The following is a 115343-nucleotide window of genomic DNA, read 5'->3' on the forward strand; positions in this document are numbered from 1 at the left end:
TCGCGTTGTCCGGCGACGGGATCCATGGTTAGCGGCGGCCGGGACGGGGGTCAATGATGTGACGTACTACCCCAATACGGAGCAATGTCCGAAATAAGCCGTTCTGAGTATTTTCCGTGCTGTTCGGGCGGGCCCCGCTCCTACTACCCGGCCTAGGATGTGACGTGGCCCCTATGGGTGGCATCACATCCACAGCGCCATTTCGAGGGCTCCGACAGGCGCCCGTCCGCCGACGCCCGCGCACACACCGGACATCCGCCACTCCCTCCGAGGCGCCCACCCGCACACAGGCGGCGGCTCCCGGAAAACGCATCACCGCGCACCGCCACGACAGCCATCAGGTCGCCCACACGGGATCCGGCGCCCTCGCCGTCGCCGCTCACCTGCACCCGCGGGCCGTCACCCGACGCGGCCCGCCGGTCAATCACGTCCGCCGGCGCGGGCACGCCCATCACGCTCCACACCCGGGGATCCACGCCCATCACGCTCCACACCCTGGGATCCACGCCGATCGCGCTCCACACCCTGGGACCACGGCCGATGGGACCCCGGTGTCCTGGCCGGCACCGTGCACAGAACGGCCCGACCGCAGCCGCCCCCGGTGGCCCATTTGAATGATCAAAGTAGCGAGGGGTTACCATATGAGCGCCGCCTAGCTCGAAAGATAAACCTGTGACTGTCAATGACGACTCGTTCACCAGCTGGAAGAACCGCGAGGAGATCGCGGAGTCGATGATCCCGGTCATCGGGAAACTGCACCGGGAGCGGGACGTAACGGTCCTGCTCCACAGCCGCTCCTTGGTGAACAAGTCGGTGGTCAGCATCCTGAAGACCCACCGATTCGCCCGCCAGATCGCCGGTGAGGAACTCTCGGTCACCGACACGCTGCCGTTCCTCCAGGCCCTCACCACGCTCGACCTCGGCCCTGCGCAGATCGACATCGGCATGCTCGCCGCGACCTACGCGGCCGACGACCGCGGTCTCCCGGTCGAGGAGTTCACCGCCGAGGCCGTCGCCGGTGCCACGGGTGCCAACAAGATCGAGCGCGGTGACGGACGCGATGTCGTCCTGTACGGATTCGGCCGCATCGGTCGTCTCGTCGCCCGTCTGCTGATCGAGAAGGCCGGCTCCGGCAACGGGCTGCGGCTCCGGGCCATCGTCGTCCGCCAGGGCGGTGACCAGGACATCGTCAAGCGTGCCTCGCTGCTGCGCCGCGACTCGATCCACGGTCAGTTCCAGGGCACGATCACCGTCGACGAGGCGAAGAGCACCATCGTCGCCAACGGCAACGAGATCAAGGTGATCTACGCCAACGATCCGTCCGAGGTCGACTACACGGCGTACGGCATCAAGGACGCCATCCTCATCGACAACACGGGCAAGTGGCGCGACCGCGAGGGCCTGTCGAAGCACCTGCGCCCCGGTATCGACAAGGTCGTCCTGACCGCGCCGGGCAAGGGCGACGTCCCCAACATCGTGCACGGCGTCAACCACGACACGATCAAGCCGGACGAGCAGATCCTGTCCTGCGCGTCCTGCACCACCAACGCGATCGTGCCGCCGCTGAAGGCGATGGCGGACGAGTACGGCGTCCTGCGTGGCCACGTGGAGACCGTCCACTCGTTCACCAACGACCAGAACCTGCTGGACAACTACCACAAGGCCGACCGCCGGGGCCGTTCCGCGCCGCTGAACATGGTCATCACCGAGACCGGTGCCGCGTCCGCCGTCGCCAAGGCGCTGCCCGAGCTCAAGGCGCCGATCACCGGCAGCTCGATCCGGGTCCCGGTGCCGGACGTCTCGATCGCGATCCTCAGCCTGCGGCTCGGGCGCGAGACCAACCGCGACGAGGTCCTCGACTACCTCCGCAATGTGTCGCTGACCTCGCCGCTCAAGCGCCAGATCGACTTCACCACCGCACCCGACGCGGTGTCGAGCGACTTCATGGGCTCGCGCCACGCCTCGATCGTCGATGCGGGCGCCACCAAGGTCGACGGCGACAACGCGATCCTCTACCTCTGGTACGATAACGAGTTCGGCTACTCGTGCCAGGTCATCCGGGTCGTGCAGCACGTCTCCGGCGTGGAGTACCCGACCTACCCGGCCCCGGCGGTCTGACCCCGACGGATCACGGCCGGGTCCCGCGGGAACCTCGGTCCCGGTCGCGCTGTGAAAGGGCGCCCGATGAGCAGCCGCTCATCGGGCGCCCTTCGCGCTGCCGGGCACCCCGGCGGGCAGGCTCCTTCCCTGCCGCCGTCCGCCGGTCAGCCGAACGAGGCGGCGAACATGCCGGCCTCGTAGGAACCGCCCTTCTGGTGCACGATCACGGCGAGCCGGTTGGCCGCGTTGATCAGGGCGACCAGGACGACCAACGCGGCGACCTGGTCGTCGTCGTAGTGCTTGCGCACCTCGGCCCAGGTCTCGTCGGACACGCCTTCCTGGGCGTCCGCGAGCCGGGTGCCCTCCTCGGCGAGCGCCAGCGCGGCCCGCTCGGCCTCGGTGTACACGGTGGACTCGCGCCAGGCCGCGACCAGGTTGAGCCGGACCGCGGTCTCCCCGGCCGCCGCGGCCTCCTTGGTGTGCATGTCGATGCACCAGCCACAGCCGTTGATCTGGCTGGCGCGCAGCGACACCAGCTCCTGGGTGGAATGCGGGAGCGACGACTGCTGGATCACCAGGCCGGCGTTGGCGAACCGCTTGGCGAACCTGGCGGCGAGCTCGTTCTCGAACAGGTTGAATCGGGCGTCCATGGCTTCTTCCTCACTCGTGGTGTCGCACTCGGCGAACACGAGACGCCGCCGCCCCGCCCGTTGTGACAGGCCCCGACGTGTGACGTGCGCCACTGCTCTCAGGTGTCACAGAACGGTGCGGACCGGCGTCCTGTGCGCGTGGCACCGTCGAGAGCGAAGAGACAGGAGTAGCCGGTGAAGAGCGAACATGGCGAGCGGACAGGGGACACGGCCGGGCAGGTCACGGACGGCGTGCCTGCGGATCCCGCCACCGGGGCGTTCATCGCCCACCGCAGTCTGCTGTTCACCGTCGCCTACGAGATGCTCGGATCGGCCGCCGACGCGGAGGACGTGGTGCAGGAGACCTGGCTGCGGTGGGCGGGGGTCGACCTCGGCACGGTGCAGAATCACCGCGCGTTCCTGGTCCGGATCACCACGCGCCAGGCGCTGAGCCGACTGCGTACGCTCGGCCGCCGCAAGGAGTCCTACGTCGGCTCCTGGCTGCCCGAACCGCTGCTCACCGCGCCCGACGTGGCCGAGGACGTCGAGCTCGCGGACAGCGTCTCGACGGCGATGCTTCTCGTGCTGGAGACCCTCGCGCCGGCCGAGCGGGCGGTGTTCGTGCTGCGCGAGGTGTTCGAAGTCGAGTACGACGAGATCGCCGGGGCCGTCGGCAGGAGCCCGGCCGCGGTCCGCCAGATCGCCCACCGGGCAAGGGCCCACGTCGCCGCGCGACGGCCGCGTGGGGTCGTTTCCCCGGCCGAGACCCGGGACGCGCTCGATGCGTTCCGGCGGGCGACCGAGACGGGCGATCTGCAGGGCCTGCTCGACATCCTCGCGCCGGACGTCGTCCTGCTCGGCGACGGCGGCGGAGTCAAGCAGGCCGTCCTGCGTCCCGTCGTGGGGGCCGACAGGGTGGCCCGGCTGCTGGCCACCGGGCTGGGCAGGACCCCCGACGTCTCGCTGCTGCCCGCGCAGGTCAACGCCCACCCGGCGCTGATCGTCCGGCTCGACGGCGCGGTCGACACCGTCATGACGCTGCGCATCACCGACGGCCTGGTCTCCGCGGTCTACGCCGTGCGCAATCCCGAGAAGCTGACGCACATGGAGCAGGAGACCACCCTGCGCCGCTGATCGCGGGTCAGCCGTCCCGGCCGTGCCACGCGGACCGGGACCAGCCGGCCGTCGGCGGCCAGCCGACGCCCGGGGCCCCGGATGCCGAGGACCTCCGGGACCCCGGGCGTCGGACACCGCCTGCCCGGGGTCCCGGACCGGGCAGGCCGGCAGAGCATCGTCCCCGTCGCCCGGAGTTGCCCGAGGGTGGTATCGCGGACGGCCGGCCTCTGATGGACTCACGCCATGACCACACTGCTGCCCCTCGTCCTTCGAGCGCTTCAACGGTTCCATGCCACCCACCCCTGGGACCACAACGCCCACTACCACCGGCAGATCCTGCGCCGGCTCCCCAGACGCTTCGGCAGCGCCCTGGACGTCGGGTCCGGCAGCGGTGAACTCGCCCGGCTTCTGGCCACACGTGCCGGAGCGGTGCGCGGGATCGACGTCGACCCCACCATCGTCGCCCGCGCACGGGAGCTCACGGCCCCGGCGGCTCCGGTGACGTTCACCGTCGGAGACGCACTGAACGAGATGTCCCCCGGCCCCTACGACGTCATCACCTGTGTCGCCACCATCCATCACCTGTCGTTCAGCGACGCCCTCACGCGCTTCCGGCAGCACCTGGCGCCCGGCGGAACCCTGGTCGTCGTAGGTCTCTACCGCCGGCGGTCGAGGGGCGACCGGCTGATCGACGCCGTCGCCATCCCGTCGAATGTCGCCATGGCGTTGATCAAGAACAAGGGCCGCAGGTCACCGCGCCCGGCGTCGATGACCGCCCCGACCCGACCGGCGACCATGACCTTCGCGGACATCGTGCGCGACGCCCGCCTCGCACTGCCCGGCGTGCGGCTGCGCCGGCGGCTTTTCTGGCGCTACACGCTCGTCTGGGACCAGCGCTGAGCACTCAGCGCGCCACGCGCGGTCCGGCCGAGGAAACCTGCCGAAGCCCGGCGGCACCGATCCGGCGCATCCGCCCCGGAGTTGTGGCACCCACCGCACATCGCGCGTCCGAGGGCCTGTGGCACGATGCCCGGATGATCTCCGGTACGCCTGTGTCCCCCGTCGTTCCCGCAGGTCGGATGGCACGGGACGGCCAACCGGTACTCGACCTGCCCAACGGCCTGGAGCTGCGGCCATGGAGCCGGGAGGACGCCGATGTGCTGGTTGCCGCCGGCCGGGATCCGGCGATTCGTCGGTGGAACCTGCTGGTCGTGGAGTCGGAGCCGGACGCCCGCGAGCGGATCGAGCGCATGCACGGGCGCTGGCAGGCCGAGACGGGGGCGGTCTGGGCGATCGCCCGGCCGGGCGGCGAGGCGACGGGGCTCATCGGTTTGAACGGCATCGATCCGGCGGGCGGCAGTGCCGAGATCATCTACTGGCTCCTCCCGGCCGCCCGTGGCCGTGGGGTCGCGGTCGAGGCCGTGCGACGCGTCGGCCGGTGGGCCCTGGAGGACCTTGGACTGCACCGCCTGCGGCTGTGCCATTCGGTGGCCAACCCCGCCTCCTGCCGGGTGGCGCTCAAGGCCGGGTACGCCTTCGAAGGCGTCATGCGTGGCGCGCTGCTGCACGCCGACGGATGGCACGACCAGCATCTGCACGCCCGCGTCAGGGGTGACGCCGAGGGCGCACTGTGAGAGCGTCCGCACGTCACGTGGCACGGGGTGAGAGGTAGGAGCAGCCCGGCCGGACACCACACACTCCCGCCGCACCGACGGCGGCGGTGCGACGACCACACGCCCCGCAGCGGGCGCCGACGGCGAAAGGCAGGGAGATCCTGATGATGCGGTACACCGAGTACAGAGCCCATGACGCGGTGGGCCTGGCCGAGTCGGTCGCCCGGGGCGAGGTCTCACCCGATGAGCTGCTCGATGCGGCCATCTCCCGCGCGCAGACCGTGAACGGCAGACTCAACGCGATCGTGCGGCCGATGCACGAGATCGCCCGGGCGCGGGCGAAGGAGTCGCTCAGCGGACCGTTCGCCGGAGTTCCGTTCCTGATCAAGGACCTGTCGCAGGACTACGCCGGGCTGCCGACCGGCAGCGGAAACCGGGCTCTTCGGCACCGTCCCGTCGAGCGGCACAGCGAGGTGGTCGACCGCTGGCTGGGCGCCGGACTGGTGATCTTCGGCAAGACCAACACACCGGAGTTCGGCGCGAAGGGTGTCACCGAGCCGGAGGCGAACGGGCCCACCCGCAACCCCTGGGACCTCGGCCGCACACCCGGTGGTTCGTCCGGAGGTTCGGCGGCGGCCGTGGCGGCGGGCATCGTGCCGGTGGCCGGTGCCAACGACGGCGGCGGATCGATACGCATTCCGGCCGCCTGCTGCGGCCTGTTCGGCCTGAAGCCGGGGCGCGGACTCGTCCCGGCCGGTCCGACCGTCGCCGAGCACCTCCACGGCGCCGCCACCGACGGTGTCGTCTCGCGCAGCGTCCGCGACAGCGCGGCCATGCTGGACGTACTGACCGCGCGGGCGGATCCGGCCGGACCGTTCCTGCACGCACGCCCCGAGCTGCCGTACGCCGAACTCGCCCGCCGGCCCCGGAAATTGCGGATCGGCTTCACCACCCGCTCCCCCATCGACACCGAGGTCGACCCGCAGGCGGTCGCCGCAGTCGATGATGCCGCGGAGCTGCTCGGTCGGCTCGGCCACGACGTCGAGCCGGCCGAGCCGGAGATCGACCAACGCCGGCTCGCCTTCGACTTCCTGGCGATGTGGACCACCCAACTCGCGCACACCGTGGACGAGATCCGCCGGGCGACCGGTGCCGGACCGGAGTCGTTCGAACTCGACACCCATCTGCTGGCCGCCGCCGGACGCGCCCTGAAGGCTCCCGCCTACTACGCCGCCCACGAACGGTGGAACACGTACAGCCGGCAGCTCACCGCCTTCCACAGCCGCTACGACCTGCTCCTCACCCCGACCCTGGCCCGGCCCGCCGTCCGGATCGGCGAGCTGGACACGCCCAGGCCGGTGCGTGCGGTGGCCCGGGTCCTGATGCGGCTGGGGCTGCTGGGCGCCCTGGCCGGGACCAGGGCGTGGGAGAGCGCGGTGATCGCCAACCTCGCGGCGACCCCGTACACCCAGTTGGCCAACATCACCGGCCGACCCGCGATGAGCGTCCCCACGTACCGCACTCCCGACGGCCTGCCGCTCGGCGTCCAGTTCGTGGGCCCGCTGGGCGGTGAGGGGATGCTGCTGGCCCTCGCCGCCCGGATCGAGACCGAACGGCCCTGGGCCCACCTCGAACCCGTGCTCTGAGCGACCGGCCGTGCGGCGGCGGGAGGCAGCGGGGCATTCCTGCCGGTTTCCGCCACCGGGCCCGCCGCCCGCCCCAGAGGACGCCCGTCCCACATATACAGAGTCTTTTGTTAAGAGCTCGGTGGCGCCGTGCCCGGGGGTGGAGCCTCAGGACGACGGTTCGGGCAGCAACGTGTCGACGTCGTACAGCCGGGCGTCCACGTGGTCGAGGGCGAGCCGGACCGCGCCCAGTACCACGGCCTGGTCGGAGAGGGTGGAGACCGCCAGTGCCGGGGGTTCCAGGCACAGCGGGTCGAGGTGCCGCCGCAGCGGTTCCAGCAGTACGTCACCGGAGCGCGACACCCCGCCGCCGATCACGACGAGCTCCGGGTCCAGGGCCAGGACCAGGGCGGCGATGCCCTCGGCCAGGTCGTGGGCGTACTGTTCAACGGCCCAGCGGGCGGCCGGTTCGCCGGTGCGGGCCTGGGCGAAGACGTACTCGGCGGCCTCCTGGGGCAGGATGTCCGCCGGCATCTTCGGATAGCCGGTCAGGTGCGAGGTGGCCCGGTGCCAGCCCAGCAGGGGCAGGGCACCGATCTCGCCGGCCGCGCCCCCGCGCCCCCGGTGCACCCGGCCGCCGATCAGCAGGCCGGCGCCGGTGCGCACCCCGGACAGCACGAAGGCCACGTCGTCGACGCCCTGGGCCTCGCCGATCCAGCCCTCCGTGAGCGCGGCGAGATTGCAGTCGTTCTCCACCAGGACCGGGCAGTCGAAGTCGGCACCCAGCTCGCCCGCGAGGTCCAGACCGTCCCATTCCGGCAGGCCCACGCAACGCTTGACCCGGCCGTCGTGGCTGACCACGCCGGTGGTGCCGACGCAGACGGTGGCGAGCTGGGCGGAGCCGACCTCCGCCGACGCCAGTGCCTTGACGGCCGTCGCGCGCACGGCTTCCAGGCGCACGGCCCGCCCGGCGTCCGCGTTCACCCGCTCCGTGCGGGACGCCACGACGGTGCCGTCGAGGTCGGCCACGGCCGCCCGGATGCTGTACGAGCCGATGTCGATGCCGAGCACGTAGTCGCCGGTCGCGTGGAAACTGAACAGCCTTGCGGGGCGGCCCATGTGGCCCGGCTGCGGTGGCAGTTCCTTCAGCCAACCCGAGCCGAGCAGCTCCTCGGTCAGGCTCTCCACGGTCGGGCGGGACAGACCCGTGCGTCTGGTGACCTCGGTGAGGCTGAGGGGGCCCTGGCCGCGCAGGGCACGAAGCGTCGTGACCAGGTTGATGCGCCGCAGCCGCGAGGTGTCGCCTCCGGAAATTGTCACCGTCACTCCCTTGACAGGATCTGTACATGAGAAATAAAAACAGGTTGCATTAGTAAGTCGCAAGTCCGAGGGGGTATTTGTGGTCACTCTCGCCATCATCGGCGCGGGGCTGCGTGGCATGAGCTACGCGCGGCGGGCTCTGGAGAGCGGCATGGCGCGTGTGGTGGCCGTGGCCGAGCCCGATCCCGAGCGCCGGCGCAACATGGCCGCCGCGCACGACGTACCGGCCGAGAACGTCTTCGCGGACTGGCGCGATCTGCTCGCCCGGGACCGGCTGGCCGACGCGGCGGTGATCTCGACACAGGACAGCATGCACACGGAACCCGCGGTGCGGGCGGCCGATCTCGGCTACCACCTGCTCCTGGAGAAGCCGATGGCGCAGAGCGAGGAGGAGGCCGCCGCCATCGCCGCGGCCGCCGACCGCAACGACGTCCTGCTGGCCGTCTGCCACGTCATGCGCTACACGCCCTACACGATCAGGCTCAGGGAGCTCATCGCCGAGGGCCGGATCGGCGAGGTGATGAACATCCAGCACCTGGAACAGGTCGGCTGGTGGCATCAGGCCCACTCGTTCGTGCGGGGCAACTGGCGCAGCGAGGAGGGGTCGGGGCCGATGCTGATGACCAAGGCCTGCCACGACCTCGACTGGATCACCCATGTCAAGGGCGCGCTGCCGGAGCGGGTGTCCTCGTTCGGCAATCTGGTGCACTTCCGGGCGGAGAACCGGCCCGACGGTGCGGCGGATCGCTGCGTGGAGTGCCCGGTGCAGTCCACCTGCCCGTACTCGGCCAGGCGCATCTACCTCGACTGCCTGGGTGACGCGGACAAGGAGTTCTGGCCACTGTCCGCGGTCACGGCCGACCACACGGAGGAAGGGGTGCTCGCGGCGCTGCGCGAGGGCCCGTACGGCCGGTGCGCGTACACCTGTGACAACGACGTGGTCGACACCCAGGTCGTGACCATGGAGTTCGCCGACGGCACCTCCGCCACCTGCACGGTCACCGCGTTCGCGGCGCTGGAGCACCGCAAGACCCGGATCTTCGGCACCCGCGGCTCCATCGACGGGGACGGAGTCGTCCTGCGCGTGCACGACTTCGTGACCGACGAGGTCACCGTCATCGACACCGGTGCGAACGGCGATCCCACGGCCGCCACCGGGCACGGCGGCGGTGACGCGGCTCTGTTCGACGCCTTCGTCGATGCCATCGGCAAGAACGATCCCTCCCTGGTACTCACCGACGGCGCGGAGAGCCTGGCCACCCACCGGGTCGTCTGGGCGGCCGAGCAGGCTCGCCGCACCGGCACCGTCGTGTCCCTCCCGCCGCACTGACCCCCGGCCGTCGCGCCACGCCCGCGGACTCCCGCGCTCACCGGTCTCCCTCACGAAAGGCACACCCCCGTGCGTAAGTTGACAGTCATGCTCACCGTCGGAGCTCTCGCGCTGAGCGTAGGCGCCTGCGGCAAGAAGAACGGCTCCGCCGCCTCGGAGAAGGAACTCGTCTACACCTCCTCGTGGGGTGCCGACGAGCCTCAGGGCAAGCTCATCAAGTCGATAGCCGACGACTTCACCAAGGCGACCGGCACCAAGGTCGACCTGAAGTTCGTGGGCCGCAAGGGCACCGACACCCTCCCCACCGAGATGAACGCGGGCCAGGGCCCGGATCTGTTCGACACCTCCACCGACAGTGTCGGCGCCTTCGTCGCCCAGAACCTCGCCGCGCCGCTGGACGACGTCCTGGACATGAAGGTGCCGGGCGAGGGCAAGAAGGTGCGGGACGTGCTGCCGGAATCGGTGGTGAAGGCGTCGACCGACAAGGACCATGTGCGGTTCGTGGCGCACACCGTGATCTCCACCGCGGTGTGGTACGACGCGTCCAAGCACGCGGGGCTCGCTCCCAAGACGTGGAAGGAGTTCATCGCCTATCTCGACGAGGCGAAGAAGGACGGCCGCACCCCGCTGGGCCAGGACGGAACGGTCAACTTCTACAACGCGTACTGGTTCTACTCGGCCCTGGTCCGCTCCGAGGGTGCCGGCAGCCTCAGCGCGCTGGGCAAGGACCCGGCCGCCTGGGACAGGCCGGCGGTGCTCGCGGCCGCGAAGAAGGTGGAAGAGCTTGCCGACGGCGGCTACTTCCAGAAGGACTTCATGGCCACCAAGTACCCCGCCGCGCAGGATGCCTGGGCACAGGGCAAGTACGACCTGAACCTCAACGGCACCTGGCTGGCCGCCGAGACCGGTTCGAAGCTGGCCGAGGGGACCGAGGTCGCCTCGTTCCAGCTGCCGGCCGGCGGCAAGAACTCGGTGGAGGTCGGCACGCTCGGCTGGGGCGTCAACGCCAAGGGCCACAACGTCGAGACGGCCAAGGAGTTCCTCGCCTTCGCGCTGCAGAAGAAGTACGAGGGGAAGATCTCCAGCGACGCGCACAACATCCCCGCGCGCCCCGACGTCCCCGCGCCCGGCTACCTGGCGGGTGTGCAGAAGGACGTCGCCGAGGCGAAGTTCACCCACCGCACCTACGACGACATGGCCGCGGACAAGAACTGGTGGAACAACGTCTTCCTGCCCCTGGACGACCAGTTGCTCTCCGGCAAGATCGACGCCGCGACCTTCGTGAAGACGGGCAAGAAGAAGGCCGCAGACTACCTCGCCAGCAAGGGCTGATCCCATGGGGACGGCAACACTCACCCCGCCCGCGGCAGTGGCACCGCCCGCCGCGGGCAAGGCGGGCAAGGGAAAACGGGTACGGCCGGCGCGCGAGCGGGCCTTCTGGCCCTTCCTGCTCCCCGCGCTGATCGCCTACTCCGCGCTCTTCGTCCTGCCGTCGCTCTTCGGCTTCTGGGTCAGCTTCAACAAGTGGGCGGGGCCCGGCTCCCCGATGACGTGGCACGGCCTCGGCAACTACGTCGAGCTGGCCCGCAGCGAGGCCTTCCGTACCGCCTTCGTCAACACCTTCGTGCTGGCCTTCGGCGGCGGGGCCCTCGTCTTCGCCTTCACCTTCCTGTCCATGATGGTGCTCCGGCAGGTCAAGGGCCGGGCCTTCATCCGGTCCGTGATCTTCCTGCCGATGATCATCTCGGTGATCGCGGTCGGCGTGGCCATCGGCTTCCTGCTCAATCCCGACGGCGCGGTCAACACGATCCTGGGCTGGGTCGGCATCGAGGCACAGCCGTGGCTTGGCCCGGACATGGTGTTCAAGTGCATCGTCGCCGGGCTGGTGTGGTCGAGCACGGGCTTCTACGTGGCGCTGATGATGTCGGCCGCCGACTCCATCCCGCCCTACCTCTACGAGGACGCCAAGCTGATCGGCGCCACGAAGTGGGAGCAGTTCCGGCACATCACACTGCCGCTGACCTGGGACGTGTTCGCGGTTTCGGCCGTGTTGTGGGTGGTCAACAGCCTGAAGGTGTTCGAGATCGTGATCGCCTTCACCACGGCCGGCACACCGGCCAGCCCGCCGATCCAGGCACGCACCGTGGCGGTGCAGCAGTACGCCTCGGTGGCCGGGGGTGGTGTGCCCGAGCTGGGTTCGGGTGCCGCCATGGGCGTCGTCATCCTGATCGTGACGACGATCCTCATCGTACTGACCCGGCGTGTCACCCGCCGCGAACGTGTGGAGCTGTCATGAGGCGCCTGTTCGGCGACATTCTGGTGCCGCGCGCGACCACCGTCGCGCTCTGGGCCTGGGTCGTCTTCAACCTCGCGCTGGTGGCCTGGGTCGGCCTCCAGTCGCTCAAGGACTCGGGGCAGGTCTGGCTCTCGCCGTTCGCGCTGCCGGACACCATCGAGTGGGGCAACTACTCCGCGGCGTGGAAGGCGGCCGGCTTCTCCGCCGCCGCGCTCAACAGCACCGTTCTGACGGTGGTCGGATCGCTGCTGATCGTGGCGCTGTCGGCGCCCGCCGCGTATGTCCTGGCCCGTTCCGACCGGCGCGCCGCCGGACGGCTCACCGGTTACTTCGCGATGGGTCTGAGCATCCCGGTGCAGACGATCGTGATCCCCATCATCGTGATCAAGCTGTCCGTCTCCACGTTCATGATCGACTGGGTGACCGGCTGGTGGGACAACCGGATCACGCTCCTGGTCTTCCAGGTGGTGCTGTCGCTGCCGTTCGCCGTGTTCGTACTGACCGGCTACATGCGCTCGCTGCCCCACGAGATCGAGGAGGCGGCCGAGCTGGACGGTGCCGGTCCGCTGCGTGCCTTCGTCCAGGTCGTGCTTCCGGTGGCCAAGCCGGGTGTGATGACGGTGCTGATCCTCAACGTCATCGGCCTGTGGAACGAGACCCTGCTCGCCCTGTTGATCACCCCCACGCCTGAGGAGCGCACGCTGCCCGCGGCACTTCTCAGCCTCTATGGCTCCATGCAGTACAGCTCCGACTGGGGCGCCCTGTTCGCCGGAATCGTGATCCTGGTCTATCCCATGATCGTGCTCTACCTCTGGCTGGGCCGCCGCATCGTCGAGGGCATGACTGCGGGGATCGGTAAGTAACGCGCACACAGAGACCGGCAATCCACCCGGAAGGACCGAGCGTTGCGTATTTTGCGTACCTCACGTATCCCAGGCACCTCATCCACCCCACGGAGGCACCTCATAGGGGCGCTCCTGACGGCCCTCGCCCTGCCGCTCTCGGCGGTGGCGGCGGGGCCCGCGCAGGCGGCCGCCCCGGCGAAGCCCCACCCTCCGCGCGCGGCGGGCACCACGTACTACGTGGACGCCGAAGCCGGCGACGACGCCCGTTCGGGCAAGAACCGGGCGGCGGCCTGGAAGTCGCTCGCCAAGGCGAGCCAGTTGACGCTCGGTCCCGGTGACCGGCTGCTGTTCAAGGCCGGTCAGCGGTGGAAGGGCCGGCTCGACGTCCAGGGGGCGGGCACCGTCGGCAGTCCCGCGTTCGTCGGCTCGTACGGCAGTGGCACCAAGCCGCTGATCGAGGGCGCGGGCACGACCGATGTCGCGGTCAAGCTCAACAACGTCCACGACTTCACGCTCGACGGGCTGGAGGTGACCAACTGGAGCGACAGCACCACTCCCCGCTCCGGTGTGAACCTGTTCGCCAAGGACGCGGGCAAGCTGTCCAACATCACCCTGCGCAATCTGAACATCCATGACGTGGACGGGCCGGGCGGAAGCACGGTCAGCTCGGCGGGGCTGCTCGTCTCCATCCGCGGCAACACGACACCCACGTTCTTCGACAACCTGGTGCTGGAGAAGAACGAGGTCAGCAAGATCCGTTCGTACGGGATCATCACCTGGTCCACCTGGTCCCGGCGCAACGGAATGACGAGCCTGTACCCGGTGGAGACCGGCATCCCCGACAGCGAGGTCGTCACCTGGACGCCCAGCACCGGCGTCAAGATCCGTGACAACTACGTCCACGACGTGACGGCCGGCGGCATCACCCCCATGCACACCACGGGCGCCGTCGTCGAGGGCAACCGCGTCCACAAGGCCGCCACCGGCCGGCTCAACACCAAGGGCGGTAACGTCGGCATCTGGTGGCAGGGCAACGACGATCTGCTCGTGCAGCGCAACGAGGTGTCGGGCTCCGGCTTCAACGGGCCGGGCACCGACGGTCACGGCTTCGACGCCGACGCCGACAACAACCACAGCGTCGTCCAGTACAACTACAGCCATGACAACGACGGCGGATTCTTCATCACCGTCTCCTTCAAGGGAGCACCGACCAAGGACACCGTGGTCCGGTACAACCTGAGCAAGGACGACGGCTTCGAGGTCTTCAGCCTCTCCACCGAGACGTCGGGCACCTCGATCTACAACAACACGGTCTACGCGAGCGGCCGGGTCGTCACCGTGCACCCGCCGTACACCGGGGCCGGCGACTATCCGCTCGGCAAGATCGTGCACATCTACAACAACGCGAGCGGCATCGACATCCGCAACAACATCTTCTACAACCAAACCACCGCCGGCTACGACACCGCCAACAACACCGTCTACGACTCCAACCTCTACTGGGGCACGACCACGCCCGTCGCCCCGTCCGGCGACATCAACGCGATCAAGGCGGACCCGAAGCTGGTCTCCGTCGGTACCGACCCGGCGGGCTACAAGCTCCGGGCCGACTCCCCCGCGAGGGCGCGCGGCGCGACGGTGACGCAGGACGTCGAGGACTACTTCGGCAACGCGGTCCCGGCCACCGCTCCCGACCGGGGCTTCCACCAGTTCACCGGGGCTCCGGTGCGGCCGGTCGTGACCACCTCGTACGCCACGCTCGGCAACAGCCACCCCTACCGGATGATCGACGGCGACACCTCGACCGCGTGGAGCAGTGTGTCCTCCGAAGTGGCCTTCCCCGGTACCGTCGACGTGGACTTCCGGCAGCCCACCAGCGTCGGCACCGTCACCCTGCACACCGCCTTCGCCACCGGCCAGGGGATCAAGCAGCTCGACGTGCAGACCTGGAACGGCTCGGCCTGGGTGACCCAGGTCGCCGGGCAGCAATTGGCCTGGTCGGGCAACACATCGACCGTCGAGCAGCGCACGATCACCCTGCCCCAGCGGGTCACGACCGAGCGACTGCGTCTGACGGTCCGTGACGCCCATCTCCAGTGGGGCAACTTCGCGCTCTACGAGATCCAGGCCGCCTGACCGGTGGGGCGGTCCGTGCGGCACCTGACCGCCGCGCGGGCCGCCCCACCCCGCACCATGGACGGCGAGCCCCCTGACGGCCCGACGGCCTCCCGGTCACGCGGACGCGTGGTACTCCGGGAGGCCGTCGGGTCCGTTCACGCGGTGTGCTCGACCACACCAGCGACCACGACGGTCTCCGCCACGGTGCCCGGGATGTCCTGGGGTGCGGCCCGCAGGATGTCGCGGGAGAGAACCACGAAGTCGGCGGCCTTGCCGACGGTCAGTGAACCACGTTCGTGTTCAAGGAAGTTGGCATACGCCGAACCCATCGTGTAGCCGTGGACCGCGGTCTCCACACTGATGGTCTCCTGCGGCATCCACGGCTCACCACCACCCAGGGGACGACGGGTGACCGCGGTGTGGATGCCGACCATCGGGTCCATCTCGGCCACGTTCCAGTCACTGGAGAGGGCGAGCACGGCCCCGGCGTTGTGCAGGCTGCGCATCGGCCACGCCTTGTGCCAGCGCTCGGCCCCGATGTTCTCCGCCCAGTCCTTGCCGGGTCCGGCGACCTCCGGCGCGCAGTGCCGGGGCTGCATGCACGCGACCACGCCGAGGGCGGCGAACCTCGGGGTGTCGGCGGGGTCCAGGCACTCGACGTGGACGACCTGGTGGCGGGCGTCCCGCTCCCCGTTGACCGTGCGGGCACGCTCGACGGAGTCCAGCACGGTACGGATGCCCCGGTCGCCGGTCGCGTGGACGAAACACTGGAAGCCGCGGGCGTCCAGCTTCGTCAGCAGCTCGGCGAACTCCTCGGGCGGGTAGAAGGTGTCGCCCCGGTGCCGGCCGCAGCCCGCGTAGGGCTCCAGCAGGGCCGCCGTCCGCGGCTCCACCACATCGTCGATGTAGAGCTTGAGCGGCCCGACCCGGATCCGGTCGTCGTCGTAGCGGTGGGCGGCGGTGGCGAAGTCGTCGAGGTCGGCGTCCGTGGTGCCGCGCGGGTGGAAGAGGGCGGCGACGATCCGGGACTTGAGCCGGCCCTCGGCACGGGCCCGGTCGAAGAGCTGGAGGTCGTCGAGCGAGTTCTGGGGCTCGACCACCGTGGTGATGCCGAAGCGGATGGCATCGTCGAGCGACTTGGCCAGCCGCCCGTACTGCCGGTCCGCGCCGGCCCACGGCAGACCCAGCCGCTGAAGGGACCGGTGTCCGTCGCGGGACAGGCCCTTGACCGCGAAGTCCTTGATGAATCCGGTGGGTTCGCCGGTGTCCGGGTCGGTGACGGCCGCACCGAACGGCAGCCCGGTGTGATCGCGGTCGATACCGAGAGCGCGCAGGCCCGCGGTGTTGACCCAGGCGGTGTGCACGTCGTAGCTGAGCACGAAGGCCGGCACGTCGCCGGTGGCCGGGTCGAGGTCGGCGGCGGTGGGCATCCGGCCGTCCGGGATCGCCGAGTAGTCGAAGGCCTCCGCCTCGATCCACCGGGCGTCGGGGTTGGCGGTGTGCCAGGCACGGATACGGGCGTGGACCTCGTCGAGGGTGGTGGCGCCGGAGAGCTGGACGCAGGCGTCGTCGGAGCCGAGCCGGACATGGTTGTGGGCGTCGACGAAGCCCGGGAGGACCAGCTTGCCACCGGCATCGAGCACTTGGGTGCCGGGGCCCGTCCACCCGCGCGCCTCCTCGTCGGAGCCGAGCCAGGCGATGCGGCCGTCGACCACGGCCATGGCCTGTGCCTCGGGGAGCGCCTGGTCGACGGTGTGGATGCGGGCGTTGCGCAGGACGAGGTGGGCGGGGCGGGCGGGGCAGGCCATGTGAGGTGACTCCTTGTGGTGCTGTCGGTGCGAATGGTGCGGTGATTCGATGGAAGGGAGCAGGTCGGGTCAGGAGAGGGCGGTGTGCGGTGCGACGGTCCGCCGGGCGAGCGCCCAGTAGACGAGTGCCGAGACGACGGAGCCGAGCAGGGTGAGGTCGGCGCCGCCCAGCGGTGCGACCAGCGGGCCGGTCCACAGCTCGGAATCGCAGGTGAGCGCGGCGAAGACCATGCCGACCAACAGTGCGGTCAGGCCGGCGGGGTGGTAGCCGGACCGGTACCAGTAGGCGCCGTCCGGACCGGCGTGCAGTGCCGGTGCGTCGTAGCGGCAGCGGCGCATGATCATGTCGGTGAGGAACACGCCGCCCCAGGGTGCGAACACGATGATCAGCAGGGAGAGGAAGGACAGCAGTGAGCTGGTGAAGTCGGTGAGGAAGAGCGCGCACAGGGCCCCGGCAGCGGTGACCGCCGCGCTGATGACGATCGCTCTGGAACGGCTCCACGGGACGCCGAGCACCTGGAGGTTCAGGCTCGACGAGTAGAGCGTGACGATCGAGTTGGTGACGGATCCGCCGAGCACCAGGGCGAGGAAGAGCGGCTGGAACCAGCCCGGCAGCAGCTTCTCCGTGCCCGCCACGGCGTCGGTCATGTCCGTCCGGGTGGCGGCGGCCACCCCGGCCACGCCCAGCGCGACCGACGAGATGAAGCCGCCGAGGGCTCCGTACCAGGTGAGCGACCGCGTGGAGGTCGTCCTCGGCAGGTAGCGCGTGTAGTCGGCGGGCATCGGGACGTACGAGAACGGCCCGGCCAGCATCACCACGAAGGCGAGGCTCCACCCGGACGCCCCGGGCGCGGCCGCCGCCCCGCCGGTGTCGGCGCCCGGCAGCAGGAACACCAGGAGCACGGCGAACCCGACGGCCAGGACGTACGCGATCCAGCGCTCCGCGAACTGGACGGTGGCGTGCCCCCAGAGGGCGACGACGAAGGTCAGCGCGAGGGTGATCAGCAGGGCGAGGGCGCGCCCGGTGTGGCCGGACACCCATCCCAGATCGGCGAAGAACGCTTCCAGGGCGAGCGTGCCGACGACCGTGTTGAGGATCGTGTAGCCGATACTGACCACCCAGTTGAGCATGCCGGCGGGCCAGTTGCCGCGGACGCCGAAGGCGGCGCGGGAGATCACCAGGGTCGCGGTGCCGGTGCGTACGCCGCTCAGTCCGGCGGCGCTGATGGCGAAGAACGCCAGTCCGCCGAGGACGACGACCCCGGTGGCCTGCCAGAAGGACAGCCCGAAGGCGACGGCCAGGGCACCGTTGATGACGTAGGTGAAGGTGAGGTTGGAGCCGAACCAGAGCCAGAACAGATCCTTCGCGCTGCCGTGGCGGTCCTCGTCGGGGACCGGTTCGATGCCGTTGGTCTCGACCTGGAAGACCTGGTCGGTGGCCATCGTTCCGCCGGGCGCCCTCGCGGTCGTCTCCTGCTGCGTCATGCGGCCTGCCCCTCATCCGTGCGTGCTCCGGCGCACCGGAACAAGTACTTTGAATGCCGTTCTAAAAGTTAGAACGGCATTCAAGATGTGTCTCCGGGGGCCCGTCAAGACCTCCGTCGAAATCGGTGGCCCCGAGGGTGTCCCGTAAGGTCGTCACGGGGCTCACGGAAGAGGAGGGGCGGCGTGGCAGCGACGGCGCGACGGCGGGACGGGCACCTGGCCCGGGAACGCATGCTGGAGGAGGCGATGGCGGCCATCGCCGAGGACGGCCTCGCCGCACTCACCATGTCGGCACTCGCCAAACGCCTCGGCACCAGCGGCGGCCACATCCTCTACTACTTCGGCAGCAAGGACCGGCTGCTCCTGGAGGTGCTGGGCTGGAGCGAGAGCACGCTCACCGAGGAGCGCCGGGCACTGCTGGCCGGCCGGGCCGGCGCCGCGCGCAAGCTGAGCCAGTTCGTCGAGCTGTACCTCCCCCGCGGGCCGCGCGATCCGCGCTGGACCCTGTGGATCGAACTGTGGGCGCGCACCGCGTCGAACGAGCCGCTGCGCCAGGCACAGGCCGAGATCGACCGCGGCTGGCAGGAGGACCTCGAATCACTCCTGGCCAAGGGCGTGCGGCAGGGCCGCTTCGCCGCGGACCTCGACACGACGGCCCGGGCTTCCGAACTCCTGGCCCTGCTCGACGGGTTGAGTACGCGGGTGGTCCTCGGCCAGCGCGGAGCGGACCGGGCGGGCGCGCTGCGCATGGCACTGTCGGCGACCGAACGCCTGGTGGAGCGGGGTTGAGGTCCGCGCGCACTCCGCGCCGCGCCACCCGGCCACCCGCGGTCACCGGCCCCCGCGCCCTGGGATACGGTTGGTTCGCAACACGGCGTGGAGGGAACCGGATTGACGCGGGTTGCGATTGTCGGTGGCGGAATCGGCGGCCTGGCCGCCGCGTTGTTCCTGGGGCGCCGGGGTCACCCGGTGACCCTGTTCGAGCGGGACGGCCGCCGGCCGGGACCGGATCTCGACCGGGACTTCTTCGACTGGCACCGCCCCGGTGTGCCGCAGGCCGTCCAGCCGCACGGCCTCCTCGCCCCGGTCCGCACCGTTCTGCGCGCGGAGGTTCCGGATGTGTACGACGCGATGCTGAGCCTGGGCGCCCGGGAACGCAACGAACTCGACTGGTTCGACGAGCGCGGACCCGCCCGCCCCGGGGACGAGGATCTGGTGACGATCCAGACCCGGCGCATCGTCCTGGAGGCCGCTCTGCACGACGCGGTGCACCGCGAGCCGCGCGTCGACGTTCGGCTCGGAGAACCCGTCGACGGGCTCCTCGTCGACCGGAGCGGCGATATTCCGCTGGTCACGGGGGTGCGGTCCGGGTCTCGGACGCACGATGCGGATCTGGTGCTCGACGCCGGGGGACGCCGGTCCCCGGTACTCCGCTGGCTCGCCTCGGCGGGCTGCCGGGACGTGGCCGTGGAGAACCACCACGTCGGGATCGCGTACTTCTGCCGCTGGTACCGGCTGCGCGCCGACGGGCCGCGCGATCCCGGACGCGTCAAGGCGGGCTCGTCCTCGGCCTTCGCCGTCGGCGGGGTGTTCCCGTCGGACAACGGCATCTTCGCGGCGTCCCTGACGGTGTCCACCTCCGACCCCACCCGGGCGGCGCTGCGCGACCCCGCGGTGTTCGAGAGGGTCGGACGGACGTTTCCCGCCATCGCCGCCTGGCTGGGGCTGGAGCCCGAGGCGGTCTCCGGAGTGCTTGCGATGGGAGGCCTGCACAATCGCTGGAGCGCCCTGGCCGACGCCGACGGGCCCGTGGTCACCGGCCTCGTGGGCGTCGGGGACTCGGTCGCGTACACCAACCCCACGATGGGACAGGGAGTGGCCATGGCCCTGGAGGCGGCGCAGTGGGTCGCCCGGCACGCGGCGGCCGCCGCGGAGCCCGCGGCGTTCACCGGTCAGTACCACCGATGGCTGGCACGGACCCTGCGTCCGCGGTTCGACGACCAGGTCGCCGCCGACCGGGCCGACGCGGCTCAACTGGGCGGTCCCACAAGGATGTCGACGGAGTCCCCCACCACCCCCGGCCGCGAGCGGGCCGCCCTGGCCGCCTGCGCCTTCGACGACCCGCTGGTCATGCGCGCACGCGCCAGGGTCCGCCACCTCCTCCTCACCGCCGACCAGGCCTACGGCACCGAGGAGGTACGCGCCCGGCTCGCCCACTGGCTGGACCAACACCCGGATTTCGCACCGCGGTTCGAGGGCCCCAGCCGTGCGGAATGGGAGTCGGCCGCGGGGTACGCGGAACCCGCGGTCGCCACGCCGCACACCGCCCCTCCCGTTCGGTGACGGGCTTCGCGGGCACGCCGGCTTCGCGGGCGCACCGGGAACCCAGAAACAGACCGAGACCCTTTCGTACCATTTTTGCACTGTTGTAGCCCGTACAGGTGGTGTATCACTGGGTGTGGCCATATTGTCGTTTTCAGGACGACGGCTGAAAGAAGGGCGCCACGACCGGCGACCGCACCGATCGGCGCGCCCGACATGAGGCAGCCGAGGAGCCGACATGCACACACGCAAATTCAGGACAGCGATCATGCTGTGCGCCGCCACGGCAGCCGCGGCGGCGATCCCCGTCCCGGCATCCGCTTCCGCGTCAGCGATCGCAACCACGGAGTCCCGCTCACCGGCCCGCGTCGTGGCCGTCGACTGCTTCTCGAACGCACAGGTGCGCCCCGGCGACTTCCTGCTCGCCTGCGGGGACGGCAACAATCGCCTCATCGACATCCACTGGTCCCACTGGGGTCCGACATCCGCCGTGGGCAGGGCACTTGACGCGGTGAACGACTGCGATCCCTACTGCGCGGCCGGCAAGTTCCACACCTACCCGGTCATCGTCCGGCTGGACCGTCCGGAAACCTGGAAGTCCGATACCGGTCTGCGGCACTTCACCCGGATGCAACTCGTCTACACCGACGGCAGGCCGGCGTACACCGAGCGGGTCGCGACGCACGAGCTCTGGGACTGACCCTCCCGGACACGGCCGCGCCGGAGCACCGGCCACGAGGTGATGTGCGTGAGTGCTCGCGAATGCACACGGAACGCCGACGGCACCTGGCGGCCGGGTTACGTGGCCGCCGCCCTGGTATTCGCCATCGGGATGGCCGGGACCACCCTCCCCACCCCGCTGTACGGTCTCTACCAGGAGCAGCTCGGGTTCTCCGAGCTGATGGTGACGGTCGTCTTCGCCGTCTACGCCGTCGCCGTCATCACGGTGCTGCTGGTGGCGGGGAACTACTCCGACGAGACCGGCCGAAGACCCGTGCTCCTGTGCGCCCTGGGGCTTTCTGCGGCGAGTGCCGGGTGTTTCCTGCTGGAGGGCGGTCTGCCGCTGCTCTTCGCGGGGCGGCTGCTGTCCGGCTGCGCCGCCGGTCTGCTCAGCGGCGCGGCGACGGCGGCCGTGATCGAACTGGCGGCGCCCGGGCAGAGGGCGCGTGCGGGGTTCGCCGCCACGGCGGCGAACATGGGCGGTCTGGGCTGCGGCCCGCTGCTCTCGGGGACCCTCGCGCAGTACACGCCCTGGCCGCTGACCCTGCCGTTCTGGGTCCATCTGGGTCTGGTGGCCCTGGCCTGCGGGATCACCTGGTTCCTGCCGGAGACCGTCGCCGAGCCGAAGCGCCTGCCCCGCCCGAGGCCGCAGGGCCTGTCCGTGCCCGCCGAGGTGAAGGGGGTCTTCCTGCCCGCCTCGCTGGCGGCCTTCGCCGGTTTCGCGCTCCTCGGCCTGTTCACCGCGGTCGCACCGAGCTTCGCCTCGCGCACGCTGGGTGTGCACAACCTGGCGGTCTCGGGCGCCGTGGTCTTCTCCGTGTTCCTCGCCTCGACCGCGGGACAGGCCCTGTCCCGGCGGATCGGCGCCCGCCTCGCGCTCCCGGTCGGCTGCGGCATCCTCGTCGTCGGCCTCCTGCTGGTGGCTTCGTCACTGATCGCCGAATCCCTGCCGCTGCTCGTCCTCGGCGCCCTGTGCGGCGGGACCGGTCAGGGGCTGGCCTTCCGCGCGGCGCTCACTCTGATCAGCGACGCGGCCCCGGCACAGCATCGCGGCGGCACCATCTCGGCGTTCTTCGTCGTCGCCTACGGCGGGATCTCCCTGCCGGTGGTCGGCGTCGGCGCCCTGGCGACCTGGCTCGGGCTGCGCCAGGCGGGACTGATCTTCACGGGCTGCGTGATGCTGCTGGCGGCGGGCGCGGGCACCTACGCGGCCCGCAGACTGCCCCGTGAGCCGGATCTGCAACCGGGCCCGCCACCCACGACGTCCTCCCGGTCCTGAGCACCTCACCGGAACGGGCACCGACGGCCCGGACTTGTATAAGGTGCCGTTTCGATATCGACGTTCTGCGTGGGAGACGTTAGTGATGAGTGGTCAGCAGCCGGACCCGGGAATGGCCTCCCAGGTCTTCCAACCGCTTGAGGGAGACGACCCGACCACCATCGCCGGATACCGGCTCGCCGCCAAACTCGGCGCGGGCGGCATGGGCAAGGTGTACCTGTCGTACACACCCGGCGGGCGGCCGGTCGCCATCAAGGTGATCCGGCCCGAGTTCGGCGAGGACGCCGAATTCCGCCGCCGGTTCGCCCAGGAGGTCAAGTCGGCGCAACGCGTGCAGGGCCTGTTCACCGCGCCGGTGATCGACGCCGCCACCGACACCGCCCACCCGTGGCTGGCCACCGCGTACGTGCCGGGTCCCTCGCTCGCCGACGCGGTCGTCGCGCACGGGGCGCTGCCGGTCGAGACGGTGGTGCTGCTGATCGCGGGCATGGCCGAGGCACTGCACGTCATCCACGGCGCCGGCATCGTCCACCGCGACCTCAAGCCGTCCAACGTGCTGCTCGCCGCCGACGGCCCCCGCGTCATCGACTTCGGCATCGCCCACGCGGCCGACGCGACCTCGCTCACCGGCAGTGGTGTCACCATCGGTACGCCCTCGTTCATGGCACCGGAACAGGCGGCCGGGCGCAGGGTGACCCCGGCCACCGACGTCTTCGCGCTGGGCCAGGTGGCGGCGTACGCGGCGACCGGGTCCCCGGCGTTCGGTGAGGGGACCTCGCACGGCGTCCTGTACCGGATCGTCCACGAGGAGCCCGACCTCAGCGGCGTCCCGGAACGGCTGATGGAGCTGGTCAGCCGGTGCCTCGCCAAGGACCCGGCCGCCAGGCCGTCGATCGCCGAGGTCATCACGCTCTGCCAGTCCGCGAACGCGGAGACGGTGCTGCGCCGCCCCGAGGACTGGCTGCCCGCCCCGGTCTCCGCCGACATCACGGTGCGCACGGCGGCCCCCGCCCCGGTCCAGACCCCGCCGCCCCCGGCAGCCGCCCCGCCCGCGGCCTACGCTCCGACCGCTCCCGCGGGCTACACCCCCACCGCCCCGGTGGCCCCGGCCACCCCGCCGCCGGGCTTCGGTCCGCCGGTGGCACAGCAGCCCACCCAGCCGGCGCAGCCCTCGCCCGTCCCGCCCCAGCAGCAGCCCACGTACCAGGTACCCCATCCGTCCCAGGGATACGGGCCGGCCCAGGCGAACCCCCACGCGTATGCCCCGACCCAGATGCCGACGCAGTCACCGTCGCAGACGTACCCCGGCAGCCCGGTGCCTCAGGCGCCCCGGCGCCCGGAGGGTTCCGGCAAGCGGCGTGCGGTCACCGCCATCGCCGCCGCGCTGGTCCTCGGTGTCGTGGCCGGCGGCACGCTGTACTTCCTGCTCAGGAACAACGGCAAGGAGGAACAGGCCGGCGGCTCCACGGGCGGCAGGCGGACGAGCGACACGACCGGGAACCACAGCGGTGACAAGGAGGCCGACTCCAAGCCGAGCACCAAGCCCGAGGCCAAGCCCGTCGAATACAAGGGCATCAACCTGACCGCCGGCTACCACCTGACGCTCGGGGACGACGATGTCCGGCCCCAGCAGGGCGAGGACGGCGGGTACGAACTCTCCTACGACACCGGCGGATATCTCGACGCGGAGACCACGGGCGGCAGCCTGGTGCTGCTCGATCCCGGGCAGGAGGGCTCCCTGGAGGCCTGCCGCGCGGACACCCGGTTCACCGAGACCATCTACCTCAACACGGTCTCCAAGGGCAGGCAGATCTGTGTCACGACGGGTACCGGGCACATGGGCCTGGTGACGATCCAGGGACTCTCGGGCGAGGAGTCGCCGAGCAAGTACCTGACGCTGGACCTCACCGTGTGGCGCAACGCCGCCGGCTCCGGTTCTGCTTCCGGCGGCTGAGCTCTTCCGCCGTCCGGCACATCGCCGTCGCCCCCTCCGGGTTCCTCCCGGTGGCAGGGCCGGCCGCCCCCGGGTCAGCATGGACCCATGTCGCTCGATCAGGGAGACCCCATGCAGGAAGGCCTCATGCCGACAGCAGTGCTCGGCGCGACCGGTGGTCAGGGTGGCGCGGTGGTCGCCGCCCTGCTGGAGGCGGGCCGCGCCGTACGGGCCGTGGTGCGTGATCCCGGCAGCGGGCGGGCCCGCTCGCTGGCGGCGGCCGGAGCGGAGGTCGTGCCGGGCGATCTGTTCGACGCGGCCTCGCTCGCCCAGGCCTTCCGGGGCGCGGCGGCCGCTTTCGCCGTCACCACCCCGTTCCAGGACGGTCTGGACGCCGAGGTGGCCCAGGGGGCGGCCATCGTCCGGGCGGCCGCCGATGTCGCGCTCCCCCATCTGGTGCTGGCCTCGGTCGCCAGTGCGGACCGGGACACCGGTGTCCCGCACTTCGAGACCAAGGCCAGGACCGAGGAGTTGCTCACCCGCTCGGGACTGCCCGCGACGGTGGTGGCACCGACGTACTTCTACGACAACGCCCTGGGCTCCCGCCAGGAGGTGGCCGCCGGGCTCCTCACCATGCCGATGCCCGGCGACGCTCCCCTCCAGCAGGTGGCGCGGCAGGACCTGGGACGGGTCGTGGCCGCGGTGGTCGCCGATCCGGACCGCTGGACGGGGCAGCGGGTCGAGGTGGCGGGCGACGATCCCACACCGGCCCGGATGGCCGAGGAGATCGGGCGGGCCGCAGGTGGCACGGTAGCGTTCCGCCAGTCCTCGCTGGAGGACCTGCGCACCGCCAACCCCGACATGTTCGCCATGTACAGCTTCTTTGTGAACGGCGGCTATCAGGTGGACATGGCAGCGCTGCGGACGCAGTTCCCCACTGTCCCCTGGACCTCCTACGCCACATGGGCGCAGGCCCAGGACTGGCCGCGGCCCCGCGGCTGACCCCCGTAGCGCCGGCGGGCGCCGCTACCAGGTGACGGCGATCCGCCGCGGGCTGCGGGAGGTGGTGCCCAGGTGCCATTCGACCTCTTCGGCGGACTGGGCCAGGCGCAGGCCGGGAAGGCGTGCGGCGAGCCGGTGCAGGGCCAGCTGGAGTTCCAGCCTCGCCAGCCAGGCGCCCAGGCAGTAGTGTGCGCCCGCCCCGAACGCCAGGGTGGGTGCCGCCAGGGGTGCGAAGAGATCGTCCAACGGCCGGGGCGGAAACACCTCGGGATCACGGTTGGCCGCACCGGAGTCGGCGAGAACCACCGAGCCGGCCGGGATCGTCACCCCGCCGACCTCCGTGTCGGTGACGGCGTAACGTGCGGTCCCCCGGTCGTCGCCGAGCGGGATCAGGTGCAACAGGCGGTCCGCCAGTGCGCCGGCGGCAGCTTCGTCCGCCCCGAGACGGGGCCAGACCTCCGGGCGCTCGCCCAGCAGGTAGAGCAGTGAATTGCCGAGCATCGTCATCGTGCTGTCATGGCCGCCCACGATCAACCCGCAGACGAAGTCGACGAGTTGACCCTCGGGAATGCCGCCCTCCTCGTCGGCCGTCCGGACCAGCGCGCTGGGCAGATCGTCGCCCGGCTCCCGGCGCCGCTCGGCCAGCAGCTCGGCTCCGAAGGCGGCGAACTCCGTCAGCGCGGACGCCATTTCCTCCTCGGGGTGGGAGCCGTCGGAGAAGGCGTACTGGCTCCAGTGACGCAGCCGCTCCTGGGCTTCGGAGTCCAGGCCCATCAGTCTGCTGATCACGGCGACCGGGAGCGGGAGGGTGAAGTCGGCCACCAGGTCCGCCGGACGTGCGCGGTCCGCGAGTTCGTCCAGGCACTGGTCGACGATCTTGGCGATCCAGGGCCGCCAGCGGGCGACGGCCCTGGGCGTGAACGCGCGCCGCATGGTGCGGCGCAGACGCAGATGGTCCTCGCCGTCCTGGTTGAAGATCAGGTCGAGGCTGCTGACCAGGCCGGATTCGCCCGACAGGGACGGGGAATCCGGCGCGTGGAGCCCGGCGCGTCCGAACCGGCTGTCGGTCAGAACCATGCGTACTTCGGCGTAACGGCTCACGAGCCAGGCCGCGGTCCCGTCGGGTAAGGCGACGGGCCTGGGCGGGCCGGGTGGCTCGAACTCCAGCCGGTGCAGCGGGGGCATGGGCGGCCCCGGGCGGACGTGGGCGTCGGCAGGGCAGGTCACGGGGCCTCCAGGCTTGCGCGGGTGCGGCGAACTGCTGGGCTGGGGAGGGTGGTCACGGGTGTGGTGCCGGGCCGGTGGTCAGAGTTCGACCAGTACCTTGCCGCGGTTGGCCCCGGGATCCCGGTAGAGGGTCCGGTAGGCGTCCGGGATGTTCTCGAAGCCCTGGTGGAGCGTGTGTCCGCAGCGCACCTCGCCCCGTCGGACCAGGCCGCCGAGCTCGTCGTGGAGCGCGCGCCAGTTCTGTTCGGTGAACCATTCCAGCGAGAAGATGCCCCGGATGTGGGCACGCGGGAACATGATGTACGGCAGCAGTCGCGGTCCCGTGTAGTCGCGGCCCACCTGGGTGGCCCACTGCCAGCACACGGCCACCTGGCTCCCGATGTTGAGCATGGAGAACACGGCGTCGGTGACGGGACCGCCCAGATTGTCGAAGTACTTGTCGACGCCGTCCGGCGCGGCCCACAGCAGCGCGTCCCGCACGGCGTCGCTGTTGTCGCCGTGACGGTAGACGACTACCGCGTCGAATCCCAGGTCGTCGAGGTAGTCCGCCTTCTCCGGCGACGAGGTGGTACCCACCACGCGGGCGCCCGCGAGCTTGGCCAACTGACCGACCAGTGAGCCGACGGAGCCGGAGGCGCCGCTGATCACGACGGTGTCCCCGGGGCGGATCGACATGAACTTGGTCAGGGTCCCCCAGGCAGTCATGCCGGGGCCGCCCATGACGCCGAGTGCGGTGGGGAGCGGCAGCGCTTCGTCGTACCAGTCGGGATCCAGGCGGCGGAACGCCGGGAAGACCATCGGGAACGTGCCGGTCTGCCAGGGGGTGGCCGCGCCGTTGCTGACGAGGTGGGTGCGCCAGCCGCCGAACCCCTGCACCAGGTCACCGGGGCGGTGGGCGGCGAGCGGCCCCGCCTCCAGCACCTCCATGATCGAGTCGGCGCCCATGTGCCCACCGAGCGGGGTGTCCAGCGCGATGCCCTGGAGGTAGGGGTCCACCGATACGTAGCGCGTCCTCAGCAGCATCTCGTCCGGGGCGAGTTCGGTGTCGATCTCCTCCTCGACCTGACCGTAGACCCGCTCGACATCGGGGACACCCTCGATGTGCTCGCGTACCACCCATTTGCTGGCCCTCATCGCGCTGCCTCACTCTCGACGGGGGCCTGGCGGCCCTCCGGAACGGGCCGCGGCACCGGCCGGGGCCCTACCTCGATGACCCGGTGGGTCGGTGACGGGCCGCTCTCGTCGATGGACGCGGTGAACGCGCGGCCGTCGTCGCGGCAGATGAACTGCATGACGTGCCGGCCTGCCGCCGCCGCGCGGATCAGGCCGCCGGTGGTGGCCCACACGCCGGACTGGTAGAAGTTCCGCAGCCCCGGAACGCCCGGGCCGTGCCGTTTGATGAGCTTTTCCAGCGTCTCCCCGCTCTCCACGAACGGCTGCCACCCGAGCACGGTCCCGTCGTAGTTGCCCGTGTAGCGGACCTGGGTGAGCGGGCTGGACACGTCTCGGACGGCGATCGCGTCGGAGATGCCGGGGTGCTGCCGTTCCAGGAACGCGACGAGCGTCTCGCGGGCCCGGCGCTTGGCCGCGTAGTACCCGCGTCCGTGGCGTACCGGAAGCGTGTGCAGCTCCTGCCCGCCCCGGCTGCGGGTGGCCTGTTCCGGGCCTTCGTCCAGGGCACGCCAGGGAGCGATGTCGCAGAAGTAGGTCACGTACGCGACGCTCGTCCCGGGCGGGGAGAGTTCGGGGTAGTGCCGGCTGCGGAACTGGACGTTGACGCTGGGATGGCGGATGCCGGTCAGCGCGGCCGCTTCCGTCTCGTCGAGCAGATAGGTGGTGCAGGGGTCGGCGTCGGGGAAGTCGCGGCGCAGGCCCAGAAAGAGCGTGAAGTAGCCGGGGAACACCATGCCGGGTTCCCGGATGGTGCGGGTGTAGAGGCGCCGGTACGCCTCATTGAGGTAGCGGCCCTTCAGCAGCTCCATCATGGTGGTGCGTCCGTCGCAGGCCGAGACGACGATGTCGGAGCGCAGTTCGCGTCCGTCGCTGAGCCGCACCCCGACCGCGCGGTCGTCCTCGACGAGCACTTCCTCGACCTTGGCGTTGTAGGTCACTTCGCCGCCGAGCCCGCGGTAGCGCCGCTCGATCGACTCGGCCAGCCCGAGCGAGCCTCCCTCGGGGACGCCCGCGGAGAGGTTGGCGTGCGAGGCGAGCTGGAAGTGGAACGGCAGTACGGGGAAGGCCGGATGCTTCTCGTACAGGATGAAGTTGAACGCCTCACGCAGCAGCGGGTCCTTGAACTTCGCCGAGTAGTCGGTCATCAGTACGCCGATGGATTTGCGCACGACGTTGAAGTACGGGACGAAGGAGGCCAGCATGCGCCAGCGTTCCGTCACCGGCATCAGTCCGACCGGTCTGAGGAAGGGATAGACGGCGAGGGCTTTGCGGAATCCGCGCAGTTGCTTGCAGAAGTCCTTGATCAGGGCCGCGTCGGCGGGCGAGAGCTCCGTCAGATGGGCCTGGAGCCGGTCGGGGTCGGAGTAGAAGTACACCGCCCGGCCGCACCGGCCGCGTACGACGTTGAACACGTCGAAGTGCCGGATCTCCTTGCCCTGCAGGGCACCGAGCTCCAGCCAGATCTGGTGCATCTCGTTGCCCGGCCCGCTGCCCAGGAGCCAGCTGACGCAGGGGTCCAGCCTGAAGTCGCCGCGGTCCCAGGCCGTGCAGCAGCCGCCGGGCAGTTCATGCATCTCCAGGACATGGGTCCGGTAGCCGTTCATCCGGGCGTAGCACCCGGTGGACAGACCGCCCAGCCCTGCGCCGATGATGATCATCGACTTTCGTTCGGAACGCGGCATGAACCTGTTCTCCTCGGTGCTCATGTGCGGGTGTCACCACGCATGGACCAGTTGTCGAGCTGGGGCAGCCGGCCCAGCTTTCCCGGGTGCCAGGGTTCGGTGCCCCGGCTCTCGGACGCCGTGAACCCGCGTCCGAGCTCGTCGCAGAGGTACTGGACGACGAAGCGTCCGGTGGACGCCGCGCGGATCAGGCCGCCCATGCCGACCCACTGACCGGCCATCGAGAATCCACGCAGGCCCGGCAGGCGCATGCGGTCCTTGCCGACCAGCTTGGCCGCGATGTCGTCGGCCTCGGAGAACGCCTTCCAGGCCAGGATGGATCCGTCGTGGTTGCCTGTGTAGCGCCGGGTCGTCGCCGGGGAGGCGACATCGACCAGCTCGATGCGCCCGCCCAGCTCTGGCAGCCGGCGTTCCAGGAACCCCCGGACGAAGTCGGCCACTTGGCGCTTCTTCTCCCGGTATTCCTTGCGGTCGGCGGCGCGCAGCTCCTTCCAGTACGCGAAGTCGCTGAAGTAGGTGCAGTGGATGACCGATCGTCCGGGCGGGGCGAAACCGTCCGAGTAGTCGGAGCGCATCTGCACCACCACGCTGCTCTGCAGGGCGCCGGGCAGTTGCTCGGCGTCCTGCGGGGAGAGCAGGTAGGTGGTGCTGTGGGCCCGGTCGGCGCCCAGCTCGCCCCGGATGCCGACGAAGGCGGAGACCACCGCGGGGAACAGGGTGCCGGGGCGGTTCAGCAGTTCGTCGTAGAGCTTGTCGATCCGCGGCCCGGTGTACCGGCCCTGCAGCAGTCCGTGGATCGTGGTGTGGCCGTCGCAGGCCGAGACCACGTGGTCGGCGTAGTACCGCTTGCCGTTGCGCAGTTCGATCCCGACGGCACGCCCGTCCTCGACCAGGATCCGTTCGGCCCGGGCCCGGTAGCTGATCTCGCCGCCGAGCCCGGTGTAGCGTTCCTCGATCGAGCGGGCCAGACCGAGCGAACCCCCTTGCGGGAAACCGGCGTTCTGATGATGGGCTCCCGCCATGTTGAACAGGTACGGGAGGAGCGGGAAGCCCTCCGGATCCTGGAAGAAGATGTTGCGGAACGCCTTGCGGAGCAACGGGTCCTGGAACCGGTCGGCGAACTCGTGCATCGGCGTGGCCGCCGTGCGCCAGAACAGCCGGAACGCGGGCAGGACGGTACGCAGCAGCGCCGCTCTCTCCCGTACGGTGCGCAGGGCCGGGGCGGTCAGGAACGGATACAGCTCGATGCCGGTGAACCGGCGCAGATCGCGGCAGAAGGAGCGGATCAGCCGGGCGTCGTCGGGCGAGATACCCAGCAGGTGCTGCTCCAGCCGGTCCGGGTCGTTGTAGAAGGTCACCGATCGGCCGGTCTCGTCGACGACCCGGTTGAACATGTCGAAGTTGGTGATGGTCTTGCCGTCGAGCGCGCCCAGTTCGCGCCACACCTGGTTGGCGTCGTTGCCGGTGGCCGTGCCGATCAGCCATTCGATGCAGTAGTCGAAGATGTAGCCGTCGCGCGACCAGGCCGTGCAGCAGCCGCCGGGCAGCACGTGCTTTTCGAAGATGCGCGAGCGCATCCCGTTCATCTGCGCGTAGCACCCGGTGGACATTCCGGCGACGCCTGCGCCGATCACGATGACCCGGGGGCTGCCGTCCTTCTCCCGGCCGGGGACGCTCCACTCGTCCTCCGCCTCATCGGACATCGGCGCCGCCCTCCTGGAGGATGCCGCGCACCAGCTCGGCGTTGCGGGCCGCGTGCTTGGGGTCGAGCATGTCGGCGTGGATTCCGGAGCCCCGCAGCACGGCATTGTCCGTGGTCGAACTGCCGTGCCAGGTGCCGGACGCACCGGCGGCGTAGAGTGCGGTCTTCTCCTGGTCGGTGATCACGCTGACGGTCGCGGCCACCGTTCCCAGGTTCGGGGTGTGGCCGCAGAAGGCCAGGTACTCGGCGGCGTGGTCGAGGGTCTCGCGGGCCACCGCGTCCGATCCGGTGTGTTTGCGCAGGTGTTCGGCCAGTTCCGTCTCGAAGAACTCGATGTGTTCGGGGCCGGGTTCGTACGCCTCGACGATGCGGTGCGAGTCCAGCACGATCACATGGGCGACGTCCCGGCCCCGGCCCTCCAGCTCCTTGGCCACCTCGAAGGCGAGGTTGCCGCCGAGCGAGTAGCCGAGCAGCAGGCATTTGCCTTCGGGCCGCTGGGATTCGACGAGGTCGGCGTAGCGGATCACCTTGTCGGTGCCCGGGACGTAGTTGAAGGCGATCAGCCGGTACTCGGGCAGTGCGGCGGCGAATCCCCGGTAGACCAGTCCGTGGCCGCCCGCCGGCGGGAAGCAGAACACGGTCTGTTCCCGTTCGCTGTTGAAGCTGAGGCAGGGCAGGTCGTCGGAGACGGATCCGGTGGCCAGACGCTCCAGGGTCGTGGCCATCCCGTGCAGGGTGGTGACCCGGTAGAGCAGGCTGACGGGGATGCCGACGCCGAATTCCTTGCGGAGCCGGTGGATCAGCTCGATCAGTTTGATGGAGCTGCCGCCGGCCTCGAAGAACTCCTGTGTCAGGCCGACCCGTTCCAGTCCGAGTAGTTCCTCCCAGTGCCGGGCCATGCTCAGCTCGAAGGGTGTGCGCGGTGTCTCCTCGGGCTCGTCGTCCGTGTCGAGCCGGGGCGCCGGCAGGGAGGCGGAGTCGACCTTGCCGTTGGCGGTCAGCGGCAGCCTCGGGAGTACGACGAAGTGTGCCGGAACCATGTACGCCGGCAGCCGGTCCCCGAGGTACCGGCGCAGCGCGCGCCGGTCCGGCGCGGCCCCCTGGGCCGGTACGCAGTAGGCGACGAGCACGTCCTCGCCCCGGGCGTCGGGGCGTACGGTGACGACCGTCCGGTCCAGCTCCGGCCGCTGCCCGAGGTGTGCCTCGATCTCGCCGATCTCGATGCGGTGGCCCCGGAGCTTGACCTGGTCGTCGACCCGGCCGAGCAGATGGACCCGGCCGTCGGCGTCCCAGCGTGCCGCGTCGCCGCTGTGGTAGAGGCGTACGGGGGCGGCGCCCGGCCCGCGGCCGAGGGTCCGGGTGACGAACCGCTGGTCGGTCAGCTCGGGGTCGCCCGCGTAGCCGAGTGCGACGCCCTCCCCTCCGATCCACAGCTCGCCGGGCACGCCGGGCGGCACCGGTTCACCGTGCCGGTCGAGCACATGGAGCGTGCTGTTGCCCAGGGGGCGTCCGATCGGCACCGTCCGGCCGGGTTCCAGGTCGTCGACGGGCCCCTCGAAGAAGGCGCTGTCGATGGTCGCCTCGGTGACCCCGTAGGAGTTGATCAGCCGGGTGCCCGGTCCGCACAGCTCGTGCAGCCGACGGTACTCCCCGGCCTTCCAGACGTCGGACCCGACGACCAGCAGGCGCATGAAGTCCAGGCGCCTGCCCTGGCGTTCGCAGTGGTCCATGAGGCCGCGTACGACGGCGGGCACGAACTCCGCGCAGTCGACGCGCTCCTTGCGCATCGTGGTGTACAGGCGTTCGGTGTCGAAGAGCAGGTCGCGGTCTACCAGCACCAGGCTGCCGCCCGAGCACAGCGCCCGCACCACGTCGCCGGTGAAGACGTCGAACGACGGGGCGGCCATCTGGAGGTGCACCCGCACGTCGCGGTCCAGCCGGTATTCCTGGAGCCAGGCCGCGTAGGCCGAGGCGAGGTTGCGGTGGCTGACCCGCACGGCCTTGGGGAGGCCGGTCGAGCCGGAGGTGTGAATGATGTAGGCGGTCGAGCCGGGACCGGGCGGGTCCTCGGTGCCGGGCACGCTCACGTCCCGGCCGTCCGGTCCGGGTGCCGCGTCCGGGTCCGCCTCGTGCAGCTCCCGCAGGGTGAGTGTCGGGACCGGCAGTCCGGCCATCCGTTCCCGGCAGGCGTCGTCCGCCACGACGACGAGCGTGGCGCCGGCGGCTCGCACGGCCTGGGCGGCCCGGTCGGCCGGGTGGTCGGCCGGGACCGGGAGGTAGGCTCCGCCGGCCTTGAGGACGGCGAGCAGCGTGACGACGAGTTCGGGTGACTTGTCCAGGCAGAGCGCCACCACCGACCCGGTGCCGGAACCGAGCCCGCGGAGCCGCCGGGCCAGCTCACCGGATCTGCGGTCCAGTTCCGCGTACGTCAGCCGGTGCGCCGGCCCCTGGAGCGCCGGGACCGTGATGGCCACGGCGTCCGGGCAGCGGGCGGCGGTGTCACTGATCAGCTGATGCACCGGGCGGAAGCCGCCCGCCTCGCTCTCCCCGACCACCGGCGGCAGCGCGGTGCGCGCGGCGCCGCTCCACTCGCCGACCAGCCGCTCGCGCTCCTGGGCGCCCAGCATCTCCAGCCGGGAGGTGGGCCGGTCCGCCGGGACGCGGGTCATGCTGTCGAGCAGTGCGGTGTAGTGCGATGCCATCCGCCGCATGGTCTCCGGCAGGAAGAGGTCGGTGTTGTACTTCAGGACGCAGTGGAAGCGGTGCTCCGCCTCGTCCTCGTAGACCGACAGCGTCACATCGAACTGACCCTCCTCTTCGGGGAGTTCGATGTACTGGAGCCGGTAGCCGTACTTCTCGGTGGCGACCTTGTGGGTGAGCAGGATGAACATGGCCTGGAACACCGCGGAACGGCTGGGGTCGTGCTGGAGGCCCAGTTCGTCGACCAGCAGGACGAACGGGTACTCCTGGTTGTCCAGGCCGCCCAGCACAGTGGTGCGGACCTCTTGCAGCAGCCGGGCCACCGTGGGATCGCCGGACAGGTCCGCGTGCAGCGGTAGCGGGTTGACGAAGTAGCCGTAGACGGACGCGAAATCCTGCTCGGTCCGGCCGGTCACCGGGCTGCCCACGATGACCTGGTCCTGGCCGGAGTAGCGCTGCAGCAGCACGTAGTAGGCGCTCAGCAGCACCATGAACGGGGTCACGTCGTGCTCGCGGGCCAGCGTGTGCACCCGGGCACTCAGCTCGGTGTCCAGGACGAAGAACTCGGAGGCCCCGTTGTGTGTCTGGACTGCGGGGCGGGGCTTGTCGACGGGCAGTTCCAGCGTCGGCACCTCGGCCGGCAGGTGGGAGCGCCAGTAGTCGAGCATGCGCGGCGCCGAGGGTCCGGCCAGGAAGCGGTTCTGCGCGTTGAGGAAGTCCAGGTAACGGGCGGTGACGGGCGGAAGCGAGGGAGCCTGGCCGTGGCGCAGCCCCTCGTACACCGCCAGGAGCTCCTCGATGAAGGTGAACGTCGAGATCGCGTCGGAGACGATGTGGTGCACCGCCTTCATGATCACCCAGCGGTCGGGGGCGCGCTCGAAGAGGCGGAAACGGAAGAGCGGGTCGTTCTCCAGGTCGTACGGCCTGCGGTACTCGGCCACGATCGTGCGGTGGATGTCCTCCCATTCCTGGTCCCGCACGTCGAACAGGGCGACGTCCGCGCTCGCCTCCGGCGACACCTGTTGCAGCGGGACGCCGTCGACCGTACGGAAGTTGGTGCGCAGTGCGGGGTGCCGGGCCACCATGCGGCGGACGGCTTCGAACATGAGCTCGGGGTCGAGCTCGACCCGGACCTCGACGGCGCCGCCGATGTTGTACGCGTAGCCCTCGGGGTTGAGCTGCCGGAGGAACCACAGGGCCTTCTGGTTCTGCGTCAGCGGGTGGCTGAGTTCGTCCTCGTACACCTCCACCTCGGCCGTGGCGGCGTTTTTGGCCTCGTGGGCGACCAGATCGGCGAGGGCGTCGTGGAGCTGTGTGATCAGCTCGGCGACCGGGGTGCCGCTCAGCAGTGCCACCACTGGCGGGGCGACGCCGAGCTCGGAATTGATCCGGGCCCGCAGTTCCATCGCCAGGAGCGAGTCGAGTCCCAGCGCGTTGAGCCCGGCCTGCGGGTCGATCCGGTCGGGTCCGGTCCGCAGTACCGAGGCGGTCAGCTCGATGAACCGCCCGGTCACCAGGCCCAGGCGCTGTGCCGTGTCGGCGGCGCGGAAGGCATCGAGGATGCCCTCGCCCGGCCCGGTGGCCGCCTTGGCGGGGGCGGCCGCCGCCAGTTCGGCGACCAGCCGGGGCGGCGCGGCGTACCAGGCCTGGAACACCGGCCAGTCGACGACCGTGGCGACGAGCAGCTGGGCCCGGTCCTGGCCGATGACGCGTTCCAGTACGGCCATGCCGGCGTCCGGCGCGAGCGAGCTCATCCCGCGGTTGTGGAGGTAGTGGTCGACGAGTCCCAGTTCCTCGATCATGCCGGTGGCCCAGGGGCCCCAGTCCACGCTCAGTCCCGGCAGGCCGAGTGCCCGGCGGTGCTGGGCCAGTGCGTCCAGGAACGCGTTGCCCGCGGCGTAGTTGGTCTGGCCGGCGGTGGTGAGCAGTGAGGCGATCGAGGCGAACAGGACGAAGTGGTCCAGCGGTTCGTCCCGGAGGTGGCGGTGCAGCAGGTGGGCGCCGACGGCCTTGGGGTCGTGGGCCTCGGCGAACGTGCGGTGGTCCATGTCCTCGACGAGGGTGTCGCGGACCTGACCGGCGAGGTGGAACACGCCGCGGACCGGCAGCGGACCGGTGCGCCGGTGAGCGTCCAGCCAGGTGGTGAACGCGGTTTCGTCGGTGATGTCGAGGGGTGCCAGGACGACTCGTGCCCCGAGCGCCTCAAGTTCCTTGACGAAGGCGGTGGCACGGCCGGCGGCGGTGCCGGGGTCCAGCTCCCGCCAGGTGGAGCGCTCCGGCAGCGTGGTGCGTCCGATCAGGATCAGGCTGCGCGCCCCGCGCCGGACGAGGGTCCGGCAGAGCAGTCGGCCGAGCGCTCCGAAGGCGCCGGTGACCAGGTAGTTCGCGTCGGTGCGCAGTTGCAGCGGGAGGGGGTGCGTCAGCTGTTCGGCCCGCCTGATGCGGCTGGTGCGGCGGTCCGCGCCGCGGAACGCGATCTCCTCCTCGTCGTCGGTCAGGAACTCACGCAGCAGCGCGTGGGCCTCGGCCCGGCAGTCCTCGTCGCCGGGCTCGCGGGGGTCCAGGTCGATCAGCTTGCCGGGGTGGGAGGTGAGCTCCTGGTGCCTGAGCACCCGGCCCACTCCCCACGCGGGCGCTCCCAGCGGCTCGACGGTCTCGCCGGGCTCGACGTGCTGGGCGCCACGGGTCACGATGTGCAGCCGGCCGGCCGTCCCGCGGCGGAGCAGTGTCCGGGCGAGCGCGATCAGTGAGTAGGCCCCGGTGCCGCTGTGCCGGGCGATGTCCTGCGGCGAGGTCCCGGCGAGCCGAGGCAGATCGAGGTTCCACAGATGCACGATGGAACCGACGGGCCCCGCGCCGCCTTCGCCGCCGCCGTGTTGGCCGTCCCGGTCCTCGTTCAGGTCGGCGAAGAGCCGTTCCAGGTCGGAGGCGGAGCCCGGGTCCACGGTGAACTCGCTGTCTTCGCCCCCTCTTCTGTATGTGTCGCCGGGACGCACCAGGTGGCAGCGCTCGCCCCTGGCGGTGAGCAGGGCTTTCAGGGCGTCGCCGACGCCCCGGCTGTCGGCGAGGACCAGCCAGTCGCCGCCGGGCGAGGCGGGCTGGCCATCGGCGGCGGTCGCCGTTCCGCGCCCGGCCCCGTCCGTGGCGGGTTCGACGGGGCTGTCGATCCAGACGGTCTCGGCGAGCCAGGAGTCGATCGTGCCGAGCCCGACCGTGGTGGACGCCTTCTCCACGTCGGCGGCGCGGAAGCCGTTGATGCCGCCGAGGGGTTCGCCGCTGTCCGCGTACACGGCCATGTCCCCGACGAGTTCGTCCTCGCCGTCGCGGGTCACCGTTGCGTGCACCCAGATCGGCCGGTCTCCCACCGGGGCGAGCCGCAGTTCCTCGATCGACAGGGGCAGCCGGATCCCGGTGGTCTGCCGCTCCGGACCGCCCGTGGCTGCGTCTTCGGCGCCGAGCAGCTGTGTCGTCAGCAGCGACTGGAAGCAGGCGTCGAGCAGTACGGGATGGATGTGGTGTCCGGCCGCGTCGTCACCGATCACCGTGGGCGGGCCGATCCGGGCGAGCACCTCCCCGGAGCCGATCCACACCTCGTCGATGGCACGGAACGCGGGCCCGTAGTGGTAGCCCAGGGCGGCGAGCTCCGCGTAGCAGTCCTCGCCGTCCAGCCGGCGCCGGGCGCGGGCCCGGAGGGCCTCGGTGTCGGCGGGGGGCCCTGCCGGTCGTGGCTGGCCCGAGCGTACGACTCCGCGGGCGTGCACGGCGCGGGCGCCCTCGTCCTGCCCCTTGGACGCGATCGTGAACGCCGCGTTCTGTGAGGAGAGGGTCAGCCGGACGGCCCGGTCCTCGCCCTCGGGCAGGAACAGTGCCTTGCGGAACTCGATGTCCGTCAGCACGACGTGGGTGCCGCCGGTGAGGGAGCGGACGGCCTGCGTGGCCATCTCCAGGTATCCCGCTGCCGGGAAGACGACGGTGGACTGGATGCGGTGGTCGTCGAGGTAGGGCAGCCGCTCGGTGTCGAGGGCGGCGTCCCAGGTTGGTTCGGTGTCCTCCGTGCGCCGGCCCAGCAGCGGGTGGTCGGCGTGGCCGAGGCGGACCCGGGCCACGGGTGCGGGCTCCGTCCAGTAGCGGTCGCGCCGCCACGGGTAGCGGGGCAGGACCACCGGTGTGCCCGCCGGATGCAGGGTGTCCCAGTCGATGGCGACGCCGAGGTTGTGCAGCTCCGCCAGCGAGGCGGCGAAGCGTTCCGTTTCGTTCTCCTGGCGGCGGATCGACGGCAGGGTCCGCACGGCCGCGCCCCGGTCGCCGAGGCACTCGCGGATGGAGTGGCCGAGCACCGGGTGCGGACCGATCTCCAGGAACAGTCCGTATCCGTCGGCGGCGAGCCGGTCCACGGCCGAGCGGAAGCGGACCCGGTGGCGGACGTTCTTCCACCAGTAGCTCGCGTCCAGCTCGCTGCCGTGCGCCGTGCCTTCCTGCCCGGTCAGGTAGAGCGGGACCGTCGCCGCCCGGGGGGCGAGGTCGTCCAGCGAGGCCAGGAGCTCGTCCTTGATCGCCTCCATGCCCGCGCTGTGGTAGGGAACCTGCACCGCGAGGAACTTGGCGAAAACCTTCTCGGCGTGCAGCTGGTCCGCCAGCTCGGCCAGGGCATCGCGGTCGCCGGCCAGGGTGACCGCCGATGGGCTGTTGACGGCGGCCACGGAGACCCGGTCGCCGAACGCGGCCGCCCGGGCCTGCGCCTCGTCCTCGGGCAGGCTCACGGCGAGCATGGTGCCGGTGCCGGTCAGTTTCTGCTGGAGGCGGCTGCGGTGCATGACCACCTTCACCGCGTCCTCCAGGGAATACACCCCTGCCTCGTAGAAGGCGGCGACCTCTCCGGTGCTGTGACCGACGATCGCGTCGGGCCGCACGCCGTAGTGGCGCCACATGGCCGCGAGTCCCACCTGGACGGCGAAGTTGGCCGGCTGGGCGAGCCAGGTCTCGCCCATGCGCGACCCGGCTTCGTCGGCCTTCATCTCCTCGATCAGGGACCAGCCCGCGATCGCTCGGACGGCCCGGTCGCATCGCGTGACCGTGTCCCGGAACACCTGGTCGGTGTCGAGCAGTTGACGGCCCATGCCCCACCACTGCGGGCCCATGCCGGTGAAGACCCAGACCAGGCCGCGCTGTTCGGCTTCGAGCTGCTTGCCGTGGACGACTCCTGGATGTGGTTCGCCGCGCACGAAGGCGTCGAGTGCCTCGTCCAGCCCGGCCCGTGAGGAGTACACGACGGAGAGCCGCGACTCCAGGTGCTGGCGGCGGTGGGCCAGTGTGTAGCCGAGGTCGGGAAGTGACACCTCGGGCCCGTTCGCCCCTGCCAGCTCGCCGCGGATGCCGGCCGCCACCTCGGGCAGGCCTTCCGGGGCCCGGGCGGTCAACGGGAGGACATTCCAGGTCCGTTCGCCGGGCGTGACCGGCGGGGCGCTCCGGTCCGGTGCCTGCTCCAGCACGACGTGCGCGTTGGTGCCACCGAACCCGAACGAGTTCACCCCGGCCCGTGCCGGCCCCTCGTGTGCGGGCCATCGGGTCGGCTCGGTCGGGATGCGGTACGGGGAGGCCACCTGGTCGATGGCGCTGTTCAGCTGCTCCAGATTGATGTGGGGCGGGATGAGGCGGTGCTTGAGGCAGAGCACGGTCTTGATCAGGCCTGCGATGCCGGCCGCCGCTTCGGTGTGCCCGATGTTCGTCTTGACGGAGCCCACGTAGCAGGGGGCGTCCGGTCGACGTCCCTCGGCCAGGGCCCGGCTCAGGGCGTTGGCCTCGATGGGGTCGCCCACGGGCGTGGAGGTGCCGTGCGCCTCCACGTACTGGAGGTCGCCGGGGGTGATGCCCGCCTCGCCGCAGACACGTCGGATGAGGGAGACCTGGGCGTCCGCGTTGGGCACGGTGATGCCGTTGGTCCGGCCGTCCTGGTTGACCCCCGCGCCGAGAATCACCGCGTGGATGGGGTCTCCGTCACGCAGCGCGTCGTCCAGCCGCTTGAGCGCGACCAGGCCGACGCCCTCGGCCCGTACGTAGCCGTTGGCCGTGGCGTCGAACGCGCGTGAACGGCCGTCGGGCGACAGGAATCCGCCCTTGGTCTCGGCGATCGTGTACTGCGGCGCCATGTGCAGCAGCACACCACCGGCCAGCGCGAGGTCGGTCTCCCGGTTGCTGAGGCTCTGGCAGGCCAGGTGCACCGCCACCAGGGAGGAACTGCACGCGGTGTCGAGCGACAGGCTCGGTCCGCGGAAGTCGAAGCAGTACGAGAGACGGTTCGAGACCATCGTCATCATCGTGCCGGTGGCGGTGTGGGCGGCGAGTGTGGAGAAGCTCAGATCGGAGAATTGCAGGATCTTGTAGTCCAGCGTGAACGCGCCGACGAACACGGCGGTATTGCTCCCGGCGAGTTCCGCGGGCCGCTGTCCGCCGTCCTCCAGTGCCTCCCATGCGACTTCGAGCAGCTTTCGCTGCTGAGGGTCCATCCGGTCGGCCTCGCGCGGGCTGATGCCGAAGAAGGCGGGGTCGAATTCGTCGAAGCCGTCGATATAGCCACCACGGCCGCCGGTCAGACGTCCCGGTTTCTCCTTGTGTCTGCTGCCGAGACTGCCGACGTCATAGCGATCGGCGGGTGTCGGTGTGATGCAGTCCTTGCCCTCCATGAGATTCTGCCAGTAAGCGCGGTGGTCCGACGCGCCGCCGGGCAGTCGGCAACCCATGCCGATGATCGCTACTTTGTCGCTCACAGAGGCACTGTTCACGTCGGGCAAGGTTGTAACTCCTCAGGTCAAGACGCCGCGGACCGGCATGGAAGGGCAGTTCAGGCAGAACCGGTCCCGGGCCCCTTCGCACGGCGCAAGGGGTGGAGAAGGCTGGCGACGATCTCCCCGGTACGGGGGAAGGACGCGGGATCGCCGAGCCCGACCACGACCGGTTCGCGGCCGGGGCGCCAGGTGTAGCTGTCGAAGGCGTGGTCCCAGATCGACAGGTCCGAGCCGTAGTGGCCCGCCTCGGACAGATCGGTGCTGTGGTGCAGCCGGTGCTGCTCGGGGCTGGCGAGCACATGGTTGAGCCGGCCGATGCGCACGTCGATGTTGGCGTGGACGAAATAGCCCTGGGCAGCCACGAAAAGTCCCACGACGAACACCGAATCGCGTGAGAAACCGACCAGCGACAGAGCCAGCTGAACGATTCCCTGCGCGAGAACGATATCGAGAACGTGGTTGACGCCATTATTGGCGACGTTCACCTTTTCCGGCACATGGTGCACACCGTGCAGCCGCCACAATATCGCATTGGTGTGACCGAATCTGTGCACCACATAACTGGCCAGCGATCCGGTCAGCAGGGCGGCTGGTATTTCAGCCCAGAGATTCAGTTCCGATTCACGCGTGGCCACCTCGGAGACGACGGCGGTGACAAGATACTGCGCGAATGCGCTGGCCGCCATCGTCAGCAGGAAATAGATACCGTACCAACGCCATTCACCGGCGTTCGGATGCCAGGACCGACGGTACGGAATCATGCGTTCGAGCACGGTGAGATAGGAAATGACACTGAGCAGAAAGAGCGGGCTCACATGCTCCGGGTCCCAGTCGAGACAGAGTGCCGCGGCACCCACCGAGACCGTGCCCGCCAGCAGGAACGGGTACGCCGCCACACGCAGGACCGCGCGCGGGACGGACGCCGGGGCGCTTCTCCCTCCGGCCCGGCCGGAATCCACCTCCGGATCATCGCCGGGCGGCGGTTCGCAGTTTTCCACTCACAGCACCTTTACGAACGGAACCAGCGCAGCACAGTGCACGGACCGGAACAGATGTGACAATTACTACGCGCGGGCGCACGGGACCGGCGCACCGGTCGTCACCTGCCACACGCGGGAAAATATGTGCTGGAGTGTGAGGGGCCCTTCGTGGACCCCGCGGACCCAGGAACCCTCTCCGGGCCGGCCCGCTCTACTAATTTTTCCTCACCCGGCGACCTCAACCGTCGAATTCAAGCCGCATACGGCTCCCCGGAGACACCCTTGGCAGGAATTAACGACGAGGCCCGGACCACTCACTCTGCCGTGAATATGAATTATTAATAATATTGATTCGAGGAGATTTCATGCGTCTCTCTTCGCCCTCGCGCCGCCGTTCGTCCTGGCGCCGATCGGCGACCGCCGCACTCGCGGTGGCGCTGCTCACCGGAGCGGGCGTCGCGGCCCCGCCCTCCATGGCCGCCGCGCTTCCCCACGAGACGGCCCAGGGGTCTGCGCTGCGCTCCGTCGCCGAGCTCTCCGCCCGGCGCCTCGCCACCGGCGACCTGGTCGCCGCGGCCAAGTGGGGCACCGGCAGCCCGGTCGACGACCCCGCCAGGGAGCGGCAGGTACTGGATTCCGCGGCCGATCGGGCCGGGGAGCTCGGCGCGGACCCATGGCTGACCAGACTGGTCTTCCGCGACCAGATCGAGGCGAACAAGGCGGTTCAGCGCGGGCTGCACCGGCTGTGGCGGGACCACCTGTCCGGGGCACCGGCCGAGCGTCCCCGCCTCGATGACGTTCGCAAGGAGATCGACCGGCTCAACGAGGCGCTCGTCCGGGCGATCGCCGACTCGGCACCGTACCGGCGGGCCGCTCCGCTGTGCCGGGTCGCGCTGGCCGCCTCGGCGGGACGCGTGAGCCGCGAGCGGAGTCTCGACGCGTTGCACGTGACCGCTCTGGCCGGCTCCTTGAAGTCCGTCTGCGGGAGTCGCCGGCAGCACGCCGAATAATAATCGGCTTGAAGTACACGGCGCATGAACGTTGAACGCGCCCCCCACTTCCAGGACCGCCGGCCCACACGGCTGATGCGCCCATCGGGTACGCGGCCGGGCGATCAAGCCACCAGGGGCCGGTCCTGCGGTGCGATCGGCGCCGGGAGCACTGTGGAGCCGCTCAGATAGCGGTCCGTCGCGGCGGCGGCGGACCGTCCTTCCGCGATGGCCCACACCACGAGGGACTGACCGCGCCCCGCGTCACCGGCGATGAAGATGCCGTCCGTCCGGTGTCGGGCCGCCCTCCCCGACGGGTCCGTCGTCTCGGCCCCGAAGCCGGCGTTCCGGGCGAAGTTCCCCCGGCCGTCCAGGGTGAGTCCGAGCTGCCGCATCAGCCCCGTGTCGTGTTCGGGCCCGTAGAAGCCGAGCGCCAGCAGCACCAGATCCGCCGGGATCCCTCGTTCGGTGCCCGGGAGCGGCCTTCTGGCCTCCGGCTCCACTTGCGCGAGACGCAACTCGTGCACCCGGCCGGTCCGGTCGCCCTCGAAGCGGAGGGTGGCCGAGGCGAAGACCCGCGGGTCCGTGCCCTTCCGGCCCCTGGCCTCCTCATGGGCATGGGATATCCGGTAGATCTTCGGATGGACGGGCCAGGGTTCACTGTCGGGCCGCTCGTCGCCCGGCTCGGGATTGATGTCCAGCTGCACCACCGAGGCGGCCCCCTGACGCAGCACGGTGCCCATGCAGTCCGAGCCGGTGTCCCCTCCTCCGATGATCACCACGCGCTTGCCCTCGGCGGTGACGGCCGGGGCTTCGCAGTCGCCCTGGGTGACCCGGTTGGCCAGGGTCAGATAGTCCATGGCCTGGTGGATGCCGTGCAGCTCACGGCCCGGCACCGGCAGCTCCCGTCTGCCGCGCGCGCCCACGGCGATGACGACCGCGTCGTGCCGCTCGATGAGTTCGGCGGCGTCGAGGTCACTGCCGATCTCCACTCCCGTGCGGAATCGGGTGCCCTCCGCCCGCATCTGCTCGATGCGGCGGTCCAGGTGCCGTTTCTCCATCTTGAACTCGGGGATGCCGTAGCGCAGCAGTCCGCCGATGCGGTCGTCGCGTTCGTAGACGGCGACGGTGTGGCCGATCCTGGTGAGCTGTTGTGCCGCGGCCAGACCCGCCGGACCGGAGCCGACGACTGCGACGGTCTTCCCGCTGAGCCGCTCGGGCGGCCGCGGTTCCGCGTATCCGCGTTCCCAGATCTGGTCGGCGATGGCCTGCTCGACGTTCTTTATGGTCACGGGGTCGGCGTTGATGGCCAGCACACAGGCGTCCTCGCACGGCGCCGGGCACAGGCGCCCGGTGAATTCGGGGAAGTTGTTCGTCGCGTGCAGCCGCTCGGCAGCGGCCCGCCAGTCCTCTCGTCCGGCGTACGTGTTCCACTCGGGGATGAGGTTTCCCAGTGGGCAGCCGCTGTGGCAGAACGGGATGCCGCAGTCCATGCAGCGCCCGGCCTGCTCCGACACCAGGGGGAGCAGCGCCTGTCCCGCGTAGACCTCGTTCCAGTCGCTCAGCCGTTCCTGGACGGGGCGTGCCGGAACGGGCCGGCGGGGGAATTTGAGGAAGCCGTGTGGATCGTTCATGGGCCGCCTCCATCGCTGGCTCGCGGTGCACAGGCGCTTTTGTCAGCCTACGCCTGCTTTGTCCCTCGACACAGCGTGACGGCCGGGCCCGTCCGGCCCGGCCGGGGCCGTCACCGGCCGGCCACCCTGCGGCTCACCAATGGTATGGACATGACCAATCGCCCTGACTAGTCTCGAAGTTGGTCTAGACCTAGTGGGGTGGAGCGCGCCCTCCCCACTCGTCACGCAGCGCCCCCACACCTCCCTCAGGAGCGAAGCATGCGCAGAAGGATCACCTCGTTCGTCCTCGGCCTCGGGATCGCCGGGGCCTCCCTCCTCGTCACCACCGGCAGTGCCCAGAGCCATGGCTACACCGACGCTCCCGTCAGCCGTCAGCAGCTCTGCGGCAACGGCACCGTGCGCAACTGCGGCCAGATCCAGTGGGAGCCGCCGAGCGTCGAGGGTCCGAAGGGCTTCCCCGCCCGCGGCCCGGTCGACGGCACCATCTGCGCCGGTGGCATCGGCCGGTTCTCCGAGCTCGACGACCCGCGTGGCGGTTCCTGGCCCGCCACGAAGGTCACCGGCGGTCAGAGCTACACCTTCCGCTGGCGCATCGAGGCCCGGCACGCCACGACCGACTTCCGCTACTACATCACCAAGGACGGCTACGACCCCACCAAGCCCCTCACCAGAGCCGACCTGGACCCGCAGCCGTTCCTGACGGTGCCCTTCGGCGGCCGTCTGCCGGGTTCGACGGTGAGCCATGCCGGAGTCCTGCCGCAGAAGTCGGGCAAGCACCTGATCCTCGGCGTCTGGACGATCGCCGACACCGGCAACGCGTTCTACGCCTGCTCGGACGTCACCTTCTGACGCAGGGCCGCCGCCACGAGCCGGCGGGGGTCCGTTCCGCACGGCGGGTGCCGGGTATCGCAGTGCGCCCGGCACCCGCCCGCCGAACCGTTCTCCGGTCCGCAGCCGCTACGGCGTCGCCGCTCCGACTCCGGTGACAGGACCCTCGACGAACACCGGGGACGGGCCGGCCGCCAAAGTGATGCGGCCGTCCGTCGGTTGCCTCACGGAGCGTCGGCCCCAGGAGTCGACCAGGGTGACCGGGCCGGTCGCCGAGACCGTGAGGTCGCGGGCGGTGGTCGCCCACACCACGCGGGTCGTGCCGCCGCCGGTGAAACGTACCGAGTGGGCCGGTGCGGCCACCGCGTCGTCACCGGCGTACGTCTTGCCGCCGAGCATCCGGGCCACCACCGCCTGGGCGACCGCGGCCGGTTTCGGAGCGTTGGCGGTGACCGAGACCGGGTTCGCGGTGGTGGGGGTCACGGGCTGCCGGAGCATCCCGAAGTTCTGTTCCGACGAGGTGGGGTCGCTGCCGTCGTTGACCAGGTCGTACCAGTAGACCCGGGTCACACCGTTGGCCAGGCCGGTGGCGTACAGCCGGATCAGGTTGTCGGCCTGCTGGCGTTCGGTGGTGCCGTGGCCGGTGTCGGTGGGCCAGCCCATCTCGCTGAGGATGATCGGCTTGTCCTGGCCGCCGTTGGCGGCGCGGATCCGCTGCCGCAGTCCGGCGATGGTGTCGCCGGTGCCGCCCAGCCATTCCGGTCCGCCCGGGAAGTGGTAGGGGTGGACGCTGTAGGCCTCCATCGCCTTCAGCCCGCCGCGGTCGATCAGGTCCGGCGCGAAGCACTTGCTGCCGTCCGCGGGGGTGCAGTTGCCGATGCCGATGGTGGCCGGGCCGACGACCGCGGCGCCCGGGTCCGCGGCCTTCACGGCCTGGTGGACCCCTTTGAGCACCTCCAGGTAGCAGGCGGCGGTGCGTCCGCAGGCGCTGTTGTTGAAGGTGCCCGCGTTGTACTCGTTCAGCACCTCGACGTTGCTCAGGTCGTAGTGCTTGAGCACCGCGGCCGCGAATTTCCCGAAGGCGGCGATGCCCTCGGGGCTGCTCGGCGTCCGGCCTTTGTCGTAGAGGGAGTTGGCGCCGTTCGCGATGATCATCGGAGTGATGCCCAGTTCACGGGCGTGGGCCATCGTGCTGGAGAAGGCGGCCGGGAAGGTGTAGCTGCCCTTCGTGGTCTCGAACCGGTTCCACCAGGCGTCCTCGCGGATGTGCGCGATGCCCGTCTTCCGTGCCTCGTCGAGCACGTTCAGGCCCCAGCCGGCCCGTCCGATGTGCACGGCGGCGCCGAACGGTGAGGACGGGCCGACCGCACTGTCCGGCACGGGTTCGATGACGGCGAACGAGGTGCGCAGGTCGGTCGGTTCGGGGGCGGCGCCCGCGTGCAGGGCGAGTTCGAAGTAGCCGGGGGCGAGGTCGGCGACGGGGATGGCGGCCTTCCCGCCGGAGAGCCAGCTGGTGCCACCGCGCACCCGTACGCCCTGTTCGTCGGTGATCGCCCAGGAGACCGAGGCCGCGGACGATCCGAACTCCACTGTGCCGGATCCCCGTTGGAAGATCAGGCTCGGGGAGGTGACGGACAGGGTGTGTGCCGCGGCCGGGGCGGACGGAGGGATCGCCACGATCAGGGTCAGTGCCAGGGCCGGCGCGAGAGCGAGGGCCGGCACGCGGGCGAAGAGGGAGCGACGTCGGAGGCCCGGCCGGCTTCGACGCGGGCGCCGGGGGCCGGCCGGATCACCGGGGACGGTCTGAGTCATGGTGGTTCGCCTCTCGCTGCTGGGGGGGTCGGTGTGATGCTCGTCAGGGACGTCGGGCCGGTGGGTGCCGGGTCTCGCGGCACCCACCGGCCCGGCGGCGGATCAGCGCGTACGAGGGTCAGCGGGTCAGCCGCACCTGCTGGTAGCGCACCAGCTTCCAGTTGTTGAGCCCGTCGCCCCAGGTCTGCCATCCGTCGAGACCGAGCGAGCGGTAGTTGTCCCGCTGCACACCGTCCTTCTTGTTGACCGTCAGGGTCAGCGAGAACGCGGGGTCATCGGGCGACAGCGGGGCGATCCGCTTCCACGGCACGGCGACCAGGTAGGTCGTGGTGCCGGCCTCCTCGTCGCGGGACACCCGGACATCGGCGCCCGCAACCGGCCCCACCGGGTAGTCCTTCGGCAGGGACTCGACGAAGACCCCCGGCCCCTCGGTCACGGTGTCACCGGCGTAGAGCATGTACCAGTCGGCGCCCCAACTCCCCAGCCCCTCCCCCGGTCGGCCCGGCTGCACCCCGATGCCGATGCTGTCACCGGCGGGCAGCCAGGCCACCTTCTGTGCCGTCCGGTGGTCCTTCTCCCGGACGACCGCCGATACGTAGAGGTTCTTGTCGTCCCAGGTCGCCCACATGTCGCCATCGGCCACTCCGGGTTCGATACCGCTGTACGAGCCGACCTCGGAGAGGTCCACCTTCGGGACGCCGCCCAGGCCGGTGAGTCTGCCGTCCACCAGGTGCGGGGTGGCCCTGGCGATCGGGCTGAAGCCGAAGGAGTCGCTGTCCCGCACGGTGCGTCCGTCCGCGAGTCTGGCGGTCACCCCGACGGGCTTGACGGCGTAGGCGGCCGCCCCGTCGATGGAAGTGCGGAAGGTGCGGGTGGCGAGCGGCGGAACCGTGCCGCCATCGCCGATGCCCCGGCCCGCGATCGTCCCGGTGAGGTCTCCGAAGGACCAGTCGATGCCGGTCACCCTGGCCGGCGCGTCCGGTGAGTGGTTGGTGACGGACACCGCGAGCCGGTCGGTGCGGGTGGCGCCCTTCACCGACATCTCCGGGGACACATCGACCGTCACCGGTTCCGCCGTCACCCGGGTGCCGGTCGCTACCGCACCGGCCCGCTTCCCGTCGAGAGTGACCGCCGCGGCCAGACCACGGTTGCCCGGGGTGCCACCGGCCGGGACTCTCAGCACGGCACTCGCCCGCCGGCCGGGGGCCGCGGAGACGGTGACCCGCTCGCCCTCGACGTCGAAGACCGCGGTGCGTCGGTGTGCGGACGTCCCGTGGCCGGTGGCCCGGTTGTCGAGTGTGGCGGTCACCGGAATCTCCGCGCCGGCCGCGATGTCCCGTGGCGCGGACAGCGACAGCAGCGGTGATTCCTCGACCTTGTCCACCGCGGCTCGCAGATAGACCGGGGCGCCGGTCGCCGTGAGGTGCACCCAGCCGTCCACCGGCTCCAGGACCCGCTCCCCGCCGAGCATGTCCACCACGGTGACCGGCTTCTGGGTCCGTACCCGGACCGGCTTGCCGGTGCGGTCGCTGCTCCACAGGGCCGTGGTCACGGCGCCGCCGCCGGGCGAGCCGGCCGCGGACCTGAAGGTGTAGGCGTGCAGGCCGGGATCACCGGTGCGGAGCCGACCGGTGAACCGTGCCTCGGTGAGTTCACGGGCGGTGGTGGAGTAGGCGAGGTAGGCGGGCTTGGGGTTGAGGCCGTTGGCCTCCGGGCCCGTCTTGCGCAGCAGCCCGAAGTTGTGTTCCCCGTTGCTCGGGCCGTTGCCGTCGTTGATCAGGTCGTACCAGTAGTAGCGGGCGACACCCGCGGCCTTGGCCGCGAGCAGGGCGCGCGCGGTGGCCTGTGCCTGGGTCTGCTCGTCGACGCCGATGCCGTCCCGGTCGGCGGAGGTCCAGCCCTGCTCGGTGATCCAGATGGGCAGTTCCCTGCCCCCGTTGTACTGACGCATCAGCTTCTTGAGGCCCGCGATGTCGAGTTCGACGCCCTCGGGATCGCCCGGGGCGCGGTAGGGGTGGATGGAGATCGCGTCCATGTGCTTGAGTCCGCCGAGCTTGAACAGCTCCTCGAACCAGTCCAGTGGCACCTTGAACGACGAGGCACCGACCACGGTGATCTTCGGGTCGGCGGCCTTGACCCCCGAGTACGCGGCGGCCAGCATCCTGGCGTAGCACTTCGCACTCTGCGAGCACTCTCCGTTGGAGAAACCTCCGTAGTACTCGTTCCAGACCTCCAGCGATTCGATCCGGCCGCCCGCCTTCGCCGCGACCTGTCCGGAGTACTTCCCGAACGCCTGGTACGCCTCGTCGGTGCTCGGGATGTTGCCGTAGTCCAGGTTGCCGAAGCCCAGCAGCATCAGGCCGTTCTGGCCGCGCGCCCCGAAGTCCGCGGTGACGCGTTCACTGGCCTCGGGCCACTGGTACTCGCCCTTGGGGTGTTCGATGCTGCTCCAGTAGACGGAGTCGACGCGCAGTGCGTCGGCCCCGGCGCGGGCGGCGAGCTTCGTGCTGTCGTCCCAGGCTTCGCCGGGGGCGGAGCGGTGGTGGTGGTTGACGCCGAAGAAGGAGTCGGTGGTGCGCTTCGGGTCGGGGCCGGGGTGCTGCACCGCGAAACCGGCGGCGCGGGCGACCGGGGCCCCGTCCGCTGCGGTTCCGCGAAGCGTCAACGTGTAGTAGCCCAGCGGTAGTTCACCCGCGTCCACGGCGCCTTCGCGGGTGACCGGGTCGATGACGGCGGCGCCCTGTCGCACGGTGCGGCCCCGGTAGTCGCGGACGCTCCAGGGCACGGAGCGGTCGCGGGCGGACAGGACCCCGAAGGTGGCCCGCTCGCCCGGGTCGAAGAGGTTGCCGGGGGTCGTCACATCGACCTGTACGTCGTCGGTGTCGACCGGGGACGGCTCGAAGGCGTACCGGGCGAAGCAGACCGGCTTCTCGCTGGTCCCCATGTCCTGCGCCCAGGTGGCGATGCGCATGTCCCGCCCGTACTGCCCGCCGGCGAACGCCCCGTCCGGGATGTAGAAGTGCGCGGTCTTCCAGGTGTTGGTGCCGGTCGTCCGCACGATCCGCGAGGTGCGCCACGGATTGGCGCCCGCGTCGTAGACCAGCGCGAACTTGGTCCCTGGCGCGTCGAAGTAGTCGATGTCGACGGCCGCGTGGTTCGCCCCCTCGTGCTTGAGGCGGGCGTCCAGAGTGACGTACAGGTACTGGCTGGGGCGGCCGGGGCCGATCTCCCAGCAGTCCCGGCCGCCGTACGTGTTGGCGTTGGCGCTCGCCTCGTCGCTGCCGGGGGACGCGTCGATGGTGACGTTCCTGGCCTCAAGTGTCTTTCCGAGCACGGCGGTTGCGACGCCGTCGCGGTCCGCGGCGGCGGATCCGGATTGCTCCGCGGAGGCGGCGGCCGGGCCGAAGGCCAGCAGGCCGAGCAGCGTGGAGAAGGCCACCGCCGCTCGGGACAGGCGTCTGCGTGGTCGATGTCGCATGGCGTGAAACTCCCTGATCATCGGGCGCGGGGGTGCTGCGCGGAGTACTGCGCGCGGGTCACCGCGAAGAGCCTTTCCGGACCGGCCCCGGGGCGCCTCCGGGCCGTTGCGCAACCGCTTGCTCAAGCGCGGCACAGACTGGTCCCACGAACAAAGCCTGTCAAGGGTTCACACAGGAACCACCGGAATTGCACAAGCAGTTGCGCACCATGGCTAGGCTGAGGCCATGACGGAACGGGGCAGGGTCACACTGAGCGATGTCGCGGCGGTCGCCGGGGTTTCGCTCTCCACGGCGTCAAGGGCGTTGAACGGCGGCGGCCGGGTCTCGACGGCGACCAGATCGCGCATCGCGGAGGCCGCGCGCAGACTCGACTTCCGCCCCAACGCCCTGGCCCAGTCCTTCGCGTCGGGGCGGAGCCGGACGATCGGCATCCTCGCCCAGAACGCCCGGGGAGCGTTCACCGAGCCGGTGCTGGTCGGGGCGGTCACCCACCTGGGCGGCCGGGAGCAGGCATGTCTGCTCTACGACACCGGTTTCGACCCGGACACGATGGCCGAGAGTGTCCGCAGGCTGCTGGCCCGGCGCGTGGACGGGCTGCTGGTCCTCGGCGACGGCCTCCGGGCCGAAATCCGCTCCGTCACAGCCGAGTTCTCCGTCCCGGTCGCCTACGCCTACGGGCTCACCGACCGGGAGGACGACTCCTGCCACGTCCCCGACAGCCTGATGGCCGGGAGGCTGGCGGGCGAGCATCTGCTGTCGCTGGGCAGGCGCCGCATCGCGCACATCACCGGCGACGCCGCCGACACCGCCACGTCGGGGCGTGAGCAGGGGCTGCTGGCCACGCTCGCCGATGCCGGTCTGCCGCCCGCGGCCGACACACTCCGGGGTGACTGGAGCCGGGCCTGGGGGGTCGCCGCCTGTCGCCGCCTGATCGGGTCCGGCGCCCGGTTCGACGCCGTGTTCTGCGGCAACGACCAGATAGCGCTGGGCGCGGAGTCCGTCCTGCGGCAGTCGGGAAGGCGGGTGCCGGACGATGTCGCGCTGGTCGGTGTGGACAACTGGGAGTACGTGATCAGCGGCCAGCGCACCCGCCATCTGACCACGGTGGACACCGGGTTGGCCGCGCTGGGCGCCGCCGCCGCCGCTCAGGTGGCCGACGGGCGCGAGGCTCCCGGGACGCACGCCCACCCGTGCACGCTGGTGGTCGGCGCGACGACGGCCGGGCCGCGGCCGGAGGGCTGAGCCGGTCCGCCCGGCGGTGCTCCCGCGCTCACTCGGCGGCGGCGAGCCGGGCGGCCGGCTGGACGGTGACCAGGGCGATGCCCCCGCAGCACACGGCGAGAAGCAGCAGTTCCGCCGTGGAGGGGGCGGGCGCGGTGCCGAGCGCCCAGTCGCCCAGTCGCACGGTGAAGGGAACGGCCAGTTGCACGGCGGCCGTGAAGACCGGTCCGCGCAGCAGGATGAGCCGGTGCTGCACGAGGTAGGCGGGCGCGTACACGGCTGCGCCGAGCACGACCGTTCCGCCGATCGCGGCAGGGCTCGGGGGGCGGGAGATCAGCGCGGGCAGCGCCATCGGGAGCAGCAGACAGGTGGCGGCCGCGAGCAGTACGGGCAGCACGGCGAGGGGCGGCAGCCCCGACAGCCGTTGCCGGTACAGGAAGCCGTATCCGGCGAAGGCCACGGTCGCCGCCGCCACGAGGAGCAGCCCCACCCCGTCGGCGTCGCCCGCGTCCGCGCCGAGTGCCGCGTATCCGACGGCCGCGGCGCAGGCGAGCACCGCCCCGGCCACCTTGCGCGGGCCGGACCGTTCGCCGAAGAACAACGCGCCCACGGCCACCGAGGCGCAGGGCATCAGCGCGACGACGAGATTGGTGAGCGAGGTCCCGATGCGCGGGATGGCGAGGAGGGTTCCCGCCGCGTACCCGGCGAAGCCGAGCAGCCCCAGCAGCCATACGGTGCCCGGCCGGGCGGCGGCCCGGCGCAGGTCGGCCCGGCCCTCCGCGGTGGCGGCGGCGACGGCGGTGAGGACCAGGCAGCACACGGCGGTGCGGCCCACTGCGACGATCAGCGGATCGGTCCCGGTGACCAGGGCGCCGGAGAGCAGCCAGGTTCCGGCGAGCAGCAGTACGAGGACGGCCGGCATCGCACGCCCTTTCCGTGGACGGTGGAGGAACGGGCAGCGGGCGCGGAGCCGTTCGGCCGCCGGGCCGTCCGCGTGACCGGGGTGTCTCCGGGGTCGCGGGAGCGGACCGTGGCGCACCGGGCGTCCCTGCACAGTCACTTTCCTGTACGTGCCAACTATAACGACGGGGGCCTGCTCCACCAGGGCTTGGGCCGGGGCACCGCGGGGTCGGGCGCGCTCCTCCTCGCCGCCGCGGGCGGGCGCCGGAATCTCATTCCGGCCAGGCGGAGTCCAGGATGGTGTCCACGAAGTCGCCCCGCTCGAACCCGGGCACGTAACGCTCCAGGACGTCGGCCTTCACATTGCCGAAGGTGGTGGCCGGCTTGGGTTCGATGCCTTCGGTGAAGGCCTTGAGGATGCGGCGCTTGAAGTCGGGGCGGGGGTGGAGGGCGACGACCGCCTCCCGGTCCGCGTCGCTGATGTCCTCGTACCCGATGCCCAGTACGTCGTACTCCACGCCGGCCGTCACGAGTGCGACCTCGGGCTCCATGAACGACGGGATGCCCGGCGTCGTGTGGAGCGCGATCGCCGTCCAGACCCGGCGGATGCTGTCCTCGGGTACGCCGCGGCTCTGCAGGAAGCGCCTTGCCTCGTCGGCGCCGTCCACCTCGAACCGGCGGCCGCTGGCCCGGAACTCCTCGTTGAGGCCGAGATCGTGGAACATGGCCGCGACGTAGAGCAGTTCCGGGTCGAAGCTCAGTCCGCCGTTGCGTCCCTGGAGGCCGCCGAAGTAGTAGACGCGGCGGGAGTGGTGGTAGATCAGGTCGTCGGTGGTGTCCCGCACCAACTGGGTCGCGGCCGAAGCCAGTTCGGTGTCGGGGACCGTCACCGTGGTGAACGCGGGGTGATCGGGGCTGCCGGGCATGGGAGTTCCTTCGTCGGGGGCTTCGGCGTGGGGAGTTCGGTCCTGCGGCCCGGGTTCACGGGCGGGATCCGGGTGCCCCCCGGATCCCGCCCGGTGGGGCGTCTTCGGCCTCGTCCCGGTCCGCCGGGGTGAGGTGGAGGTGGGCCAGGTCGTGCGGGACCGGTCCGTCGGGGCGGAAGAGGGGTGCGCTCGCCCCGTCGGCCGCCGTGGCGGGGGCGTCGGTGAGGCGGAGGCGGGTGCGCAGCCGTCCGTAGAAGTCGTGCGGGCCGAGCCTGATGACCCGGAGGCGGTGCGGTGCCGCGTACACCCCGACCCAGTCCCCGGCGTCGAGCACGCCGCGCAGCTGGCCGTCGATGGTCACCGCGCCCTGGCCCGAGTGCGGCAGGACCCGTACGGCGATCGGTTCGTCGGCCGCGGCGATCACGGTGCGGTCGAAGGTCATGTGTGCCGCCACGGGGGTGAACAGGACGGCGTCCATGCGTGGCGAGACCACCGGTCCGCCCGCGGCGAAGCTGTAGGCGGTCGAGCCCGTGGGGGTGGCCATGATGACCGCGTCGGCCGAGTACGAGGCGAGGAGCCGCCCGCCGATGTACACGCCGAGGCTCACCTGCCGGTCGCGGGCGAGCTTCTCCACGACGACGTCGTTGAGCGCGGTGATGTCCAGTGCCACGCCCCAGTCCTCCGCCGCGGCCTCCGCGTCGGGGTCGACGTGCGGGGGCGGCAGCATCGGGCGCCGTCCGTAGCCCATCAGAGCGTCGATGTCCTTGGGCACTTCGAGCACGCGGGAGGCGCGCATGGTCAGGGTCATGCGTTCCTCGACCGCCGCACGGCCCCGATGGACGGCGTCGAGCGCCCGGACCACGTCCTTCGCCGGGACCTCGGTGAGGAAGCCGACGCGGCCCAGGTCGATCCCGAGAACGGCGCCGTCGTTCTTGGCGGCGATCCGGGCGCCGCGCAGGAACGTCCCGTCGCCGCCGAGGGTCACGATGAGATCGGGGTTGCCCGCGACATCGGCCTCCTCGCGCCCGCCGCGCCTGCGTGCGTCGTCGCGCCACACGTCGATGTCGGTGCACGGAATGCCTTCGCGGGCACACCAGTCGCGTACGACGCCCGCCGCGACGAGGGCCTCGGGACGGCCCTGGTGCACGACGACTCCGACCCGTTCCACACTCATCCCGCTCCGACTCCCCGTGTTCCGACGACGGACTGCCCTCACTCCACTGTGCGGGAGCCGGGGGCGGGTCCGCCCGTCGTCGGGCCGGTACGGCGGCCGGTCGGGCGACCGGGCGCGGAACGGCAGGTGCCCGGCCCGCCCGCGGAGGGTCACCGCCGACGGGCCGGGCACGGCACGGAACACGTCCGGGTCAGGACTGCGCGTCCTCCGGGATGCTGACCAGCCAGCGGGTCTCCTTGCGGGGCCGCAGGTAGAACGCCCAGTAGAGCGTGGCGACCGCGGTGATCCCGCCGGTCCACAGCAGGTACTCGGTCTCCTGCTGGGTGAGGATGTACGCCAGCACGGCGATCAGCAGCACCGGGATCGCGGGCCACAGCGGCATGCGCCAGGCCGGCGCCTCGCGGTGGGCGCCGCGGCGGCAGAGCAGCGCGGCGACGGCGACCAGCAGGTACATCGCGGTGACGGAGACGCCGGTGACGCCGTACAGGGTGTCGAGGTTGACGAAGCAGAGCGCGGCGCCGGGGACGCCGACGACCAGGGTCGCGACCCACGGGGAGCCGAAGCGGCCGAGTCGGGACAGGGCGTTGTTGACCGGTCCGGGCCAGGCCTTGTCACGGGCGGAGGCGAACAGTACCCGCGAGTTCTGGATGACCATCACGATGCCGGCGTTGATGATCGCGAGGGCGACGCAGAGGCTGACGAAGGTGCCGACCGCCGAGTTGGACCAGGCGGCGACCATGGTGTTGAGGTCGCCCGAGGTCAGGGCCGCCAGGTCGGGGGCGCCGAGTGTGATGGCGATGACCGGGACGAGGATGACCGCGGTGGAGATGGCGAGGGTGGCGAGCACGGTACGGGCCACGTTGCGCCGCGGGTTCTCCAGCTCCTCCGAGAGGTAGACGGCGGTGGAGAAGCCCTGGGTGATGAAGAGCGCGATGGCGAGCCCGGAGACCACCATCATCGCGGTGACGGTCGAGCTCCCGCCGCCCGGCGAGGCGACCGTGCCGTGCACCAGGGCCGAGGCGCCGCGCTCGGAGTGGGCGAAGCCGAGCACGGCGACGACGGCGGCCGCGATCACTTCGAGGACGAGGAAGATGCCGGTGATCCACGCGTTGGCGCGCAGGTCCAGCAGACCGGCCAGGGTGGCGAGCACCATCACGCCGGCGCCCGCGACGGAGGCCGGAATGTGCACGATGGGGGCGAGGTAGTCGGCCGTTCCCATGGCGATGACCGGGGGCACGATCATCACGACCAGCAGTGAGAGCACGAAGACGAGCCACCCGGCGAGCCGCCCCGCCATCGTCGACACCATGGCGTACTCACCGCCGGCACTCGGAATGAGCGTGCCCAGCTCCGAGTAGCAGAAGGCGACCGCGATGCAGAGCAGCGAGCCGATGGCGATGGTGAGGGCGGTGTACGTGCCGAGGCTGGAGAACAGGTCCGGTACGACCACGAAGAGGGTCGAGGCGGGCGTCACGCAGGACAGCGTGAGCAGTGTTCCGCCCACGACGCCGATGGAACGCTTGAGCTTCTGTGGAGTGGGGCCGGTCGCTGGTGCGAGCGCCTGGGGAGCGCTGAGCGTTTCGGTCATCGTGCGGTTCCGATCAACAGGTGCGGTGTCCGAGCACGGGAGCGGTATCGCCTCCAGACGAGGACGTGGTGAGTGGTTTCGGCGCTCCCAGCGCGACATGCAATCCCGACGCGTTCCGCAGGTCAAGAGGTGTTCACCTTCGGAATTCGTTGTCCAGGCGGGGAAATTCGACGATTTTCCGCTAACAGCGCGTCAATGTCCGGGGATCGGGTGGTGCGGGAACCGCAGCCCGGCCGGTGGGAAAGTTTCCCCCATTTCCAGCATCCGGAAGGGTGGAGCGACTCCCTGGGCGGGCGGAGCGGCCGGGGTGCGGTCCGGGCACCGGACCCGCGGGTCGCGGATCCGCGGTCTTGGTGCCAGCCTGGAGTCATGGCTTGGGCGTCGTGGACGACTTGCGGGGTGTTCTCGGGGCGCGGTGGCGTGCTCACGGACGAGGTCGGTGTGCTTTCCGGGGACCTGACCGTTCACACGACCTGGGCGGACGACACGGCCCAGGTCACTGTGCAGTACACGGGTGCGATCGACTGGTTCACCATGTCGGGCAGCCCGGTGCCGTGCCGTTCGGAGGAGGAGAGCCGCCGACTGCACGACGCGGTGGTGCGGTCGGTCCGGGACGGGGCTGCGGCGACCGTGCCCGTACTGCCCCGCTCCGAGCCGGACCACGCGGCGGAACCCGCCCCGGAGTGACGCCGGCCCGGATCACCCGGCGGCTTCCCCACCGGGGTCGCGGAGCGCCGCGGCGACCAGACCCGCGATCTCCTCCCTGAGTACGGCTCCCCCGCCGCCCACCAGCCGGTCGAAGACGAGTCCGTCCACGCAGGCCAGCAGTGTGAGCGTGCGGCCCTCGGCGTCGGCGACGCCCTGTGCGTGCAGGAACGCCCGCACCGCCGCACGGGCCGCGTTCTGCCGCGGTACGAGAATCTCGCGCAGTTCCGGGTGGCGCACGCTCTCGACCGCGCAGGCGTAGCGGGCGAGCGACCGTTGCCGCCCCTCGCCGGTCAGCCGCCGTTCGACGAACCCGGCCAGCCCGTCCGTCAGTTCGGCGGCGGCGCGCGGCACCCGCGCCTGCTCGCCGGCCGCCTGCAATTCCGCCTGGTCCTGTGCCACGAGCCGTCGGACGAGCGCGGTGAGCAGCGCCTGACGGGTGCGGAAGTACGCCGAGGTGGTGCCGGGCGGCAGGGCCGCCGCCCGGTCCACGGCCCGGTGGGTCAGGCCCCGCATCCCCTCCTCGGCCAGCACATGGATGGCGGCATCGGCGAGGACGGTCCGTCGGTCTGTGGTCACCACCCCTTTCTACACCTGTAGAGAAGGGGTAGTACGCTCCTTCTACAGCTGTAGAAGGTTGTGACGGGGCATGGGAGGGGACCGGGCATGGGCAACAACGCGGTGGTCGTCGGCGGTGGCATCGGCGGACTGGCCGCCGCGATCGGGCTGCGGCTCGTCGGCTGGGAGGTGACGGTCGTCGAACGCGCCCGCACTCCCGACGACGCGGGCGCGGGCATCTCCCTGCACGCGAACGGCTTGCGCGCGCTGGACGTCCTCGGTGTCGGCGCGGCGGTGCGCGCGGCCGCCCGGCCCCAGTACACCGGCGGCACCCGCACCCCGGACGGCCGTCTGCTGGCCCGCATGGACGGAGCCGCGCTGGAACGCGAGCTGGGGACGCCGATCGTGGGCATCCCCCGGTCCGGGCTGCACCGGCTGCTGCGCGCGGCCCTGCCGCCCGAATCCCTGCTCATCGGGGCCGAAGTGACGTCCGTCGACCGGTCCGACGCCTCGCGGGTGCGCCTGACCGCGGGCGACACCGCGCTGGAGGCGGATCTGGTGGTGGCCGCCGACGGAATCGGCAGCAGGCTGCGCACCCAGCTCTTCCCGGGGCACCCCGGTCCCGCCTACAGCGGCTCGACGGTGCTGCGCGCCATCACCAAGACGCCCGTCGATCTGCGTACCGACTTCGAGCTGACCTGGGGACGGGGGGCCGAGTTCGGCCACATCGCGTTCGCCGACGGCCGGGCCGAGTGGCACGCGGTACTCAACGCGCCCGCCGGGGTCCGGCACCCTGATCCGCTGGGTGAGGTGCGCCGCCGGTTCGGCGGCTGGCACGACCCCATTCCCGCCCTGCTGGCAGCGACCCGGACCGATGCCGTACTGCATCACGACATCAACGAGCTGGTGACTCCGCTCCCTTCGTACGCGGTCGGCCGGATCGCGCTGCTCGGCGACGCCGCGCACGCCATGACCCCGAATCTCGGCCAGGGGGCCTGTCAGGCACTGGAGGACGCGGCGACACTGGCCGCCGCGCTCTCCGGCGGGGCCGGCGTCGAGTCGGCGCTCGTCCGCTACGACGCCGAGCGCCGGCCCCGCAGCCAGTCGGTCGCGCGGGCCGCCCGGCAGGCCGGCCGGATGGGGCAGCAGCTGTCCCGTCCGGTGGCCGTCGCCCTGCGCAATACGGCGCTGCGGCTCGCGCCGTCCCGGGTCACCGTCCGCGCGGTCCTGCGCCATGCCGACTGGACACCGCCGCGGCTGGGCCGACCTCGGGACGGGCCCGGCCGGGCGGTGGTCCGGTCGCCTCAGTAGGCCCCGAAGACGTTGTCGATGGAACCGTACTTGGCGGCCGCGTAGTTGCACGCGGCCGTGATGTTGGCGACCGGGTCGTAGCTGTCCATCGCGGTCCCGGGCACGTGGTAGGCCCGGAACGTCGGCTCGATGACCTGGAGGAGGCCCTTGGACGGCGTCCCGGCGGCGGCGTTCGAGTCCCAGTTGTTGATCGCCCGGGGGTTTCCGGAGGACTCGCGCATGACGTTGCGGTGGATGCCCTCGTAGCTGCCGGGAATGCCGTGCTCGGCCATCACGGCCAGCGACTCCTTGATCCAGCCGTCCAGATCGTTCGTGTACGTCGCGGACGACGCGGCGGGAGCGGTGACGGCGGCGGGCCGCGCCGGGGCCGCCGAGGCGGTGTGGGCGCCGAGCAGGGGGAGGAGCAGGGCGGCCGCGCCCGTGCCCACGGCGATGAAACCGCGGGTCAGCGTGGTGGACCTGCGACGACGGTACGTACCCGTTGCGGGCATGGTGGATTCCTCTCCGTCGCCTGCGAGGTGAGCTGTCGGGTTCAGGCTGGAGATGCCTGGCCGCGCATCTGCGTGGCTTCACCCCGAGCCGTTCCGGATTCCGGACCGGCGGCTTACCTGGGTTCCCCGCTCCTGCCGTACACGAGTGGTCGGATTGCCGGACAGCGGCAGGATTCGGCGTTCCGTCCGGATTGACGGTGACCGTAAGCGAGAAGAACCGAAGCGGACAAGACCCCAATTTCCGAATGCAATTCACCCACAAGATCGAGTAACGGGAATTTCGGTAATCCACCTCACACCGCGCGAACCACTCCCCTTGTGCGGAAAGGGAACCGAACCGCGCGGGGCGGTATCCGGTGGGCCGGACGTGACTCGCGCCACGAATTCACAAATGCGGGCATTTCGCCCGCACCTTCCGGCGCCCGCTCCGGGACCCAATGACATTGCCCTTCCGTCACCCCGTCGTTTACAGTTCTGAGGTCCTGTTGTCTCCGATTGAGGTGGACGTTGCGCATCTGAGGTTCGCGAACATCGCGCCGTACGGCTTTGCCCGTACGCCCGTCACGCCGTAGCAGTGCTTCGCGCTGCCCGTGACCCCGCGTGGATGCGACCTCGGTGCCTGAGCCGTCCCCCGATCTTCAGGACCGCCGCACCTCTTCCCATGGCCCGGTCGCTGCGTGGTGCTCGCATACGAAGCCCCCTTCACCGCGCTTGCGAATGCGAGGAACACCATGGCGACTCCCACCACCCCTCATGCCTCTCTCACCTGCTCCGCCCTGACCTTCCGGTGGCCGGACGGCACCACCGTCCTCGACGGGCTCTCGCTCAGCATCGGCCGGGGACGCGTCGGCCTCGTCGGCAACAACGGCGCGGGCAAGTCCACACTCCTGCGACTGTTCGCCGGCCAACTGCACCCGTCCCAGGGGTCGGTGACCGTCGGTGGCAGCCTCGCCCACCTTCCGCAGAACATCACCCTCGACACGACACTGCGGGTGGACCGGGCCCTGGGCATCGCCGAGCGGCGCGAGGCGCTGCGCGCCGTCGAGGCCGGGGACGTCGACGAGAAGCACTTCGAGACGATCGGCGACGACTGGGACGTCGAGGAACGGGCCCTGGCGACACTGGGCTCGCTCGGCCTCGGCGGCATCGAACTCGACCGCACCGTGGGCCAGTTGTCCGGCGGGGAGACCGTCCTGCTGAGACTGGCCGCGCTGCTGCTGGAGCGCCCCGACGTCCTGCTCCTGGACGAGCCCACCAACAACCTCGATGTGCTCGCCCGCCGCAGGCTCTACGAGGCCGTCGACTCCTGGCGCTCGGGGGTACTGGTCGTGGTCAGCCATGACCGCGAACTGCTGGAGCGTGTGGACCGCATCGCCGAACTGCGCACCGGCTCGGTGAACTGGTACGGCGGTGGCTGGTCTGCGTACGAGGAGGCCGTGGCCGCCGGGCAGGAGGCCGCCGGGCGGATGCTGCGGGCCGCCGAGGCCGATGTGCGCCGCCAGAAGCGCGAACTGGAGGAGACCCACCTGAAACTGGCCCGGCGTCAGAAGAACGGCCGCAAGGCGGAGACCGAGGGCGGCCTGCCCAAGATCCTGGCCGGCCGCCGGAAGCGGTCGGCGCAGGAGTCGGCGGGCAGGCTCCGCGGCGTCCACGAGGAACGGCTCGGTGAGGCACGCGAACGCCGGGAGGAGGCCGCCGCCGCGGTCCGCGACGACGCCGAGATCCGCGTGAGCCTCCCGCACACGGCGGTGCCCACCGGACGCACCGTGCTGAGCCTGCACGGCCTGCGTCCCCGCTTCGGCAGGCTGCGCGAGGGCAGCCTCCAGGTGAACGGGCCCGAGCGGATCGCGCTCGTCGGTCGGAACGGCGCCGGGAAGACGACTCTGCTGCGCACCCTCACCGGTGAGCTGGCCCCGCTGTCCGGCGAGGCCAGGACCTTCGTACCGGTGCGGTTCCTTCCGCAGCGGCTCGATGTGCTGGACGAGGAACTGAGCGTCGCGGCGAACGTGGCCCGGACGGCGCCCGGGGTCACCGACAACCACATCCGCGCCCAGCTCGCCCGTTTCCTGTTCCAGGGCAAACGCGCGGAGCAGCCTGCGGGCACCCTGTCGGGCGGGGAGCGCTTCCGGGCCGCCCTCGCGGCGACGATGCTCGCCGCACCGGCCCCGCAGCTGCTGATGATGGACGAGCCGACCAACAACCTGGACATCGCCAGTGTGCGTCAGCTGACCGGTGCGCTCGACTCCTACGAGGGCGCGCTGCTGATCGCCAGTCACGATCTGGCCTTCCTCGGATCGGCCGGCATCACCAGGTGGCTGCTGGTCGACGAGGAGTTGCGGGAGACGAGCGCGGAGGAGGTGGCCGAGCTGCTCACGGCGCCGGAGGCCGCCGTCTGACGGTCGGCGGCGAGGCGCTTCCCGTACCGGCCGGACCACGTGGAGGTGGGTGGGCCGGGAGAAGGGGGTGCGGGCCGCCGGACGGCCGGGGCCCGCACCCCTGCCGGGATCAGAGCCTGTCGATGATCTTGTTCATCTGCTCGATCTCGGCGGTCTGGGCCGTGACGACGGCACCGGCGAGCTTCTTCGCATCGGCGTTGCCGCCGTTCTTCTGCTCGTCCTCGGCCATGGTGACGGCGCCCTGGTGGTGCCCGATCATGAGCTGGGCGAACTTCTTGTCGAAGTCCCCGCCCTTGGCGGCGGCCAGATCGTCCATGTCCTTGCCGGACATCATTCCGGGCATCCCCGAACCGTCCGAGCCGTGGTCCATCCCGGGCATGTCACCCATCGAGGACGAGGGCAGCGGCTTGCCCCACGACGTCAGCCAGCCCTTCATCGTGTTGATCTCGGGGTCCTGGGCCTTCTCGATCGCGGTGGCCAGCTTCTTGATCTCGGGGTCGGCGGCGCGGCCGTCGGCCAGCTTCGCCATCTCGATGGCCTGCTGGTGGTGCGGGATCATCTGCTGTGCGAACTTCACGTCGGCGTCATTGAACTTGCCGCCGGGGGTGGCCGGTGCGGAGGCACCCGCCGAGCCGTGGTCCATGTCGGGCATGGACGATCCGTCGGACTTCGAGCCGTCGGAGGAGCCGCAGGCGGTCAGTGCCAGCGCGAGGACGGCGACGGTGCCGGCGGCCGCGAGGGTGCGGCGACGGGCGGCGGAGAAACGGGAAGCGGACATCACAGGTTCTTTCCAGGTGGCTGCGCCACGTCCGTGGCGCGCGAAACGGGCAGGTTCGCGACCGGTCCGGCCCCGGAGGGCCGTGGACCGGCGGAGGCCTGTCACGTCCGCGCGACGCACACCTGGAGCAGCAGCTCTCTTCCGGCGAACGGTGGTCCCCGCCGGGCCGGACCGCGTACGGCGGCACGGCGCCCGGTCAGCGCCCGGACGGCGAGGAGCACCAGGCCCAGCGCCATCAGGAGCGGCAGCACCCGGTCACGGGCATGGGTGAATACGCACGACTCGCCGTTCATCACGGGCATCGTGTCCGCCGCCCGGGCGGGACCGTGCTCGCCCCGCACGGCGATGTGTCCCGCGCCCACCTGCGCGGCTCCCGGTGCGGGCGCCGTCACGGCCATCGTGTCGTGGCAGCCGTCCGCGGCGCTCGCGGGTGCCCCGTGCATGAGGAACAGCCCGAGCAGGACGGCACAGAGCACCAGCGGCCGGGACGTTCCCGGTGTGCGTGTCCGTCCGCGATCCACGGCTGCCTCGAATTGCTCGGTCGTACGGGTCGTCGGGTCCTGCGGTGCGCGTCCGACGATACCCCCACCGGGTTTCCCGTCCGTCGACGCCCCGCCCCTGCCGCTCGCCCTGCCGGTCACCGCGCCCCGGAACGTGCGCCCGGGGCCGACGAAGACCATGCGGGCATCGGCGGCGGGCGGGCCGAGCGGCCGCGGCGATGCCCGCACCCGGCTCAGTGACGGCTCTCGGCGCGCGTCCAGGCGGCGTCGCGGAGCAGGCGCAGACCATTGAGGCCGACGATGACGGTGGAGCCCTCGTGCCCGGCGACGCCCAGCGGGAGCGGCAGTGTGCCGACCAGGTCCCAGACGACGAGTCCGGTGATGAAGACCGCCGCGATCACCAGGTTCTGCACGACCAGGCGGTGGCACCGCCGCGAGAGCGCCACGGCGGTGGGGACGGTGGCGAGTTCGTCGCGGACCACGACGGCGTCGGCGGTCTCCAGGGCGAGGTCGGAGCCGGCCCTGCCCATGGCGACGCCGACGTGGGCGGCGGCCAGCGCGGGGGCGTCGTTCACACCGTCGCCGACGACGAGCACCTTGTGCCCGACGCTCTCCATCCCTCTGACCGTGTGCACCTTCTCCCGCGGCAGCAGACCGGCCCGTACGTCCTCGATCCCGACCTCGGCGCCCAGCCGGGCGGCGGCGCGCGGGTTGTCCCCGGTGACCAGTACCGGCGTTCGGCCGGTGAGTCCGGTGAGGCGGGCGACGGTGGCGCGGGCGTCGGTGCGCAGCCGGTCCGCGATGCCCAGGACGCCGACGGGCGTGCCGTCGAGTAGGACGAGTGCGGCGGTACGGCCGTCCGCCTCCAGACCCGCGGCGAGTCCGGCGGCCGGTCCGGCGGTACCGGGACGGACGTCCAGCAGGCGCGCCGGGCTTCCGACGGCGACCGTGCGGCCGTCCACGGTGGCGGTGACGCCGGTGCCCGGGGCGGAGGTGAAGTCCGCCGCCGGGGGCAGGACGAGCCCCCGGGTGCGAGCGGCCTCGGTGACGGCACGGGCGAGGGGGTGTTCGCTGGGGTGCTCGGCCGCAGCCGCCAGGATGAGCAGGGCGTCCTCGGTCAGGCCCGAGGACCGGAGCGGACGGATGTCGGTGACCCGCGGGGTGCCTTCGGTCAGGGTGCCGGTCTTGTCGAGCGCGACGGCGTCGATCCGGCCGAGGCGCTCCATCACCACGGCGGACTTGATGAGGACCCCGTGCCGTCCGGCGTTGGCGATCGCGGACAGCAGCGGCGGCATCGTGGCCAGCACCACGGCGCACGGCGATGCCACGATCATGAAGGTCATCGCCCGGAGCAGCGTCGGCTGCAGTGCCGCGCCGAAGGCCAGGGGCACGGCGAACAGGGCGACAGTGGCGGCCACCATGCCGATCGAGTACCGCTGTTCGACCTTCTCGATGAACAGTTGGGTGGGGGCCTTCGTTCCGGAGGCCTCCTCGACCATGGCCACGATCCGGGCGATCACCGAATCGGACGGGTCGCGCTCCACGGTCACCCGCAGCGCCCCGGTGCCGTTCAGGGTTCCCGCGAAGACCTCGTCGCCGGGCTCCTTGGTCACCGGCAGCGGTTCACCCGTGATGGTCGCCTGGTCGACCTCACTCGCCCCGCCGAGGACCCGGCCGTCGGCCCCGACACGTTCTCCGGGACGCACCAGGATCACGTCCCCGACCCTCAACTCCCCGGTGGACACGGCCTCTTCGGCTCCCCCGGCGCCGAGCCGGGTGGCCCTCGCGGGGGCGAGGTCGAGCAGTCCGCGCACCGAATCCGCCGTCCGCGCGGTGGCGAAGGCCTCCAGGGCTCCCGAGGTGGCGAAGATGACGATCAGCAGCGCGCCGTCCAGTGCCTGGCCGATCGCCGCCGCTCCGAGCGCCGCGACGACCATCAGCAGGTCGACGTCGAGGGTCTTCTCCCTGAGCGCCCTCAGCCCTTCCAGGCCGGGCTCCCAGCCGCCGGCGATGTACGTCAGCGCGTACAGCGGGCCCCAGGCCCACCACGGGGCGCCGAGCAGGTGCAGGGGCAGCGCGGCCAGGAACAGCAGCAGCGCGGTCGCGGCCCAGCGGGCCTCCGGAAGGGCCAGGATCCGGGTGCGCCGCCCGGCGCCCCTCGTTCTGACCGGTCCGGCGGGCGCGGCCGGGCGGGTGAGGGTGGAAGACATGAGCGCGATCCTTCACGCGAGCGGGCGGAGTGGTTCGACCTCCGCACCATACAGGATCACATGAACACCCATTCATGTATGTATCTCCGTAGGATGAGGGCATGGGCCACGGAGTTGACGCGAAGACCGCTGCCACCGCGCGCGAGCGCCTCGACGCGGTGGGGGCCGGCGATGTGGCGTCCACCCTCCAGGCCCTGGCCACCCCGTCCCGGCTCCGCATCCTGGCCCGCCTCCAGGAGGGCCCCTGCCCCGCGACGGAGCTCGCCGACGCGGTCGGGATGGAGCAGTCCGCCTGCTCCCACCAGCTGCGACTGCTGCGCAACCTCGGCCTGGTCACCGGTGAGCGACGGGGCCGCTCGGTGATCTACGCGCTGTACGACAACCACGTGGCCGAACTCCTCGACCAGGCGCTCTTCCACGTCGAGCACCTGCGCCTGGGGCTGCACGACGCCCCGGCGCGGGCCGCCGCGGAGGCGGACGGCGCGGTGGCCGCCGCCGCACGCTGACCCCGGCACCGCCCTACCCGGCGCGCAGGCCCGCCAGGAAGTCGCCGAGAATCCCACCGAAGGCGTCCGGCTGCTCCATGTTGGGGTAGTGGGCGGCGCCCTCGACGATCACCTCCCGCCCGTCGGCGACCGTCCGCACCAGGCGCCGGGCCATGGCGAGATGATCCGCCCCGTCGATGCCGCCGTTGACCGCCAGGACCGGGACCTCGATCCCGGCCGCCCGCGCCCAGGTGCCGGGGACGGGCACCCGCAGGTCGGGCTCGTCCCCGCGGTGCTTGGACAGCGTCAGCGCCACCATCTCCCGGAGCCGTCGCACGACGGTGCCGTCGACGTCGTCGAGGGTGCGGTGCGGGCCCGCCGCGAAGAGCATGAAGGCGTCGGTCCACCCCTCGATGTCGCCCTCGTCCAGCGCGCGGGCCTGTGCGGCCAGGACCCGCCCGCACCAGGGGTCGACGAATTCGGGCTCGCTGGTGCCCGCCCCGCTGACGACCAGCGCACGCACCAGATCCGGATGTTCGAGGGCGGTGTCGACCGCGGTGGCGGCGCCCATCGACAGCCCGGCCAGGACCGCGGGCCCGGTGTCGAGGTGGCGCAGCAGTGCGGCCACGTCGTCGGTGTGGCGGAAGGGCCCGGTCCCGTTGGCCGATCCGCCGTGTCCGCGGGCGTCCGGCACGATCACGCGGTGACGGCGGGCGAGCTCCGGCACCTGGTCGTCCCACATCCGGTGGTCGACGAAGCCACCGTGCAGCAGCACCAGCGGCGGGCCGTCGCCGATGTCCCGGTAGGCGAGGCACCCGTCCCCGGTCTCGATGAAGTTCAGCTCGGAAGCAGCATTCATGACAACCAAGGTGCCATTCCCTGGCCACATTGACAACCTAGGTGTCATCATTGCCGGATGACCGACATCGATCCGCCCCTGGCACCCGAGGAACTGGCCCACCGGCTGACGGAGGTCTTCGCCCTGGTCGGCCCGCTCTACCGGCGGGTGCAACGCAAGGTGGAGCAGGCCGCCCCCATCGAGGGCCTCTCCGTCGGGGTGCGCGCCGTACTGGACCTGCTGCGTGAGAACGGGCCCATGACGGTCCCGCAGATGGGCCGGGCACAGGCGCTGAGCCGGCAGTTCGTGCAGCGCATGGTCAACGACGCCGCCGCGGCGCGACTGGTCGAGATCACCCCGAACCCCGCGCACCAGCGGTCCTCGCTGGTCCGGCTGACCGGGAGCGGGCGGACGGCGATCCTCGCGGCCCTGGCCCGCGAGGAGTCGCTGCTGCGCCAGGTGGACGGGGAGCTCACCGACGCCGATGTGACGGCCTGCGTACGGGTGCTCGGCCGGATGCTGGCGGCCTTCGACCACGTCGACATCGACTGAGTCCGGGCCCGGTTCCTGCCCGGGAAGGGGCGGGAACCGGCGGGTCCGCCACCGCATGCGGATCCAACTGCCCCCGTCTACGCTCGGATGTGGATCTGTGCCGCAGAGGTCGTGAATCGACAGGAAGCGAGATCCCCATGGAGCGGCTCAAGCGGTCGGGACTCGTCGGGGAGCTCTCCGCGGAGTTCCTCGGCACGATGATTCTCATCCTCTTCGGCTGCGGGGTGGTGGCCCAGGTCGCGGCGGGCGGTGCGCTCACCGATCCGCCGGGCGGCCTCGGGAATCACGACAGCATCGCCTGGGCATGGGGCCTCGGAGTCACCCTGGGTGTCTATGTGGCGGGCCGGCTCAGCGGAGCCCATCTCAACCCCGCCGTCACCCTCTCCCTCGCCGCGTTCAAGGATTTTCCCTGGAAGAAGGTGGCACCGTACTCGCTGGCCCAGGTCATGGGGGCGTTCGTCGCGGCGCTGCTGGTGCGGTGGAACTACACCGAGGCGCTGGCGAAGGCGGACCCGGGGCACACCATCAAGACACAGACGGTGTTCTCCACCCTGCCTGCCAACGGCAACCCCGCGCTCCCGGTGCACGAATGGGGTGCGCTGCGGGACCAGGTCATCGGCACCGCGATCCTGGTGCTGCTGATCTTCGCGGTCACCGACCTCCTCAACACCCCGCCGGGTGCCAATCTCGGACCGTTCATCGTGGGTCTCATCGTGGTGGCCATCGGCATGGCGTTCGGCACCAACGCCGGATACGCCATCAACCCGGCCCGTGACCTCGGCCCCCGGCTCGCGAGCTTCCTCACCGGCTACGGCGGGGCGTGGCGGGATCAGTACGGGAACTTCTACTTCTGGGTGCCGATCGTCGGCCCGCTGGTCGGCGGTCCGCTGGGGGCCTTCTTCTACAAGGTCTTCATCAGCCGTTTCCTGCCCTCGGCGGAGGCCGAGCCGGAGGGGAGCATCCCCGTACCGGCGGAGAAGTGACGCCCGGCTCCATCACCGGGCCCGGACTCAGGAGAGGCAGCATGCCATGGCGGACTTCGTCGGCGCAGTGGACCAAGGCACCACCAGCAGCCGCTTCATGATCTTCGATCACGGTGGCAACGAGGTGGCCAGACACCAGTTGGAGCACGAGCAGATCCTGCCCCGTCCCGGCTGGGTGGAGCACGATCCGGTGGAGATCTGGGAGCGCACCAACTCGGTGATGCAGAACGCCCTGCGCACCGGCGGTCTCAGCGGCACGGACCTCGACGCCATCGGGATCACCAACCAGCGCGAGACGACCGTCGTGTGGGACCCCCGCACCGGCCGCCCGTACTGCAACGCGATCGTGTGGCAGGACACCCGTACCGACTCGATCGCCAAGGCCCTGGAGAACGAGGGGCACGGCGACGTGATCCGGCGCAAGTCGGGGCTCCCGCCGGCCACTTACTTCTCCGGCGGGAAGATCAAGTGGATCCTGGAGAACGTCGAGGGGGTGCGCGAGGCCGCCGAGCGGGGACACGCGGTGTTCGGGAACACGGACTGCTGGGTGTTGTGGAATCTCACCGGCGGCCCCGACGGCGGCACCCACGCCACCGATGTGACCAACGCCAGCCGGACGATGCTGATGAATCTGGAGACGCTCGACTGGGACGACGAGCTGCTGGACATCTTCGGCATCCCCCGGGCGATGCTCCCGGCGATCAACCCCTCCTCCGACGCCGGGGCGTACGGCCGCACCCGCACCTCCCGCCCGCTGCGGGCCGCGGTCCCGATCACCGGAGTGCTCGGCGACCAGCAGGCGGCCACCGTGGGGCAGGTGTGCTTCGAGCCGGGCGAGGCGAAGAACACGTACGGCACCGGCAACTTCCTGCTGCTCAACACCGGGACGAAGCTCATCCGGTCCCGGCACGGGCTGCTCACCACGGTCGCCTACCGGTTCGGGGAGAGTCCGGCGGTCTACGCCCTGGAGGGTTCGATCGCGGTCACCGGATCGGCGGTGCAGTGGCTGCGCGACCAGATGAAGATCATCACCGATGCGGCGGAGAGCGAACGGCTGGCCCGGTCCGTCGCGGACAACGGCGGGATGTACTTCGTACCGGCCTTCTCCGGGCTCTTCGCCCCGTACTGGCGCTCGGACGCCCGGGGCGCCATCGTCGGACTGGCGAGATACAACACCAACGGCCATCTGGCACGGGCCACTCTGGAGGCGATCTGCTACCAGAGCCGGGACGTGGTGGAGGCGATGGAGCAGGACTCCGGTGTCCATCTCGATGTGCTCAAGGTCGACGGCGGGGTCACGGCCAACGACCTGTGCATGCAGATCCAGGCCGATGTGCTCGGTGTCCCCGTCAGCCGTCCGGTGGTCGCCGAGACGACCGCGCTCGGTGCCGCCTATGCCGCCGGCCTGGCCACCGGTTTCTGGCGGGACCTGGGCGAACTGCGGGAGCACTGGCAGGAGTCGAAGCGCTGGAAGCCGCAGTGGAGCGAGGAGCAGCGCACCGAGGGGTACGCGAACTGGAAGCGGGCGGTGGAGCGCACCCTCGACTGGGTCAGCGTGGGATGACGGTCCGTGCGGGCGTGCCCTGCCGGGTCCGCCCGCACGGTCCGTGCCGCGCTCAGTGCCCCGATCGCAGTCCGGCCAGGAGCTGGTAGACCGTCTCGGTGCCCTGTCGCAGGGGCTCGACGCCGATGTGTTCGTCGGTGCCGTGCATCCGCTTCAGCATGTCCCGGTTCACGGTGAACGGGTACATGCCGTACACGGGTACGTTCTGTTCCCGGAACGGCACCGCACTGGTGACCGCCTCGAACTGACAGGCGGTGGCCCGTACTCCGGGGTGGGTCCGGCGTACGGCGCTCTGCCAGGCCCGGAACACATCGGTGTCGTAGTCGGAGTCGGGGGTGGCCAGATAGCCGCGCAGCCGGTCCAGCGCCTGCTGCTCGCTCTCACCGGGGTTGCCGACCACACTCAGCGTCGCCCGGTTGCCGATCAGCGAGCGCAGTTCGGCGACGGTGCGTCCGGGGTCCTCGGCGCCCGGCAGGAAGGCGGCCCGGAACTCCGCGGTCGCCGTGCCCGGCACGATGCTCGGGTAGTAACCGGACTGCGCCGCGGTGAAGGCGAGTGTGGTCCGCAGCATCGCGTTGTGCAGCTCGGGGGTCTCGCTGAGCCGCACCACGCTCTCCCCCGCCCGGTCCCGCTGCCGGTCCGTGCGGGCGTCGAGCATCTCCCGCAGCGACCGGGCGAGGTGCCGGTCGGTGGTGGCCTCGGCCAGTTCGGCGAAGTACCGCCGGGAGAGTGCGTTGGGACGGATGTGGGCACGCCACTGGCCGAGCTGTTCGAGCACCTCGCCCAGCCGGATCACCGCCTGGCCGGAGAACGGCTTGGAGGTGTGGGTGGCGTACGAGGCGGTCTCCAGGCGCAGCAGCAGGGACCGCTTGTCGTTGCAGGTCAGCGAGGCGATCATGGGCGTGGAGCCGTCGCGCTGGTTGAGCACCCAGCCGCCCTCGGTGATGACCGCGCCCGCCGCCACCCTGCCGGGGTGTTCGGTGAGGAACCAGCGCACACCGTACGGGCCCTGCTCCTCGTCGCAGTCGGACCAGAAGACGATGTCGCGGTCGAAGGACGCCCCCTCCCGGACATGACGCAGCAGTGCGGCGACGAAGGCGGCGTTGACGCCCTTCATGTCCAGCGAGCCGCGCCCGTACAGTTTGCCGTCCTTGATCTCTCCGGCGAAGGGGTCCGTCTCCCAGCGGTCGCCGATGGCGGGCACCACGTCGGAGTGGCCGAGCAGGACCAGGGGTTTCTTCGTGGCCGGGCCGCGGCCGGGAATCCGGGCGAAGAAGTGGACGTTGCCGTCCTTCGGGGTGGGCACGATCTCGGTGGCGACCCCGGCGGCGCCGAAGATCCCCTGGAGCATCCGGGCGAGCGGCAGGGTGACCGCGCCGTCCCCGGGATTGCTGGTGTTCTGCCGGATCATGGCGACGGCCAGGGCGACGGGGTCGGTGGGGTCCCCGTCGTAGGAGACGGTGGCGGTCGCGGTCGTCCCGGCGGCCCGCGCCGCGGGTGCCGCCGACGCCACCGCGCCCAGGCCCAGCACCGTGGAGGCGACGGCGGTCGCCCCGGCGCCGAGCACGGAGCGGCGGGACGGCCGGGTTCCGGGAAGGCCGTCGAGGCAGGCGGAGACCACCGCGGCCGGGTTCTCCTGATGGGCGAAGTGGCCGCCCTCGACGGACATCAGGGTGCATTCGCCGCGGGTCCACTCGGCCCAGCGGCGCACGGTGACCTCGGGCACGTGCGGGTCGTCACAGGCCCACACCGCGCGCAGATCGACGTGCGGAACAGCTCCGCGGCGGCCGTCGTAGCGGGCGGCCAGTTGCAGATCGGCGATGACGGGAGGCAGCAGCACCTCCTCGAACTCGGGGTCCGCGAGGAGTTCCGGATCGGTCAGCCCGGTCCCGGTGACGAAGGCACGGGCGTCCTCGACGGTCACGTCCACGCCCCGGCCGTCGAAGTCGCCGGGGCACTGTCCGGCCACGGCGCACAGCCTCGTGACGGGCACCCCGGCATCGAGCAGCCGGCGGCAGGTCTCGTACGCCAGCAGGGCGCCGAGGCTGACCCCGACCAGCACCAGCCGTCGTCCGCCCAGCAGTTCGCGTATCCCGGCCGCCACCGCGTCGGCGTAGACGGCCATGTCGGTGACGGGCTCCTCGTCGACCCGGGTGCCGCGGCCCGGTGGTGCGACGAACGCGAGGGTGATGTCCTCGGGCAGCCGGCCGCGCCAGCCCGCGAACGTGGAGCCGTGGGCGCCGGTGGGTGCGAAGCAGACGGCGAGGGTGCCGGTGCCCTGTGGCTGCTCGCTCGGCACGGTCAGCCATGGGTCGTTCATATCTGCTCCTCCTGCTGGATCTCGCGGCACAGTGCGGCGATCGCGGTGACGGTGGGTGCGCCGAGGATGCGGCGCAGCGGGACGCGTCGGCCGGCCGTCGCGGCGAGCCGGCCGGCGAGCCGTACGGCGAGCAGGGAGTGGCCCCCGGCGTCGAAGAAGTTCTGCTCCGCCGACGCGGGCGGTGCGCCGAGCAGCTCGTGCCAGAGTGCGGCGACGGCGGCCTCGGTGGCGTCGGACGGGGTGAATCCGGCGGCCCGTTCCTGTCCGATGCCTGCCACGAGCGTCCGCAGGGCGGTGCGGTCCAGTTTGCCGTTGGTGCTCAGCGGGAGCCGCGGCACCGGCTGGATGCGGGCCGGCAGCATGTAGTCGGGCAGCCGGTCGCGCAGATACGCGCGCAGTGCGGCGGGGGTGGTCTCCTCGTCGGCGGTGACACAGGCGACGATGCGTGTCTCGCCGTCCTCGGTCTCCGCGTAGGCTCCCGCGTCGGTGACGTCCGGTGCCTTGCGCAGGGTGGCCTCGATCTCCTCCAGTTCGACGCGGTAGCCGCGCACCTTGATCTGGTTGTCGGAACGGCCGGTGATCTCCAGCCCGGAGTCCGGGAGCGTGCGGCCGCGGTCGCCGGTGCGGTAGTGCAGGACTCCGGCGTCGTCGGTGGTGAAGCGGTCCTCGCCGTCGCCACCGACGTAGCCGAGGGCCAGTGGCGGTCCGGACACCCACACCTCGCCGGTCGCACCGGGCGGCAGCCGCCGGCCGAGCCGGTCGCGGACCGAGAGCGAGGCGCCCGCCACCGGGCTGCCGACGGGGACGCGTTCGGCGTCGGCGGCCAGTCCGGCGGTGTCGTAGGCGGCGACGTTGGAAGCGGTCTCCGTCATGCCGTACAGGTTGAGCAGGGTGGCGTCGGGCCAGAGCTCGCGGAAGCGCAGGACGGTGTCCACGGGCAGGATGTCGGCGCCGCTGGTGACCAGGACCGGCCGGTGTCCGCCGGGGTGTCCGGCGCTCTCCTCCAGCAGTCCCGCGATCAGCTGCGGGGTCAGGAAGAGGTGGGTGATCCGTTCCTCGCGGACGGTGGCGGCGAAGAGCGCCGGGTCGAGGAGTTCGTCGGTGGCGAGCACGACGGACGGGACGCCCCTGAGCAGTCCGCCCAGCAGTTCCCAGGGCGAGGCGACCAGTGCCAGGGACTTCTGGACGGCGAGGACCGCGTTCTCGGGGAACGGGTGGTCCCGCCACATCCATTCGAGCCGGCCGCGGACCGAACGGTGGCTGATGCGTACGCCTTTGGGGTTTCCGGTCGTACCCGATGTGTAGACGATGTGGAACAGCGCGTCCTCGTCGGGCTCCTGCTCCGGCGCCTGGTGCAGCGGTCCCTCGGTGAGGGGCGCCAGGGTGACGCGGGGTGCGTCCAGGGTGGGGAACTGGTCGAGTCCGGGCTCGGCGAGCACACAGTGCGGCCCGGTCTCCTCCACCATCCGGCGCTGCCGCCGCACGGGGATCGCGGGGTCCAGCCCGAGGTAGGCGGCCCCCGTCTTCAGTACGGCGAGCACCCCGGCGACGGCGGCCGGGCCGCGCTGGGCGGCGAGTGCCACCAGCGAGCCGGGGCCGGTGCCCTTGGCCGTGAGCCGGGCGGCCAGCCGGCCGCTCCATTCGTCGAGTTCGCGGTAGCTGACGCCGGTGCCGGCGTGGCGCAGGGCTGTGGCCCGGGGGTGGGCCGCCACCTGTTCGGCGAAGCGTTCCAGCAGGGTCGGCGTGGTCATCGGTGATCGTCTCCGGGCAGCAGGTCGAGGGAACGAACGGTGGTGTGCTCGGCGCGCTGCGGGTCGGTGAGGGCCCGCAGCGCGATCAGGGTGGACTCCAGGACGTTGCGGGCTGCCGGTGCGTCGAGGAGTTCCTGCTGGTAGGCGTACTGGAGCAGCAGCCGGCCGGGGCCGTGCGGCTGGACGTACAGGGCGCAGTCGTACTTGGTGTAGCCGGTGTCCAGTTCGACGAAGCGGAACCGGACGTCCGATGCGGTGGTGGCGCGCGCCGGGTAGGGCAGCATGTTGAGCATGGTCTGGAAGACCGGGGTCGCCGCCGAGCTGCGTGAGGCGGCCGGGAGCCTTCGCAGCGTCCAGCCGAAGGGATACTCGGCGGCGGCGTACGCGTCGTACACCGTCTCCCGTACCTGTGCGGTGAATTCGGTGAGGGTGGCGGCCGGGTCGATGTCCAGGCGCAGCGGCAGCATGGCGAGGGTGAAGGCGGGCACATCGGCGGTCTCCGGCCGTTCCCGCCCGGCCATCGGGGCGCCGACGACCACTTCGCCGGTGTCGCCGTAGTAGCTCAGGGCCAGTGCGTAGGCGGCCAGCAGTGGTACGAACGCGGTGGCGGACGCGGCCAGTGCGGTGGCGTGCAGTCGCCGGGACAGCTGCTCGTCCAGGACGGCCTCGGAGATCTCGCCCCGGTAGGTGGGGGTGGCGGGGCGCTGCTTCTGGGCGATCCCGAGCGCCGGGAGGTCGCCCGCGAGCCGGCGCAGCCAGTACTCCCCCGCCTCGGCGACCTCCTCGGTGGCCAGCCGCTCGGCCAGGTGGTCGAGATAGCGGTCATAGCGGGTGGCGCGTTCGGGGTCGGGCGCGTCGGGCCGCTGTTCGTAGAGTTCGGCCAGCCGCTGGAACAGCACGGTCGCTCCCCAGCCGTCGAGGAGCAGTTCGTGCATGGTGACCAGGAGCCGGTGCTGTCCGCCGGGCAGCCGGAACAGCGCGGTGCGCAGGGCAGGTTCGCCGAGCAGGTCGAAGGGTCTGGCCGCCTCCTCGGCGGCCACGGTGCGGAACTCCTCGGTGTGGACGTCCCGGGCGCTCGCGGGTAACGGGACCTCCCAGTGCGGGTAGTGGTGCAGCACTTCCCGTCCGTCGGCCTCGTCGGTCTCGGCGAACCGGGCGAGGAGCAGCGGATTCTCCGCGAGCAGCAGCTGCCAGGCCCGGCCCAGCCGTGCCACGTCGAGGGGTCCGTCGAGTTCCAGGGAGCCCTGGTAGCTGTAGTAGGGGCTGAGCGGGTCGAGCCGCCAGTGGAAGTACACCCCTGCCTGCTGCGGGGTGAGCGGCCGGGTGCGCGGCCCGTCGTCGCGTACCGTCACGGTGCGGACGCCGGTCGTGTGCCGCCGGTCCCGGCCGAGCGCGGCGAGTGCGGCGGGGCTGCCGTCGCGCAGTACGTCGCGCAGGCCCGCCGCCGAGCCCGTCTCGCGCAGGGCGGCGACCAGTCGCATGGCGAGCAGTGAGTCCCCGCCCAGTTCGAGGAACCTGTCGTGCCTGCCGACCCGGCCGATGCCGAGGATTCCGGCGACGAGGGCCGCGATCACGCTCTCCGCCCCGCCGCTCGGTGAAACGTAGGGGCGGGTTTCGGGGCGCCTGCGGCGGGGTGGCGCGGGCAGGGCCTGGTAATCCGTCTTGCCGTTGCGGGTGAGCGGGAGCCGGGGCAGTACGACGAAGGTGTGCGGCACCATGGGCGCGGGCAGCCGCTCGCTCAGCCGGGCGCGCAGTGATTCCTCGGCCGGTTCGTCGCCGGAGGCGGTGACGTAGGCGATGAGCCGGGGCGGCTGGGAGGCCGCCGGGCTGTGCGCGCTCTCCCGGGCGACCAGGGCCCCGGTGTCGTCGGGGGTGTGGACGACGACGGCACAGGCGGCGACGCCGGGGTCAGCGCCGAGCACCGCCTCGATCTCGGCGAGTTCCATGCGTACGCCGCCGAGTTTCACCTGCCGGTCCACCCGGCCCAGGTACTCCAGTTGGCCGTCGGGCAGTACCCGGACCGCGTCCCCGGTGCGGTAGAGGCGGCCGCCGTCGGCGGAGAAGGGGTCGGTGAAGAAGGCGAGTGCGGTGCGCCCCGGGTCTCCGAGGTAGCCGCGGCCCACGACGAGCCCTCCGACGAACAGTTCCCCCGTCTCGCCGTGCGCGCAGGCGTGCCACTGCCCGTTCTCCTCACGCAGTACGTACAGGTCGGCGTTGCCGATGGGTGAGCCGATCGGCAGATGGCGCACTCCGGCGGCCGGCGGGCCGAGTTCGGCGTGCGTGACGTCGTCCGAGCACTCGGTGGGGCCGTAGGCGTTGAGCAGCCGGATGCCCGGCATGGTCTCGTGCCACCGCCGGGCCAGGGCGGGTGGCAGCGCCTCGCCGGTGGCGATCATCCAGCGCAGCGTGCCGGGCCGTGCTCCCGCGCCCTGCTGGGCGTCCAGCAGGAAGCGGATCAGGGTGGGCACGGTCTCCAGCACCGTGGTTCCGCGTCCACGCAGCTCCGCCAGCAGCAGGGCGCCGTCCTGTGCCTGCTCGTCGGCGAAGATCTGGACCCGGCCGCCGACGAGCAGCGGGGCGAGCATCTGCCAGACGGAGATGTCGAAGCTCAGGGGCGCGGTCTGGGCCAGCCGGTCGTCGGCACTCAGCCCGAGGTCGTCGACCTTGGCCCAGAGGTGGTTGAGCATCCCCCGGTGCTCGACGATCGCGGCCTTGGGGCGGCCGGTGGAACCCGAGGTGTAGAGGACGTAGCGCACCTCGTCGGGGGCCGGCGGCGCGGTCCGGGGGTACGGACGGTCCGCCGGTCGCGGTGTGGTGGTGGGTACGCCGGCCGCGCGGGCGCCCTTGACCAGCTCCCCGCTGTCCGCCGGTTCGCCGGTGGTCAGCAGCAGTGCGGCGCCGCTGTCGGTGAGCAGGGATTCGACCCGGGCGGCGGGCCAGCCCGCGTCGACCGGCAGATAGACGGCGCCCAGCAGTTCCAGGGCGAGGAACGCCGTGATGACGTCGGCGCCGCGCCGGCCGCCGACCGCGACGATCTGCCCCTGCGAGATCCCGGCGGCCGCCAGCCGTCCGGCGGTGCGGCGCATCAGGTCGGCCAGCCGGCCGTAGCCGATGGATGCCTCGCCGTCCTCGATCGCGGTCCGGTCGGGGTGCGCGGCGGCGAACCGCTCGACGTAGGCGTGGACCCCTTCGTCCAGCGCGTAGGGTTCGCGGCGGGTGAGTGCCGCGGCGACGGCGCGCTCCCGCGCCCCCTCGGCCAGCGGGAGCTGCGGGTAGTGCTCGGGCAGGCCGGTCACCGGACCGCCCGCTTCTCGGCCGTGACCAGCAGGTACTCGACGGGTACGCCCGTGCCGCGTGCGTCCGTGGTGTGGAATCCCTCGGTCATCTCGACCATTTCCGCGCGCAGTTCCTTCCATCGCGAGGGCGGCGAGATGGTGTTCTTCGCCGCGATGCAGGGTCCGAAGCAGTTCTCGAAGAAGGTCACCAGGTCCTCGGCCGCGGTGAACGGGTAGAAGAGTTCCCGGCGTTCGGAGGTGACCGTGAATTCGGGGCCCAGCAGCTCGGCGAGGTAGTCCGGTGATCCCCACAGCATGGGCTGTCCCTGGTGGCCGTTGGGCGAGGGGAAGTAGGCGGAGAGGATCTCCTGGAAGTGCGCGGTCCAGCTGCGTGCCGTCCAGTTGCACATGCCGATCCGGCCGCCCGGCCGCAGCACCCGGGCCATCTCCCCGCCGGAGGCGGCGTGATCGGGCGCGAACTGGATCCCGTAGGTGGAGGTCACGAGGTCGAACGAGGCGTCGGCGAAGGGGAGTTCCTGGGCGTCGCCGCGGCGCAGCTCCACCTTGACGCCGGCCTGTGCGAACCGTTCGCGGGCGTCGGGGAAGAACTCGTCGGTGAGGTCCAGCCCAGTGACGGAGCAGCCGCGCAGCGCGGACAGCAGGGCGACGTTGCCGTTGCCGGTGGCGATGTCGAGATGGACGGTGTCCGGGGCGGGGGCGAGCCGGTCGACCAGTTCGACGGCGCCCGGTCGCAGCAGATCGGCGACGTGCCGGTACTCGCCGTACGACCACATGGTGCGGTTGATCTCCTGGATGTTCTGATCGATCGTCATGCGGATCCCCCTCAGAGCGTGAGCCGGGTGCCGAGTCCGGCGGCTTCGGCGCGGGCGTGGATGCGGTCGGCGACGGCGACGTCGAGGATCGACATCCCGAACGGGTTGCTGATGACGATCTCGTCCTGGTCGCGGCGGCCCGGGTGCCGTCCGGCGATCACGTCGCCGAGCGTGCCGTCGACGGGGCGGGCACCGGGCCGCGCGGTCACTCCCTGGCGCGGGGTGCCGTCGGGGCCGAGCAGGGTGCCCGCCCGGTGCATCCGGCCGAGCAGCCGGCGCGGGTCGTCCCGGACCAGGCTCCAGTCGTCGACGATCACCGTGCCGGCCGCGAGCACGGCGGCCTCGGTGAGGTCGTCCAGCGAGACATGGCAGACCAGCGCGCCCGGCCGCAGCCAGTCCGGTTCGATGTATCCCCGGGTCACCGTGGTGACGGGCACGACGACTTCGGCGTCCCGGACCGCCTCGCGCGGCCCGTCGGCCACGGCCGTCTCGATGTCCGCCGCTGCGGGCAGCGTGGCGATGTGGTGGGCGACGGACTTCGCCCGGTCGGGTGCCACGTCGTACAGCGTGATGCGGCGCAGGGTGGGCACGGTGCGCAGCAGCAGCGCGATGTGTGCCTGCGCGAGGGCGCCGCAGCCGAGGAGTGCCAGTCCGCGCGGTTCCGCCACCGCGAGGTGGCGCACGGCCAGTGCGGTCACCGCCGCGGTGCGCATCGAGCTGATGTAGGCGGCCTCCATCAGGGCGCGGGGGCGGGCGGTCTCCGGGTCGAGGAGCAGGGTGAAGCCCTGGGCTCGGGGAATGCCGCGCGCCGGGTTGCCGATCGAGGCGTTGATGGTCTTCATGCCGATGACCGGCGCCCGCCCCTCCTCGGTGAGCGCACCGGGCATGGCCAGCAGCCTGGCCGCGTCGCCCTGCGGGGTGGTCCAGCCGAGGTAGGCCTCCTCGGGGAGGACGGAGTGGCCGGCGGAGTGCAGCCTGAGCGCCTCGGCCACCGCCGCCACGATGTCCACGTCGCGGGCGGCCTCGATGACGTCCGCGCGGGTCAGGTGGCGGAAGTGGCTGTCGGGGTATTGCTCGAAGTCCATGGCGGGCGGGGCTCCTTGGCGAGGGGGTGGTTGCGGTGAGGCGGAACGGGGCGGGCTCAGCCGCCGGTGGCGGGTGCCGTCCGGAGCATCACGAGGGGGACGAGCGCTCCGAGCAGCAGTACACCGGCGAGGACGATCCAGCCGGCGGTGCCGAGGGCGAGGACGACGCCGGTCATCAGCACCGGGCCGGCGACCCGGTTGGCCACGGTGCGGCTGGTGTTGAACAGCACCAGATAGGCGCTGCGTGCCCCTTCCGGTGCCAGGTCGAAGGAGAGGGTCCACGAGGCTCCGACCTGGAGCAGTTCGGCGAAGGTCAGCAGGACGACGGCCGCGCCCAGCACCAGCAGCGCCCGGTGCGCCCCGAAGCCGGGCGCGGCGGCGAACGCGAGGGCGCCGCCGCTGAGCAGCAGCGCCGCGGCCGCGTAGGAGAACCAGGCCCTGCGGGTGGTGCTGTAGCAGCGGTTGAGCGGGTACTGGAGGGCGATGCACAGCACGGTGTTGACGGCGTACAGCACGCCGACGTAACGCTCCGGTACGTCGGTCTCGGTGACGAGCCAGAGCGGGAAGGCCACGTTGAGGACCGGCATCCACATCGACACCAGTGCGTTGTACGCGGTGAAGCCGAGCAGCCTGCGGTCCTTCAGCAGCTCCGCCACCCGGGTGCCGCCGGCCGCGGTCGTGGCTTCCTCCCGACGCGCGGTGGCGTAGACCGCGGCCACCGCGACGTAGGCGAGCGCGCCGCCGATGAGCAGCGGCCGGAAGGCTCCGGGCGATCCGGAGCCCAGGGCGACTCCGGCGATCAGCCCGCCCAGGCTGATGCCGAGGTTGACGACGGTGCGCTGTACGGCCATGACCTTCGCGCGCAGGCTCTCGGGGGCGCGCGCGCCGACGTACGACTGGACCAGTGGGGGCGAGGACTGTTCGGTGACGGCGATGACGGAGACCACGAGGAGGAAGCTCCACCAGCCGTCGACCCACAGGTAGCCGACGGTGGCCAGGGCGCGCAGCAGCATCACGCCGATCAGCACCGGCTTCGGTCCGTGGCGTGCGGCCAGCCGGGCGATGGGCACGGCGGCGGCGAGGGCCACGGCGCCCCCGATGGTCAGGCCGGTGCCGACGGTCGCGGTGCCGAGGTGGGCGACCTTGACGAAGTAGATGGTCGAGACGGCGAGGAAGAGTCCCGTTCCGGTCCACTCGATCAGCGTGGCGGCCTGCACCAGCGGCAGGAACTGCCGGTGGCCGGGGCGCGTCCGCTGCCGGTCGAGGGTGGTGCTCGTGCCCATGTTCAGTGCTCCTGGTGCTTCCGGTCGAAGAAGAGTCCTTCGCTGCGCAGTTGTTCCACAGCGGAGGTGATCTCCTTGGCGACACCCTGTTCGTTCGCCCAGTTGTCGGAGTAGAGGGTGTCGCGGTACTTGGCGCCGCCGTCCGCGGCCAGGCAGACCGCGAGCCGGTCGTCGGTCCCGGCCGTCTCCTGGTCGGTGAGCATCGCGCGGACCGCGCAGCCGCTGGAGCCGCCGAGCGCGAGCCCGATGTCCTCGGCGATGATCCGGCAGACGGCGATCGCCTCGATGTCGTCGACGTGCACCGCGCGGTCGTAGCTGTGCGGTGTCCTCAGGAAGACGGACGGTCGGCTGGCCCCGATGCCCGGGACCAGGCGCCGTCCGGCACTGCCCGAGACGGCCAGTGAGCCGCGTACGTCCACTGCTATCGCGGTCACGTCGGGCCGGTGCTCGCGCAGGTGGGCGCTGATGCCCGCGAGGGTGCCGCCGGTGGAGACCGGTACGTACACCGAGCCGAGTTCCGGTCCCGCCTGCCCGGTGAGCTCGGGTCCGGTGGTGCGCCGGTGGATGGCGGGCGCGGCCCAGTTGCCGTACTGGTCGGGCCAGCGGTAGCCGGGGTTGTCCGCGCACAGTTCACGCACCCGGCTCAGCCGGCTCAGCAGATAGCCGCCCAGTCCGTCGGGCCGGTCGACGACGATGACCCGCGCTCCGCTGTCGGCGAGACTGCGGCGGGTGGTGTGCGGGGTCTTGAGGTCGACCACGGCGAGGAAGTCACAACCGAGTGCCGGCAGCAGCCCGGCCAGGGCGAGGCCCAGGTTGCCCGAGGTGGATTCCACCACCACCGTGCCGGGGACGAGCGGCTGTTCGTCGTGCAGCGACCGCAACAGGCCGACGGCGCTGCGGTCCTTCACCGATCCGGTGGGGCCGTGGTTCTCCAGTTTCAGCCCCAGCCGCCGGACCCGGCCCTGGTGGGTGACGTCCAGGCGGAGCAGGGGAGTTGGGTGGAGGGCCCGTGCCAGGACGGGATTGACACGCGACACGGCTTCTCCCTGTGCGATGCGTCGTACGACCAAGGCGGTGGAGCGACCGGCCGGCCCGGCGCGCGCTCTCAGACCTTAGGCGGGCGGCCCCCGGTGTCACCACGGCACTGCGGCGCGCGCGTGGCACCGTTGGCCAGAACAGCGCTTGACGCCCCGCCGGTTCCGTCCGCGGGCCGGCGAACGCCGAGGAACGGTCCGGTGCCGCGGCGGGCCCTGGACGCACGCGCGCAGTCGAATTGGCCGGTTCGTCGCCGGGCCACGGCCCCGGGGGACGTGACCGGCACGACCTCCACCGAGGGCCTGTTATCTTTACGTGACTTCGCGACAGAACTCTCGGTCATGCTTTGGCCTTTGATCTGTTGGCGTCGATGTGCCGGCGTGTGGCGGCGGACGTTCAATGACCACTGCACGGGCGCGGTCGCGGTCTGCGACCGGCCCGGCCTGTCAGGGCTGGACGGAATGACACAGCACAACAGATTCAGCAGGGCGGCGCTGACCGCACGAGCGGTGCTGGTCCCGGGGACCGGGCGCCGGAAGCAGGCGAAGAAGCGCCCGCTCGCCCGCAGGCCGCGCAGACCGGACTACCCTCGCGCGGGCCGGCGCGGCTGGCGAAGATGGGTGCCCTCGTGGCGACTGGTCCTGGGCTCGGTGCTGATGTTCACCGCGACACTGGCGACCGTGGTGGGGATCGCCTACGCCCGTACGGACATACCCGAGGACCTCAACGCCTTCGCCACCCAGCAGGACACCGTCTACTACTGGGCCGACGGCACGCCGATGGCCCGGACCGGCTGGGTGAGCCGCCAGGAGATGCCGCTCTCGAAGATCCCCGAGCATGTGCGATGGGCCGTACTGGCCGCGGAGAACGCCGACTTCTACTCCGACCACGGCATATCGACGCAAGGGATCACCCGCGCGCTGTGGCGCACGGTCGGCGACGGGGACACCCAGGGCGGGTCGACCATCACCCAGCAGTACGTGAAGAACGTCTATCTGTCGCAGGACCAGTCCTTCTCACGGAAGTTCACCGAGATGCTGCTGGCGGTCAAGCTGGACCGCCGCCTGAGCAAGGACAAGATCCTCCAGGAATACCTGAACACCAGCTGGTTCGGCCGGGGCACCTACGGTCTCCAGCGCGCCTCGCAGGCCTACTACGGCAAGGAGGTCACCCAACTCAACGCCAGCGAGGGCGCCTTCCTCGCCTCGCTGCTCAAGGGCGCCTCGCTGTACGACCCGGCGGTCAACCCCGCCAACCGTGAACGGGCCGTCGAGCGCTGGCGGTGGACGCTGGACCGCATGGTGACGATCGGCAGGCTGAGCCCGGCCGAACGGGCCACGTACACCACCTTCCCCGAGCCCAGGCCCCCGCACCGGCCCAACAGCGCGGGCGGGCAGGACGGCTATCTCGTACAGCTCGCCGAGTCCTACGCCAAGCGGGCCGGTCACATCTCCGACGCACGCTTCGACCTCGGCGGCTACCAGATCTACACCACGTTCGAGAAGCCGCGGATGACCGCCCTCACCCGGTCCGTCCGCGATGCGCGCAAGGCCCTCGACCCCCGGCGGCGCAAGGCCGACCGCTCCGTCCGCTTCGGCGCGTCGACCGTCGCCCCGGACGGTCGGATCCTCGCGGTGTACGGCGGACCGGACTTCGAGAAGCAGGCCTTCAACGAATCCAACGCGGGCACCGTCCCGGCCGGTTCGGCGTTCACCCCCTTCGTCTACGCCGCCGGCCTCCAGCACGGTGTGACGCACCAACGCAACGGCCCGCGCTCCACCGTCACACCGGCGACCGAGTACGACGGCGACGACGACATACCCGTCATGACACCCGAAGGCCCCTACTGGGACCGCAGCGGGAAGATGGTCAAGGGCGACAACGACGGCGACGAGTCCTTCGGCCGGATCAGCCTGCACGACGCCATGGCGAAGTCGGTGAACTCCCCCTTCCTCCAGCTCGGCATGGACGCGGGGCTGAAGCTGGTCCGCAGCACGGCCGAGGCGTCGGGGCTGCTCCCCTCCAGCTTCGGCCCGCCCGTCCCGGCATTCGCGATGGGCAACTCCACCCCCAGCGCCATCCGGATGGCGGACGCGTACGGCACGTTCGCGGCCCACGGGATGCACACGGATCCGTACTCGGTCGGCAAGGTCACCCGCAACGGCGAACCGGTCCGGCTCGACCTGCCCAAGCCGCGACGCGCCGTCCGGTCCGACGTCGCCGACGAGATCACCGGATCGCTCACCCGGCCCTCCACGCGTGGAGTCGCGCCCGCCGGCCCGGTCGCCGTCAAGACCGGAACCACCGAGGACGACACCGCACGCTGGCACGTCGGGTACAGCCCGACCGCCTCCACCGCCGTCGTCGTCTACCGCATGGACCTGACGAAGAGCCTCGCCCCGCTGCCGCTCAAGGGCCTGGCGGGCGGCCCCGAGGACGACGGGAAGCTCCCGGCCCTGATCTGGAACACATACACGGAAGCCATGACGAAGTGACAGAGACCAGAGTGAAGTCGACCGCACGCCGCATACGGGCCCGCCTCACCCCCCGTATCGTCCTGGGGCTCGCCGTGTGTCTTGTGGTGTCGGGTTCCGCGGCTCTGGTGCCGCTGCTGTCCGACGAGACGTCGAGCACCCGCACCCCGGAGCAGGGCACCAGCACCGTCGCCGCACCGACGCCGACCGCCAGGGAGCACCACGGGAGCGGCGGGGGCACCGAGGAGAAGGAGTGGGACGGAAAGGTCAAGATCCTGGGTGACGGCTCCACGTCGTACACCGGTCCGCAGCCCTCCCAGCTCAAGGCCGAGCGGCTCAAGCCGGGCGAGCGGCCGCCGCAGTTCGTGGTGTTCTCGTGGGACGGCGCGCTGGAGGGCGACGACCACATGTTCTCGCGCTTCCGCCGGGCGGCGAAGGAGAGCAACGCGCACATGACGTTCTTCCTCACCGGCATCTATCTCCTCCCGAAGGAGAAGCGGGACCTCTACCACCCGCCGCAGCACAAGGCCGGCTCCGCCGCCATCTCGTACCCCACGCGCGAGCACATCCGGATGACGCTGGAGCAGCTCGGCGACGCCTGGCGGGAGGGCAACGAGATCGGGTCGCACTTCAACGGCCACTTCTGCGAGAAGAAGGGCGGTGGGGACTGGAGCAAGGACGAGTGGATCAGCGAGATCGGGCAGTTCTACTCCTTCGTGCAGAACTGGAAGACGAACACCGGCTACAAGGACCTCGACCCGCTCCCCTTCGACCCCACCCGTGAGGTCGTCGGCGGGCGGGCCCCCTGTCTGGAGGGCCAGAAGACCCTGCTCCCGGCGTCCAAGCCGTTCGGCTGGCGCTACGACGCGAGCTCCCCGGGCGACTTCCAGGTCTGGCCGTCCAAGAAGAACGGCATCTGGGACCTGCCGCTGCAGATGCTGCCGTTCCCCGGCAAGGACTTCCAGGTGCTGTCCATGGACTTCAACTTCCTCTACAACCAGTCCGAGGGCAGCACCGAGGGCGACCCCGCGAAGTACGAGACGTGGCGCAAGGAGGCACGGGACGCGTACGTCGCGGGCTTCGACCGGGTGTTCCACGGCAGCCGCGCACCGCTGTTCATCGGGAACCACTTCGAGGACTGGAACGGCGGGATATACATGGACGCCGCCGAGGACACGATGCGGGAGGTCTGCCCGCGCAAGGAGGTCCGCTGTGTGTCCTTCCGCGAACTGACCGACTGGCTCGACGCGCAGGATCCCGAGGTCCTCGCGCAGTGGCGGACCCTCGACCCCGCCCAGCCGCCCAGCTGGAAGCAGTAGGCGGCCCGCCCGGGCTGCGGGAGCCGCGCAGCCCGGGCGCCGTGGAGTCCGCGGTCAGTTCGCCTTCTCGACGAACTCCGTGGTGTACGTCTTGGCGAGGTCCACCTCGGCGTTCTTCAGGTTCGGGTTGAAGGCCTTCAGGACCCGCTCGACGGTGGCGGGTCCGTCGGGGGGCATGACACCGTCCTCGGTGAACATGGGCAGTGTGCTCTTGATCGCCTGCGCGTAGAGGGCCTTGCCACCGCCCTGGGCGTAGTCGGCGGGCATCTTCGCGGCGATCTCGTCGGCGCTGTGCGTGGACATCCACTTCAGCGTTCTGACGAAGGCGTTGGCCAGCTTCTGGACGGTCTCCTTGTGGCTGTCGACCCACTCGGTCTGCATGTAGAGGCTGGACGACGGGTAGAGCCCGCCGAGCGCCTGCTTGGAGCCCTCGGGGGTCCGCATGTCGATGAGGATCCTGCCGAGCTTCTTGTCCAGGATGGTGGCGACCGTGGGATCGGTGGTCATGCCGCCCTCGATGGAGCCCTGCTGGAGGGCGGAGATGAACGTCTGCCCCGCCCCCACGGCCACAGGGGTGAATTCACTCGTCTTCACGCCGTTGCTCACGGCCAGGTACTTCGTGAGGAAGTCGGTCGAGGAGCCGATGCCCGTGACGCCGAGCTTCTTGCCCTTGAAGTCCTCGGCCGAACGGACCTCCCCCGCCGCCTTGTCGGAGACGATCTCGACCTCGCCGGGGGCCTGGGAGAACTGGACGACCGACTCGACCTGCTTGCCCTTCACCTGGAGGTCGAGGGTGTGGTCGTAGAAGCCGACCGTGCCCTGGACGTCGCCGGAGACCAGCGCCGTCTCGGCCTGCACGCCCGCGGGTTCGGTGAGCAGCTGGACCGACACTCCTTCTTCCTCGAAGTAGCCGAGCCGCTCGGTCAGCATCGCCGGCAGGTAGATCACCTTGTCGAGGCCACCGACCATGATCTTGACCTTGTCGCCCTTGCCGCCGGAGGCCGGGTCGCCGCCACCGCAGGCGGTCAGGCTGGTCAGGGCGAGTACGCCGGCGACGGCGACGGCCGGGATCCGGGTGGATGCACGCATCTGGTTCACGTCCTTGTGAAGAAAGAATCTGGGCAGGGATGGTGAGGGGAGGTCAGCGGTCGGCACCGGCGTCGGCCGGTTTCCAGCGGAAGAGCCGCTTCTCCAGGAAGGTCAGCAGACCTTCGGCCAGCAGCGCGACGATCGCGAGAATGACCATCGCGGCGTAGACACCGGCGGCGTTGAACGTGCCCTGGGACGCGGCGACCAGCAGGCCGAGCCCCTTGGTGGCCCCGATGTACTCGCCGACGATCGCGCCGATGAGCGCGAAGCCGAAACTCACATGGAGACTGGTGAAGATCCACGAGGTGGCGGAGGGGATGACCACCTGGAGGGTGACCTGACGGTTACTGGCGCCCAGGATGCGGGAGTTGGCGACGAGATCGCGGTCGACCTCCCGTGCGCCCTGGAAGGCGTTGAAGAAGACGGGGAAGAAGACGAGGACGACCGCGGAGGCGACCTTCGACGCCGGGCCGAGTCCGAACCAGATGAGGAAGATCGGGGCGAGCACGATCCTGGGCAGCGCGTTGAGCACCTTGATGTACGGGCCCAGCACATCGGCGGCGAACCGGACACGGCCCAGCGCGATCCCGAGCAGTACACCGGCGAACACCCCGATGACCCAGCCGAGCAGCGCTTCGTAGAGCGTGTACCAGATCTGCTCCCAGAGGGAACCCTGGGCGGTGCCGTCCACGACCCAGGTGCGGATCTGGTCCCAGATCCGGGACGGCATGGAGAAGTTGAACGGGTCGATGACCGCGGTACGGGCCAGCCATTCCCACAGCCCGACGACCGCGAGGAGCACCGCGATCCGGCTCGCGGCCACCAGGTATCCGCGGTTCCTGGCGGCCCTGGCGCGGGCCCGGGTCCGCTCGGTCTTCGTCACGGCGGCGCTCACGGTGATGGTGTCAGGCGACATCGAGGGCACCTCTCTCGCGGGTGATGCGGACCTCTTCGCCGAGCGAGGACCAGATCTCCCGGTAGATCTCCACGAACCGGGGCTCCAGCCGTACCTGCTCGACCTTGCGGGGGCGGGGCAGGCCGATCTCGAAGACCTCCTTGACCGTGGCCGGTCCCGCGGTCATGACCACCACCTTGTCGGCCAGCGCGATGGACTCCTCCAGGTCGTGGGTGACGAAGACGACGGAGGCGCCGGTGCCGGCCCACAGCTCCAGCAGCTCGTCCGACATCAGGGCCCTGGTCTGCACGTCGAGCGCGGAGAACGGCTCGTCCATGAGCAGGATCTCGGGGTCGTTGACGAAGGTGGCCGCGAGCGCGACGCGCTTGCGTTGGCCGCCCGACAGCTGATGGGGGTAGCGGTCCTCGAAGGAGGAGAGACCGACCCTGGCGAGCCAATCCCGGGCCCGCTCCCTCGCCTCGGGCTTGGGCACACCGCGGAAGCGGGGGCCCGCCATCACATTGGACAGCACGGTCCGCCAGGGGAAGACGGCGTCCTGCTGGAAGACGAAGCCGACCTTGTCGCCGATGCCGCGCACCGGCTCGCCGGCCACCAGCACCTCGCCCTCGGTGGGCTCCTCCAGTCCGCTGACCAGGGTCAGCGTGGTCGACTTGCCGCATCCGGTGGGGCCCACCACGGCGACGAACTCGCCGCGCCCGATGGTGAGGTCCAGGTCCCGTACGGCGGTGTGGAGCGCCCCCGACGGAGTCCGGAACGCTTTGCTCGCCCCCCGCAGTTCGATGGCGGGGCTCGTTTCGCTTTTCATGGAGCGGGACGCTAGAGGCGCCCCGAGGACGCGGGCACCCTTGCGCCCACAACTCGGGGTTCTGCCCATATCCCGGGGTTCTGCTCGTTCTGCTCACGGCCCCGGCAACGAATGGGCCACGAGGACTGGTCATCGGCGAGCGCGACGTTTACGTTGCGTTCACACGAGGACGAAACGGAGCATCATGTTCCTGGCCGGCGGAAGGCAGAGGGCGAGTACATGCGCATTCACTGGCCGCGCCGTGTCTTCGCCCAGGTCCTCCTCACCCAGGTGGTCATCACCACCGGGGTGATCATGCTCGTGACCGGGCTCTTCCTCGCCCCGCTCAGCCATCAGCTCGACAACCAGGCGATGCACCAGGCCCTGTCCATCGCCCAGACCACCGCCGCCGAACCCGGTCTGGTCCGGGATCTGAGGAGCACCGACCCCAGCCCCGGCGGACCGGTGCAGGCCGAGGCGGAGCGGATCCGGCGGGCCACCGGGGCGTTGTACATCGTGGTGATGGACACCCGCGGGGTGCGCTGGTCGCACACCGACATCACGCAGATCGGCAGGCACGTCTCGACCGACCCCAGCACGGCGCTGGGCGGCCGGGAGATCATGCAGATCGACGACGGAACCCTGGGCCGGTCGGCGCGGGCGAAGGTCCCGCTCCGCGACCGGCGGCAGGACGTCGTGGGCGCCGTGTCGGTGGGTATCGCCTACGACAGCGTCCACGACCGGCTGCTGGGCGCGATCCCCGGTCTGCTGCTGTACTCCGGAGCGGCGCTCGCCGTCGGGGTGCTGGCCACCCTGGCCGTGTCGCGACGGCTCCAGCGCGGCACGCACGGGCTCGCCTTCGCCGACATCTCCGCGTTGCTGGACGAGCGCGAGGCCATGCTGCACAGCATCCGCGAGGCGGTGCTCGCACTGGACGCACGGGGCCGGATCCGGCTGCTCAACGACGAGGCGCAGCGGCTGCTCGATCTGGACCAGGACGCGGTCGGACGCGCGCTGGGCGAGGTGCTGCCGCCGGGCCGTACGGCACAGGTGCTGACGGGACGGGTCGACGGCGCGAACCTGATCACCGTCTGCCGGGGCCGGGTATTGATCGCCAACCGCATGCCCACCGGCGACGGCGGGGCGGTGGTCACCCTGCGCGACCGTACCGAGCTGGAGCTGCTCGGCCGTGAACTGGACTCCACGCACGGGCTGTTGGACGCGCTGCGCGCCCAGGACCACGAGCACGCCAACCGGCTGCACACCCTGCTGGGGCTGCTGGAGCTGGGCAGACACGATGCCGCGGTGGAGTTCGTCGAAGAGGTGACCAGCGGTCACCGGGCCTCGGCGGAACAGGTCGCGGAGCGCGTCAACGACCCCCTGCTGTCCGCCCTGCTGGTGGGCAAGTCTGCCATCGCGGCGGAGCGGGGCGCGTCCCTGCGTGTCTCGCCGGACACCCGGCTGCCGGACGTGGTGGTGGACCCGCGCGATCTGGTGACCGTACTGGGCAATCTGATCGACAACGCGCTGGACGTCGCCACACTCGTCGAGGTCGAACTGCTGGCCGAGGGCAGTACGGCGGTGCTGCGGGTCAGCGACAACGGTCCGGGGGTGCCTCCCGGAACGCGCGAGCAGATCTTCACCGAGGGCTGGTCCACCAAGGAGCCCACCGCCCACCGCGGACGCGGGCTGGGCCTGGCGCTGGTGCGCCGGCTGGCCGAGCGCTACGGTGGCGCGGCCCGCGTCACGGCCCGGGCCGGCGGCGGCGCGGTCTTCACCGTGGTCCTGCCCGAGGCGCTCACCGTCCGGCCGCTGACAGAAGTGGGAGAGTCGCGATGATCGATGTCCTGGTGGTGGACGACGATTTCCGGGTCGCCGAGATCAATGCCGCGTACGTGGCCAGGGTCCCCGGCTTCCGGGTCATCTCCCGTGCGCACACCGCCGCGCAGGCGCTGTCGTTCCTGGAGCGGGACCATGTCGATCTGGTGCTGCTCGACCACTATCTGCCGGACGAGACGGGGCTGACGCTGGTGCGGCGGCTGCGCCAGCTCGGCCACCCGGCCGATGTGATCATGGTGACCGCGGCCCGTGACGTCGCGACCGTGCGCACCGCCATGCGGTACGGCGCGCTCCAGTACCTGGTCAAGCCGTTCAGCTTCAGCGGTCTGCGGTCCAAGCTGGAGAGTTACGCGGCCCTGCGCCGGACCCTCGAAGGGGTGGGCGGCGGCCGGGGCGAGGCCGGGCAGGAACAGGTCGACCAGATCTTCGGCGCCCTGCGCACCACGGAGTCCGGCTCCGCGGCCGGGCTGCCCAAGGGGCACTCGGCGCCCACCGCGGATGTCATCCGCCATGTGCTGTCGGCCGCCGAGGGGCCGCTGTCCGCGCACGAGGTCGCCGCCCGGGCCGGTCTCAGCCGCTCCACCGCCCAGCGCTACCTCAAGTACCTGGAGGGCGCCGGCCGCATCAGCCTGAGCCTCAAGTACGGCGACACGGGCCGTCCCGAGCACCGCTACGCGTGGGCGAGGGCGAGCTGAGAGGTGTTCCGGCCGGAGGCCGGGCGCCGACCGCGGCGCGGCTCAGCCGACGGCGAGCGTCCGTTCCGCGAGCGTGTCCAGGGCCGACTTGATCTCCTCGACGCCGCGGCCCCGTCCTCGCTGGTACGCGAAGAGTTCGGGCTCCAGCGGGGCCAGCAGGATGTCGCTGAGGGCGTCCGGGCCCGGGACGCCCGCCTCCTTGACGAGCATGCGGACATGCGCGCGCCAGAAGCCGTACGCCCCGGTGGCGAACCGCGCGGAGCCGGACTCGGCGCCCAGGGTGAGGTGGATGTGCTGCTCCAGCAGGTCCGTCATCGCGGCGTAGAAGGCGGCCAGCCGTCGCGCGGGCGGCGCGCCGGGCCCCAGCGGCGGCTCCCCGCCGAGCAATTTCTCCTGGAGCGCGCGTTCGTGTTCGTCGAGGAGCGCCGTGGCGATGGACGGGATGTCGGGGTACCGGCGGTAGAGCGTGCCCCGTCCCACGCCGGCCTCGCGGGCGACGGCCTCCATCGTCACGCTGCGCGGATCCCCCGCGGTGAAGAGCCGGTTCGCCGCGGCGAGCACCTTGGCCCGGTTCCTTGCCGCGTCCGCGCGTTCCATGGATCCCACCGTACAGGAATAAGCGGACACCACGTCCGGTTACCCTGTCGAGCTAAGCGGACACGATGTCCACTTAACGACTCCAGGGGGTACCCATGTCCGTACTGCTGCACATCGCCGCGAGCGCGCGGCGCGACTCCTTCAGCCGGGAACTGGGCGACGCCTTCGCCACCGCCTGGCGGAGCGCGAATCCGTCCGGCACGTATGCGCTCCGCGATCTGCGCACCGACCCGGTGCCGCAGATCGACGAGGCCTGGACCGAGCTCTGCGACCACGTCCTGCGGCACGGCATCACCGACATCGCCCGGTACGAGGAGGCGGTGCGCACCCCGGACCAGGCGGGGGCCTGGGAGGTGCTGCGGCCGCTGCTGAGCGAACTGGTCGCCGCCGATGTCGTGTTGATCACGACACCGATGTACAACTTCACCGTCCCCGCCTCCCTGAAGGCGTGGATCGACCAGGTGACGTTCCCCAGGATGTCGCTGGCGGGGCGCCGCTTCGTGATCGCGTCCGCCCGGGGCGGGGCCTACGGCCCCGGCACCCCGCGCGAGCCGTACGACCACCAGGAGCGCTACCTGCGGGACTTCCTCGCGGGTCACTTCGCGATCGACGACCCGGTCTTCCTCTCGACCGAACTCGTGAACTCCCGGACGGATCCCTCGCTCGTCGCCCGCCGCGCGCAGCACGACGAGTCGCGGGCGGCCGCCCTGACGGCCGCGCGGGAACTGGGCGGAGGCATCCGATGAGCTGGCTGCTGCTGATCGGCGCCGGGCTGGTCGAGATCGCCTGGTCCCAGAGCATCGAGCCGACGCGGGGTTTCACCCGGCCGCTGCCGACAGTGGTGTGCGCCGTGCTCATGATCGGCGCGGTGTATCTGCTCGCCCGGGCCATGGAGGGGCTGCCGGTGGGCACGGCGTACGCGGTCTTCACCGGCATCGGCGCGATCGGGGCCATCGCCCTGGGCGTCCTCGTCCATCATGATCCGGTGAGTCCGGGGCGGCTGGCCGCGCTCGCCCTGATCGTCGGCGGTGTGGCGCTGGCGCGGATGACGACACCGGCCGCGTGACCGGCGGCCGCCCGCCTTCCCCGACGGCATCGGGGAAGGCGGGCACCGGGCTCGGCAGGTCCCGGTCGGGTCCGTGACCCTCCGGCGCCGACCACCGTCCACCAGGACTCCGCCGGGGCGGGGAGCCGCTGCGCGGAGGGTGTCCCGCGGCAGGTCCGCCGGAGCGGGAGGGAGCGCGGCACCACGCTCGTGGCCACGCGGCTCGTGGTGCGGCGGAGTACGGCCGCGCCGCCGGTCCGGTGGCCGGAGCGGCGGCGCGTCACACGGTGTGCGGTGGCTTCAGGGCTTGAGGCCGCTGACGACGTCGGCCGTGGCCGCCAGGCCGTCCTGGATGGTCGGCGCCATGCTCGTACCCGCGAGGAAGAACCCGAGCATGGCGCAGACCAGCGCATGCGAGATCTTCAGTCCCCCGTTGCGGAGAAAGATCACCGCGAGGATCAGCAGAAGCAGCACCAGTGAGATCGAAATGGCCATGGCCAACCTCCTCCGCCGCGCCGGAATGCGGCATTCGGCCGCCAGTGTGGCGCAGCGGAGGAGCCATCCGGACGACCGGCGTGTCCGCCATCCGGGTGTTGACTGGCTGTCACGCTCGGGGCGTCACGTGCGGCCTGCGGCAGGTCGGGCGGTCCCGGTCCGGCCCTACCGGTCGTGGGTGCGCAGGAAGCGCTCAAGTCCCGCCAGATCGTCGGTGTTGAGGTGGTCGACCCCGGCGGCCAGCAGCTCCGTCCAGAGCGCTTCCCGCTCCGGTCCCGGCGTGTCGGGGGTGGCCCAGAAGCGGATCCGCCGGCCGCCTTGGTGGGCCGCGGCGACGAGCGCGCGCAGTTTGTCCCGCTCGGCGGCGGGGAAGGGGCCCGTGCCGAGCCAGTCGAATTCGTCGGTCCAGCTGCTGCTGATGAGCGGGGCGAACGAGGCGCCGGCCGCGGCGCCGAGGTCTTCGGGCCGGCCGTCGTAGAAGGCGTAGCGGGTGCTCTGCGCCTCCATCGGGGCGCGGGCCGCACGGTCGCCGGAGATCACCGGGGTGATCGCGCCGGGCCGTACCCGGCCGTGGTGGTACGACGTCAGCATCCGCCGGTAGTGCCGGAGTTGGCGGTCGAGTTCGAGGTAGGCGGCGGCCCCGTCCGTCTTGATGTCGATCAGCAGTTGCACCGGGTCGCGGTAGCCGGGGTGGACCGTGCCGTGGTTGGCCCGGACCCTGGCGAGCAACGGGTCGAGGTAAAGCGACGCGAGAGTGCGGGAGGGGTCGAGGTCGGTGGCCTCGTGGGCGACGAGCAGTTCCCCGTCCACCAGGAAGATGTCGGCCTCGACGCTGGTGAAGCCGTGCGCGAGCGCGTCGTGCAGGGGGCGCGGGTGCAGGTAGTCGTTGTGCGCGTGGGCCCTGCGCAGGGCCCGGGTGCGCCGGCGCCGCGCGGCCGGGGACACGGCTGCGGTGTCGGAGGCGGCGGCGGTCCGGGAGGTCAGGAACGCACCTGCGGACACGGTGGCGAGTGCGGTGGTGACGACGGTTCGGCGGGTCGGGAACGCCATGGATTCTCCTGGGAGAGGGTGGTGGACCGGACGGGCGGACGCGACCGAGTATGCGACGGTGATCACCTCTACGGGCAGGGCCCGCACGAGAGTTGCCCCGGCCGTCGTCCGCCCGTCGGCTGCCGTTTCCCCGATCAGGCCGGGAGCGTCCAGCGCTGGTTGGCGGCACCGGTGCAGGTGTAGATGCCGAGCGGGGTGCCGTTGGCGCTGCCGCCGCCGTAGGCGTCGAGGCACTTGCCGGTGGCGGGGTTGACCAGGGCCGCTCCGTCGGTCCGCCACTGCTGGGCGGCCGAGCCGTCGCAGGCCGCGGTCCGTACGGTGGTCCCGCTCACGGTCATGCACCGGAACTGCGCGCGCAGGGTGCCGTCGGCGGCCCGTACCCAGTTCTGGTTGTTGCCGCCGGTGCAGCTCCAGAGGTTCAGCTGCGTGTCCGTGGCGCCGCCGGGGATGTCGACGCAGGTGCCCGCGACTCCGACGACGGATCCGGACGAGGAGTTGCCGATGCCGTCCTCGTGCACACTGCCGCCGCTCCGGCCCTCGACCGCTGCGCCGTCGGAACACGTGCCGCTCACACTGGTGGCGCCGAGGGTCGCGGTGACGGCGGCACCGCCCGCCGTGCCGTCGGGCAGGTCGAAGAGGGCCTTGGAGTACGGCGAGTCGGCGCAGGTGGCGGCGTTGTCGTTCCAGTCGAAGTACTCGACCCAGTCGACCATTCCGCCGGTGGCGACCTTCGCGCCGGTGCCGATTTCCAGGCTGCCGAGGAGGAAGGACGTGCCTGTTGTGGCATCGGTGATCGTGGCCCGGTACCAGCCTGCCGCGGTGTCGGGAGCGATGCGGAAGCGGTAGTGGTGCCCGGCCGTGAAGCGCTCGGCGAGCCGGCAGGTGTAGCCGGTGCCGCCCTCGGCGAAGGTCTGGCAGTACGTGCCCGGGTCGCCCGCCCGGCCCCCGGTGGAGTCCCAGAGCGAGAAGAGGAACAGGCCGCCGCCGGAGCGGTTGCGCTGCATGCCGATGTAGCCGCCGACTCCGTTGGTGAAGCCGAACTGGTGGGACCAGAAGACGTTCGCCCGGCCCGGGTCGGATTGGACGGTGGTGCCGAAGGTGACCTCGTCGAGCGTGGCCGTCCCGGACGGGAAGGTGTAGTTGCCGTACGAACCCGGGGTCTTGCCGGTCGCACCGGCCGGACCGGCCAGGCCGAGGCAGACGGCGACCGCGAGAATCACCACCACGACGGTGGCGCGTGCTCGTTGCATGTCCCTGCTCCTTCACCGGACGAGTGGACCACTTCTTTGTCATGGACTCGACCATAAGGGTGACGGTGGGTCAGGTCCCGGGGCATGGACTTACGGGGTCGGACTCATGGACTCCTGCGCCGTGCCGTCCGCCCCGCACACCGCCGGCCAGCCGGCCGTGCGGTCGCACCAGCGTTCCAGGAGCACCCGGTCGTGTCCGACGGCCAGCAGTCCGGCCCCGGACTCCCGCCGGTAGGTCTCCACCACCTCGACCAGCGCGGCGGTCGTCGAGGCGTCGAGCATCGCGGTCATCTCGTCGCAGATCAGCCACCGCGGCCGCAGGACCAGCGCTCTCGCCAGACAGGCGCGCTGCAACTGGCCGTCGCTGACCTCGTGCGGGCGCCGGCCGAGCAGTTCGGCCGTGAGCCCGACGGCGGGTGCCAGTGCGGCCACCCGGTCCGGCACCTCCGCGCGGCGGCCCGTGGACCGCAGCGGCTGGGCGATGAGTTCGCGCAGGGTGAGCCGGGGGTCGGCGGCGAGCCGCGGCTGCTGGAAGACGACGCCGACGGCGGTGCGCTGCGCCCGCGGGGCGGCGTGCCGCCAGCCGCGCACCGGTTCGCCGTCGAGCACGACCGCGCCGGCGTAGGGACGGTGCAGCAGCGCGGCGACCCTGGCCAGGGTGGACTTGCCGCAGCCGCTGGGGCCCAGCAGTCCGACCGACTCCCCCGGCGCGATGCTCAGCGAAGCCTCGCGCACGGCGGGATCGCGGGGGTCGTATCCGGCGGTGACGCGGATGAGTTCAAGCACGGACCGGCTCCTCCCCGTCCGCCCGCACCTCGTGGTGGCAGGCGAGACGGCCGTCGAACGGGGGCAGTACGGCACACCGGTCGTCGGCGCGGCCGCAGCGGGCCGCGAACGCGCAGCCCTCGGGGAGCGCCCCGAGCTCCGGCGGCATGCCGGGGATCGGGACGAATGCGCGCTCCGGCAGGGCGTCCAGGAGGCCGTGCGCGTACGGATGGCGCGGTCCAGGCCGTCCGAAGAACCGCTCGGCGTCGGCGAGTTCGACGATCCGGCCCGCGTACATCACGGCGACCCGGTCGGCGATCCGCTCGGCCGCCGCGAGGTCGTGGGTGATGAGCAGGAGCGCCCGGTCCCCGTCGGTGTGGCGGCGCAGTTCGTCGACGGTCCGCTCGACGAGGTCGCGGTCGAGTCCGGTGGTGGGCTCGTCGGCCAGGAGCAGGGGCGCGTCGCCGATCAGGGCGAGCGCGGTCGCGGCCCGCTGGGCGAGGCCGCCGGAGAGTTCGTGCGGATACCGGTCGAGGTGCCCGGCCGGGAACGAGGCGCGTGCGGCGGCCCGTTCGGCTGCCGGGCGCACGGCGGACCCTCGGGCGCCGGTCAGTTCGCGCAGGGTCTCCTCCAGCTGGGCACGGACGGTGCGGACCGGGGTGAGGTGCGCGGCGGGGCTCTGCGGTACGAGGCCGATGCGGCGGCCCCGTACCGTGCGGGCGAGGGTCCGTTCACCGGCGGTGAGCAGTTCGGTGCCGTCGCCGAGGAACGCCGAGCCGGAGGTCCGCGCATTGCCGGGGAGCAGCCCCAGCAGCGCCGAGGCCAGTACGGATTTGCCGCAGCCGCTCTCGCCGACCAGGGCCAGGCACTCCCCCGCGGCGAGGTCGAAATGCGCGTCGCTGACAGCGGCGATGTCGCGCCCGCCGCGCATCCGGAATCGCACGGAGAGTCCGCGTACGGAGAGCACCGGAGACTTCCGGCCGGCGCCGGAACCCACCGGAGACCCGGGGCCGGTGCCGGAACCCACCGGAGACTCGGGGCCGGCGCCGAAACCCACCGCAGACTCGGGGCCGGCGCCGAAACCCACCGCAGACTCGGGGCCGGCGCCGAAACCCACCGCAGACTCGGGGCCGGAAGCGGTACTCACCGGCGGCTTCGGGCCGGGGGCGGTACTCACAGCATCAGCTCCGATCGGCGGCGCGGGTTGATCCGTTCCCGCCAGGCTCCGGCGAGGCCGGCCAGTGCGAGGGTCGGGACGATCAGGAACAGGCCCGGGAAGAGCGTCGGCCACCAGTCGCCCGCGAGCAGCGAGCCCCGGGCCGACTGCACGAGGTTGCCCAGGCTCGCCTGATGGGTGGGGAGTCCGAGCCCGAGGAAGGAGAGCGCGGACTCGTGCCACATGGCGTGCGGCACCATGAGTACCGCGGCGAGGCCGGCCTGCGGGAGCACGGCGGGCAGCAGGTGCCGCACGACGACCCGGCCGCGCGAGGCGCCGCCGGAGACCGCCGCGTCGATGAACGGGCGGGAGCGCAGCGACAGCACCTCGGCGCGGACGATCCTCGCGGTCGACAGCCAGTGGGTGAGGGCGACGGACACGATCACCGGGCCGACACCGGGCCGGAACATCGCGACGATGAAGATGCCGAGCAGCAGATGCGGCACGGACGAGAAGGTGTCCACGAGCCGCATGACGACGCGGTCGGTCCAGCCGCCGGACGCCGCGGCCAGGGCGCCCACCGCGGTCCCGATGACGGTCGCGGTGAGCCCGGCGACGATGCCGACGAGCAGCGAGACGCGGAGCCCGTAGACGCAGCGCAGCAGCAGGTCGCGCCCGACGTCGTCGGTGCCGAACGGGTGCTCCAGGGACGGTGGCCGGAGCTTGGCGGCGAGGTCGACGGCCTGTTGGTCGAGCTGGACCAGGGGCGGCACGAGGAGGACCGCGAGCAGGACCGCGCCGACGATCCCTGCGGAGGCGGCCACCCGGACGCGGCGGGTGGTCCGGCGTGCGGATGACGCGGCGATGTCAGCCATCGAAGCCCACTCTCGGGTCGGCGATCGCGTAGAGCAGATCGGAGAGCAGGTTGCCGAGCACGACGGCCACGGTGGCGAGCACCGTGAGCGCGGCGAGCAGCGGGAAGTCCACGGAGGTGGCGGCCTGCACGGTGGCGGCGGCGATGCCGGGCCAGCTGAAGACCGTCTCGACGAGCAGGGCGCCGGTGATGAGTTCGGGGACACGGGAGCCGATGAGGGTGAGCATGGGCAGCATTCCGGAGCGCAGTGCGTGGCCGAGCAGTACGGTGCGTTCGCGCAGCCCGCGGGCGCGGGCGCCGCGCACCGGGTCCTCGTCGAGCGCGTCCGCGACGCCCTGGCGCACGTAGAGGAAGAACCACGGCAGCTGGGAGATCCCGAGCACGGCCGCGGGGAGCACCAGATGGGTGGCGACCTGGCCGGGGGTGATGGTGTCGCTGGCCGCGTCGGTGAGGCCGCCGGCCGGGAGCACGTCGAGTTCCAGGGCGAAGAGCCAGATGGCGAGCAGTCCGAGCCAGAAGGCCGGGGCGGCTTCGAGGGTGTACGCGGCGGAGCCGACGCACCGGTCGAGCAGGCGGCCGGGCCTGCGTGCCGCGAGCACGCCGAGGCCCGTGCCGAGGACGACGGCGACGGCGAAGGCGGTCGCGGCGAGCAGTACGGACCAGCCCAGGCGTTCGCCGATGACGTCGGCGACCGGCTGGCGCATCACGGCGGAGTCGCCGAGGTCGCCGCGGAGCGCGGCGGTCAGCCAGTTCCACCAGCGGGCGACGAGCGGCTGGTCGACGCCGAGGTTGGCGCGCAGCTGGTCGAGGTTCTCCTGCGAGGCGGTGAGGCCGGCGGTGCCCGCGTACGCCTTGACCGGGTCGAAGGGGGAGGCGGCGGCGACGGCGAAGACACCGAACGTCACGGCGGCCAGGACGGGGACGGCGAGCAGGGCCCGCCGTCCCGCCATCCTGCCCATCGGCCCCCAGGGGAGGCGGTGGTTCACTTCTTCGGCGTCCAGTCCTCGACGTTCCACCACGGGCCGGACGCCAGTCCGTGGTCGTGCGGCTCGACCTGGGTGGTGAGCGGGCCGAAGCGGTCCTTCACGACGTAGAGGTGGTCGATGTGGGTGAGGAAGGTGTACCCGGGGTTCTTCACCAGTTCGCGCTGGACGGTGTCGTAGGCGGCCTTGCGTTCGGCGCTGTCACCGCTTCTGCGGCCCGATTCGAGGGCCCGGTCCACGGCCTTGTTGTCGTACCACGCCATGTTGTTGAAGCCGTCGCCGGCGAGCGAGGACTTGAGCAGGGTGTACTGGTCGAAGTCGGGGTCGGCGGGCGATCCGCCGCCCGCGAGGACCGCGTCCTGCTTCATCCGCGGCTCGATGACCTCCCAGGTCCCGGCCTCGGTGGTGATGTCGATGCCGGCCTTCTTGGCGTCGGAGGCGTAGGCGAGCGCGTGGTCCTGGCGCAGCTTGTCGCCGGTGAGGTACCAGAGCGGGAAGGCGGCGCGCACCCCGTCCCTGGTACGGATGCCGTCCTTGCCCGGCTTCCATCCGGCGTCGTCGAGGATCTTCTTCGCGGCGGCGAGGTCGTGGGGGCGTTCGGTGCCCCTGGCGAACCATGCGCTGTCGGTGGGGACGGGGCCGTAGGCGGGTCTGCCCTCGCCATTGAGCAGGGAGTCGACCATGGCCTTGCGGTCGACGGCGACGTCGAGCGCGCGGCGCACGGCGATGTCACCGGTGACCTTGTTGTGGGTCGGCAGGGTCACGTTGCGGTAGTCGTACGTCGTGGCGGCGTACGTCCGGGTGCCGCTGCCGCGGGCGAAGCCCCCGGCCAGGTTGGGCGGCAGGATCGCGCCGTCGAGTTCGCCGGAGCGCAGCCGGGTGGCGCGCACGTCGTCGTCCTTGATGATCGCCATGGTGAACTTCTTCACCTTCGGCGCGCCGCCCCAGTAGCCGGGGTTGGCCTTGAAGGCGATCTTCTCGCCCTTGGACCACTTGGTGAGCAGATACGGTCCGGTGCCTATGGGGTGGGTGGTGAATTCGCCGGTGTTGACGTCCTGCCCGCCCGCGACGTGTTCGGGGGCGATGGGCAGGACGGTGCGCTGGGCGAAGGGCGCGTAGGGGTACTTGAGCGTGAAGACGACGGTGTCGTCGCCGGCCGCCTCGACGCTCTTCACCGCGTCGAGTTCGGTGCGGGAGGCGTTGTTGGTCTTCTCGTCGAGGATGGTCCGGTAGGTGAAGACCACGTCCTTCACGCCGAACGGCTCGCCGTCGCTGAACTTCACGCCCTTGCGGAGCCGGTAGGTGTACGTCAGTCCGTCGTCGCTCACCTCGGGCAGGGCGGTGGCGAGCGCGGGCCGCAGCTTCATGCCGTCGTCGAGGGCGAGCAGCCCGTCGAAGATCTTGGAGTTGCCGTCCTTGCCGTAGCCGAGCAGCGGGCTGAGGCTGTCGGGCTCATAGGCGATGCCGACCACCGCCGAGTCCGCCGCGCCCGATCCGGAGCCGCCGCCGTCCGGGCCTCCCGGTTGCGAACAGGCCGTCGCGGTCGACAACAGCACGGTCGCCAGCGTCGCGGCGGCCGCTCCCCGTATCGATCGGGCCGTCATACTCTGCACCCCTTGTTGAAGATCGAGTGTTATTGCAAAACGATCGCAATTAAACAGCAGGTAAAGGGGTGCCCGGTACCCCGCCGTACGCGGAGACAGCGGAGCGGAGGCGCGCCTGTGCGCGCCTCCGCTCCAAGTCCCGGATGTCCGCCGGTCGTTACCGTCCCTGCGGTGCCGGGAGTTCCACGAGACCGGCGATGGTCTCGCGGTGGTGGCCGGCCGTGCCGAAGGCAATCGAGTCGGCCTTGGCCCGCTTCAGGTACAGGTGTGCCGGGTGCTCCCAGGTCATGCCGATGCCGCCGTGCAACTGGACGCACTCCTCGGCGGCGTGCACGGCGACCCCGGAGCAGTACGCCTGCGCGACGGCCACCGCCAACGGCGTGTCGGGGCTGCCGGTCGCGAGGGCGTCCGCGGCGTTGCGCGCGGCGGCGCGGGCCGACACGACCTCCAGCCAGAGCTGTGCCATGCGGTGCTTGAGCGCCTGGAACGAGCCGACCGGACGGTTGAACTGGTGCCGTTCCCGGGTGTACCGGACCGTCTCGGTCAGGCACCACTCGGCGAGTCCGAGCTGCTCCGAGGCGAGCAGTCCGGCGCCCGCCAGCAGGCCCCGGCGCACGGCGGCGACGGCGGACGCGCCGTCGGCCAGCCTGGTCCCGGCCGCCCGGCGAAGCGTGACGGTGGCGAGCGGCCGGGTCAGGTCGAGCGGTACGAGGGGCTCGACGGCGACGCCCTCGGCGCCCGCCTCGACCGCGTACAGGCCGTCGGTCGTGGGCACCAGCAGCACATCGGCGGCGGTCGCGTCGGCGACGCCGGTCACCGTGCCCTCCAGCGTGTCGGCCACCACGCCGACCGGCTGCGCGGCGCCGGGTCGAGCGGCGGCGAACGGCACGGCGAGCACCGCGACCCTGCGGCCGGCGGCGAGTTCACCGAGGAGTCCGGCGACCGGCCCCTCCCGCGCCGTCAGTGCGAGCAGGGTCTCCGTGGCGACGACCGCGCCGGTCAGATAGGGCGCGGGAGTGACACCGCGGCCCAGTTCCTCCAGCACCACCGCGGCCTCCCGATGGCCGGCGCCCTGCCCGCCGAGCTCTTCGGGCACCAGCAGCCCGGCGGCGCCGATGTCGGCCGCGAGGGCCTTCCAGAGCCGTGGGTCGTACGGTGTGCCGGACTCGACGCGGGCGAGCACCGCCGGTGCGTCGCTCCGGTCGGCGAGCAGCGAGCGGACCGCTGCCCGCAGATCGTCCTCGGCCTGCGAGTACAGCAGATCGGGGGCGTGGGTCTCTTCGGTCGGTGCGGTCATCGGGCCAGGTCCTTCCAGGGGACGTCCTTGTCGTTGCGCGGCTCGGCGGGCAGGCCGAGAACGCGCTCGGCGACGATGTTGAGCAGCACCTCGCTGGTGCCGCCCTCGATGGAGTTGCCCTTGGAACGGAGGTAGCGGTAGCCGGCGTCCCGGCCGGTGAAGTCGACGAGCTCCGGCCGTCGCATGCTCCAGTCGTCGTACAACAGCCCTTCATCACCGAGAAGTTCGACTTCCAGGCCGCTGATCTCCTGGTTGAGCCGGGCGAAGGCGAGCTTCATTCCGGAGCCCTCGGGGCCGGGCTGACCGGCGACGAGCTGCTGGCGCAGCCGGGTGCCGGTGAGCCTGGCCACCTCGGCCTCGACCCAGAGGGTGAGCAGCCGCTGGTGGAGGTCGTGGGTGCGCAGTTCGGGGCGTTCGCGCCAGGTGCGGGCGACCGGACCGATCATGCCGCCCTCGCGCGGGAGGCGTGCCCCGCCGATGGAGACCCGCTCGTTCATCAGCGTGGTCTGCGCGACCTTCCAGCCCTCGCCGACCGGGCCGAGGCGCCTGCTGTCGGGGATGCGCACGCCGGTCAGGAAGACCTCGTTGAACTCCGCCTCGCCGGTGATCTGGCGCAGCGGCCGGACCTCGACACCGGGGTCGGTCATGTCGCAGATGAAGTAGCTGATGCCACGGTGCTTGGGCAGGTCCGGGTCGGTGCGGGCGATGAGGATCGCCCAGCGGGCCAGATGGGCACTGGAGGTCCAGACCTTCTGGCCGTCGACCACCCAGTCCTCGCCGTCGCGGACGGCGCGGGTGCCGAGGGCCGCGAGGTCGGAGCCGGCACCCGGTTCACTGAAGAGCTGGCACCAGACCTCCTCGCCGACCCACAACGGTCGCAGGAAGCGCTGCTTCTGCTCGTCGGTGCCGTAGCCGAGGACGGTGGGGGCGGCCATGCCGAGGCCGATGCCGATCCGGCGCGGGTCGTTGTCGGGGGCGCCCGCGGCGGCGAGTTCGGCGTCGACGACGGGTTGCAGGGAGCGTGGCGCGTCGAGCCCGCCGAGACCGGCCGGGTAGTGCACCCAGGCCAGTCCGGCGTCGAAGCGGGCCTTGAGGAATTCGGTGCGGCCGGTGGTGGCCGGGGGGTGTGCGGCGAGCAGTTCCTGGGTGCGGCGGCGGAGTCCGGCAGCGTCGGGCGTGGTCATCGGGCGGCTCCTGACGGGAGGACGACGATCCGGCCGGTGCTGGTGCCGTCGGCGACCCGCTGGACGGCGGACGCGGCCCCGGCCAGCCCGACGCGTTCGCTGATCAGCGGCTTGATGACGCCCTGGGTGGCGAGCCGGGTGAGTTCGTCGTGGCAGGCGCGGACGGCGGCCGGGTCCTTGGTGTTGTACAGGCCCCAGTGGAGTCCCGTGATCGAGTAGTTTTTGACGAGTGCGTGGTTCAGCGCCGGAGCGGGGACGACGCCGCTCGCGAAACCGACGACGATCACCCGGCCCTCGAAGGCGATGCACTTCACGGACTTGGCGTAGGCGTCGCCGCCGACCGGGTCGTACACCACGTCGGCGCCGCGTCCGCCGGTGGCTTCCTTGACCGCGGCGACGATGTCCTCGGCATGGCGGTCGATGACCAGGTCGCAGCCGAGTCCGGTGGCGGTCTTCGCCTTCTCGGGGCCGCCGACCACACCGATGACGGTGGCTCCGGCGGCCTTGCCGAGCTGTACGGCCGCGCTGCCGACCCCGCCGGCCGCGGCATGGACCAGGAGGGTCTCGCCCGCCCTGAGGTGCGCCCTGCGGTGCAGGCCGAACCATCCCGTCTGGTAGCCGATGTGCAGGGCGGCGGCCTCGGCGTCGTCCAGGGCGTCCGGGGCGGGCAGCAGTGCCGCCTCGTCCGCGACGACGTACTCGGCGAACCCGCCGTCCGGCAGGGCGGGCGTGGCGAGCACCCGCCGTCCGTCGGCCGTCCGGCCGCAGATCTCCACTCCGGGGGTGAACGGCAGCGGCGGCCGCACCTGGTACCGGCCGCGGCAGAGCAGCGCGTCGGGAAAGTTGATGTTCGCCGCGAGCACCTCGATGAGCACCTGCCCGTCGCCGGGCGTGGGCCGGTCCGTCTCCTCCAGCCGCATCACCTCGCTCGGCTCGCCGTTCCGGTGCACTCGCCATGCCTGCATGAGGGGCCTCCACAACACTGTCGGCATTACCACTGCTCCGGCGCATACTAAGCGGTCGCTTGCCCCTCTGGGAACAACCTGCCTGCGCCGGTTCGCGCCGGACCCGGACATGGGTGCGCCCGGTCCGGACCGAGGAGTCCCGGGCCGGACCGGGCGCGGGGAAGCGGCGGGGGGTCAGCCCTGGCCGGCCACCACGATGTCGGCGATCCGCGGTGCCTGCGACCCGGCGCGCCAGGCGAGCCGCACCGCGTCGGCCGTGCGGCCCGCCGTGTCCACCCGGCTGTACGGTCCGTCGAGCGTGCCGACGGTCCGCCAGGTTCCGTCGGTGCCGCGCAGCTGGACGTCGGCGCGGGCCGCGGATCCGGCCGGCTGGAGGACGGTGACGGCCGGCACGGCGCGCGCCGTGACGAGCCCCACCTCCAGCGTCTCCCCGGCCTCCGGTGCACGGGCCGCCCGGTAGACGGTGCCCGGGTCCCCGTCGGAGGCCGCGCGCAGTGCGGATCCGGCCTCGGCCGGCGGTCCCCCGGTCACCGCGCCCTCCTCGGTCGGGACGCTGAACTCCCGTACGACGAGCCAGCTGTCCTGGCCGGCGGTCGCCCGCGCCCGCACGTAGCGCGCCTTCGTTCCGGCGGGAGCGGTCGCGGTGACGTCCGGCTCGCCGGAGAAGGCGGTGAGCTGCTGCCAGCTCTGCCCGTCGGCCGAGTACTCCAGCACCCCCTGGTGGAGGTAGTCCTCGGTGCTGCCCGGCTTGCCCATGGCGAGGGCGACGGGGCCGATGTCCCGGACCCGGCCGAGGTCCACGGTGATCGCGTCACCCGCGGCGGGCGCGCCGTCGCTCCAGAAGTAGGTGGAGTCGTCGCCGTCCAGCATCCGGGCGACGGAATTGCTCTGGTACGTGCCCAGACCGGTCGAGGCCGTGGGCCGGCCGCTCACGCCGAGGATCCGGTCGTGCTCGGCGTTCGCCGCGTCGATGAACCGGTCGAGGACGCCGTCGCCGACCAGGACCGGCACCTTGCGCCCGTCGAGCCCGGTGTAGGTGAAGGACTTCGCCTCGGTGACCTGCGCGGGCAACTGCTGCCGCAGCTCCCAGGCCTGCGCGCCCTTTCCGGCACGGGCCGCCTCGACCATGCGCAGAGCGGTGCGGGCCGCGGTGGCCCAGGACCCGGTGGCGTCCAGCCAGGGACCCGAGTCGGCGATGAAGCCGCGGTCCGGCAGGCCGTCGCGCAGCCGGCCGGGAGCCGCGCCGAGCTCGCCGAGTGCGGAGGCGAGCCGGGCGGCGTCGCCGGACTTCCAGTAGCGGGCGAACTCCGCCGCCAGTTCGGGGGCCTGGTCCTTGTTGAGCGCCGAGCTGTAGTTCACGTCGGCGAAGGCCCGCAGCGCCTTCCGGGTGCGCGGGTCACCGCCCGCGTACTCCTTCAGGCCCTCGCCCCACGAGGCACGGGGGTCGTACGCGGCGTCGTTCCACGCGTAGTCCGCGACGGTGTACAGCGCGAGCTTCGAGGCGTACGGCTGGATCATCGGGTTCGCCGTGATCCCGGCCAGCTTGCCGGGCAGGCCCTTCTCGCGGCCGCTGAACGGGCCGAGCAGCAGCCGGTTCGTGGCGTAGTCGTTGACCGGGTAGTTGTCCCAGGTCAGGATCGGGTGGTTGAAGACCGTGCGGGCGGCCTCGGCCTGGGCGACGGTCATCGTCGGAGCGACGACGCCGACGCCCGTCCACTCGACCAGGACATCGGGGTCGAGCTGTTCGGAGAGCGCCTTCTTGTACGGCGAGGCGGAGACGTTGTAGTACTCGGTCGGGACCATCTGGAGCGGCTGGGCACCCGGGTGGGTGGCGATGAACTCCTTGTTGACCCGGTTGAGCAGATACGCCTGCGCGGCACCCGCGGCGCCGCCGCCGGTCCCCCACTTCGCCTTGTCCTCGGCGCAGTTCCAGTCGGTGTAGCTGATGTCGTCGAGCGGCACCGCGAAGGTGCGTACGCCGATGTCCCAGATGGTCTGGAACTTCTCCACCAGCGCCTTGGCGTCGGCGTCCGAGCTGTAGCAGACGGAGAGGCCGGGCGAGAGCGCGTAGGTGAACTCCACGTGCCGCTGCGCGGCCCGGTCGGCGAGTTCCTCGATCTGGGCGAGCCGGTCGGCCGGATAGGTGTCGCGCCACTTCGCGCGGAGGTAGTCGTCGTCCTTGGGCGAGTACACGTAGATGTTCATCTTGTGCTCGCCGTAGTAGTCGAGCTGGTCGAGGCGGGCCTCGTGCGACCACGGGGTGCCGTAGAACCCCTCGATGACGCCGCGCAGCGCGGTGCCGGGCCAGTCGCGCACCGCGAGCCCGGCGACACCGGCTCCCGGGTGCCCGGATTCCGGGAGGATCTGGCGCAGCGTCTGCGCGGCGTAGTACGTGCCCGTGGTGTCCTTGCCCGCGAGGACGACGCGACCGGCCCCGATGCCGAGCACATAGCCGTCGGCGGGCAGCGCGTCCGGGCCCTCGATCCGCTGCGCGGCGAGTGCGGCCGAGTCACCGACATGGACGGTGAGACCGCTTCGGGCGGGTCTGTCGGCGCGTACGACCCGCTGTGCGCCGGCCCGGCGCAGCGCGCTCTCCACGACCTGAAGGGCGGACTCGTCGGAGGTGTTGCCCGCCACCAGGGTGACGGTCGGGCTGATGGTGATCCGGTCGGTGCGGGGCTTCACGGACTGCGGGGTCGGCGTGACGGCGGGGGCGGTGCGGCCGGCCGCGGCCTCGGCGGGGGGCGCGGCGGGGGCGTCGCCGGCTGCCTGGGCCGCCGGGACGGCGGTCAGCAGACCACCGACGAGCAGGGTCGCCGCCGCGGCGAGCGCGGTGAGGCGGGGTGGGCGAGGCGTCACAGGTCCTCCATTGATCACTCAAGTCATCAGAGTCGCGCAACGGAACATGACCGAATTCAACATCGTGGCGCTGACATGTCAATGGTCTGGACAACATCGGCACGTGGACCTGCGGGTTTTCCCTCAGAAGCAGTACCCGCGTGTGCGCCGCACCGAACACGGACAACCGTGATTCCGGGTGGACCCCGGACCCGGGTCAGCGGGTGAACAGTTCGAACGTGACGGCCGGGCGGCCGCCGAAGCGCTCCCCCTCGGTGCGCGCCCGACCGGTCAGGAAGGCGCGGCAGTACACCTCGGGGTCCTCGTCCGTCAGCGCCTCGATGTACGTGCGGTGCGCCAGCAGCGACTCCACCGAGCGCTCCAGCCCGGCCGTCGCGTCGACGGCGTGGGTGGGCGCGTCCGACCCGGCGACGGCGACCCATCGCACCCCGTTCCACGGCAGGATCTCCGCCTCCGCGAGTTCCGGAAAGATCCAACGATTGCCCGCGTCGGCGGCGGCGTCCAGGGTGGCGCGGCCGACCGCGCGGTGGTCGGGGGTGTTCCAGACGACGCCGCCCCAGGTGTCCCGGTGATTGAGCGTGATGACCAGCTCGGGGCGGTGCCTGCGGATGGCGGCGGCGATGTCCCGGCGCAACGGGAGGCCGTACTCGATCACACCGTCCCGGTGATCCAGGAACTCCACTCCGAAGACACCGACGACGGCGGCGCTCGCCCGCTGCTCGCGCTCGCGCAGCGGCGCGCACTCCTCCGGTTCCAGTGTGTCGATGCCGGCCTCGCCGCGGGTGGCGAGGAGGTAGACGACCTCGCGGCCCTCGTCGGTCCAGCCCGCGACCGCCGCGGCGCAGCCGTACTCCAGGTCGTCGGGGTGCGCGACCACGGCCAGGGCGCGCCGCCAGTCGGTGGGCATGGGTTCCAGCTGCTCCGTCATGCCGGCAGGCTAGCCGCCGCCGATCGCCCCCGCCGCGCGTTCCGGATGCGCCTCCCCGGCGTCGCGTACGTCTCAACCGACGCCAGAAATACCCCCCGGGGTATTGGTGTTAGCCTGCTGCAGAGATACCCCCCGGGGTAAACCATCACGGAAGGAGCCGTGTCGTGTTCTTCGTCGACACCATCGAGACCGCGGGCCTCGGAAACCGCAGCTATCTGGCCGGCGGGCAGCGGGCCGCCGCGGTCGTGGATCCGCCGCGCGACATCGACCGGGTCATCGCCGCCGCCGCCCGGCGCGGCGTTCGGATCGCCCTGGTGGTGGAGACGCATCTGCACAACGACTACGTGACGGGCGGCCTGGAGCTGGCGCGCGTCACCGGGGCCCGCTATCTGGTGCCCGCCGCGGCGCGGGTCTCCTTCGACCGGGTCGCGGTCGCGGACGGTGACATCGCGCCGGTCGACGACGGCCTCACGCTGCGCGCCCTCGCCACCCCCGGGCACACCCCGCACCACACCTCGTACGTGCTGGCGGAGGACGGCCGCAACGTGGCCGCCTTCACCGGTGGGTCACTGCTGATCGGCGGCGTGGGCCGGCCCGACCTGGTGGAACCCCGGCTCACCGCCGAACTGGCCCGCGCCCAGCACGCCTCCGCGCACCGGCTCGCCCATGAGCTCGCGGACGAGGTGCCCGTGCTGCCCACGCACGGTTTCGGCAGCTTCTGTTCGTCCTCGCAGGCGGAGGGCTCGGCCACGACGATCGGCGACGAGCGCCGCCGGAACGACGCACTGGTCGAGGACGTGGACACCTTCGTCGCCGGGCTGCTCGCCGGACTGGACGACGTCCCCGCGTACTACGCGCACATGGGCCCGGCCAATGCCGCCGGGCCGGCCCCGCTCGACCTGACCCCGCCCCGGCCGGCCGACGCCGGGGAGATAGCCCGGCGGCTGGCCGCGGGCGAGTGGGTGGTGGACCTGCGCAGCCGGGTCGCGTTCGCCGAGGGACATGTCGCCGGATCGTTCAACTTCGAGGGCGACGGCCCGCTCGCGACGTATCTGGCCTGGCTGATCCCGTGGGGCCGGCCGGTCACCCTGCTGGCCGGTACCGCCGCCGACATCGCGCACGCGCAGCGGGAGCTGTCCCGGGTCGGGATGGAACGTCCGGTGGCCGCCGCCACCGGTGGTCCCGAGGACTGGACGGACCCGGCGACGGCGCCGCGGTCGTTGCTCAGGTCCGACTTCGCGGGCCTGGCGGCCGCCCGGGAGCGGGGCGAGGACCCGGTGGTGCTCGATGTGCGCAGGAACACCGAGTACCTCGGTGGTGCGATCGCGGGGGCGGTGCACATTCCGCTGCACGAGCTGCCCCGGCGGCTGGGCGAGGTGCCGCCCGGCGTGGTGTGGGTGCACTGCGCGGGCGGGGCACGGGCGGCGATCGCCGCGTCGATGCTGGATGCGGCGGGACGCGAGGTGGTGGCCGTCGACGACGGATTCGGCGCGGCGGCAGCGGCCGGCCTGAGTGTCGCCGCCACCGCGACCTCGCCCTCCGCGGCGTGACCGCTCTGATCGTGGCGCTGGTCGCCGGCGCGGTGGTCGGCCTGGCGCTCGGCGGGCTCGGGGGCGGCGGGAGCGTGCTCGCCGTCCCCGCGCTGATCTATCCGCTCGGCTTCGCCCCGGCCGCGGCGACCACCGCCGGGCTGCTCATCGTCATCGCGACGTCCCTCACCGGGCTGGTCGCCCATGCCAGGGAGGGCGGGGTCCGCTGGCGTACCGGAGGGCTCTTCGCGGCGGCCGGGATCGTTCCGGCCGCGGTCGCCGGAGCGCTGTCGGTACGCGTCCCGGCCGGGGCGCTGACCGCGGGGTTCGCGGTGCTCGCCGCGGTCGCCGCGGTGCGGATGCTGCGGCCCCGGACCGGTACGGGGCAGGAAACCGGACGCGGTCCGGGGCCGCAGGCCGGACCCGGTACGCAGCCGCAAGCCGGTGCGGGCGGCGCGTCCGCCGGACGGGTCGCCCGGACGGGTGCCGGGCTCGGCGCGGTGACCGGGTTCCTCGGTGTGGGCGGCGGGTTCCTGGTGGTCCCCGCGCTGGTCACCGTGGTCGCCCTCCCGATGACCGCGGCGGTCGGGACCAGCCTGCTGGTCATCACGGTGAACTCCGTGGCCGCGCTGGTCACCCGTCTCGCCACGCCCACCGCGCTGGACTGGTCGGTGATCGCCCCGTTCACCGCGACGGCGGTGCTCGGTGCCTGGGACGGGCGGCGGCTCGCCGCGAAGGTGTCCACGGCCACCCTGCAACGGATCTTCGGCGCGGCGCTGCTGGCCGTGGCCGTGTTCATGCTCATCGACGCCGTGGCATGAGCCACGGCGCCGCCCCCGGCCGGCTCAGGCCAGCGAGAGGAAGAGCTTCTCCAGCCGCGACCGCATCCGGTCCCGGTCCTCCGGCTCGCTGCCACCGTCGGCCATGCAGTGCTGGAGACCCGTCGCGATGATCGCGAAGCCGGCCCGGTCCAGCGCCCGGGACACCGCCGCCATCTGCGTGATCACGTCCTCGCAGTCCCGGCCCTCCTCGATCATCCGGATCACTCCGGCGAGCTGGCCCTGTGCACGGCGAAGGCGGTTGAGGACCGACTTCAGTTCGTCGGCCGCCATGTCGAGTTCCACGCATCCTCCTCCTGATACCCCAAGGGGTATTCTAGCCCGACCGGGGAAGGGCGGACCGCGTTCCTCCCGAACCCCGGTGAACGAAAGGAAACACAGCTCGTGACCAGCCCCCTCTCCCTCTCCCCCGCCCAGGCCGCGGCCCGTATCGCGGAGTTCACCGTCATAGATGTGCGGGCCCCCGGCGAATACGCCTCCGGGCACGTTCCCGGTGCGCTGAACATCCCGCTGGACCGCCTCTCCGAGGCCGTTCCCGCGCTGAAGTCCGCAGCAGCCCGCGGCCCGCTGCTGATGGTGTGCGCGTCCGGGGTCCGCTCCACCCGGGCCTGCGACATTCTCGCCGCCGCCGACGTCGACGCCGCGACGCTTACCGGCGGCACCTCGGCCTGGGCGGGCGAGGGACGCGATCTCGACCACCCCGCCGGCGCCCGTGCGACCTGGCCGATGGAGCGTCAGGTGCGGCTCGCCGCGGGTTCGCTCGTGGTGGCCGGACTGCTCGCCGGGGTGCGGTTCCCCGTGGCGCGCTGGATATCCGCCGGGGTCGGATCCGGCCTGGTGTTCTCCGCCGTGAGCAATACGTGCGGCATGGCGGCGGCCCTGTCGAAGCTGCCGTACAACCGGGCCCCGCGCACGGCCGCCGGTCTGGACGACACGCTGCACGCTCTTCGGGGCTGACGCCTGTGACGCCGGGAGCGGGAGGAGCCGGCCGGCTCCTCCCGCTCCCGAACGGGGCCGGACCGCTCACGAAGAAGGTCAGGCGTCGTCCCGGACCAGGGCGAGCAGCCGGTCCAGCACCCGCGGTCCGCCCGCGCGCAGCCCGTCGTGCTCGTACTCGTTGGTCACCCAGGTGCGCAGGCCCCGGATCGACGCGGCCGTGCGCAGCGCGTGTTCCGTGTCGACGTACATGTCGTCGTGGTACACGGCCGCCGCGACCGGCACCCGATTGGCCGCCAGGCGCTCGGTGTCGTACAGCGGCGCCCAGTCGGTGCGGGCGGCCAGCAGCCCGGCGGTCTCGCGCAGCGGGCGCAGCGCCGGGTCCACCTCGAAGTGCCAGGGGTGGATGCTCTCCCCGGTGAAGAGCACCGGGGAGTCGCACTTGAGCGCCGTGGCCGCGTCGAACTGCGGGAATTCGGCACGGACCCGCTCGGCGGACCAGTCGGTGGGCCGCTCGTCCTGACCGTAGATCGCCTCGTGGAGCAGCGCGTACAGCGGGTGCCCGGCGAACGAGGAGGCCGTGCGCACGGCCTCCTGGAAGGTGTCGGAGAGCTCGGTGCCGTGCGGGGTGCGGACGAAGGCGTTCTCCAGCAGGTAGTGCAGCTGGTGGCTGCCGCTGCCGCCGCCCAGCATGATGCCGAGGGACTGGAAGCCCTCGGCGGTCAGACGGTGTCCCGCGCTGTCGGTGGGGTGTTCGAGGAGATGGGCGGCGATCTCCCGGGCGCGCTCGACGTCCTGCGGGTAGCGGGCGTAGTGCGCGGCGACCTTGCGCTCGACGCGGGGGTAGGCGGCCCGGTACACGTCGTCGGCGTGCGCGTCGAGCGCGGGCAGCCCGCCGGTGATCAGGACGGCCCTGAGCCCTTCGGGCGCGGCCGACAGATAGCGGACCGCGCAGAAGCCGCCGAAGGACTGGCCGAGGACCGTCCACGGTTCGCCGCCGGTCAGCTGCGGGCGGATCAGCTCGCAGTCACGCACGATGCTGTCGGACCGGAAGCGGGTGAGGTAGTTGGCCTGCTCGCGCGGGCCGCCGCGCAGCGGCAGGGTCTGCCGGTTGGCGGGGGTGGAGAGGCCGGTGCCGCGCTGGTCGAGCAGCAGCACCCGGAACTCCTGCACGGCCCGTCCCAGCCAGGCCTCCGTGCCGACGAACCGCCGGGCGCCGAAGCCCGGGCCGCCCTCCAGATAGACCAGCCACGGCAGCTCCTCGCCGGTCCGGCCACTCGCCACGGCCTCCCTGCCGAAGACTTCGATCTGCTCACCGCCCGGATCGCCGTGGTCGAGCGGGACCGTGAAATAGCGGTCGGTGAAGACGATGCCGGGGTGCCGGTAGCTGCTCACAAGGTGCTCCTGAATCAGATGTGCCACGGACAGTTCAGCACACGGCACCGACACGGACGGTCGCGGCCCGTGTGCGGGCCGCCCGGGCACCTCCTACCGTGCAGGCATGATCCGGTTCGAGCAGGTCGGCAAGGTGTATCCGGACGGTACGACCGCGGTCGACGAGCTGTCCTTCGAGGTCGCCGAGGGCGAGCTGGTCACCCTCGTCGGGCCGTCGGGCTGCGGCAAGACGACCACCATGATGATGGTCAACCGGCTGATCGAACCGTCGTCGGGCCGGATCCTCGTCGACGGCGAGGACATTTCCGGGGTCGACCCGGTGAAGCTGCGCCGCCGGATCGGCTACGTCATCCAGCAGGTCGGTCTCTTCCCGCACCGCACGGTCCTCGACAACACCGCGACCGTTCCCGCGCTGGTCGGCTGGAGGCGGGCGAGGGCCCGGGAGCGGGCGGCCGAGCTGCTGGATCTGGTGGGCCTGGACCCGAAGACCTACGGTTCCCGCTACCCCGCGCAGCTCTCCGGCGGTCAGCGCCAACGGGTGGGGGTGGCAAGGGCGTTGGCCGCGGATCCGCCGGTGCTGCTGATGGACGAGCCGTTCGGTGCGGTCGACCCGGTGGTGCGCGAGCGGCTGCAGAACGAGTTCCTGAGCCTCCAGGCCACGGTCCGCAAGACGGTCCTGATGGTCACCCACGACATCGAGGAGGCGGTCCGGATGGGCGACCGGATCGCGGTGTACGGGGCAGGGCGCATCGAGCAGTTCGACACTCCGGGCGCCGTGCTCGGGGCACCCGCGACCCCGTACGTGGCGCGGTTCGTCGGCGCCGACCGGGGCCTGAAGCGGCTCTCGGTCACCACGATCGAGCCGGAGGACCTCCAGGAGCCGCCGGTCGCCCGGCTGGACGAACCGGCCGGTCCGGCGGCGGCCCGGCTGGGCAGGGCGGGTGCCCGCTGGGCGGTGGTGCTGAACGGCGAGGGCGATCTGCACGGCTGGGTGGCGGCGGACGCGCTGCGGATCGCCGGCGGGCACGGCACGGTCGGCGAACTGGCCCGCAGGATGGACGCCTGGGTTCCGGTCGGCGCCCCGCTGAAGCAGGCGTTCAGCGAGATGCTCCAGCACGACGCGGGGTGGGTGGCGGTACTGGACGGCTCCCGGTTCCTCGGCGTGCTGACCCCGGCCAAGCTCCACGAGGCCCTGCGCCGCTCCGTCGACGCGGACGCACGGGGCGTGGCCCGGGACGAGGTGCCCTTCGACTCGGTCGCGGACGCGTAAAGGGCGGGGCCCCGGGCCCCGCCCCCTACGCGGGCGAGAGCCCGGGTGAACGTGTCAGAGGCAGGTGGCGGCGGTCACGCAGAAGCCGCCGAGGGCTACGGCCCACACGTAGGGCAGGGTGCGGATCATCACCTGCTGCGGGGTGACGCCCGCGTACTGCGCGCTCCACACGGTCTGGGTGCTCGTGGGGTCGGCGACGCCGAACACCTGGTTGTACGAGGTGGCCAGGCCCAGCACCGCGGTGGCGGGGTAGATCCCGGCGGCGATCAGGACACCGGCGATGCCCGCGCCGAGACCGAAGACGTTGAGCGGTCCCCGGTAGAGGCAGAGCGGCACCAGGACGGTGAAGACGAGCACGAAGAGGACCGCGTTCTGCGGGCTGACCGCCTTGACCAGGGGTTCCAGCGCGTCGATCGCCCCGGGCAGTTTCACGGCCGCGAGCAGGACGCCGATGGCGATGAACAGGGTGATCGGTGCGGCGGCCACCTCGAAGCCGCCGTACAGGGTGCGCAGCAGCCGCTTGTTCATCTCGCGCGGCCGGGTGGTGGTGACCAGGCAGTACAGCACGCCGGCGAGCAGCGAGGGAATGATGGCCACGTCGAGGCCGAGGGCCAGCACCAGCGGTACGACCGGGGTGAGCAGCGCGTACCAGGGGGCGTCGCCGAGCCGGGCGCGCCGGCCGGAACGCGGCTTCGGGGTGAGGGACTTGGCGGACCAGGTGTGCTCGACGCCCCGTCGGCGGGACTCGACGAGGACGAAGAGGACCGCGGCGGCAAGCGCGAACGGGAACAGTTTGACCATGAAGCCTCGCACGGTGGGGACGGGCAGTTCGAGGGCGGTCGAGAAGAACTGCCAGACGGGGAGTTCGAACGGCATGCCCGCCGCGATGCCCATGAGGATGGTGCCGGCCGCGGTGACCTTGGGGATGCCGACGGCGATCATCGCGGGGATGCCGATGATTCCGGCGAGCATCGCCGCGGGCGCGGACCCCGTCACCGTACCGACGAGGGTGGAGACGGCGAGGACGCCGAGGGCCACCACGACCGGGCGGTCGCCGCCGAATTCGACGATCTTGCGGACGAGGGTGCCCGCGATGCCGGTCTCGTCCAGGAGCTTGCCGAGCCAGGAGCCGAGCAGGATGGCGATCATGGTGGCGGCGAGGGCGGATGCGCCTTCCTGGAGGACGGTGTCCAGGACGCTGTTCCTGCCGGTGAGCGGGGCGCCCGCGACGAGGGCGATGACGACGGCCAGGACGACGAGCGCGAAGGCCGTGGGGAGTTTCCGGGTGAGCATCGCGGCGACACCGGCCGCCATGACGAGGAGGATGACGACGCCCATGGCGTTACTTCTCTCTTCCGTGCGCGTGCGGGGCGGTGGTGTGGTGCGCGGCGAGTGCGGCGGTCAGCAGCAGCGGGCTGCGGCCGAGTCCGCAGGCGGTGCGGGCGTGCGCGTGGGCGGCGATCTCCTCGGCCCCGGCGACATGGCCGTACAGGCGTCGGCGTCCGATCCGCAGCACGACATGGCCGAGTGCCTGTTTCAGTGCCGCTTTCGCCGGGCCGTGATGGAGCTGTTCGTGGACGGCCTCGTGCGCGAGGGCCGCGGCGCGCACCGAGCCCGCCGGGTACCAGTGGCGCCAGCCGTTCTCGTCGACCAGGGCCTCGGCGCGGGCGAGGGTGTCGGTGTACAGCTCGACGGTCGCGGGGCGTGAGGTGTAGCGGGCGAGGAGGCCGTGTTCCAGCCCGCCGTCGCGTTCGACGATCCGGGCGCGGGACGGGGTGGGGGCGAGCCGGGCGCCGAACTCCGTCGCCACGGTGGCCCAGTGGCGCAGCAGCTCGGGGTCGCGCCCTTCGTGCGTGGGGGTGGCCGCCAGGAGCCGCACGCCGAACTCGATGTCGTCGGTGGCGGCGAGGCCGAC

General features: G+C 71.5%; 87 protein-coding genes and 1 riboswitch (1 of these 88 running past the window's edge). Of the genes, 36 read left to right on the top strand and 51 right to left on the bottom strand.

Going from position 1 to position 115343, the window contains the following annotated elements; genetic code table 11:
• Positions 1-672: 672 nt before the first annotated feature.
• Positions 673-2118, top strand: a complete 1446-nt coding sequence (locus tag ACGF8B_RS09915; RefSeq protein ID WP_392736506.1) for a glyceraldehyde-3-phosphate dehydrogenase — start codon at positions 673-675, stop codon at positions 2116-2118.
• A gap of 146 nt (positions 2119-2264) precedes the next feature.
• Here ACGF8B_RS09915 and ACGF8B_RS09920 read toward each other — a convergent pair whose 3' ends face one another.
• The gene (locus ACGF8B_RS09920; protein ID WP_392736508.1) at positions 2265-2750 is read right to left on the bottom strand and encodes a carboxymuconolactone decarboxylase family protein; all 486 of its coding nucleotides are present in this window, start codon (positions 2748-2750) and stop codon (positions 2265-2267) included.
• A gap of 174 nt (positions 2751-2924) precedes the next feature.
• Here ACGF8B_RS09920 and ACGF8B_RS09925 point away from each other — a divergent pair, with 174 nt between their 5' ends.
• From ACGF8B_RS09925 to ACGF8B_RS09940, 4 genes are all read left to right on the top strand, one after another.
• On the top strand, positions 2925-3863 hold the full coding sequence (locus tag ACGF8B_RS09925) for an RNA polymerase sigma-70 factor (protein ID WP_392736510.1): 939 nt from the start codon (positions 2925-2927) through the stop codon (positions 3861-3863).
• 225 nt (positions 3864-4088) lie between these two features.
• Positions 4089-4745: a class I SAM-dependent methyltransferase gene (locus tag ACGF8B_RS09930; protein WP_392736512.1), complete on the top strand. Its 657-nt coding sequence runs from the start codon at positions 4089-4091 to the stop codon at positions 4743-4745.
• Between the two features lie 179 nt (positions 4746-4924).
• A complete protein-coding gene (locus ACGF8B_RS09935) occupies positions 4925-5479 on the top strand; it encodes a GNAT family N-acetyltransferase (RefSeq protein ID WP_392736514.1) in 555 nt (184 codons plus the stop codon).
• Positions 5480-5622: 143 nt separating this feature from the next.
• Positions 5623-7104 carry an amidase gene (locus ACGF8B_RS09940; protein WP_392736516.1) on the top strand — a complete coding sequence of 494 codons (1482 nt, stop codon included), beginning with the start codon at positions 5623-5625 and terminating at the stop codon, positions 7102-7104.
• A gap of 147 nt (positions 7105-7251) precedes the next feature.
• On the opposite strand, the gene ACGF8B_RS09945 is transcribed toward ACGF8B_RS09940, so the two are convergent.
• Positions 7252-8403 carry an ROK family protein gene (locus ACGF8B_RS09945; RefSeq protein WP_392736518.1) on the bottom strand — a complete coding sequence of 384 codons (1152 nt, stop codon included), beginning with the start codon at positions 8401-8403 and terminating at the stop codon, positions 7252-7254.
• A 79-nt stretch (positions 8404-8482) separates the two neighbouring features.
• Between ACGF8B_RS09945 and ACGF8B_RS09950 the strand changes: the two genes are divergently transcribed.
• The 5 genes from ACGF8B_RS09950 to ACGF8B_RS09970 all read left to right on the top strand — a co-directional run bounded on the left by ACGF8B_RS09950 (position 8483) and on the right by ACGF8B_RS09970 (position 15010).
• A complete protein-coding gene (locus tag ACGF8B_RS09950) occupies positions 8483-9733 on the top strand; it encodes a Gfo/Idh/MocA family protein (RefSeq protein ID WP_392736520.1) in 1251 nt (416 codons plus the stop codon).
• Between the two features lie 69 nt (positions 9734-9802).
• A complete protein-coding gene (locus ACGF8B_RS09955) occupies positions 9803-11065 on the top strand; it encodes an ABC transporter substrate-binding protein (protein ID WP_392736522.1) in 1263 nt (420 codons plus the stop codon).
• Positions 11066-11069: 4 nt separating this feature from the next.
• Positions 11070-12029 carry a carbohydrate ABC transporter permease gene (locus ACGF8B_RS09960; RefSeq protein ID WP_392736525.1) on the top strand — a complete coding sequence of 320 codons (960 nt, stop codon included), beginning with the start codon at positions 11070-11072 and terminating at the stop codon, positions 12027-12029.
• Positions 12026-12892, top strand: a complete 867-nt coding sequence (locus ACGF8B_RS09965; protein WP_124720240.1) for a carbohydrate ABC transporter permease — start codon at positions 12026-12028, stop codon at positions 12890-12892. Before ACGF8B_RS09960 ends, ACGF8B_RS09965 begins: the two co-directional genes overlap by 4 nt.
• Positions 12893-12934: 42 nt before the next feature.
• The gene (locus ACGF8B_RS09970; protein WP_392736528.1) at positions 12935-15010 is read left to right on the top strand and encodes a discoidin domain-containing protein; all 2076 of its coding nucleotides are present in this window, start codon (positions 12935-12937) and stop codon (positions 15008-15010) included.
• Between the two features lie 137 nt (positions 15011-15147).
• Here the strand turns inward: ACGF8B_RS09970 and ACGF8B_RS09975 are convergent, their stop codons facing one another.
• Both ACGF8B_RS09975 and ACGF8B_RS09980 read right to left on the bottom strand, forming a co-directional pair.
• Positions 15148-16800, bottom strand: coding sequence for an amidohydrolase (locus ACGF8B_RS09975; RefSeq protein ID WP_392736530.1), 1653 nt, complete (start codon positions 16798-16800; stop codon positions 15148-15150).
• A gap of 69 nt (positions 16801-16869) precedes the next feature.
• On the bottom strand, positions 16870-18285 hold the full coding sequence (locus ACGF8B_RS09980) for a purine-cytosine permease family protein (protein ID WP_392736532.1): 1416 nt from the start codon (positions 18283-18285) through the stop codon (positions 16870-16872).
• Positions 18286-18468: 183 nt separating this feature from the next.
• On the opposite strand from ACGF8B_RS09980, the gene ACGF8B_RS09985 reads away from it, so the two are divergent.
• The 6 genes from ACGF8B_RS09985 (at position 18469) to ACGF8B_RS10010 (ending at position 25541) form a co-directional block, all read left to right on the top strand.
• Entirely contained in the window at positions 18469-19074 is a 606-nt protein-coding gene (locus ACGF8B_RS09985; RefSeq protein ID WP_392736534.1) for a TetR/AcrR family transcriptional regulator, read from the top strand.
• Between the two features lie 102 nt (positions 19075-19176).
• The gene (locus tag ACGF8B_RS09990; protein ID WP_392736536.1) at positions 19177-20628 is read left to right on the top strand and encodes an NAD(P)/FAD-dependent oxidoreductase; all 1452 of its coding nucleotides are present in this window, start codon (positions 19177-19179) and stop codon (positions 20626-20628) included.
• 217 nt (positions 20629-20845) lie between these two features.
• A complete protein-coding gene (locus ACGF8B_RS09995; protein ID WP_392736538.1) occupies positions 20846-21307 on the top strand; it encodes a hypothetical protein in 462 nt (153 codons plus the stop codon).
• A gap of 42 nt (positions 21308-21349) precedes the next feature.
• The gene (locus ACGF8B_RS10000; RefSeq protein ID WP_392736540.1) at positions 21350-22606 is read left to right on the top strand and encodes an MFS transporter; all 1257 of its coding nucleotides are present in this window, start codon (positions 21350-21352) and stop codon (positions 22604-22606) included.
• Positions 22607-22691: 85 nt separating this feature from the next.
• The gene (locus tag ACGF8B_RS10005; protein ID WP_392736541.1) at positions 22692-24560 is read left to right on the top strand and encodes a serine/threonine-protein kinase; all 1869 of its coding nucleotides are present in this window, start codon (positions 22692-22694) and stop codon (positions 24558-24560) included.
• Positions 24561-24686: 126 nt separating this feature from the next.
• Entirely contained in the window at positions 24687-25541 is an 855-nt protein-coding gene (locus ACGF8B_RS10010; RefSeq protein WP_392736542.1) for an NmrA/HSCARG family protein, read from the top strand.
• 24 nt (positions 25542-25565) lie between these two features.
• On the opposite strand, the gene ACGF8B_RS10015 is transcribed toward ACGF8B_RS10010, so the two are convergent.
• The 6 genes from ACGF8B_RS10015 to ACGF8B_RS10040 all read right to left on the bottom strand — a co-directional run bounded on the left by ACGF8B_RS10015 (position 25566) and on the right by ACGF8B_RS10040 (position 41766).
• On the bottom strand, positions 25566-26726 hold the full coding sequence (locus tag ACGF8B_RS10015; RefSeq protein WP_392737402.1) for a cytochrome P450: 1161 nt from the start codon (positions 26724-26726) through the stop codon (positions 25566-25568).
• Positions 26727-26846: 120 nt separating this feature from the next.
• Positions 26847-27902: an MDR family NADP-dependent oxidoreductase gene (locus ACGF8B_RS10020; RefSeq protein ID WP_392736544.1), complete on the bottom strand. Its 1056-nt coding sequence runs from the start codon at positions 27900-27902 to the stop codon at positions 26847-26849.
• Positions 27899-29623, bottom strand: coding sequence for a phytoene desaturase family protein (locus ACGF8B_RS10025; RefSeq protein ID WP_392736546.1), 1725 nt, complete (start codon positions 29621-29623; stop codon positions 27899-27901). The genes ACGF8B_RS10020 and ACGF8B_RS10025 overlap by 4 nt, the downstream gene beginning before the upstream one ends.
• Before the next feature lie 20 nt (positions 29624-29643).
• Positions 29644-31326, bottom strand: a complete 1683-nt coding sequence (locus ACGF8B_RS10030; RefSeq protein ID WP_392736547.1) for a phytoene desaturase family protein — start codon at positions 31324-31326, stop codon at positions 29644-29646.
• Positions 31316-40813, bottom strand: a complete 9498-nt coding sequence (locus tag ACGF8B_RS10035; protein ID WP_392736549.1) for an amino acid adenylation domain-containing protein — start codon at positions 40811-40813, stop codon at positions 31316-31318. Before ACGF8B_RS10035 ends, ACGF8B_RS10030 begins: the two co-directional genes overlap by 11 nt.
• Before the next feature lie 50 nt (positions 40814-40863).
• Positions 40864-41766 (bottom strand): sterol desaturase family protein, encoded by a 903-nt coding sequence (locus ACGF8B_RS10040; protein WP_392737404.1) that lies wholly within the window; start codon positions 41764-41766, stop codon positions 40864-40866.
• Between the two features lie 386 nt (positions 41767-42152).
• Here ACGF8B_RS10040 and aroQ point away from each other — a divergent pair, with 386 nt between their 5' ends.
• The gene (aroQ, locus tag ACGF8B_RS10045) at positions 42153-42797 is read left to right on the top strand and encodes a gamma subclass chorismate mutase AroQ (protein ID WP_392736551.1); all 645 of its coding nucleotides are present in this window, start codon (positions 42153-42155) and stop codon (positions 42795-42797) included.
• A 104-nt stretch (positions 42798-42901) separates the two neighbouring features.
• Here aroQ and ACGF8B_RS10050 read toward each other — a convergent pair whose 3' ends face one another.
• Positions 42902-44410, bottom strand: coding sequence for a glutamate synthase subunit beta (locus ACGF8B_RS10050; protein WP_392736553.1), 1509 nt, complete (start codon positions 44408-44410; stop codon positions 42902-42904).
• A 258-nt stretch (positions 44411-44668) separates the two neighbouring features.
• Here ACGF8B_RS10050 and ACGF8B_RS10055 point away from each other — a divergent pair, with 258 nt between their 5' ends.
• Positions 44669-45259, top strand: coding sequence for a lytic polysaccharide monooxygenase (locus ACGF8B_RS10055; protein ID WP_392736555.1), 591 nt, complete (start codon positions 44669-44671; stop codon positions 45257-45259).
• A 108-nt stretch (positions 45260-45367) separates the two neighbouring features.
• Here the strand turns inward: ACGF8B_RS10055 and ACGF8B_RS10060 are convergent, their stop codons facing one another.
• Both ACGF8B_RS10060 and ACGF8B_RS10065 read right to left on the bottom strand, forming a co-directional pair.
• The gene (locus ACGF8B_RS10060; protein WP_392736556.1) at positions 45368-46960 is read right to left on the bottom strand and encodes a hypothetical protein; all 1593 of its coding nucleotides are present in this window, start codon (positions 46958-46960) and stop codon (positions 45368-45370) included.
• A gap of 208 nt (positions 46961-47168) precedes the next feature.
• Positions 47169-50528, bottom strand: coding sequence for a glycosyl hydrolase (locus ACGF8B_RS10065; protein ID WP_392736558.1), 3360 nt, complete (start codon positions 50526-50528; stop codon positions 47169-47171).
• Positions 50529-50754: 226 nt separating this feature from the next.
• Between ACGF8B_RS10065 and ACGF8B_RS10070 the strand changes: the two genes are divergently transcribed.
• Positions 50755-51771 (top strand): LacI family DNA-binding transcriptional regulator, encoded by a 1017-nt coding sequence (locus ACGF8B_RS10070; protein ID WP_392736559.1) that lies wholly within the window; start codon positions 50755-50757, stop codon positions 51769-51771.
• 28 nt (positions 51772-51799) lie between these two features.
• Here ACGF8B_RS10070 and ACGF8B_RS10075 read toward each other — a convergent pair whose 3' ends face one another.
• The 4 genes from ACGF8B_RS10075 to ACGF8B_RS10090 form a co-directional block, all read right to left on the bottom strand.
• A complete protein-coding gene (locus tag ACGF8B_RS10075; RefSeq protein WP_392736560.1) occupies positions 51800-52672 on the bottom strand; it encodes an EamA family transporter in 873 nt (290 codons plus the stop codon).
• A gap of 250 nt (positions 52673-52922) precedes the next feature.
• Positions 52923-53576 (bottom strand): HD domain-containing protein, encoded by a 654-nt coding sequence (locus tag ACGF8B_RS10080; RefSeq protein WP_392736561.1) that lies wholly within the window; start codon positions 53574-53576, stop codon positions 52923-52925.
• A gap of 55 nt (positions 53577-53631) precedes the next feature.
• Positions 53632-54750 carry an NAD(+)/NADH kinase gene (locus tag ACGF8B_RS10085; protein WP_392736563.1) on the bottom strand — a complete coding sequence of 373 codons (1119 nt, stop codon included), beginning with the start codon at positions 54748-54750 and terminating at the stop codon, positions 53632-53634.
• Between the two features lie 190 nt (positions 54751-54940).
• Positions 54941-56338, bottom strand: coding sequence for an APC family permease (locus tag ACGF8B_RS10090; protein ID WP_392736564.1), 1398 nt, complete (start codon positions 56336-56338; stop codon positions 54941-54943).
• Between the two features lie 369 nt (positions 56339-56707).
• Between ACGF8B_RS10090 and ACGF8B_RS10095 the strand changes: the two genes are divergently transcribed.
• Entirely contained in the window at positions 56708-57025 is a 318-nt protein-coding gene (locus ACGF8B_RS10095) for a hypothetical protein (RefSeq protein ID WP_392736566.1), read from the top strand.
• Positions 57026-57037: 12 nt separating this feature from the next.
• On the opposite strand, the gene ACGF8B_RS10100 is transcribed toward ACGF8B_RS10095, so the two are convergent.
• Entirely contained in the window at positions 57038-57622 is a 585-nt protein-coding gene (locus ACGF8B_RS10100; protein ID WP_392736568.1) for a TetR/AcrR family transcriptional regulator, read from the bottom strand.
• A gap of 87 nt (positions 57623-57709) precedes the next feature.
• On the opposite strand from ACGF8B_RS10100, the gene ACGF8B_RS10105 reads away from it, so the two are divergent.
• Positions 57710-58912, top strand: coding sequence for an FAD-dependent monooxygenase (locus ACGF8B_RS10105; RefSeq protein WP_392736570.1), 1203 nt, complete (start codon positions 57710-57712; stop codon positions 58910-58912).
• On the opposite strand, the gene ACGF8B_RS10110 is transcribed toward ACGF8B_RS10105, so the two are convergent.
• Positions 58906-59403, bottom strand: coding sequence for a transglycosylase SLT domain-containing protein (locus ACGF8B_RS10110; RefSeq protein ID WP_392736572.1), 498 nt, complete (start codon positions 59401-59403; stop codon positions 58906-58908). The genes ACGF8B_RS10105 and ACGF8B_RS10110 overlap by 7 nt on opposite strands.
• A gap of 4 nt (positions 59404-59407) precedes the next feature.
• Positions 59408-59593: riboswitch (cyclic di-AMP (ydaO/yuaA leader) on the bottom strand.
• 541 nt (positions 59594-60134) lie between these two features.
• Between ACGF8B_RS10110 and ACGF8B_RS10115 the strand changes: the two genes are divergently transcribed.
• Positions 60135-61799: an ABC-F family ATP-binding cassette domain-containing protein gene (locus tag ACGF8B_RS10115; protein WP_392736574.1), complete on the top strand. Its 1665-nt coding sequence runs from the start codon at positions 60135-60137 to the stop codon at positions 61797-61799.
• A gap of 109 nt (positions 61800-61908) precedes the next feature.
• Here ACGF8B_RS10115 and ACGF8B_RS10120 read toward each other — a convergent pair whose 3' ends face one another.
• The 3 genes from ACGF8B_RS10120 to ACGF8B_RS10130 all read right to left on the bottom strand — a co-directional run bounded on the left by ACGF8B_RS10120 (position 61909) and on the right by ACGF8B_RS10130 (position 65287).
• Positions 61909-62577 (bottom strand): DUF305 domain-containing protein, encoded by a 669-nt coding sequence (locus tag ACGF8B_RS10120; RefSeq protein ID WP_392736576.1) that lies wholly within the window; start codon positions 62575-62577, stop codon positions 61909-61911.
• Between the two features lie 101 nt (positions 62578-62678).
• Entirely contained in the window at positions 62679-63305 is a 627-nt protein-coding gene (locus ACGF8B_RS10125) for a hypothetical protein (RefSeq protein ID WP_392736578.1), read from the bottom strand.
• A gap of 5 nt (positions 63306-63310) precedes the next feature.
• On the bottom strand, positions 63311-65287 hold the full coding sequence (locus tag ACGF8B_RS10130; protein WP_392736579.1) for a heavy metal translocating P-type ATPase: 1977 nt from the start codon (positions 65285-65287) through the stop codon (positions 63311-63313).
• Positions 65288-65388: 101 nt separating this feature from the next.
• Here ACGF8B_RS10130 and ACGF8B_RS10135 point away from each other — a divergent pair, with 101 nt between their 5' ends.
• Positions 65389-65793, top strand: coding sequence for a metalloregulator ArsR/SmtB family transcription factor (locus tag ACGF8B_RS10135; protein ID WP_342280868.1), 405 nt, complete (start codon positions 65389-65391; stop codon positions 65791-65793).
• Positions 65794-65806: 13 nt separating this feature from the next.
• Here ACGF8B_RS10135 and ACGF8B_RS10140 read toward each other — a convergent pair whose 3' ends face one another.
• Complete coding sequence (locus tag ACGF8B_RS10140) at positions 65807-66631, bottom strand: alpha/beta fold hydrolase (protein WP_392736581.1); 825 nt, start codon at positions 66629-66631, stop codon at positions 65807-65809.
• A 57-nt stretch (positions 66632-66688) separates the two neighbouring features.
• Between ACGF8B_RS10140 and ACGF8B_RS10145 the strand changes: the two genes are divergently transcribed.
• The 3 genes from ACGF8B_RS10145 to glpK all read left to right on the top strand — a co-directional run bounded on the left by ACGF8B_RS10145 (position 66689) and on the right by glpK (position 69709).
• Positions 66689-67162 carry a MarR family winged helix-turn-helix transcriptional regulator gene (locus tag ACGF8B_RS10145; RefSeq protein ID WP_392736583.1) on the top strand — a complete coding sequence of 158 codons (474 nt, stop codon included), beginning with the start codon at positions 66689-66691 and terminating at the stop codon, positions 67160-67162.
• Between the two features lie 137 nt (positions 67163-67299).
• Positions 67300-68145, top strand: a complete 846-nt coding sequence (locus ACGF8B_RS10150) for an MIP/aquaporin family protein (RefSeq protein WP_392736584.1) — start codon at positions 67300-67302, stop codon at positions 68143-68145.
• Positions 68146-68191: 46 nt separating this feature from the next.
• Positions 68192-69709 carry a glycerol kinase GlpK gene (glpK, locus tag ACGF8B_RS10155; RefSeq protein ID WP_392736586.1) on the top strand — a complete coding sequence of 506 codons (1518 nt, stop codon included), beginning with the start codon at positions 68192-68194 and terminating at the stop codon, positions 69707-69709.
• 52 nt (positions 69710-69761) lie between these two features.
• Here the strand turns inward: glpK and ACGF8B_RS10160 are convergent, their stop codons facing one another.
• From ACGF8B_RS10160 to ACGF8B_RS10190, 7 genes are read right to left on the bottom strand one after another with little or no spacing between them, the layout of a single operon-like run.
• Positions 69762-72029: a M20/M25/M40 family metallo-hydrolase gene (locus ACGF8B_RS10160; protein ID WP_392736588.1), complete on the bottom strand. Its 2268-nt coding sequence runs from the start codon at positions 72027-72029 to the stop codon at positions 69762-69764.
• Positions 72026-73780: an AMP-binding protein gene (locus tag ACGF8B_RS10165; RefSeq protein ID WP_392736589.1), complete on the bottom strand. Its 1755-nt coding sequence runs from the start codon at positions 73778-73780 to the stop codon at positions 72026-72028. The genes ACGF8B_RS10160 and ACGF8B_RS10165 overlap by 4 nt, the downstream gene beginning before the upstream one ends.
• Positions 73777-77076, bottom strand: a complete 3300-nt coding sequence (locus tag ACGF8B_RS10170) for an amino acid adenylation domain-containing protein (protein ID WP_392736591.1) — start codon at positions 77074-77076, stop codon at positions 73777-73779. The genes ACGF8B_RS10165 and ACGF8B_RS10170 overlap by 4 nt, the downstream gene beginning before the upstream one ends.
• Positions 77073-77888 (bottom strand): class I SAM-dependent methyltransferase, encoded by an 816-nt coding sequence (locus ACGF8B_RS10175; RefSeq protein ID WP_392736593.1) that lies wholly within the window; start codon positions 77886-77888, stop codon positions 77073-77075. The genes ACGF8B_RS10170 and ACGF8B_RS10175 overlap by 4 nt, the downstream gene beginning before the upstream one ends.
• An 11-nt stretch (positions 77889-77899) precedes the next feature.
• Positions 77900-78973, bottom strand: a complete 1074-nt coding sequence (locus ACGF8B_RS10180; RefSeq protein WP_392736595.1) for an ornithine cyclodeaminase family protein — start codon at positions 78971-78973, stop codon at positions 77900-77902.
• Between the two features lie 56 nt (positions 78974-79029).
• Positions 79030-80256, bottom strand: a complete 1227-nt coding sequence (locus ACGF8B_RS10185) for an MFS transporter (protein WP_392736597.1) — start codon at positions 80254-80256, stop codon at positions 79030-79032.
• Between the two features lie 2 nt (positions 80257-80258).
• Positions 80259-81293, bottom strand: a complete 1035-nt coding sequence (locus ACGF8B_RS10190) for a pyridoxal-phosphate dependent enzyme (RefSeq protein WP_392736599.1) — start codon at positions 81291-81293, stop codon at positions 80259-80261.
• 459 nt (positions 81294-81752) lie between these two features.
• Here ACGF8B_RS10190 and ACGF8B_RS10195 point away from each other — a divergent pair, with 459 nt between their 5' ends.
• Together ACGF8B_RS10195 and ACGF8B_RS10200 are read left to right on the top strand one after the other, a co-directional pair.
• Complete coding sequence (locus tag ACGF8B_RS10195) at positions 81753-83786, top strand: transglycosylase domain-containing protein (RefSeq protein ID WP_392736601.1); 2034 nt, start codon at positions 81753-81755, stop codon at positions 83784-83786.
• Positions 83783-85084 carry a hypothetical protein gene (locus ACGF8B_RS10200; RefSeq protein ID WP_392736603.1) on the top strand — a complete coding sequence of 434 codons (1302 nt, stop codon included), beginning with the start codon at positions 83783-83785 and terminating at the stop codon, positions 85082-85084. The genes ACGF8B_RS10195 and ACGF8B_RS10200 overlap by 4 nt, the downstream gene beginning before the upstream one ends.
• Positions 85085-85138: 54 nt before the next feature.
• On the opposite strand, the gene ACGF8B_RS10205 is transcribed toward ACGF8B_RS10200, so the two are convergent.
• Genes ACGF8B_RS10205 through ACGF8B_RS10215 form a run of 3 tightly spaced genes read right to left on the bottom strand, consistent with a single transcriptional unit; the run spans position 85139 to position 87894 of the window.
• The gene (locus ACGF8B_RS10205) at positions 85139-86173 is read right to left on the bottom strand and encodes an ABC transporter substrate-binding protein (RefSeq protein ID WP_392736604.1); all 1035 of its coding nucleotides are present in this window, start codon (positions 86171-86173) and stop codon (positions 85139-85141) included.
• Between the two features lie 52 nt (positions 86174-86225).
• Positions 86226-87089, bottom strand: a complete 864-nt coding sequence (locus tag ACGF8B_RS10210) for an ABC transporter permease (protein ID WP_392736606.1) — start codon at positions 87087-87089, stop codon at positions 86226-86228.
• Complete coding sequence (locus tag ACGF8B_RS10215) at positions 87079-87894, bottom strand: ABC transporter ATP-binding protein (RefSeq protein ID WP_392736607.1); 816 nt, start codon at positions 87892-87894, stop codon at positions 87079-87081. Before ACGF8B_RS10215 ends, ACGF8B_RS10210 begins: the two co-directional genes overlap by 11 nt.
• Before the next feature lie 219 nt (positions 87895-88113).
• Here ACGF8B_RS10215 and ACGF8B_RS10220 point away from each other — a divergent pair, with 219 nt between their 5' ends.
• The gene (locus ACGF8B_RS10220) at positions 88114-89712 is read left to right on the top strand and encodes an ATP-binding protein (protein WP_392736609.1); all 1599 of its coding nucleotides are present in this window, start codon (positions 88114-88116) and stop codon (positions 89710-89712) included.
• Positions 89709-90407, top strand: a complete 699-nt coding sequence (locus ACGF8B_RS10225; RefSeq protein WP_392736611.1) for a response regulator — start codon at positions 89709-89711, stop codon at positions 90405-90407. Before ACGF8B_RS10220 ends, ACGF8B_RS10225 begins: the two co-directional genes overlap by 4 nt.
• Before the next feature lie 42 nt (positions 90408-90449).
• On the opposite strand, the gene ACGF8B_RS10230 is transcribed toward ACGF8B_RS10225, so the two are convergent.
• Positions 90450-91004 carry a TetR/AcrR family transcriptional regulator gene (locus ACGF8B_RS10230; protein ID WP_266920066.1) on the bottom strand — a complete coding sequence of 185 codons (555 nt, stop codon included), beginning with the start codon at positions 91002-91004 and terminating at the stop codon, positions 90450-90452.
• A gap of 95 nt (positions 91005-91099) precedes the next feature.
• Here ACGF8B_RS10230 and ACGF8B_RS10235 point away from each other — a divergent pair, with 95 nt between their 5' ends.
• Positions 91100-91750: an FMN-dependent NADH-azoreductase gene (locus ACGF8B_RS10235; RefSeq protein ID WP_266920065.1), complete on the top strand. Its 651-nt coding sequence runs from the start codon at positions 91100-91102 to the stop codon at positions 91748-91750.
• Positions 91747-92070, top strand: a complete 324-nt coding sequence (locus ACGF8B_RS10240; protein ID WP_266920064.1) for a multidrug efflux SMR transporter — start codon at positions 91747-91749, stop codon at positions 92068-92070. Before ACGF8B_RS10235 ends, ACGF8B_RS10240 begins: the two co-directional genes overlap by 4 nt.
• 279 nt (positions 92071-92349) lie before the next feature.
• On the opposite strand, the gene ACGF8B_RS10245 is transcribed toward ACGF8B_RS10240, so the two are convergent.
• From ACGF8B_RS10245 to ACGF8B_RS10305, 13 genes are all read right to left on the bottom strand, one after another.
• Positions 92350-92544 carry a hypothetical protein gene (locus ACGF8B_RS10245; RefSeq protein ID WP_266920063.1) on the bottom strand — a complete coding sequence of 65 codons (195 nt, stop codon included), beginning with the start codon at positions 92542-92544 and terminating at the stop codon, positions 92350-92352.
• A gap of 165 nt (positions 92545-92709) precedes the next feature.
• Positions 92710-93594: a phosphatidylinositol-specific phospholipase C/glycerophosphodiester phosphodiesterase family protein gene (locus ACGF8B_RS10250; protein ID WP_392736614.1), complete on the bottom strand. Its 885-nt coding sequence runs from the start codon at positions 93592-93594 to the stop codon at positions 92710-92712.
• Positions 93595-93728: 134 nt separating this feature from the next.
• Entirely contained in the window at positions 93729-94844 is a 1116-nt protein-coding gene (locus ACGF8B_RS10255) for a ricin-type beta-trefoil lectin domain protein (protein ID WP_392736616.1), read from the bottom strand.
• A 90-nt stretch (positions 94845-94934) separates the two neighbouring features.
• Positions 94935-95630, bottom strand: coding sequence for an ABC transporter ATP-binding protein (locus ACGF8B_RS10260; RefSeq protein ID WP_392736618.1), 696 nt, complete (start codon positions 95628-95630; stop codon positions 94935-94937).
• Positions 95623-96540, bottom strand: coding sequence for an ABC transporter ATP-binding protein (locus tag ACGF8B_RS10265; protein ID WP_392737406.1), 918 nt, complete (start codon positions 96538-96540; stop codon positions 95623-95625). Before ACGF8B_RS10265 ends, ACGF8B_RS10260 begins: the two co-directional genes overlap by 8 nt.
• Positions 96541-96782: 242 nt before the next feature.
• Complete coding sequence (locus ACGF8B_RS10270) at positions 96783-97640, bottom strand: ABC transporter permease (protein ID WP_392736620.1); 858 nt, start codon at positions 97638-97640, stop codon at positions 96783-96785.
• Positions 97633-98598, bottom strand: coding sequence for an ABC transporter permease (locus ACGF8B_RS10275; RefSeq protein WP_392737408.1), 966 nt, complete (start codon positions 98596-98598; stop codon positions 97633-97635). The genes ACGF8B_RS10270 and ACGF8B_RS10275 overlap by 8 nt, the downstream gene beginning before the upstream one ends.
• A 23-nt stretch (positions 98599-98621) precedes the next feature.
• Positions 98622-100226, bottom strand: coding sequence for an ABC transporter substrate-binding protein (locus ACGF8B_RS10280; protein WP_392736621.1), 1605 nt, complete (start codon positions 100224-100226; stop codon positions 98622-98624).
• Between the two features lie 157 nt (positions 100227-100383).
• Positions 100384-101523, bottom strand: a complete 1140-nt coding sequence (locus tag ACGF8B_RS10285; RefSeq protein ID WP_392736623.1) for an acyl-CoA dehydrogenase family protein — start codon at positions 101521-101523, stop codon at positions 100384-100386.
• Positions 101520-102707: an acyl-CoA dehydrogenase family protein gene (locus ACGF8B_RS10290; protein WP_392736624.1), complete on the bottom strand. Its 1188-nt coding sequence runs from the start codon at positions 102705-102707 to the stop codon at positions 101520-101522. Before ACGF8B_RS10290 ends, ACGF8B_RS10285 begins: the two co-directional genes overlap by 4 nt.
• Positions 102704-103672, bottom strand: a complete 969-nt coding sequence (locus ACGF8B_RS10295) for an NADPH:quinone oxidoreductase family protein (RefSeq protein WP_392736625.1) — start codon at positions 103670-103672, stop codon at positions 102704-102706. Before ACGF8B_RS10295 ends, ACGF8B_RS10290 begins: the two co-directional genes overlap by 4 nt.
• Before the next feature lie 174 nt (positions 103673-103846).
• A complete protein-coding gene (locus ACGF8B_RS10300; protein ID WP_392736627.1) occupies positions 103847-106531 on the bottom strand; it encodes a beta-N-acetylglucosaminidase domain-containing protein in 2685 nt (894 codons plus the stop codon).
• Positions 106532-106727: 196 nt separating this feature from the next.
• Positions 106728-107459, bottom strand: a complete 732-nt coding sequence (locus tag ACGF8B_RS10305; RefSeq protein ID WP_392736629.1) for a PIG-L deacetylase family protein — start codon at positions 107457-107459, stop codon at positions 106728-106730.
• Between the two features lie 164 nt (positions 107460-107623).
• Between ACGF8B_RS10305 and ACGF8B_RS10310 the strand changes: the two genes are divergently transcribed.
• On the top strand, positions 107624-109009 hold the full coding sequence (locus tag ACGF8B_RS10310; RefSeq protein WP_392736631.1) for a rhodanese-like domain-containing protein: 1386 nt from the start codon (positions 107624-107626) through the stop codon (positions 109007-109009).
• A complete protein-coding gene (locus ACGF8B_RS10315; protein ID WP_392736633.1) occupies positions 109006-109809 on the top strand; it encodes a sulfite exporter TauE/SafE family protein in 804 nt (267 codons plus the stop codon). Before ACGF8B_RS10310 ends, ACGF8B_RS10315 begins: the two co-directional genes overlap by 4 nt.
• Positions 109810-109833: 24 nt before the next feature.
• On the opposite strand, the gene ACGF8B_RS10320 is transcribed toward ACGF8B_RS10315, so the two are convergent.
• Positions 109834-110112 carry a metal-sensitive transcriptional regulator gene (locus tag ACGF8B_RS10320; protein WP_266727223.1) on the bottom strand — a complete coding sequence of 93 codons (279 nt, stop codon included), beginning with the start codon at positions 110110-110112 and terminating at the stop codon, positions 109834-109836.
• 99 nt (positions 110113-110211) lie between these two features.
• On the opposite strand from ACGF8B_RS10320, the gene ACGF8B_RS10325 reads away from it, so the two are divergent.
• A complete protein-coding gene (locus tag ACGF8B_RS10325) occupies positions 110212-110784 on the top strand; it encodes a rhodanese-like domain-containing protein (protein ID WP_392736635.1) in 573 nt (190 codons plus the stop codon).
• Between the two features lie 78 nt (positions 110785-110862).
• Here the strand turns inward: ACGF8B_RS10325 and ACGF8B_RS10330 are convergent, their stop codons facing one another.
• The gene (locus ACGF8B_RS10330; RefSeq protein ID WP_392736637.1) at positions 110863-112158 is read right to left on the bottom strand and encodes an alpha/beta fold hydrolase; all 1296 of its coding nucleotides are present in this window, start codon (positions 112156-112158) and stop codon (positions 110863-110865) included.
• 106 nt (positions 112159-112264) lie between these two features.
• Here ACGF8B_RS10330 and ACGF8B_RS10335 point away from each other — a divergent pair, with 106 nt between their 5' ends.
• The gene (locus ACGF8B_RS10335) at positions 112265-113428 is read left to right on the top strand and encodes an ABC transporter ATP-binding protein (RefSeq protein WP_392736638.1); all 1164 of its coding nucleotides are present in this window, start codon (positions 112265-112267) and stop codon (positions 113426-113428) included.
• Positions 113429-113482: 54 nt separating this feature from the next.
• Here ACGF8B_RS10335 and ACGF8B_RS10340 read toward each other — a convergent pair whose 3' ends face one another.
• Complete coding sequence (locus tag ACGF8B_RS10340; protein WP_392736640.1) at positions 113483-114766, bottom strand: transporter; 1284 nt, start codon at positions 114764-114766, stop codon at positions 113483-113485.
• Between the two features lie 4 nt (positions 114767-114770).
• Positions 114771-115343 carry the 3' portion of a hypothetical protein gene (locus tag ACGF8B_RS10345; RefSeq protein WP_392736642.1) on the bottom strand. Its footprint extends 12 nt past the window's final position, so 573 of the gene's 585 nt are visible here — the last part of the coding sequence; its start codon lies beyond the right edge, outside the window; it ends in the stop codon at positions 114771-114773.

Source organism: Streptomyces sp. NPDC047917, assembly GCF_043204345.1.
Taxonomy (GTDB): Bacteria; Actinomycetota; Actinomycetes; order Streptomycetales; family Streptomycetaceae; genus Streptomyces; species Streptomyces sanglieri.

Bases quoted from the DNA above. Each gene is read 5' to 3' on its own strand.
- ACGF8B_RS10145 (WP_392736583.1), top strand. From the start codon at position 66,689: ATGACCGACATCGATCCGCCCCTGGCACCCGAGGAACTGGCCCACCGG.
- ACGF8B_RS09965 (WP_124720240.1), top strand. From the start codon at position 12,026: ATGAGGCGCCTGTTCGGCGACATTCTGGTGCCGCGCGCGACCACCGTC.
- ACGF8B_RS10140 (WP_392736581.1), bottom strand. From the start codon at position 66,631: ATGAATGCTGCTTCCGAGCTGAACTTCATCGAGACCGGGGACGGGTGC.
- ACGF8B_RS10265 (WP_392737406.1), bottom strand. From the start codon at position 96,540: ATGCGCGGCGGGCGCGACATCGCCGCTGTCAGCGACGCGCATTTCGAC.
- ACGF8B_RS10020 (WP_392736544.1), bottom strand. From the start codon at position 27,902: ATGAGGGCCAGCAAATGGGTGGTACGCGAGCACATCGAGGGTGTCCCC.
- ACGF8B_RS10240 (WP_266920064.1), top strand. From the start codon at position 91,747: ATGAGCTGGCTGCTGCTGATCGGCGCCGGGCTGGTCGAGATCGCCTGG.
- ACGF8B_RS09920 (WP_392736508.1), bottom strand. From the start codon at position 2,750: ATGGACGCCCGATTCAACCTGTTCGAGAACGAGCTCGCCGCCAGGTTC.
- ACGF8B_RS10285 (WP_392736623.1), bottom strand. From the start codon at position 101,523: ATGACCGCACCGACCGAAGAGACCCACGCCCCCGATCTGCTGTACTCG.
- ACGF8B_RS10280 (WP_392736621.1), bottom strand. From the start codon at position 100,226: ATGACGGCCCGATCGATACGGGGAGCGGCCGCCGCGACGCTGGCGACC.
- ACGF8B_RS10150 (WP_392736584.1), top strand. From the start codon at position 67,300: ATGGAGCGGCTCAAGCGGTCGGGACTCGTCGGGGAGCTCTCCGCGGAG.
- ACGF8B_RS10185 (WP_392736597.1), bottom strand. From the start codon at position 80,256: ATGGGCACGAGCACCACCCTCGACCGGCAGCGGACGCGCCCCGGCCAC.
- ACGF8B_RS10215 (WP_392736607.1), bottom strand. From the start codon at position 87,894: ATGAAAAGCGAAACGAGCCCCGCCATCGAACTGCGGGGGGCGAGCAAA.
- aroQ (WP_392736551.1), top strand. From the start codon at position 42,153: ATGCGTCTCTCTTCGCCCTCGCGCCGCCGTTCGTCCTGGCGCCGATCG.
- ACGF8B_RS10135 (WP_342280868.1), top strand. From the start codon at position 65,389: ATGGGCCACGGAGTTGACGCGAAGACCGCTGCCACCGCGCGCGAGCGC.
- ACGF8B_RS10210 (WP_392736606.1), bottom strand. From the start codon at position 87,089: ATGTCGCCTGACACCATCACCGTGAGCGCCGCCGTGACGAAGACCGAG.
- ACGF8B_RS10165 (WP_392736589.1), bottom strand. From the start codon at position 73,780: ATGACCACGCCGACCCTGCTGGAACGCTTCGCCGAACAGGTGGCGGCC.
- ACGF8B_RS10180 (WP_392736595.1), bottom strand. From the start codon at position 78,973: ATGGACTTCGAGCAATACCCCGACAGCCACTTCCGCCACCTGACCCGC.
- ACGF8B_RS10015 (WP_392737402.1), bottom strand. From the start codon at position 26,726: ATGCCCCCGCTGCACCGGCTGGAGTTCGAGCCACCCGGCCCGCCCAGG.
- ACGF8B_RS10105 (WP_392736570.1), top strand. From the start codon at position 57,710: ATGGGCAACAACGCGGTGGTCGTCGGCGGTGGCATCGGCGGACTGGCC.
- ACGF8B_RS10275 (WP_392737408.1), bottom strand. From the start codon at position 98,598: ATGGGCAGGATGGCGGGACGGCGGGCCCTGCTCGCCGTCCCCGTCCTG.
- ACGF8B_RS10050 (WP_392736553.1), bottom strand. From the start codon at position 44,410: ATGAACGATCCACACGGCTTCCTCAAATTCCCCCGCCGGCCCGTTCCG.
- ACGF8B_RS09980 (WP_392736532.1), bottom strand. From the start codon at position 18,285: ATGACGCAGCAGGAGACGACCGCGAGGGCGCCCGGCGGAACGATGGCC.
- ACGF8B_RS10030 (WP_392736547.1), bottom strand. From the start codon at position 31,326: ATGTCCGATGAGGCGGAGGACGAGTGGAGCGTCCCCGGCCGGGAGAAG.
- ACGF8B_RS10120 (WP_392736576.1), bottom strand. From the start codon at position 62,577: ATGTCCGCTTCCCGTTTCTCCGCCGCCCGTCGCCGCACCCTCGCGGCC.
- ACGF8B_RS10130 (WP_392736579.1), bottom strand. From the start codon at position 65,287: ATGTCTTCCACCCTCACCCGCCCGGCCGCGCCCGCCGGACCGGTCAGA.
- ACGF8B_RS10000 (WP_392736540.1), top strand. From the start codon at position 21,350: ATGTGCGTGAGTGCTCGCGAATGCACACGGAACGCCGACGGCACCTGG.
- ACGF8B_RS10070 (WP_392736559.1), top strand. From the start codon at position 50,755: ATGACGGAACGGGGCAGGGTCACACTGAGCGATGTCGCGGCGGTCGCC.
- ACGF8B_RS10095 (WP_392736566.1), top strand. From the start codon at position 56,708: ATGGCTTGGGCGTCGTGGACGACTTGCGGGGTGTTCTCGGGGCGCGGT.
- ACGF8B_RS10225 (WP_392736611.1), top strand. From the start codon at position 89,709: ATGATCGATGTCCTGGTGGTGGACGACGATTTCCGGGTCGCCGAGATC.
- ACGF8B_RS10025 (WP_392736546.1), bottom strand. From the start codon at position 29,623: ATGCCGCGTTCCGAACGAAAGTCGATGATCATCATCGGCGCAGGGCTG.
- ACGF8B_RS09940 (WP_392736516.1), top strand. From the start codon at position 5,623: ATGATGCGGTACACCGAGTACAGAGCCCATGACGCGGTGGGCCTGGCC.
- ACGF8B_RS10205 (WP_392736604.1), bottom strand. From the start codon at position 86,173: ATGCGTGCATCCACCCGGATCCCGGCCGTCGCCGTCGCCGGCGTACTC.
- ACGF8B_RS10235 (WP_266920065.1), top strand. From the start codon at position 91,100: ATGTCCGTACTGCTGCACATCGCCGCGAGCGCGCGGCGCGACTCCTTC.
- ACGF8B_RS10090 (WP_392736564.1), bottom strand. From the start codon at position 56,338: ATGACCGAAACGCTCAGCGCTCCCCAGGCGCTCGCACCAGCGACCGGC.
- ACGF8B_RS10005 (WP_392736541.1), top strand. From the start codon at position 22,692: ATGAGTGGTCAGCAGCCGGACCCGGGAATGGCCTCCCAGGTCTTCCAA.
- ACGF8B_RS10220 (WP_392736609.1), top strand. From the start codon at position 88,114: ATGCGCATTCACTGGCCGCGCCGTGTCTTCGCCCAGGTCCTCCTCACC.
- ACGF8B_RS10195 (WP_392736601.1), top strand. From the start codon at position 81,753: ATGACACAGCACAACAGATTCAGCAGGGCGGCGCTGACCGCACGAGCG.
- ACGF8B_RS10055 (WP_392736555.1), top strand. From the start codon at position 44,669: ATGCGCAGAAGGATCACCTCGTTCGTCCTCGGCCTCGGGATCGCCGGG.
- ACGF8B_RS10335 (WP_392736638.1), top strand. From the start codon at position 112,265: ATGATCCGGTTCGAGCAGGTCGGCAAGGTGTATCCGGACGGTACGACC.
- ACGF8B_RS10295 (WP_392736625.1), bottom strand. From the start codon at position 103,672: ATGCAGGCATGGCGAGTGCACCGGAACGGCGAGCCGAGCGAGGTGATG.
- ACGF8B_RS10245 (WP_266920063.1), bottom strand. From the start codon at position 92,544: ATGGCCATTTCGATCTCACTGGTGCTGCTTCTGCTGATCCTCGCGGTG.
- ACGF8B_RS10290 (WP_392736624.1), bottom strand. From the start codon at position 102,707: ATGACCACGCCCGACGCTGCCGGACTCCGCCGCCGCACCCAGGAACTG.
- ACGF8B_RS09975 (WP_392736530.1), bottom strand. From the start codon at position 16,800: ATGGCCTGCCCCGCCCGCCCCGCCCACCTCGTCCTGCGCAACGCCCGC.
- ACGF8B_RS10065 (WP_392736558.1), bottom strand. From the start codon at position 50,528: ATGCGACATCGACCACGCAGACGCCTGTCCCGAGCGGCGGTGGCCTTC.
- ACGF8B_RS10305 (WP_392736629.1), bottom strand. From the start codon at position 107,459: ATGACGGAGCAGCTGGAACCCATGCCCACCGACTGGCGGCGCGCCCTG.
- ACGF8B_RS10075 (WP_392736560.1), bottom strand. From the start codon at position 52,672: ATGCCGGCCGTCCTCGTACTGCTGCTCGCCGGAACCTGGCTGCTCTCC.
- ACGF8B_RS10230 (WP_266920066.1), bottom strand. From the start codon at position 91,004: ATGGAACGCGCGGACGCGGCAAGGAACCGGGCCAAGGTGCTCGCCGCG.
- ACGF8B_RS09960 (WP_392736525.1), top strand. From the start codon at position 11,070: ATGGGGACGGCAACACTCACCCCGCCCGCGGCAGTGGCACCGCCCGCC.
- ACGF8B_RS10175 (WP_392736593.1), bottom strand. From the start codon at position 77,888: ATGACGATCGATCAGAACATCCAGGAGATCAACCGCACCATGTGGTCG.
- ACGF8B_RS10160 (WP_392736588.1), bottom strand. From the start codon at position 72,029: ATGAACGACCCATGGCTGACCGTGCCGAGCGAGCAGCCACAGGGCACC.
- ACGF8B_RS09995 (WP_392736538.1), top strand. From the start codon at position 20,846: ATGCACACACGCAAATTCAGGACAGCGATCATGCTGTGCGCCGCCACG.
- ACGF8B_RS09930 (WP_392736512.1), top strand. From the start codon at position 4,089: ATGACCACACTGCTGCCCCTCGTCCTTCGAGCGCTTCAACGGTTCCAT.
- glpK (WP_392736586.1), top strand. From the start codon at position 68,192: ATGGCGGACTTCGTCGGCGCAGTGGACCAAGGCACCACCAGCAGCCGC.
- ACGF8B_RS10270 (WP_392736620.1), bottom strand. From the start codon at position 97,640: ATGGCTGACATCGCCGCGTCATCCGCACGCCGGACCACCCGCCGCGTC.
- ACGF8B_RS10110 (WP_392736572.1), bottom strand. From the start codon at position 59,403: ATGCCCGCAACGGGTACGTACCGTCGTCGCAGGTCCACCACGCTGACC.
- ACGF8B_RS10010 (WP_392736542.1), top strand. From the start codon at position 24,687: ATGCCGACAGCAGTGCTCGGCGCGACCGGTGGTCAGGGTGGCGCGGTG.
- ACGF8B_RS10115 (WP_392736574.1), top strand. From the start codon at position 60,135: ATGGCGACTCCCACCACCCCTCATGCCTCTCTCACCTGCTCCGCCCTG.
- ACGF8B_RS10080 (WP_392736561.1), bottom strand. From the start codon at position 53,576: ATGCCCGGCAGCCCCGATCACCCCGCGTTCACCACGGTGACGGTCCCC.
- ACGF8B_RS10085 (WP_392736563.1), bottom strand. From the start codon at position 54,750: ATGAGTGTGGAACGGGTCGGAGTCGTCGTGCACCAGGGCCGTCCCGAG.
- ACGF8B_RS10340 (WP_392736640.1), bottom strand. From the start codon at position 114,766: ATGGGCGTCGTCATCCTCCTCGTCATGGCGGCCGGTGTCGCCGCGATG.
- ACGF8B_RS10250 (WP_392736614.1), bottom strand. From the start codon at position 93,594: ATGGCGTTCCCGACCCGCCGAACCGTCGTCACCACCGCACTCGCCACC.
- ACGF8B_RS10255 (WP_392736616.1), bottom strand. From the start codon at position 94,844: ATGCAACGAGCACGCGCCACCGTCGTGGTGGTGATTCTCGCGGTCGCC.
- ACGF8B_RS09935 (WP_392736514.1), top strand. From the start codon at position 4,925: ATGGCACGGGACGGCCAACCGGTACTCGACCTGCCCAACGGCCTGGAG.